The sequence below is a fragment of the Sphingomonas sp. GW821-FHT09E03 genome, assembly GCF_059416225.1.
This window is the reverse complement of sequence record NZ_JBWKOS010000005.1, coordinates 113,421-214,761: the sequence shown is the minus strand read 5'-3', so window position 1 is coordinate 214,761 and position 101,341 is coordinate 113,421. Positions and strand designations below refer to the sequence as shown.

General features: G+C 68.4%; 67 protein-coding genes and 1 riboswitch (1 of these 68 running past the window's edge). Of the genes, 37 read left to right on the top strand and 30 right to left on the bottom strand.

Annotation, left to right across the window (positions count from 1 at the left end):
• Positions 1 to 566: 566 nt before the first annotated feature.
• The 4 genes from AC07M8_RS13620 (at position 567) to AC07M8_RS13605 (ending at position 9,061) form a co-directional block, all read left to right on the top strand.
• Positions 567 to 1,445 carry a glycosyl hydrolase gene (locus tag AC07M8_RS13620; protein WP_495174873.1) on the top strand — a complete coding sequence of 293 codons (879 nt, stop codon included), beginning with the start codon at positions 567 to 569 and terminating at the stop codon, positions 1,443 to 1,445.
• 922 nt (positions 1,446 to 2,367) lie between these two features.
• The gene (locus AC07M8_RS13615; protein ID WP_495174865.1) at positions 2,368 to 5,412 is read left to right on the top strand and encodes a TonB-dependent receptor domain-containing protein; all 3,045 of its coding nucleotides are present in this window, start codon (positions 2,368 to 2,370) and stop codon (positions 5,410 to 5,412) included.
• A gap of 385 nt (positions 5,413 to 5,797) precedes the next feature.
• The gene (locus tag AC07M8_RS13610) at positions 5,798 to 7,507 is read left to right on the top strand and encodes a phospholipase C (RefSeq protein ID WP_495174864.1); all 1,710 of its coding nucleotides are present in this window, start codon (positions 5,798 to 5,800) and stop codon (positions 7,505 to 7,507) included.
• Positions 7,508 to 7,645: 138 nt separating this feature from the next.
• On the top strand, positions 7,646 to 9,061 hold the full coding sequence (locus AC07M8_RS13605) for a cytochrome-c peroxidase (RefSeq protein WP_495174863.1): 1,416 nt from the start codon (positions 7,646 to 7,648) through the stop codon (positions 9,059 to 9,061).
• 129 nt (positions 9,062 to 9,190) lie between these two features.
• Here AC07M8_RS13605 and AC07M8_RS13600 read toward each other — a convergent pair whose 3' ends face one another.
• The 6 genes from AC07M8_RS13600 to AC07M8_RS13575 all read right to left on the bottom strand — a co-directional run bounded on the left by AC07M8_RS13600 (position 9,191) and on the right by AC07M8_RS13575 (position 19,307).
• Positions 9,191 to 9,460, bottom strand: coding sequence for a hypothetical protein (locus AC07M8_RS13600; protein WP_495174862.1), 270 nt, complete (start codon positions 9,458 to 9,460; stop codon positions 9,191 to 9,193).
• A gap of 62 nt (positions 9,461 to 9,522) precedes the next feature.
• On the bottom strand, positions 9,523 to 10,965 hold the full coding sequence (locus AC07M8_RS13595; protein ID WP_495174861.1) for an NAD-dependent succinate-semialdehyde dehydrogenase: 1,443 nt from the start codon (positions 10,963 to 10,965) through the stop codon (positions 9,523 to 9,525).
• Positions 10,966 to 11,032: 67 nt separating this feature from the next.
• Positions 11,033 to 13,012: a sialate O-acetylesterase gene (locus tag AC07M8_RS13590; RefSeq protein ID WP_495174860.1), complete on the bottom strand. Its 1,980-nt coding sequence runs from the start codon at positions 13,010 to 13,012 to the stop codon at positions 11,033 to 11,035.
• Positions 13,013 to 13,046: 34 nt separating this feature from the next.
• A complete protein-coding gene (locus AC07M8_RS13585) occupies positions 13,047 to 14,558 on the bottom strand; it encodes a carboxylesterase/lipase family protein (protein WP_495174859.1) in 1,512 nt (503 codons plus the stop codon).
• Complete coding sequence (locus AC07M8_RS13580) at positions 14,555 to 17,947, bottom strand: glycosyl hydrolase 2 galactose-binding domain-containing protein (RefSeq protein ID WP_495174858.1); 3,393 nt, start codon at positions 17,945 to 17,947, stop codon at positions 14,555 to 14,557. The genes AC07M8_RS13585 and AC07M8_RS13580 overlap by 4 nt, the downstream gene beginning before the upstream one ends.
• A gap of 160 nt (positions 17,948 to 18,107) precedes the next feature.
• Positions 18,108 to 19,307 carry a glycoside hydrolase family 27 protein gene (locus AC07M8_RS13575; RefSeq protein ID WP_495174857.1) on the bottom strand — a complete coding sequence of 400 codons (1,200 nt, stop codon included), beginning with the start codon at positions 19,305 to 19,307 and terminating at the stop codon, positions 18,108 to 18,110.
• A 464-nt stretch (positions 19,308 to 19,771) separates the two neighbouring features.
• Between AC07M8_RS13575 and AC07M8_RS13570 the strand changes: the two genes are divergently transcribed.
• The 3 genes from AC07M8_RS13570 to AC07M8_RS13560 are packed head-to-tail and all read left to right on the top strand — an operon-like array spanning position 19,772 to position 22,256.
• Positions 19,772 to 20,506, top strand: coding sequence for a hypothetical protein (locus AC07M8_RS13570; RefSeq protein WP_495174856.1), 735 nt, complete (start codon positions 19,772 to 19,774; stop codon positions 20,504 to 20,506).
• Positions 20,503 to 21,675 carry a M48 family metallopeptidase gene (locus AC07M8_RS13565; RefSeq protein ID WP_495174855.1) on the top strand — a complete coding sequence of 391 codons (1,173 nt, stop codon included), beginning with the start codon at positions 20,503 to 20,505 and terminating at the stop codon, positions 21,673 to 21,675. Before AC07M8_RS13570 ends, AC07M8_RS13565 begins: the two co-directional genes overlap by 4 nt.
• A 2-nt stretch (positions 21,676 to 21,677) precedes the next feature.
• Positions 21,678 to 22,256: a hypothetical protein gene (locus tag AC07M8_RS13560; RefSeq protein ID WP_495174854.1), complete on the top strand. Its 579-nt coding sequence runs from the start codon at positions 21,678 to 21,680 to the stop codon at positions 22,254 to 22,256.
• Positions 22,257 to 22,428: 172 nt separating this feature from the next.
• Here AC07M8_RS13560 and AC07M8_RS13555 read toward each other — a convergent pair whose 3' ends face one another.
• The 3 genes from AC07M8_RS13555 to AC07M8_RS13545 form a co-directional block, all read right to left on the bottom strand.
• Positions 22,429 to 22,518, bottom strand: coding sequence for a hypothetical protein (locus AC07M8_RS13555; RefSeq protein WP_495174853.1), 90 nt, complete (start codon positions 22,516 to 22,518; stop codon positions 22,429 to 22,431).
• A gap of 167 nt (positions 22,519 to 22,685) precedes the next feature.
• Entirely contained in the window at positions 22,686 to 23,975 is a 1,290-nt protein-coding gene (locus AC07M8_RS13550; RefSeq protein WP_495174852.1) for a sensor histidine kinase, read from the bottom strand.
• Positions 23,976 to 24,006: 31 nt separating this feature from the next.
• Positions 24,007 to 25,398, bottom strand: a complete 1,392-nt coding sequence (locus tag AC07M8_RS13545; protein ID WP_495174851.1) for a sigma-54-dependent transcriptional regulator — start codon at positions 25,396 to 25,398, stop codon at positions 24,007 to 24,009.
• Positions 25,399 to 25,612: 214 nt separating this feature from the next.
• Here AC07M8_RS13545 and AC07M8_RS13540 point away from each other — a divergent pair, with 214 nt between their 5' ends.
• The 6 genes from AC07M8_RS13540 to AC07M8_RS13515 all read left to right on the top strand — a co-directional run bounded on the left by AC07M8_RS13540 (position 25,613) and on the right by AC07M8_RS13515 (position 32,693).
• Positions 25,613 to 25,924, top strand: coding sequence for a UrcA family protein (locus AC07M8_RS13540; protein WP_495174850.1), 312 nt, complete (start codon positions 25,613 to 25,615; stop codon positions 25,922 to 25,924).
• A gap of 75 nt (positions 25,925 to 25,999) precedes the next feature.
• Positions 26,000 to 27,274: an efflux RND transporter periplasmic adaptor subunit gene (locus AC07M8_RS13535; RefSeq protein ID WP_495174849.1), complete on the top strand. Its 1,275-nt coding sequence runs from the start codon at positions 26,000 to 26,002 to the stop codon at positions 27,272 to 27,274.
• 13 nt (positions 27,275 to 27,287) lie between these two features.
• Positions 27,288 to 27,968: an ABC transporter ATP-binding protein gene (locus AC07M8_RS13530; protein WP_495174848.1), complete on the top strand. Its 681-nt coding sequence runs from the start codon at positions 27,288 to 27,290 to the stop codon at positions 27,966 to 27,968.
• 12 nt (positions 27,969 to 27,980) lie between these two features.
• Complete coding sequence (locus AC07M8_RS13525) at positions 27,981 to 30,416, top strand: ABC transporter permease (protein WP_495174847.1); 2,436 nt, start codon at positions 27,981 to 27,983, stop codon at positions 30,414 to 30,416.
• Positions 30,409 to 31,653: a TolC family outer membrane protein gene (locus AC07M8_RS13520; protein WP_495174846.1), complete on the top strand. Its 1,245-nt coding sequence runs from the start codon at positions 30,409 to 30,411 to the stop codon at positions 31,651 to 31,653. Before AC07M8_RS13525 ends, AC07M8_RS13520 begins: the two co-directional genes overlap by 8 nt.
• A 47-nt stretch (positions 31,654 to 31,700) precedes the next feature.
• Positions 31,701 to 32,693 carry an MBL fold metallo-hydrolase gene (locus AC07M8_RS13515; RefSeq protein WP_495174845.1) on the top strand — a complete coding sequence of 331 codons (993 nt, stop codon included), beginning with the start codon at positions 31,701 to 31,703 and terminating at the stop codon, positions 32,691 to 32,693.
• An 11-nt stretch (positions 32,694 to 32,704) separates the two neighbouring features.
• Here AC07M8_RS13515 and AC07M8_RS13510 read toward each other — a convergent pair whose 3' ends face one another.
• Positions 32,705 to 33,535, bottom strand: coding sequence for an aldo/keto reductase (locus AC07M8_RS13510; protein ID WP_495174844.1), 831 nt, complete (start codon positions 33,533 to 33,535; stop codon positions 32,705 to 32,707).
• Positions 33,536 to 33,641: 106 nt separating this feature from the next.
• Between AC07M8_RS13510 and AC07M8_RS13505 the strand changes: the two genes are divergently transcribed.
• From AC07M8_RS13505 to AC07M8_RS13495, 3 genes are all read left to right on the top strand, one after another.
• Positions 33,642 to 35,291 (top strand): OFA family MFS transporter, encoded by a 1,650-nt coding sequence (locus AC07M8_RS13505; protein WP_495174843.1) that lies wholly within the window; start codon positions 33,642 to 33,644, stop codon positions 35,289 to 35,291.
• A 75-nt stretch (positions 35,292 to 35,366) separates the two neighbouring features.
• Positions 35,367 to 36,056, top strand: coding sequence for a response regulator transcription factor (locus tag AC07M8_RS13500; protein ID WP_495174842.1), 690 nt, complete (start codon positions 35,367 to 35,369; stop codon positions 36,054 to 36,056).
• Positions 36,057 to 36,060: 4 nt separating this feature from the next.
• Positions 36,061 to 37,428, top strand: a complete 1,368-nt coding sequence (locus AC07M8_RS13495) for a sensor histidine kinase (RefSeq protein WP_495174841.1) — start codon at positions 36,061 to 36,063, stop codon at positions 37,426 to 37,428.
• A gap of 57 nt (positions 37,429 to 37,485) precedes the next feature.
• Here the strand turns inward: AC07M8_RS13495 and AC07M8_RS13490 are convergent, their stop codons facing one another.
• A complete protein-coding gene (locus AC07M8_RS13490) occupies positions 37,486 to 40,068 on the bottom strand; it encodes a TonB-dependent receptor (protein ID WP_495174840.1) in 2,583 nt (860 codons plus the stop codon).
• Positions 40,069 to 40,325: 257 nt separating this feature from the next.
• Here AC07M8_RS13490 and AC07M8_RS13485 point away from each other — a divergent pair, with 257 nt between their 5' ends.
• From AC07M8_RS13485 to cobJ, 5 genes are all read left to right on the top strand, one after another.
• A complete protein-coding gene (locus AC07M8_RS13485; protein WP_495174839.1) occupies positions 40,326 to 41,735 on the top strand; it encodes an alginate export family protein in 1,410 nt (469 codons plus the stop codon).
• A gap of 57 nt (positions 41,736 to 41,792) precedes the next feature.
• Positions 41,793 to 42,025, top strand: a riboswitch (cobalamin riboswitch).
• 234 nt (positions 42,026 to 42,259) lie between these two features.
• On the top strand, positions 42,260 to 43,390 hold the full coding sequence (locus AC07M8_RS13480) for a ferredoxin-like domain-containing protein (RefSeq protein ID WP_495174838.1): 1,131 nt from the start codon (positions 42,260 to 42,262) through the stop codon (positions 43,388 to 43,390).
• On the top strand, positions 43,390 to 44,019 hold the full coding sequence (locus AC07M8_RS13475) for a precorrin-8X methylmutase (RefSeq protein ID WP_495174837.1): 630 nt from the start codon (positions 43,390 to 43,392) through the stop codon (positions 44,017 to 44,019). Before AC07M8_RS13480 ends, AC07M8_RS13475 begins: the two co-directional genes overlap by 1 nt.
• Positions 44,016 to 44,741: a precorrin-2 C(20)-methyltransferase gene (gene cobI, locus AC07M8_RS13470; RefSeq protein WP_495174836.1), complete on the top strand. Its 726-nt coding sequence runs from the start codon at positions 44,016 to 44,018 to the stop codon at positions 44,739 to 44,741. Before AC07M8_RS13475 ends, cobI begins: the two co-directional genes overlap by 4 nt.
• A complete protein-coding gene (gene cobJ / locus AC07M8_RS13465; protein WP_495174835.1) occupies positions 44,738 to 45,487 on the top strand; it encodes a precorrin-3B C(17)-methyltransferase in 750 nt (249 codons plus the stop codon). Before cobI ends, cobJ begins: the two co-directional genes overlap by 4 nt.
• Here the strand turns inward: cobJ and AC07M8_RS13460 are convergent.
• Positions 45,463 to 46,212 (bottom strand): cobalt-precorrin-6A reductase, encoded by a 750-nt coding sequence (locus AC07M8_RS13460; RefSeq protein ID WP_495174872.1) that lies wholly within the window; start codon positions 46,210 to 46,212, stop codon positions 45,463 to 45,465. The genes cobJ and AC07M8_RS13460 overlap by 25 nt on opposite strands.
• On the opposite strand from AC07M8_RS13460, the gene cbiE reads away from it, so the two are divergent.
• The 5 genes from cbiE (at position 46,202) to AC07M8_RS13435 (ending at position 52,675) form a co-directional block, all read left to right on the top strand.
• The gene (gene cbiE, locus AC07M8_RS13455) at positions 46,202 to 47,410 is read left to right on the top strand and encodes a precorrin-6y C5,15-methyltransferase (decarboxylating) subunit CbiE (protein WP_495174834.1); all 1,209 of its coding nucleotides are present in this window, start codon (positions 46,202 to 46,204) and stop codon (positions 47,408 to 47,410) included. The two genes, AC07M8_RS13460 and cbiE, sit on opposite strands and share 11 nt — an antisense overlap.
• On the top strand, positions 47,407 to 47,772 hold the full coding sequence (locus tag AC07M8_RS13450; RefSeq protein ID WP_495174833.1) for a cobalamin biosynthesis protein: 366 nt from the start codon (positions 47,407 to 47,409) through the stop codon (positions 47,770 to 47,772). The genes cbiE and AC07M8_RS13450 overlap by 4 nt, the downstream gene beginning before the upstream one ends.
• A complete protein-coding gene (gene cobM, locus AC07M8_RS13445; protein WP_495174832.1) occupies positions 47,769 to 48,554 on the top strand; it encodes a precorrin-4 C(11)-methyltransferase in 786 nt (261 codons plus the stop codon). Before AC07M8_RS13450 ends, cobM begins: the two co-directional genes overlap by 4 nt.
• Complete coding sequence (gene cobF / locus AC07M8_RS13440) at positions 48,551 to 49,303, top strand: precorrin-6A synthase (deacetylating) (protein WP_495174831.1); 753 nt, start codon at positions 48,551 to 48,553, stop codon at positions 49,301 to 49,303. Before cobM ends, cobF begins: the two co-directional genes overlap by 4 nt.
• Before the next feature lie 408 nt (positions 49,304 to 49,711).
• Entirely contained in the window at positions 49,712 to 52,675 is a 2,964-nt protein-coding gene (locus AC07M8_RS13435) for a TonB-dependent receptor domain-containing protein (protein WP_495174830.1), read from the top strand.
• A gap of 90 nt (positions 52,676 to 52,765) precedes the next feature.
• On the opposite strand, the gene AC07M8_RS13430 is transcribed toward AC07M8_RS13435, so the two are convergent.
• Positions 52,766 to 54,529 carry a putative 2OG-Fe(II) oxygenase gene (locus AC07M8_RS13430; RefSeq protein ID WP_495174829.1) on the bottom strand — a complete coding sequence of 588 codons (1,764 nt, stop codon included), beginning with the start codon at positions 54,527 to 54,529 and terminating at the stop codon, positions 52,766 to 52,768.
• Between the two features lie 128 nt (positions 54,530 to 54,657).
• Between AC07M8_RS13430 and AC07M8_RS13425 the strand changes: the two genes are divergently transcribed.
• The 3 genes from AC07M8_RS13425 to AC07M8_RS13415 all read left to right on the top strand — a co-directional run bounded on the left by AC07M8_RS13425 (position 54,658) and on the right by AC07M8_RS13415 (position 57,996).
• Positions 54,658 to 55,383 (top strand): 2OG-Fe(II) oxygenase, encoded by a 726-nt coding sequence (locus tag AC07M8_RS13425; RefSeq protein WP_495174828.1) that lies wholly within the window; start codon positions 54,658 to 54,660, stop codon positions 55,381 to 55,383.
• Positions 55,380 to 56,111: a 2OG-Fe(II) oxygenase gene (locus AC07M8_RS13420; protein WP_495174827.1), complete on the top strand. Its 732-nt coding sequence runs from the start codon at positions 55,380 to 55,382 to the stop codon at positions 56,109 to 56,111. Before AC07M8_RS13425 ends, AC07M8_RS13420 begins: the two co-directional genes overlap by 4 nt.
• 97 nt (positions 56,112 to 56,208) lie before the next feature.
• On the top strand, positions 56,209 to 57,996 hold the full coding sequence (locus AC07M8_RS13415) for a DUF885 domain-containing protein (protein ID WP_495174826.1): 1,788 nt from the start codon (positions 56,209 to 56,211) through the stop codon (positions 57,994 to 57,996).
• 290 nt (positions 57,997 to 58,286) lie between these two features.
• Here the strand turns inward: AC07M8_RS13415 and AC07M8_RS13410 are convergent, their stop codons facing one another.
• Genes AC07M8_RS13410 through AC07M8_RS13395 form a run of 4 tightly spaced genes read right to left on the bottom strand, consistent with a single transcriptional unit; the run spans position 58,287 to position 67,668 of the window.
• Complete coding sequence (locus tag AC07M8_RS13410; protein ID WP_495174825.1) at positions 58,287 to 60,209, bottom strand: alpha-L-fucosidase; 1,923 nt, start codon at positions 60,207 to 60,209, stop codon at positions 58,287 to 58,289.
• Between the two features lie 12 nt (positions 60,210 to 60,221).
• Positions 60,222 to 62,756: a glycoside hydrolase family 3 C-terminal domain-containing protein gene (locus AC07M8_RS13405; RefSeq protein ID WP_495174824.1), complete on the bottom strand. Its 2,535-nt coding sequence runs from the start codon at positions 62,754 to 62,756 to the stop codon at positions 60,222 to 60,224.
• Positions 62,753 to 65,326 (bottom strand): beta-mannosidase, encoded by a 2,574-nt coding sequence (locus tag AC07M8_RS13400; protein ID WP_495174823.1) that lies wholly within the window; start codon positions 65,324 to 65,326, stop codon positions 62,753 to 62,755. Before AC07M8_RS13400 ends, AC07M8_RS13405 begins: the two co-directional genes overlap by 4 nt.
• Positions 65,326 to 67,668 (bottom strand): beta-N-acetylhexosaminidase, encoded by a 2,343-nt coding sequence (locus AC07M8_RS13395; protein ID WP_495174822.1) that lies wholly within the window; start codon positions 67,666 to 67,668, stop codon positions 65,326 to 65,328. Before AC07M8_RS13395 ends, AC07M8_RS13400 begins: the two co-directional genes overlap by 1 nt.
• Before the next feature lie 200 nt (positions 67,669 to 67,868).
• Between AC07M8_RS13395 and AC07M8_RS13390 the strand changes: the two genes are divergently transcribed.
• Positions 67,869 to 68,606, top strand: coding sequence for a GntR family transcriptional regulator (locus AC07M8_RS13390; RefSeq protein ID WP_267393723.1), 738 nt, complete (start codon positions 67,869 to 67,871; stop codon positions 68,604 to 68,606).
• 36 nt (positions 68,607 to 68,642) lie between these two features.
• A complete protein-coding gene (gene galA, locus AC07M8_RS13385; RefSeq protein ID WP_495174821.1) occupies positions 68,643 to 71,549 on the top strand; it encodes a beta-galactosidase GalA in 2,907 nt (968 codons plus the stop codon).
• A gap of 4 nt (positions 71,550 to 71,553) precedes the next feature.
• Here the strand turns inward: galA and nagE are convergent, their stop codons facing one another.
• The 6 genes from nagE to AC07M8_RS13355 form a co-directional block, all read right to left on the bottom strand.
• Positions 71,554 to 73,257, bottom strand: coding sequence for an N-acetylglucosamine-specific PTS transporter subunit IIBC (nagE, locus tag AC07M8_RS13380; RefSeq protein WP_495174820.1), 1,704 nt, complete (start codon positions 73,255 to 73,257; stop codon positions 71,554 to 71,556).
• Positions 73,254 to 75,749 carry a phosphoenolpyruvate--protein phosphotransferase gene (gene ptsP / locus AC07M8_RS13375; protein ID WP_495174819.1) on the bottom strand — a complete coding sequence of 832 codons (2,496 nt, stop codon included), beginning with the start codon at positions 75,747 to 75,749 and terminating at the stop codon, positions 73,254 to 73,256. Before ptsP ends, nagE begins: the two co-directional genes overlap by 4 nt.
• A gap of 31 nt (positions 75,750 to 75,780) precedes the next feature.
• Positions 75,781 to 76,914 carry an N-acetylglucosamine-6-phosphate deacetylase gene (gene nagA, locus AC07M8_RS13370; protein WP_495174818.1) on the bottom strand — a complete coding sequence of 378 codons (1,134 nt, stop codon included), beginning with the start codon at positions 76,912 to 76,914 and terminating at the stop codon, positions 75,781 to 75,783.
• A complete protein-coding gene (locus tag AC07M8_RS13365) occupies positions 76,911 to 77,975 on the bottom strand; it encodes an SIS domain-containing protein (protein WP_495174871.1) in 1,065 nt (354 codons plus the stop codon). The genes nagA and AC07M8_RS13365 overlap by 4 nt, the downstream gene beginning before the upstream one ends.
• A gap of 101 nt (positions 77,976 to 78,076) precedes the next feature.
• On the bottom strand, positions 78,077 to 78,814 hold the full coding sequence (locus AC07M8_RS13360) for a copper homeostasis protein CutC (protein ID WP_495174870.1): 738 nt from the start codon (positions 78,812 to 78,814) through the stop codon (positions 78,077 to 78,079).
• 40 nt (positions 78,815 to 78,854) lie between these two features.
• Positions 78,855 to 79,844 carry a glycosylasparaginase gene (locus tag AC07M8_RS13355; RefSeq protein WP_495174817.1) on the bottom strand — a complete coding sequence of 330 codons (990 nt, stop codon included), beginning with the start codon at positions 79,842 to 79,844 and terminating at the stop codon, positions 78,855 to 78,857.
• A 220-nt stretch (positions 79,845 to 80,064) separates the two neighbouring features.
• Here AC07M8_RS13355 and AC07M8_RS13350 point away from each other — a divergent pair, with 220 nt between their 5' ends.
• Complete coding sequence (locus AC07M8_RS13350; RefSeq protein WP_495174816.1) at positions 80,065 to 83,148, top strand: TonB-dependent receptor domain-containing protein; 3,084 nt, start codon at positions 80,065 to 80,067, stop codon at positions 83,146 to 83,148.
• A 53-nt stretch (positions 83,149 to 83,201) separates the two neighbouring features.
• On the opposite strand, the gene AC07M8_RS13345 is transcribed toward AC07M8_RS13350, so the two are convergent.
• Together AC07M8_RS13345 and glf are read right to left on the bottom strand one after the other, a co-directional pair.
• On the bottom strand, positions 83,202 to 83,621 hold the full coding sequence (locus AC07M8_RS13345) for a hypothetical protein (RefSeq protein WP_495174815.1): 420 nt from the start codon (positions 83,619 to 83,621) through the stop codon (positions 83,202 to 83,204).
• Positions 83,622 to 83,632: 11 nt separating this feature from the next.
• Positions 83,633 to 85,891 (bottom strand): UDP-galactopyranose mutase, encoded by a 2,259-nt coding sequence (glf, locus tag AC07M8_RS13340; protein WP_495174814.1) that lies wholly within the window; start codon positions 85,889 to 85,891, stop codon positions 83,633 to 83,635.
• Between the two features lie 432 nt (positions 85,892 to 86,323).
• On the opposite strand from glf, the gene AC07M8_RS13335 reads away from it, so the two are divergent.
• From AC07M8_RS13335 to AC07M8_RS13325, 3 genes are all read left to right on the top strand, one after another.
• On the top strand, positions 86,324 to 87,289 hold the full coding sequence (locus AC07M8_RS13335) for a glycoside hydrolase family 1 protein (RefSeq protein ID WP_495174813.1): 966 nt from the start codon (positions 86,324 to 86,326) through the stop codon (positions 87,287 to 87,289).
• A gap of 216 nt (positions 87,290 to 87,505) precedes the next feature.
• Positions 87,506 to 87,637 (top strand): hypothetical protein, encoded by a 132-nt coding sequence (locus AC07M8_RS13330; RefSeq protein WP_495174812.1) that lies wholly within the window; start codon positions 87,506 to 87,508, stop codon positions 87,635 to 87,637.
• Positions 87,638 to 87,649: 12 nt separating this feature from the next.
• The gene (locus AC07M8_RS13325; protein WP_495174811.1) at positions 87,650 to 88,177 is read left to right on the top strand and encodes a sugar nucleotide-binding protein; all 528 of its coding nucleotides are present in this window, start codon (positions 87,650 to 87,652) and stop codon (positions 88,175 to 88,177) included.
• A 178-nt stretch (positions 88,178 to 88,355) separates the two neighbouring features.
• Here the strand turns inward: AC07M8_RS13325 and pncB are convergent, their stop codons facing one another.
• Positions 88,356 to 89,660 carry a nicotinate phosphoribosyltransferase gene (gene pncB / locus AC07M8_RS13320; protein WP_495174810.1) on the bottom strand — a complete coding sequence of 435 codons (1,305 nt, stop codon included), beginning with the start codon at positions 89,658 to 89,660 and terminating at the stop codon, positions 88,356 to 88,358.
• A 100-nt stretch (positions 89,661 to 89,760) separates the two neighbouring features.
• Here pncB and AC07M8_RS13315 point away from each other — a divergent pair, with 100 nt between their 5' ends.
• Positions 89,761 to 89,955 (top strand): DUF3606 domain-containing protein, encoded by a 195-nt coding sequence (locus AC07M8_RS13315; RefSeq protein WP_495174809.1) that lies wholly within the window; start codon positions 89,761 to 89,763, stop codon positions 89,953 to 89,955.
• Positions 89,956 to 90,130: 175 nt separating this feature from the next.
• Here AC07M8_RS13315 and rpoC read toward each other — a convergent pair whose 3' ends face one another.
• Together rpoC and rpoB are read right to left on the bottom strand one after the other, a co-directional pair.
• A complete protein-coding gene (gene rpoC / locus AC07M8_RS13310; RefSeq protein WP_495174808.1) occupies positions 90,131 to 94,405 on the bottom strand; it encodes a DNA-directed RNA polymerase subunit beta' in 4,275 nt (1,424 codons plus the stop codon).
• A gap of 163 nt (positions 94,406 to 94,568) precedes the next feature.
• Positions 94,569 to 98,717 (bottom strand): DNA-directed RNA polymerase subunit beta, encoded by a 4,149-nt coding sequence (gene rpoB / locus AC07M8_RS13305; RefSeq protein WP_495174807.1) that lies wholly within the window; start codon positions 98,715 to 98,717, stop codon positions 94,569 to 94,571.
• Between the two features lie 366 nt (positions 98,718 to 99,083).
• Between rpoB and AC07M8_RS13300 the strand changes: the two genes are divergently transcribed.
• Positions 99,084 to 100,268: a hypothetical protein gene (locus AC07M8_RS13300; protein WP_495174806.1), complete on the top strand. Its 1,185-nt coding sequence runs from the start codon at positions 99,084 to 99,086 to the stop codon at positions 100,266 to 100,268.
• A gap of 172 nt (positions 100,269 to 100,440) precedes the next feature.
• Here the strand turns inward: AC07M8_RS13300 and rplL are convergent, their stop codons facing one another.
• Positions 100,441 to 100,815, bottom strand: coding sequence for a 50S ribosomal protein L7/L12 (gene rplL / locus AC07M8_RS13295; protein ID WP_267393755.1), 375 nt, complete (start codon positions 100,813 to 100,815; stop codon positions 100,441 to 100,443).
• Between the two features lie 78 nt (positions 100,816 to 100,893).
• Positions 100,894 to 101,341, bottom strand: partial view of a 50S ribosomal protein L10 gene (rplJ, locus tag AC07M8_RS13290; RefSeq protein WP_267393757.1) — the 3' portion only. It continues 74 nt past the right edge of the window; 448 of the gene's 522 nt are visible here — the last part of the coding sequence; its start codon lies beyond the right edge, outside the window; the stop codon is at positions 100,894 to 100,896.

The following is a 101,341-nucleotide window of genomic DNA, read 5'->3' as shown; positions in this document are numbered from 1 at the left end:
ACAGGTCGCTCATCCCGGTCTCCTCGCGGAGCCTGAATCAGATCGCGACGCTCACATCAATGGGTCCTGACCCTAGTCGTGTGCCCACCCATTCAAGCCCTGACTTATGCCCATCATTCAGCACCGGCAGGTTGTTAGCAAATTAAGATGGCTGCATGTCCCCGCAACCAACGACACAAATCATAACGCCGCCCTCACGGGCGGCGTTGTCGTTTGCGCACAAGACCAGACTTGGGTGACACCAACTCTGCTACAGTGACCGCTGCCAATAAGGCGGGTCACCGAACGCCGCTCACCAGCCGAAGAGAGGGGTGAGGTGACCACAGAGGGCAGGATGCGTGGCGACGACGAGGCGGGCGGGTCTATCCCGTGACTCACCAATGGTACACCGGGGGCGATGAACGCCGCCGGCAGCACCCGGCGCGGCGCGATCGCCGCTTCTGCGGCGGCGCTGGTGCCGATATGCGCCGCCTGGGCGGCGCCCGCGGCGGGGCCGGGGAAGGGCGTGCTGAGCAACCCCCGGGGCGTCGGCGGAGGCGCGGGCACTCTACGCCTATCTCTGTTCGATCTATGGCCGCCATACACTGACCGGGCAGCAAGAGCAGAATTTCTCGACTCCCGGGCCGCGCGTTGAGCTCGACTATATCAAGAACGTCACGGGCAGGCAGCCGGCGCTGCTCGGGGTCGACTATGTCGAGCCGCGTGACCAGCAGGGCGTGAACGAGCGCGCCACGGCGTGGCATGCCACCGGCGGGATCGTCACCTTGTGCTGGCACTCGGGCGCACCCGACATCGGCACCGGCTATGACATTGCCAAGAAGGACTTCGACGTCGCGCGGGTATTGATCCCCGGCACGGCGCAGAACGTCATGATGCGCGAGCAGATGGCGCATGTCGGCGATCTGCTGACGGTGCTGCGCGACCGACACGTGCCGGTGTTGTGGCGGCCGTTCCACGAATTCAGCGGCGACTCGTTCTGGTGGGGCAAGCATGGACCGGACGCGTTCATCGCGCTGTGGCGAATGTTGTACGACTATTTCGTCGGCGTCCGACGCCTGAACAACCTGATCTGGGTACTCGGCTGGGCGGGGCAGAACGTCGATCGCGCTTATTACCCAGCGCGCCGCTATGTGGATGTCGCGGGCGCCGACCTCTATGTCGAGGACCATGGCAATTTGAGTGGGATGTTCGGTCAAGTCAAAGCGATCGTCGGTGACAGCGTGCCGATCTGCCTGCACGAGAACGGACCGATCTCCGATCCGGCAGGGCTGGGATCACAAGCGGATTGGTTGTGGTTCATGACCTGGCATAATCGCTGGCTGAAAGATCCCGCGCAGAACGCGCCTGATCTGCTCCCATCCTATTACGGCTCGGAGCGCTGGCTCATCAAGGATGAGCTGGTTGCTGCCGGTCGTCGTGCGTACAACCCAGCCAGAGCCGAGTAGGGCGGGCTAAGCATTGGCCGCATTTCTGGCAGCGTCATGCAGCTGTAGGGACGCGTAATCGCCTCGTGCAGCCCGCCGCCGTTCCGGGCACTGATGAGCCCGTGCGAGGCGACTTTCTGGCGACGCTGCTGATCGCGTCGCCGCCGACAATCGCCCCGGGCGCCCCGTTGCGCGCGCGCGCCCCAATGGCCCCGCAGCATTCGCTGGATCTTGCTGGCAAGCAACCTGCGAAGCCGCTCCGCGGCTTCGGCGGTCGTGACAGCGTGAGTTTTTCTGTTCAAAGCTCTCGCATTGGTCTCTTTCACGTCGCTGTCCTGATCTTCCGAAAAACCCCGTCTGCTCCAGCGGTTGCATTGGTTTCGGGCGGTTGATCCAGCTGACGGTAACGCGGCTAACCGGGGGCGAGGCTGGTCCATGATCGTCCGCGGGCACAGCTGCAGGAAGATCGCAGCAAAGGATCGCCAATCACGTGCTCAGAGCGCGAATGTTGCTTCAATATCACTGGTCCGCGACAAAACATGCAAGTGGACAGGTTTTGGTATTGAACCTCGGCAGATGCCCGTGCGACCTAGACCCCTCAACCAGCAGGGATCGTGCTGACAAGCGAGGCGGGTGTCGGGATGGTAGCCGGGGGTAGAGATGAGGACAGGGCAACGCGCCGGCATGCTTCTGGGGCACGGTGGACGGTGGCCGCTCGGCGATGCCCCAGCCGTTGCTGGCGTGGCATTGGTGCGGCCGGCTACGGCGCCGCCAGGGCCGCGGTGCACGCGCTCTCGCACATTGTCCCGTATCACCCAGCACGATCACAGCGCTTGACGGCCAAGCACGGGCAAGTGGCGCGCCTACCGGCCGGCGCCCGCGCCCAGCGGCTTTAGACGACGCAGCGAACAGGTTTTCCGGGGGACACGAAAGGGAAATGCACATGAACAGATGGCACGGCTTGTTACTGGCTTCCACCTGCATCACGACGGTGTTTGCGGCACCGGCGATGGCGCAACAGACGGTTGATCCCACGGTTCAGGGCAGCCCCGCGACGAGCGGCAACGAAGCCGCACAGGCCACGAGCGCCGAACCGGCGAGCGGGCAGGCGGCAAACCGCGACATCGTCGTCACCGGTTCACGCATCAACCGGCCCAACGCCACCGCGGCGGCGCCGATCACCTCGGTGACGGCCGACGAGATCCACCAGCAGGCAGCGGTAAACGTCGAGGACGTGCTCAATCGCGTGCCGCAGATCGCCCCGGACAGCCAGCAGAACTATCAGGATTCGGACGGCCGGCAGCGCATCAAGCTGCGCAACCTCGGCTTCGAGCGCACGCTCGTCCTGGTCGATGGCAAGCGGCTCGGCTCGATGAACGGCGAAGACGTCAACATGATCCCGACCTCGCTGCTCAAGCGCGTCGACGTGCTGACCGGCGGTGCCTCGGCGGTCTATGGCTCGGACGCGATCGCTGGTGTCGTCAACTTCGTCCTCGACAATGATTTCGAGGGGATCCAGCTCAACGGCAATTACAACTTCTACGCACACGACAACAAGTCGAGCCTCGCGTCGCAGACCGCGAGCCAGTATGGGTTTACCCAGCCGACACAGGGCAACACCTTCGACGGTGGCCGTTCGGACCTGACGCTGACCGTCGGCAAGAAGATGTTCGACGATCGGTTCCACATCTCGGCCTATGTCGATTACCGCCACAGCGACTTTGTGCCGCTGTCGTCGCGGTCGACGTCGGGCTGCTATCTTACGCAGACCGTGTCGGATAACGTCGAGGGGCCGCTCGGCTGCCAGACCTCGACCTACACCCACTACGGCTACGTCTCACCCCAGACCGGCCCCAACGCTGGCGCTACCTATCTCAACAACCCGGACGGCAGCCGCACCTTCGTCCCCTATTCAGCGGCGCTCGCCGAGAATCCCTACAGCAACTATTCGTACCAGCGCGCTGACGAGCGGTGGAATGCCGGCAGCTTTGCGTCGTTCAAATTCTCGGACGCAGCCGAAGTCTATGCCAACGTAATGTGGTTTCGTGACGACTCGCATAACGTCTTTCCGGCGCGCATCCTGAGCGCCACGAACTATTCGCAAGGCGCCTATACGGTTAGCTGCGACAATCCGTACTTGTCGGCCTCGCAAGCACAGACGATCTGCGGCACCGCGGCCGGCACCAGCACCACCGTCCCGATCGAACTACGCTACCGCCTGAACGCGGGTGACCAAGAAGACCGTTACTTGAACAACGGCCTCCGCATCTCAACCGGCGTTCGCGGCGAAATCGCACGCGGCTGGAGCTATGATGTTGGGGGCGTTTATGCGCGCAACCGGCAGGACTACGCTTGGGCAGAGCCGGATTATGATCGCGTCGAAAACGCGCTCAACGTCGTCAATAACAATGGCACCATCACCTGCGCCAATGGCGGCGCCGATGGTTGCGTTCCCTTTGATCCATTTAGTGCCAACTCCACCACCAGCCAGCAGGCGTTGTTCAACTACGTGCTGGCCGGCACCTATGCGCATGACGTGACCGTCAACAAGCTCTACGACGTGGTGGCGACCGTCCAAGGTGATCTGGGCACTTATGGCATCAAGAGCCCTTGGGCTAATCAAGGCGTCGCAGTTGCCTTCACCGGCGAATTCCGTGAGGACAAGCTCAACAGCTACCTTGATCAGGCATGGATCGACCTGTATGGCGGCAGCAATCAGAACCTGAGCCAGCATGTTTGGGAAGGCGGCATCGAACTGCAGGCGCCGCTCGTCGAGCACAAGCCGTTCGCCGATCTGCTGCAGTTCAACGGCGCCTATCGTGCCTCCAAGTACAGCAGCAACCCGAGCACCTTCTCGACCTGGAAGCTCGAAGGGTTGTGGGCACCGATCCCGGATCTCACCTTCCGCGGCTCGGTCAACCGGGCGCAGCGGGCGCCGACCGTGGTCGAGGCGTTCCAGGGCAAGAATGTCAGCTACGGTCGCCTGACCACTAGCTATCAGGACATCTGCGCCCCGACGGTGAACGCCGACGGCAGCTATGGCGCCCCGGTCGCCTCGGCCCAGGCCTGCGCCGCGACCGGTCTCGCCGCCAACCTCTACGGCAGCCCGACCCTGCTCTGCCCGACCGACGTCGGCTGCAGCTATCGCAGCGGCGACTTCACGGTGGATCCGGAGACGGCATACACCAAGACCTTCGGCGTGATCGTCAAGCCGCGGTTCCTCCCGGGCCTGAGCTTCTCGGTCGATCGGTTCATGGTCGATCTCAATGATTCGATCGGCTACAACGACTATAGCTATTTCTCGACCGGCTGCGCCGCGACCGGCAATGCCTTCTTCTGCGACATGTTCATCCGCAACCCGGACGGCACGCTCGACAGCGATCCGAGCACGAACCCCACCACCGGCTTCATCCGGCAGGGCACGACCAACTACTACAAGAGCAAGTCCTATGGCTGGGACTTCCAGGGGCAGTATGGCCTGCGACTGGAGAATCTGGGCCGGCTCGACTTCGACTTCTCGGGCTCGCTGACCACGCTTGCCGGCGGCCAGGACTCGCCAATCCTCGCGAAGTACAATTGCGTGGGCTATTTCGGCGGTGGCTGCGGCCAGCTGATCCCGAAGTGGACCAGCAGCCTGCGGACCACCTACACCACACAGGATCGCTTCCTGACGGCGTCGTTCAACTGGCGGCACCTCAGCTCGTTGACCAACGTCAGCAACTCGGGTGACGCGAGTATCGGCTATGTCGAAGGCTCGACGCGGAGCGATTACTTCCGCATCCCGGCCTATGACTATTTCGATCTCGCGCTGAGCTTCCGCGTCAGCAAGGCCTATTCGATCCAGTTCTCGGCCAACAACCTGTTCGATCGGACGCCGCCGGTGATCCCCAATTCGTACAGCTACAGCCTGTCGTACAGCAACACCTTCCCGCAGCGCTACGACGCGCTCGGCCGGCAGGTTGCGATCAGCATCACCGCCAACCTCTGATCCGCGATGCGTGAATGAAGGAGCCCGCCTCGGCAACGGGGCGGGCTTTTTCGTGACCGGTGCCCTGTCGCCGGTGGTTTGCAGCGCGGGCTCAACGCGACGCGGTGCTCCATCGCCGTGCAGCAACAGCGCACCGATCGCCGGTGTCGCCGTGCACTAAAGGCGGCACAGCCATGTATTCGTCCGATCAACGACCGATCTCATGCGATTTCGATGTGATCAGTCATGCGGCTGTCACGTTGCCATGCTGTTGGGACGATACGGCAGGCATCCTGCCGCTCACATTGTTCTTTTGGCATGCCGGTAAATCCGCATTGATGACGCTTGTCGCTCTTCCGGGAGTGGGCGGGGAGCGAAGCAACGCGTTCGGCCAGGGAGTCTCGCGATGTTTCGTAAGGAGTTATATTCTTCCGCCAAGGTTGCGTGCATCGCATTGCTGCTGAGTTCGTGCGGGTCCGACGGCAGCGGCCCGGCGCCGACTCCGACGCCCACACCCACCCCGACGCCGGTTGCATCCGAACAGGATGCGCTGACCACGGCGACGCCGATCAAGCACTTGGTGGTGATCTTCGGCGAGAACCAGTCGTTCGATCATTATTTCGGCACCTATCCGTCGGCGACCAACCCGAGTGGCGAGCCGGGGTTCACCGCGGTCAGCGGCACGCCGCAGGTCAACGGCTATCTGCGCAACTCGACGCTGCTCACCAACAATCCCAACACCACGAACGCCAGCAACCTGGCGACCGGGATCTCGCCGGCGCTGATGAACCCGTTCCGCCTCGATCGGGCGCAATATGACACCACGAGCCAGAACCATAATTACACGCCCGAGCAGCTGGCGACCGACAATGGCCGGATGGATGCGTTCGTCGCCAACACCGGCCGCGGCACCAGCGGCGGCGCCGGCGCGTTCGGCACCGCGGCGCAGGTGATGGGCTATTTCGACGGCAACACCGTCACCGCCCTGTGGAGCTACGCGCAGAACTTCGCGATGAACGACAATGCGTTCACCGACTCGTTCGGCCCGTCGACGCCCGGTGCGCTCAACGTCGTCGCCGGCACCACCAATGGCGCGTCCAACGCCTCGGGCACCGGCACGGTCGCCGACGGGCAGGGCAGCTTCAGCGTGATCGGCGATCCCGATCCCAAGGGCGACACCTGCACCACCGGCACCAACCCCGTGATGATGGCCGGCAAGAACATCGGCGATCTGCTGAACGCCGCAGGCATCACCTGGGGCGGCTTCATGGGCGGCTTCGACCTAACCACGACCAACGCCAACGCGACCACCGCCTGCAAGCGCAGCACCGTCTCGCCCAATACCAGCCGCACGGTGGTGGACTACAGCCCGCACCACGCCTGGTTCCAATATTATGCCTCGACGCAGAATCCGCAGCATACGCGGCCGAGCTCGGTGGCGATGATCGGCCATACCGAGACCACGCTCGACGCGACCGGTTCGACGACGCCGGTGCATCACCAATATGACTATAACGACTTCGTCGCCGCGGTGAAGGCGGGCAACTATCCGTCCGTCAATTACATCAAGGCGCCGGCCTATCAGGATGGCCACCCGGGCAATTCCAACCCGCTCGACGAGCAGGCGTTCGTCGCCCGGACGATCAACTTCCTCCAGCAGCAGCCGGACTGGAAGAACACCGCGGTGCTGGTGCTGTATGACGATTCCGATGGCTGGTACGATCACCAGTCGCCCAACATCCAGTTCGGCTCGTTCGACGCTACCGCCGATCAGGTCACTGCGCCCGGCAAGTGCACCGGCCCATCCGCGCTGCAGGCGCTCGGCCTCACCGGCGCACCGGTCAACGGCCGCTGCGGCCCGGGATCGCGCATCCCGTTCCTGCTGATCTCGCCTTATGCCAAGGTGAATTACGTCGACAGCACGCCGATCACCCAATCGTCAGTGGTCCGCTTCATTGAAGACAATTGGCTGAAGGGTCAGCGCCTCGGCGGCGGCTCCAACGACAGCGTCGCGGGGACGATCATGAACATGTTCGACTTCACCGCGGCACCGCACACCACGCCGCTGTACCTCGATCCGCTGCTCGGCACCAAGGTCGCTAACCCGCCGGCCTGATCCCAGGCACCTCCCGGTGCGGCGTCCGTCGCACCGGGATCACAGACCGACAGGACGTTGCGCCGGACCGATCCGACGCGACGTCTTGTCGTCGTTATCCTCCCGCGGCACTGCCGCGGATGTCGACAGGACGGCCCGATGCCGAGCGTTTCTTCCCCCGCCATCGCCCGATCATCGCCCGACCGGGCCCGCCGGCTGCTCGTGCTCGCCGGCCTCGGCTGCATGGCCGCGATCCTCGCCGGCATCGCCTTCATCCTGCTGAGGCCGCAAGCCGCGCCGGCGACGTTCGATCGCCTGATCGAGAATGTCACCGGTGCCAACCCGCACCCGGTGGTGCTGGTCCGCCCGCCGGCGCAGCCGCTCACCGCGCTGGCGACGATCGGCCAGCGGCTTTTCAACGATCCCTCGCTGTCCGCCTCGGGGCGGCAATCCTGCGCGTCGTGCCACAGCGCCGCGCATGCTTATGGTCCACCCAACGGCCGCTTCGTCCAGCTCGGCGGGCCGCAGATGATTGCCGAGGGGCTGCGGCCGCCGCCGACGCTGACCTATCTGTATCGGCAGACCGCCTTTGCGATCGGTCCCGCAGCCGACGAGGATGCGCCGATCCCGCTCGACCAGCTCGCCGCCCAGGCAGCGGGCAGCCAGCGCGCGACCAAGGCGGCGGGCGTCGCCACCACCAGCGTCGCGCTGGTGCCGCGCGGCGGGCTGTTCTGGGACGGGCGCAGCGACACGTTGATGGCACAGGCGACAGGCCCGATGATGGATCCTGCCGAGATGGCCAACAAGGACGTTGCCGATGTCGCGCGCAAGCTGGTGCGCGCCGGCTATCCCCGCCTGCTCGAGCCGCTGTTCGGCAAGGGTCTCGGCAGTAATGCCGAGATGCTGTTCGCCGAGGCAATGTCGGCGCTGTCGCGCTACCAGATCGAGGATCGCAGCTTTCACCGCTTCGACAGCAAATATGATCAGTGGCTGGAGGGCCATGCGCGGCTGAGCCACGCCGAGATGCGCGGGCTGCGATTGTTCAACGATCCCGCCAAGGGCAATTGCGCTGCCTGCCACCTCAGCCAGCCGGGCGCCGACGGCATGCCGCCGCTGTTCACCGACACCGAATATGAGGCGCTGGGCGTGCCGCGCAACCGCGGCCTGGCCGCCAACCGCGATCCGCATCACGTCGACATGGGGCTGTGCGGGCCGCGCCGCACCGATCTCGCCCGCCAGACCCAATATTGCGGCATGTTCCTGACGCCGACGCTGCGCAACGCGGCGACGCGCGGCATCTTCTTCCACAATGGCGTCTACCACAGCCTCAAGCAGGTGCTCGATTTCTACAATCTCCGCGCCACCGATCCGGCGCGGATCTACCCGCATGATGCCCGCGGGCATGTCGCGCTCTACGACGACCTGCCGGCGCGCTACCGCGCCAACATCGACACCGCCGATGCGCCGTTCGACCGCAAACCCGGCGAGCAGCACCCGATGACCGATGCCGAGATCGAGGACATCATCGCCTTCCTCGGCACGTTGACCGACGGCTATCGGGCTCGTGCCGGCTGAAGCAGCGGAAAAGCGTGTCGCCCCGTTCATGCTGAGCCTGTCGAAGCCCGGTGAGTCTCACCACCCTTCGACAGGCTCAGGGCGAACGGCGGGACGGGGGCAGGCAGTCTTCATGCCAGGGCGCCGTGCTCAGCGCGGCGGCTCGGCGCTTTCGATAAGGTCGACGATCTCGAAGCGATAGTCTTTCCAGCCGCGCTGCAGCGCCGCGTCGGCGGCCGCGGCCTTCTTGCTGGCGGCGTCCCTGAGCGACTTGGCATGGCCCCAGAACACCTCGGTGCGGCCGCCGCCGAGATCGGCGACGATGCGCCAATAATGGGTGAAGGGCGCCGCGGTGGGGCCGATCGTCTTGATATACCCTCCGGCCATCACCGCGGTGAGAAAGCGCTTCTTCTTCGCCATGCCGCCTCCTTAAGCGGGTGACGGCGCCAGCGCACCCGTCACCCGCTTAAGACGGCCGTGGCTCAGGCGATATGCACCGCCTTGGTGACGAGATGGCCCGCGATGCCCTCGGGACCGTCTTCGGAACCGTAGCCGCTGTCCTTCATGCCGCCGAACGGCGCGTCGGCCCAGCTCATCCGCACGTTGTTGATTGCGATCATCCCCGCCTCGATCTCGTCCCCGAGCCGGTTCTGGCGTCGGCCGTTCTCGGTGAAGCAATAAGCGCCGAGGCCGTAGGGCAGGCGGTTGGCCTCGGCGATCGCCTCGTCGACGGTGGCGAAGGGGCGGATCAACGCGACCGGGCCGAACGGCTCCTCGTTCATCGCCCCGCTCGCCAGCGGCACGTCGGCGAGCACGGTGGGGGTGAAGAAGAAGCCGTCGCCGGCCTCGTGGACGCCGCCGGTAAGCAGCCGTGCCCCGGCGCCGACTGCCTCGTCGATCAGCCCGGCAATCGCCTCGGGCCGGCGCGGATTGGCCATCGGCCCCATCTGCGTCCCCGCGTCGAGCCCGTTGCCGATCTTGAGCGCCTTGGCGCGCTCGGCAAACCCTTGCGCGAAGCGATCATAGATGCCCTCCTGGACATGGAAGCGGGTCGGCGCGACGCAGACCTGGCCGGCGTTGCGGAATTTATGCTGGACGAGGATATCGAGCGTACGGTCGAGATCGCAATCGTCGAACACCAGCACCGGGCCGTGGCCGCCGAGCTCCATCGTGGTCTTCATCACCGTGTCGGCGGCTAGCTTGAGCAGATGCTTGCCGACCGGCACCGAGCCGGTGAAGCTGAGCTTGCGGGTGACGGGCGAGGCGAGCAGCTGGCGCGACACCGCATCGGGCACGCCGAACACGAGCTGGGCGACGCCGGCGGGGAGGCCCGCATCCTCGAAGCAGCGCAGGATCTCCACTGCGGCGCCCGGCGTCTCCTCGCTCGGCTTGAGGATCACCGAACAGCCCGCGGCGATCGCCGGCGACAGCTTGCGGACCGGGTTCATCACCGGGAAGTTCCACGCGCAGAACGCCGCGACCGGGCCGACCGGCTGGTGCAGCACCAGAGAACGGGTGCCGACCGGGCGCGGCAGCACCCGGCCGTAGATGCGCACCGCCTCGCCGGCGTGGAAGTCGAGCAGCGCCGCAGTGGCACCGACCTCGCCCTTGGCCTCGGCGAAGGGCTTGCCCTCCTCAAGCGTCGCGATCGTCGCCAGCAGATCGGCACGCTCACGGACCAGCGCGGCGGTGCGCGACAGCACCGCGGCGCGTTCCTGCGGCGGTGTCGCCCGCCACAGCCGGAAGCCGCGCTCGGCAGCGTCCAGTGCCCGATCGAGATCGGCGCTGGTGGCGAGCGGCAACGCCGCCAGCGTCGCGCCGGTGGCGGGATCAAGCACCGGCTGCGTCTCGCGACCCTCGGTGATCCACTCGCCATCGATATAGAGGCCGAGGCGGGTGGCGTAGCGGCTGTGAGGGTCGGTCATGAGGTCGGTCTCGCTCCAGTGATGCGTTCCGGGCGCATATAGGGAGAGTTGGGCAGAGATGCCCGCTTCAGGGCGCGTCCACCTTCAGCTCGAACGGCACGGCGGGCAGGTCGTCGCTACTGTAGAGGTTGACCGGCGGCGCATCCGCCCAGGCATAGCGCACGCGGGTGACGGCGGCGGCATCATCCACCGCCAGCGTCACGACATCGCCGGCCGCCTTGCCCGGCACGTAGCGGCAGCCTGTCGCGTCACACGCCTCGAAGCCGATCGCGATATCGGCGCCATAGGTGCGCAGCCCCGTGCCCGCGTCGCGGAAGCGGATCGCGAGCGTGTTGGTCCCGCGTGTTACCGCCAGTGCTTCGGGGCCGCCGGCGGCGATCGGCTCGCCATAAGCACGCGCCCGGGCGGCGCGGGCGAGCCGCTCGCCGACCACCGATTTCTGCGAGGGGTGAATGTCGAAGCGGTCGCCGACATCCAGCGCAGTCGCCAGCGCGGCATGCGGGTCGGCACGGGCGACCTTGGCCTGGATGTCGCGCAGCGTTGCCCAGTCGGACTCGCCGGGCTCGCTGCGCGGCGGGCCGTAGGCGGCGAGCTGGACGATAAGGAAGGGCAGGGTGGGCTGGCCGGTCGCGCGCCGCCAGTCGGCCATCATCATCGGCAGCAGCGTCGCATAGTCGCGCGCGGCAGCGGTGTTGGACTCGCCCTGATACCAGGCGGCGAGCGTGTAGCCATAGCCGGCGATCGGCGCGATCATGCCGTTGTAGAGCGTGGTGAGGCTGTTGGGCACGTCCCATGGCGCCGGCGCGACCGACAGGCCGGTGGCGCGCGCGCCGAGCTGGTAGCGCCAGGCCCGATCCAGCGGGATCAGCGTGCCGTCCCCCGCCTTGATGCCGCGTGCCTGCGGGTCGCCGGTCAGGCCGCCACCGCCGAGCACCCGCAGCACGATCTCGTTAGCGCCGGCATGGAGCGTGCCTGCGGGCAACGGATAGTCGCGCGTCGCCCAGTTGGCGGTGCCGCTGCCGATCCGCTGGCCGTTGATCCAGCAGGTATCGAAGGTGTCGATCGTGCCGAGCAGGAGCGAATTCGCCGCGGCCGCCTGCGCGGCGGTCAGCTCAATCCGCTGGCGCAGCCACATCACGCCGTCGAAGCCGGCAAGCGCGGGAATGCCGGCCTCCTTCCACGACCCTGCCGGCGCGAAGGACGGCCAGGCGGCGTCGTCGAAGCCGGGGGCGATCCAGGCGCGCTGCGATGCGGACCCGGCGAGGTGCGCGTCCCACCAGGCTTCCTGACGCCGGGCGTCGGCGGCCTTTGCGCCGGCCGAGTCACTGGCCAGCCGGGCCACCTGGGCGATGCCCGGGGCATAAGCCGGCAGCGTGCGCAGCGCCGTGGCGCTGATCCAGCCCTCGATGGTGGTGCCGCCCCAGTCGGCGGCCACGAAGCCGATCGGCACCTTCAGCGTCTTGCGCAGCGAACGAGCCATATAAAAGCAGACGGCCGAGGCGTCGCCGACGGTGTCCGGGGCGGCTGTCTTCCAGGCGACGGGATCGCGCAGATCGGCGAGCGGCGCGGGCTCGCTGGCCTTGGTGATCGTGACGAAGCGCAAGCCCGGATCGGCCGGCGCGCCGAGGCCGCTCCACGCGCCGGTGGACAGCCGCGCCGGGAATTCCATGTTCGACTGGCCCGAGCATAGGTAAACGTCGCCGACCATGACATCGGCGAGCCGCGCCTGCTCGCCGCCGGCGGTGGCGGTCAGCGCATAGGGGCCGCCGGCGTCGCGGGCGGGCAGCGCCGCGCGCCACGTGCCGCGGGCATCGGCCCGCACCGACGCCGCCGCTTCGCCCAGCGTGACGCGGACCGTGGCGCGCGGCTTCGCATAGCCCCACACCGCGATCGGGCGGCCGCGTTGCAGGACGGCATGATCGGTGAAGATGCGGGCGAAGCGCGGCGCGTCCGCCGCAGCTGCGGGAGTTGCCTGGCCTTGGCCGAAGGCAGGCGTGCTGGCGAGCGTCAGCGCGACGAGGGCAGGGACGAGCCGGGCTGCGGACATGAACGCTCCTATGATCCAGACGGTGGGTGGCCGTTCAGGGGTAGACGGCCCAGGAACAGGGCGCCGTGCCGCCGTCCTGCCGCATGCCTGCCCCGGTCGCTGCAAAGGCGAGATAGCGGCCCGAGGGGCCGTGGCCGTCCCACCGGACGAGCCCTGCGCCGTTGGGATCGCCGGCCCGGATGAAATTCGCCCAATAGGCCTGGAGCGGCGCAGCATCGGCCGGGATGCCCTGCTCGCCCGGGTTGCCGAACACGTAACGCAGCTCGCTGGCGTGCGACACGGTGGCGCCATAGCCGAACCGGTAGCGCCAGACCGGCACGCCCGCCCGGGTCTGGGCGGTGGCGACCAGGCTGGTGGGGCAGGTGAAGACAACATCGGTGGCGGCGTGGAGCGTCGCCGGGCCGAACACGGGATCGTCCGCGGGCAGCGTTGCGCCGGCCAGCCCGTAGAGTCGGGCCGCCTCGGCGCCGTGGCCGGGGTAGGCGCGCGCGAGCGCGGCACGCGCGGTCGCGGCGTCATCGTAGAAGCCGATCTCGCGAGCATTGGCGCCGATCAGCAGCGGCACCCGGGCCCCCGTACCACGCGCGAGGGTGATGGCTGGCGGCTCGGTAATGACATGGCCGTCGATCGTGGTCTGCAGCCATACCGTGCCCGGCTCGGGCAGGCCGTTCGGCGTGTGGATCCGCCGCGCGGCGGCGAGCAGCCGATCGGCAGGCAGCGCGCGCAGCGCATCGGCAGTGGCCGCGGGCGCGCCGGCGAGGGTCGCGATCTCGTCGCCGATCGCTTCGCTGGTCGCCAGATCGCGGGTGGGCCAGCCAAAGCCCGCGGTGCCGCTCTCTTCGATGGCGCCGGCGAACAGGCCGGCGGCGAGCGGCGACACCTGCTGCAGCCCGACATCCTGCGCACCGGCGGATTCGCCGCCGATCGTCACCCGCGCCGGATCGCCCCCGAACGCCGCGATGTTGCGGCGGACCCAGCGCAGCGCCGCCTGCTGGTCCATCAATCCGTAATTGCCCGAGGCATGATTGGGGCTCTCGGCGGTCAGCGCCCGATGTGCCATGAAGCCGAGCGGACCGAGACGATATTGGATCGAGACCAGCACGATCCCGCGCTTGGCGAGCGAGGACTGTACCGTCCCGGCGCCGCCGCCGGCCTTGTTGCTGCCGCCATGGATCCACACCAGCACCGGTAGCGGCGTTGCCGGCTTGAGCGCGGGGGTGCCGATCTCGAGATAGAGGCAGTCTTCGGTGCTGCCATCCGCATTGGCCTTGTTCCAGCCATCGTCGAGCTGGGCACAGGACGGCGCCGAGGCGCGCGCGGCGCGGACGCCCTGCCACCGCGGTACTGCCGCGGGGGGCCGCCAGCGCAGCGGCCCCACGGGCGGCGCGGCGTAGGGCACGGCGCGGAAGATGGTGCGGCCGTCCGCCAGCCTCTCGCCGGCGATCCGCCCGCCCTCGACCGCGACCACCGGCGCATCCGCGGCCATCGCGCTTGCCGGCATCGCCGCCCCGGCGAGCGCGACGGCGACGACAAGGCGGCCGATCATCGGATCGGCACGGCCGCGGCGGCGACGTTCCAGCCGCGCAGCGTCACCCGCGCTCCCTTGGCCTTGCTGCTCGGATACCGGATCGTCACCTCGCGGGTCTCGCCGGGCAGCAGCGACACGTAATTGTCGCTGAAATAGGCCGGCAGCACCTGGCTGCCATCGGCGTTCATCACCGTCAGCTTGGCCTCGAGCGCCGGGGTCTTGGTGCTGTTGGCGAGGCTTACCCGTACCTCCGTCTCGTCGTTCACCACCGTGCGGCTGACGGTGGTGGCGAGCGGGACGGGCGCGAGGTTGGTGAGCGCCTGATAGGCGGCATCGTCGGCGCCCTGCCAATAGAGGTTGCTCGACAGCTCCTTGCCGTCGCCGCCCACCGCGGTGAGGCGGATCAGCGCCATGCCCTTGCCGGTCAACCCCGGCAGGTCGAGCGCTAGGGCGTCGGCCACCCCCTGTGCGGGTACCGAGACGCTTGCGTCGCGATCGAGCAGCGGCTCGTTGCCGAGACCCACCACATGCGCGCGCACCGTCACCCCGGTGAGCGCGGCAAGCCCGTTGTTGACCAGCACCACCTTGCCGTCGGGCAGGTTCATCTGGACGTGGACCGGCTCCGAGGCCTTCTTGACGCCGTAGAAGCTCGCCTGGGTGTCGCAATCCGACGAGAAGATGTTCCAGGCCGACGACGGCCAGGCCGGCTGGGTCATCCACAGCATCCGCGCCGAATTGACGCTCCACAGCCCGGCGTTGAAGCCCTCGAAGATGGCGCGGTACGATTCATACTGCATCATCTGCGCCTTGCGCTCGAAGTCGGGCAGGCTGGTGCCCGCGCCGAACCGCTTCGCCAGCGTGTCGGTATAGGTCTTCACCGCGCCGTTCCCGGTCTGGTGCCAGTCATGATAGGCCCAGGCGTCGCTGATCGGCCATTGATCGGCGGGCGCCATCGTCCGCTGCCAGGATTCGAGCGTCGGCAGCGACGGCGTGCCGTCCTCCACCGAGAAGCCGCGGGCATGGGTGGTGAAATAGGTTTCCGGCGGCTGCCAATTGTAGGGGCCCGAGTTCTGCAGGTTCACCCGGTTGGACGAGCCCATGTACAGGCGGGTGCCGTCTTCCTCATGCACCAGCTTCTGCAGGCTCTCGTTGAGCGCCGGCTGGGGCACGCCCTCGTTGCGCCCGAACCAGACGACGATCGACGGGTGGTTGCGGAACCGCTTCACCACGTCGGTGGCGTTGGCCATGAACACGTCGGGGACGTCGGTCTCGATGTTATAGTCCTGGGTCGACTCCCAGAAGTCCGAGAGGACCATCATGCCATATTCGTCGGCGAGGTCGAAGAAGGTGTCCTCGGTGTCTTGGCCCACCCAGTTGCGCACGATGTTGAGATGCGCGTCCTTGTGGAGGCGGAACATTGGTTCGAGGCGAGCGCGATCCACCCGCTTCATGAAATCGTCCATGCCGATGTTGCCGCCGCGCGCGGCGATCCGCACGCCGTTGACGCGCAGCACCAGATAGGGCGACAGCCCGGGTGCATCGACCAGCGGGGTGACGGCCGCGCTCTTCTCGGCGCCGGGGTAGAGGCTCGCGGCCCAGCCGTTCGGCACCTTGCGGATTCCGGCGTGGCTGCCGTCGACGATCGGCTGCGGCCCCAGCGCGCGGGCGCGGGTGAGATCCACGGTGACGCGCTCGAGCTCGCCCGCCTGATCCATCAGCGACAGATCGTAGGTCACCTGGCGCATGCCGAAGCGCAGCTGCTTGGTGTCGCTGGTCGTGCCGTCGACGCTGGTGGTCAGCGTCAGATCGTGGAGCGCCGCCTCGCCATAGCCGTTGGGCCACCACAGCCGCGGATGCTGGACGGCGAGCTGCGCGAACTCGGACGGGCGCAGCACGACATCGCGGTGCTCGCCGGGGGCGAGGCTGACCTGCTTGTCGACGGTGACATCGTCGAACCGCGCGCGGACGGTGGCGGCGACCGGCCGGTCCGAGCGGTTGGCGACGGGCACGGTGATCTCCACCTCAGCCACCGAATTGTCGGCGCGGGGCAGCGCGGTGACGACATGGGCATCGCCGATCTCGGCGGCGCCGGTGGCGCGCAGGGTGACGCCCTGCCACAGGCCGGTGTTGCGATCGCGGATGGTCGGGATCCAGTCCCAGCCCTCGGTGGCGACAAAGGTCGGGCCGTCGAGCATCATCATGCCGCCGTTCTCGCCGACGCCCGAGGTGAGCGATTCCTCCTGGTTGAGCCCGGGATGCGGCGGCGGCGACACCCGTACCGCCAGCGCATTGTGGCCGGGGAGCAGCTTGCCGGTGACGTCGAAATGACCGCGGATGAACGCGCCCTTCATGGTGCCGAGCTTGGCCCCGTTGAGCCACACCTCGGCGGCATAGTTGACGCCCTTGAAGGTCAGCAGCTGGCGCTGCTGGGTCGCCGCGGCGGGCACGTCGAATTCGGTGCGATACCAATAATCCTGACGCGCCAAGCTTTCGGGAATGGCGGTGTTGTTGAGGCCGAAGCCGGGGTCCGGATAGACGCCGCGATCGACCAGCGTGGTCAGCACGGTCCCAGGCACGGTGGCGGGATACCAGCGGCCCGCGTCGAAGCCGGCGCGGCTGATCGCGTCGCCCGGCGCTGTGACCTTGGGCGCTTCCGCGAGGCGCCAGCCGCCGACGGTCCATTCGCCAGGGCCCGCCGCGGCGATCGCGGGGCTCGCGGTGACCGGCTTGGCGACCGGCTTGCCGAGCGGCGCGCGCGACGTCGGCAGCGTCCAGGCATCCTGCGGCGCCGTCTGCCCATACATCTGGCGGACCTGGACCGGCCAGGTAGGACTGCCGGTCTGGAAAACGAGGGTGGCGGGATCGGGCGCGGTGCGCGCGGCGGTGCGCAGCGAGGCGGCGCTGGCCGCGGTCGAATCGAGCCGGAAATCGGCGATCCGGCCGGCGAATGCCGGCCCGGCGCCGCGCGGCCCGAGCAGCGCGGCGGGAGCTACCGGGGCCGCGGCGAGGCGGCGTTGGCCCACCTGGCGGCCATCGACATACAGACGGGCAATGCCGCCGCTCATCGTCGCGGCGATGTGATGCCAGCCGCGGCTCGGCAGCATCGCCGGGGCAGCTAACGTGTCGGCCTCGGTGACCAGCGCCGGGCGGCCATCGACCAGCGCGATGAAGCGCCGCGGCCCGGCAGCGGGATCGCCGAAGCCGGCGACCAGCACGGTGCCGGGGGCGGATTTGGACGGATCGATCCAGGCCGAGAGCGTCCATTCGGCCGCGCCGATCGGTGCCGCATTGTCGCCGCCGATCACCTTGGCATAGCTGTCACCGCCGGCCGGCAGGGTGGCGTTGATCGGCCCGTAGGTTTGCGCCGCCACCGGAACCGCCCACGCGATTACCCACGCAGATGCCATCACGCCCAGTCGCATTGTCTATCCCCTCAGTGCCGATCTCTTTCGGTCGCACCCAGTTTGACGCACCGCGACGTAAAAAGCAAAATTGAAATACGAAATGAAGCGCACGTGCCGGTCGCGATCGCGTGATCCGGCCGGCACCAGCGTCGGCACGGTGCGATCAGGCCTTGAGCCGCAGCATGACGACACCATGGGGAGCAACCTCGGCCTGGTAGCGACCATTGTGGGTGCCGAGGTCGCGATGCTGCCAGAGGTCGCGGACGTGGAGGCGCACCGTGGTCGGCAGGCCGAGCGTCGTCCAGTCGGCGGCGATCGTCGCCGGGGCTTCGCCGCGGTTCCACAGCAGCACCGCGCGGCCGCCGTCGGCAAGCGGCTTGGTCCAGACCTCGAGGTCGCCCAGTTGCGATACCCGATGGCCCTGAATGCCGAGCGCGTCCTGGTCGACCGCGATCACATCGTGGTTGAGCAGGATGGCCCGCGTCTCGGGTGACATCGCGGCGATGTCGTTGCCGGCGATCAGCGGCGCCGCCATCATCGACCACAACGAGAAATGCGCACGATATTCGATGTCGCTGAGGCCGCCGTTGCCAACCTCGAGCATGTCGGGATCGTTCCAATGGCCCGGCCCGGCGAACGGCCACAGCGGCTCGTTGAGGTCGGCGATCGAGGCGACGCCCCAGCTGTAGCTATACTTGCCCTTCCATTTGTCGGTGATGTCGCCGGTGGTGCGCCACATGTTGCCGATCTTGCTCGCCCACAGCCACGGCTTGGAGGTGCCCCATTCGCAGATCGAGAACAGGATCGGCCGCCCGCTCGCCTTCAGCGCATCGGCCATGGTCGCATAGGCTTCCTCGGCGTTGCGCGTACCGGTCGAGCACCAATCGTATTTGAGATAGTCGACACCCCAGCGCGCATAGGTGACGGCATCCTGATATTCATGGCCCTGGCTACCCGGGCGGCCGCCGCAGGTCTTGGTGCCGGCATCGGAATAGATGCCGAACTTCAGGCCCTTGGCATGGACATAGTCGCCGAGCGCCTTGAGCCCCGAAGGGAAGCGGGTCTTGTCTTCGCCGATGAAGCCGTTGGCGTCGCGGGTGCCGTGCCAGCAATCGTCGATCACCACGAACTGGTAGCCGGCCGCCTTCATGCCGTTGGCGGCGATCGCATCGGCGGTGGCGCGGGTCGTCTGTTCGTTGACGTTGCACGCGAACTTGTTCCAGCTGTTCCAGCCCATCGGCGGGGTCTGGGCCAGGCCGTTGGCGACGCGCTTGGGGTCCTTGGATGGCGCGAGGGTATTGGGATCCGTGTCCAGCACCTCCTGCGCGACCGCCGGCGACAGGCCGCCGAGCAGCACGGCCATGGCTATGGACTTGGACAATCGCTTGGCAATCACGGCAATCCTCTCGCTTCATTTGGCCACTCTTCTGTGGCGCGTGACGGCGTGGTGCCATCGTTCGTCAGGCCATGGTGGCGCATCGCGGCAGGCGAGGCAATCGATCGCGAGGCGTTCGAGAGGCAGGCAAGGTATGCTAGTCAAGCTGCAGATATCGAAGCAACATTCGCGGCACGCCGAGTTGCGGGCACCGTCTTTCAGGCAGGCATGCCTTGCCTATCTGGCAGATCTCAGGTCGTGACTGTACAGCTGCCAAGTATAGCCATAGGATTGTCGCGGATGGTGCGAGTCGAACACAGTTGACGACCGATCTGGCGGCTGAAATCTGTCGCGCAGTACAGAATGTCGCGGCCAAATTCCGCGACTTGATCTGATTGTATTGGCTCGCGAGGACGGGCGGCGAGGTTTGATCACTCCGGGGGGAGGGAAGAATGGCACGATTACGGCTCATGCTCGTGGGGCTGGCGCTGGCCAGTTCAGCGGCACCGGCTCAGGAGAAAGCAGCGACGCGGCCGGGCTTCGTCTTCCCCGCGGACCATCCGATCCGCATCCTGGTGCTGCGCCCCGAGGTGAGGGCAGGCGCCCAATCCGCGGGCGGCACGGTGAGCCCCAATGCCGACTGGACCCGCGCCGCGCGCCGCAACATCGCCGACGCGCTGGTCGCGGCGCGGCCCGGCGGTGCGGTAGACATGGTGTTCATGCCCGATGCCGAGGGCGAGGCGGCCACGGTGCTGGCGAACTATCGCGCGTTATTCGGGGCGGTGGCAGATACCGTCCTCCAGCATCGCCTGTTCAAGGGTGATCGGCTGCCGACGAAGAAGACCGGGTTTGAATACAGCCTGGGGCCGGGCGTTGCCCGGCTCGCGGCGGGCGTCGGCGGCGACTATGCCTTGTTCGTCGCCACCAACGATGCCTATGGCTCCACCGGGCGCAAGCTGCTCCAGGCGGCGGCGTTGCTCGCGGTCGCTGCCTCCGGGATCGGCGCGAGCGTCACCGCGGGCGAGCATGCCGGCTATGCCGGGCTGATCGACCTCAAGACCGGCGACCTGTTGTGGATGAACGCCGATGCGCGCATGGGCGGCGATGTCCGCGACGCGCAGGGCGCGGCCAAGCGCGTCGCGCAGCTGCTGGAGGACTTTCCCGCGCCGGGCAGGAGCGGTCGATGATCGCCCGCGCGATGCTGGCGGCGCTGCTGAGCGCTGCCACGGTGGCAGGCGCTGCCGAGCCGAAGCCGAGCGGATCGCCGTCCGCGCCCAATTATCGGCCGATCGGTCGCGACGAGCAGGGATTGTGGGCCGAGGCGGACGAGGCGGAGCGCGAGCTCAAGACCTCCAAGCTGGTGATCCGCGAGCCGCAGGTGAACGCCTATTTGCGTCGCGTGCTGTGCCGCGAGGTGGGGACTGCCGGCTGCGCGAGCGTGCGGCTGTATCTGCTGCGCGTGCCGGTCAGCAACGCCAGCATGGCGCCCAATGGCGTGCTGCAGGTCTATTCGGGCTTGCTGCTGCGCATCCGCGACGAGGCCGAGCTCGCCGCGATCCTCGGCCATGAGTTCACCCATTTCGAAAACCGTCACAGCCTCGCCGGGCTGCGCAAGCAGCGCAGCGCGACAAGCTGGGGCGCCTGGCTGACGGTCGCCTCGTTCGCCGGCGACCGGCCGCGCAACTTCATGCCCGATTTCCTTGCCAGCTACTTCACCTACAGCCGCGGCCAGGAGCGCGAGGCGGATCTCGGTGGGCTGCAACGGCTGAGCAGCGCCGGCTACCGGCCGATGGCGGCGAGCACGATCTGGATGCGGATGCGCGAGGAGAAGGACGCGCAGGTGCGCGGGCTCGGGGTGAGGAGCCGCAAGGACACCGATTATGGTCCGTTCGCGTCGCACCCGATGGATCTGGAGCGGATGACCTATCTCGCCCGTGCAGGGCAGGGGCTGAGCACGACCGCTGCCGCGTTCGACGGCGCCGATGAGTATAGCGCCGCGCTGGCGCCGATCTGGCCGATGCTGATCGACGACCAGATCAAGCTCAATGATTTCGGCGGCAGCGATTACCTGCTGGACAACCTCGCGCACGGCCATTGGACCGGTCCGCTGCTCTATGCGCGCGGCGAACTCTATCGCACCCGCGACAAGCGCGGCGACAAGCTGACCGCCGAGGCGCTCTATCGGCAAGCGATCGTCTGCGCCGATGCCCCGGCGGCGGCGTGGCGCGGGCTCGGGCTGGTGCTGCTGCGCAACGGGCGCGCCGATGAGGGCAAGGCGATGCTCCGCACCTATCTCGCGCGTAGCCCGGACGCCGCCGATCGCGCGGTGCTCGAGGCGCTGGCGGATGGCGTATGAGGATGACGCGTCCGATCGCCTGCGCGCTGGCGCTGCTGCTCGCCGTCCCCGCCGGCGCACGATGGAAGGAGGTCGCGCCGGCGCGTGTCGCCGTCGCCGGGTCGACGCTCAGCGTCACCGCCGATCCCGGCTGGAACCGCTGGACCAAGCGGCCGATCAAGAGGGAGGAAGTGTGGAGCCTCGACGGGCCGCTGCTCAACCGCCTCGACTTCTTCGCCGGCATCGCGCCTGGCGAACCGCTCGCCCGTGAGCACAACAAGAAGCGCGAGCCGCTGCCGAAGTTCAGGGCGGCGATGCGAGCGCCGGAGATCGCCGAGCTGATCGAGCGCACGCTGCGCATTACCGAGAGCGCGCCGGACTTTGTCGTCGAGACGGTGGCGCCCGCCGCCTTTGCGGGCGATCAGGGATTTCGGCTGCGGTTCCGCTACACTAAGGGCGAGCTCGTCCGCCGCGGCGAGGCGCGCGGGCGCGTGGTCGGCGGCAAGCTGTACCTGATCACCTATGCGGCGCCAGCGCTCCATTATTTCGACACCGGCCTCGCCCGCGCGACCGCGATCATGGACAGCGCCCGGATCGGGTGATGAGGACCGGGCCGCCTCGCCCCGCTGCAACGACGCACCGTCATCCTGAAACGAGTTCAGCATGACGAAGGAGGAGCGCGGGGTCTGCTGCTGACCCGGCATCGGCCAAGCAGCCGCGCGCTCGTGGCGGCAGAACAAGCGCTCGACCCGCTTCAGCGCGATCGGGGTCACGTTACAGCCGTCGCCGGCCAGATAGGTGACGCCAGCCATCCACCCGCAGCTCGGCGGGGGCGTGAAAGCGGTGGTATATGCCCGCGGTCATCCGCAGCGTCACGAACTGGCCATCGCGAAACCGGTCGATCAGCGCTGCGACGGCGATGTTCTCAGCCGAACGGTTCGTGCCGCGCCTGTCGAAGCATGGTGGAACTCATCCCGTCGCCACGCTCAGGGCGAACGGCTCGGGCAGGGTCGGTGGAACGCCGGCGCGCGCTAGAGCGGCAGCGACACCTCGATGCTGTTGGGCAGCCCGGCGGCGACGCCGATCTGGCCGCCGTGGAGCAGCACGATCTGCCGCGCGAAGCTGAGCCCGATGCCGCTGCCCTGAGGCTTGGTGGTGAAGAACGGCAGGAACACCTCGCGGGCGAGCGGCGCAGGGATGCCCGGGCCGTTGTCGATCACCGCGATGCGCAGGTGGCCGGCGCCGGCGGTCGTGGCAACCAGCCGGATTTCGGGCGTGGGCATCGTCGCGGTCGCCTCATGGGCGTTCTTCAAGAGGTTGAGCAGCACCTGGGTGAGCAGCGCGCCATCGCCGTCGAGCCGCGGCAGTCCCGCGGCGATATCGAGCGTCACCGGCGTGCCGTCGCACCCGGCCTGGTGGATCGCCGCGGTGCGCGCCAGCCAGTCGGCAATGTCGATCGGCGCGCGGCGCAGCGCCGGCGCCTCGCTGAACCCCTTGTAGGTCTCGATGAAATGCTCGAGCTCCCCCGCGCGCCGCGCCAGCGCATCCACCGCCAGCCGGGCGTCGGCGGCGCCCTGGTTGCCATCGTCCTCGAGTCCGTCGAGCAGCCGCTTGGCCGTCGCCGCGAGCGAGGTGACCGGAGTCAGCGAGTTCATGATCTCATGAGTGAGGACGCGCACCAGATCGATCTGCGCCGCCAGCTCGGCGCCGTCGAGCTCGGCCTGGATTACCTTGACCGCGACGATCCGCCTGAGCTCGCCCCCGGTCTCGATCACGGTGGTATCGACGACCACGCGCTGCGACAGCCCGTCGGCGAGAATGCGGCCGAGCCGGCTCGGACCGGGCCCCGCGCCGCGCAACAGCTCGACGAACGGCCCGCCGAACGACGCGAGCGCGGCAAGACTGGTCGGCGCGCCGCGGCCGAACTGGCGGCGCGCGGCCTTGTTGGCGAGGACGAGCGCCTCGCCCGGGCCGATCACCAGCAGCGGCGTCGGCGCACCATCGGCGAGGGCGGCGGCAAAGGTCGTCGCTTCCAGGCCGCTCGCGCGTTCGCGCCGGAGCCGCGCCAGCGCGCGCTCATAGGCGTCGCCCAGCCGATCGAAACCGGCGCCTCGTCCTGCCCAGGCGAACGATTGGCTGAGATCGGTGCGGTCGAGCGCAGCGACGAACCGCGCGAGCTCAATGTTGCTCTCGGCGACCAGCCGCCACAGGCTGACGGTGAGGATCGCGGCAAAGGCGAACGCCAGCAGCATCGCCGTTGGCGCCCGCCCGTAAGCGGACAGCAGGCTCGCCGCCGCCAGCGCCGCCAGCAGCAGCGCCACCCGGCCGGCGAGGCGCAGCGCAAAGCGGCGCCTAAAGACCGTGCTTCTCCATGCGCCGATACAGCGTGCCGCGCGACAGCCCCAACTCGCTCGCGGCAGTGGAGATGTTGAACGCGTGTTTCTTCAGCGCCTGCTCGATCGCCTGCCGCTCGACGCGATCGAGGTTTAGATCGTCGGTGGCAGGAGAGGCCGGTGTCGGCGACGCCGGCGCGACCGGCGGCGTCGCGGTCCGGCCGAGCGGGAAGTCGTCCGCGGTATAGCTTGGTCCCTCGGCGAGGATCACCGCGCGCTCGGCAGCGTGGCGCAGCGCGCGGACGTTGCCGGGCCAGTCGTGCGCGACCAGCGCCGCGAGCAGATCGGCGGGCAGGTGCCGATCCGGCTTGTCGTAGCGCGCCCGCGCTTCGGCGAGGAAGGTATCGAGCAGCAGCGGGATATCCTCGCGCCGCTCGCGCAGGCTGGGCAGTTCGATCTCGACGGTGTTGAGCCTGAACAATAGATCCTGGCGGAATGAGCGTTCATCGTCGACCGCGGCGTTGGTCGCGGAGATGACGCGGACGTCGATCGGGATCGACTTGTTCGAGCCGACCGGCGTCACGCGGCGCTGTTCGAGCGCGGTGAGCAATTTGGGCTGGAGATGCAGCGGCAGATTGCCGATCTCGTCAAGGAACAGCGTGCTGCCGTCGGCGGCCTGAAGGCGGCCGACGCGGTCGGCGCGAGCATCGGTGAAGGCGCCTTTCACATGACCGAACAGCTCGGAATCGAACAGCGTTTCGGCGACCGCGCCGACATCAACCGTTACCATCTCGCGGGCGGCGCGGCGTGACAGGCGATGAAGCTCGCGCGCGACCAGTTCCTTGCCGGTGCCGTTCTCGCCGAGGATCAGCACATTGGCGTCGGTCGGTGCCGCCTTCTCGATCAGCGACTGGACCCGCGCCATCGCCGGCGAGCCGCCGAGCAGCGGCGAAGCGGCCGTCGCCGCAGGAGCCTTGGTGCCGTTGCCGCGGCGCGACCGGCCGAGCGAGGCGGCGTTGCGCACCGTCGCCAGCAGGCGATCGTTGTTCCAGGGCTTGGAGACGAAGTCGGTCGCGCCATGCTTCATCGCGGCGACGGCGACGCTGACGCTGCTGTGCGCGGTGATCATCACGATCGCGGCGGCAGGGTCGGCGGCAATCATTCGCGCCAGCCAGGCAAAGCCCTCGGCGCCATCGGTGGCGCCGCGCGTGAAATTGGCGTCGAGCAGCACCAGGTCCACCGGGGTACGCGTCATCATCGCCACCGCCTCGGCCGGCGACATGGTGGTGGTGATCTCGGCAAACATCGGCGCAAGCAACAGCCGCGCCGACAACAGGATATCCTCGTCATCATCGACGACGAGGCAGCGGGCGAACGGCGGCGGAGCGGGCATCGAAGCAGCTTTGGTCATGTCCGCGCTACAATCAAGATACGTGCCAGCGGGCGCCGTGTGTCCACCGGGTGTCCGGTCGTGGACACATCTGTCCGGCGATGGGCAAGGGATCGGTCGTGTCGCTCACCACCGATTTGTGCAGATCCGCACATTATCAACGGGTTGGCAGGGTTGGCACGGTCCATGCTGATGAAGGCTGGTCGGCATGGACGCCGACGGAAAGGATCCCGTCATGATCTCGAACAGTCAACGCCTCGTCTGCTCGGTCCTGAGCATCGCCGGCGCCGCCAGCCTCGTCGCCTTCGCCAATCCCGCCCATGCCACGGCCACCCGCCCGAGCGATCTCCGTCAGGCGGTCGTCAAGTTCGGCGACCTCGATCTCGGCAACCCCGCCGATCGCGCCCGCTTCGCGGCCCGTGCCTCGCGCGCGGCGGATCAGGTGTGCACCGTCAGCGGCGCCAGCCTGTCGATGGCCGAGCTCGCCTGCCGGCAAGCGGCAATCGAACAGGCGCGCCGCGGTGCCGGTCTCGATGCCCGCGGCTGAGCCGATGCCTCGCGGACTGTCCGCCGCTGGACAGTCCGCGTCCGGATCCGGACACTCGCACAAGGAAAGCGTTACGTGACTTCCCCCTCGATCAGCGGCGCGACCATGGACCGGCGGATCGACACGCCGCGGCTGTCGCGTCGCCGCCTCGGGCTCGCCGCTGCTGTGGTCGCCGCGATCATCGTCGCGCTGCTCGTCTGGCGGCTGGTGCCGTCCGCCCATTCCACCGATGTCGCGCTCGCCGATGTCGAGAGCGCCGCGGTGACGCGCGCGCCGTTCGACGATGCCGTGCCCGTCCGCGCTACCGTCGCGCCCAAGGTGACGACGCTGGTCGGCGTCGTCTCCGGCGGCCAGGTCGAACGGCTGATCGTCCAGGATGGCGTGGCGGTGGTTGCCGGGCAGCCGCTGGCGACGCTCGCTAATCCGCAATTGAAGCTCGATATTCTTACCCGCGAGGCGGCGATCGCCAGCCAGCTTGGCCAGGTGTCCGGCGAGGATCTGACGCTTGAGCGCGGTTCGCGCGATCGCGACACCCAGGTGTCCGGCGCCGATTACGATCTGATCAAGGCGCGGCGCGACCTCGGCATCCGCCAGCAGCTTCACGACAAGGGCTTCGTCTCCGATGCCGGGCTCAAGAGCTATGAGGAAGAGGCGTCCTACCAGCGCCAGCGGGTGGCGCAGCTCCATGCCGCCGAGGGCGCCGAACGCCGCATCGCGACGCTGCAGGCGAGCCGCCTCGCCGACACGCGGGCGCGGCTGTCGAGCAATCTTGCCGCGGTGCGCGACGGGCTCGACGCGCTGACCTTGCGCGCGCCGGTGACGGGGCGGCTGACCAACTTCACCATCCAGCCGGGCCAGGCGCTGAAACCCGGCGACCCGGCCGGGCAGGTGGACAGCGAGGGATCGTGGAAGCTGGTCGCCGACGTCGATCAATATTTCCTCGGCCGCGTCCAGGTCGGCCAGCAGGCGAGCGGCAGCGACGGATCGCTGCACCTCGTCGTCACCAAGGTGCTGCCGGCAGTGACCGACGGCCGCTTCCGCATCGAACTCGGCTTCAGTGGCGTGCCGCCGCGCGGGCTCAATCGCGGCCAGTCGCTCGATGCGCGGATCACGCTCGGCGCCGCGCGCCCCGCGATCGTCGCGCCGATCGGCGGCTGGCTCGACAGCGACGGCGGCGCCGCGGCCTATGTGCTCGACGCCAGCGGCAGCCATGCGGTGCGACGCACGATCCGCATCGGTCGGCGCAACGCCGACCGCGTCGAGATCCTCTCGGGCGTCGCCGCCGGCGAACGCATCGTCACCTCGGATACCAGCGGCTTCAACAAGGCCGCCTCGATCAACCTCAAGTGAAGGTCCGCACATCATGATCACCCTGGACGGCATCCAGCGCCGCTACGTCTCCGATTCGGTCGAGACCACTGCGCTCGCCGATATCAACCTCCATGTCGCCGCGGGCGAGTTCGTCGCCATCATGGGCCCGTCGGGCTGCGGCAAGTCGACGCTGCTCAACACGCTCGGCACGGTCGATCGGCCGACCGGCGGGCGCTACCTGTTCGACGGCCGCGATCTCGCCGCCGAAAGCGAGACGGCGCTCGCCCAGTTTCGCGCGCGCACCCTGGGCTTCGTGTTCCAGAGCTTCAACCTGATTGACGAACTGACGATCGCCGAAAATGTCGAGCTCGGCCTCACCTATCGCAAGGACGGCACCGGTGATCGCCGCAGCCGGATCGAGGCGGCGATGGACCGAGTCGGCATCTCGCACCGCGCGCGCCACTTTCCGCACCAGCTGTCGGGCGGCCAGCAGCAGCGCGCGGCGATCGCGCGCGCCATCGTCGGCGATCCCAAGCTGATCCTCGCCGACGAGCCGACCGGCAACCTCGATACCGAGAACGGCGCGCAGGTGATGGGCATCCTCGAAAGCCTCAACGCCGCCGGCGCGACCATCGTCATGGTCACGCACAGCCCCGCGCACGCCGACATGGTCGGCCGCCGCATCGACATGCTCGACGGGCGCGTCGTCGCCTCCGTCGCGCGCCAGATCTGAAGGGCCCCACGCATGAACCGCTTTGCCTTCGTCAGCTTCTGGCGCTCGCTGACCCGCCACAAGCTCTATGCCGCGCTCAACATCGGCGGGCTCGCGCTTGGCGTCGCCGTGTTCCTGGTCCTCGCGCTCTATGTGCGGTTCGAGACCGGCTATGAGCGCTGGCTGCCCGGCCACGACCAGATCTACCTGATCGAGAGCCAGACCAACGACGAGACCAACAGCATCCGCGCGCGGCAATCGACGCCGGTCGCGGCCTGGACCGCAATCAAGGGCGACCTGCCCGACACCGTCGGCACGCGGCTGGTTCGCGAGGACGCCGCGGTGGTCAAGGATGGCGTTGGCATCCGCGAGAAGATGAACCTTGCCGATCCCGACGTGTTCACGATCTTCCCCCTGCACGCGATCGCGGGGAGCTTGCCGGCGAAATTCGTCGATCCCACCCAGATCGTCATCACCGAGCGTACGGCGACCAAATATTTCGGCACGGCCTCGCCGATCGGCGCGCCGCTGGCGGTGACGTTCGAGGGCAAGCGTTATGCCTATCGCGTCGCCGCGGTGATCGACAACCTCCCCGCCGACACCGATCTCGACTTCGACCTGCTCGCGCCGTTCGTGATCTCCCAGGACATTAAGGATCCTTCCTATCAGTCGAACCACCAGTGGAATTACGGCGGGCCGTCCACCTATGTCCGTTTGCCGAACGCGGCGGCTGCGTCGCGCCTATCGGCGGCATTGCCGGGTGTCGTCGCACGCCACGTCAAGACCGAGACCCCAGGTAACGACGAGTTCGGGGTGACGCTGGCGTTGCGGCGGATCACCGACACGCATTTCGAAACGCCGGGCGCGGTTCTCATGGTCACCACCCTCGGCATCATCGGGCTGCTGACGTTGATCGTCGCGATCGTGAATTACGTGAATCTCGCCACCGCGCGTGCGGGTCTTCGCGCCCGCGAGGTGGGCATGCGCAAGGTGCTGGGTGCCGACCGCGCCACGCTGCTGCGACACTTCGTCGGCGAGGCGATCGCCACCGCGCTGATCGCCGCGGTGTTCGGGCTCGCGCTCGCCGAACTCGGCGTGCCGCTGGTCAATGCCGCGACCGGGCTCGAGCTGGCGATCCATTACACCGGCTCGAACGGCGTGCTGCTGCCGCTCGCACTGCTGGCGGTGGTCGTCGGCGTGCTCGCCGGCCTCTACCCGGCGGTCATCCTGTCGCGAGTGCCTGCCGCCGCGGTGCTCGCCTCGGCGCGGTCGCCGGGCGGTGGCCGCGCAGGGGCACGGATCCGCGAGGCGCTCGTCGTCTTCCAGTTCACCGTCACCATCGCGCTGATCGTCGGCACGCTGGTGCTGGTGTCGCAGACCCACCACGTCCGCAGCGCCGATGTCGGCTATGATCGCCAGCAGCTGCTGCTCGTCCGCTCGTTCGGCAGCGACAGCCTCAATGCGGCGCAGCGCGAATCGCTGCTCCACCGCTTCGCCGCGTTGCCCAACGCGCGCGGCGTCAGCGCCGGCACCTCGGTGCCGGGACGGGGGCTGTTCGTCTCCACCACCAGCTATCCGTTGCCCGGCACCACCGGGCCGGGGCCGGCGATCGAGCGGTTCGACACGATGCCGGGCTATTTCGAGGTGCTCGGCGCCAAGCTGCTTGCAGGGCGGCTGTTCGATCCCTCGCGTCCCGCCGACATCAACCCGGCCAAGCCCGGGGTGGACGGCAGCGAGAAGCAGCCGGCCAACATCGTGGTCAACCGCAGCGCCGTCAGCACCTTCCACTTCGCCAGCCCGCAGGCGGCGATCGGGAAGACGGTGGGCATCGAGACACCGCGGACGATCATCGGCGTGATCGAGGACATGCGGATCTACTCGCCACGCGATAAGGTCTCGCCCACCGCCTACCTGTTCACGGTCGCCGCGCCGACCTCCGCGGTGGCGATGATCCGGTTCAGCGGCGATGCCAAGGCGTTCACCGACTCCGCCCGCCAGGCGTGGCGGAGCGAGGCGCCCGAGGTGCCGTTCGACTCGCGCACCACGGTGCAGGCACTCGACAAATTGTACCAGGCGGACGACCGCATGGCGAATTTGTTCGCGATCGGCGCCGGGCTGGCGGTCGCGATCGGCTGCGTCGGCCTGTGGGGGCTCGCCTCCTTCACCGTCGCCCGGCGGGTACGCGAGATCGGCATCCGCAAGACGCTGGGCGCCTCGTCGGGCGATGTCGTCAAGCTGCTCGTCGGTCAATTCCTGCGGCCGGTGCTGATCGCCAACGTGCTCGCCTGGCCGCTCGCCTGGGTGGCGATGCGCACCTGGCTGGCAGGGTTCGACGACCGTATCGCGTTGTCGCCGCTGTTCTTCGTCGCGGCGAGCGTGATCGCCCTGGTGATCGCGGTGGCGACCGTGCTCGCCCAGTCGATCCGCGCCTCGCGGGCGACCCCGGCCTGGGCGCTGCGCCATGAATAGCCGCTGGCTGCTCGCGGGCGCGCTGCTGCTCGCGCCGCCCGCCGCGGCGGAAACCTTAGCGGACGCGGTGCGCGCGGCGGTGGCGACCAACCCTAGCCTCGCCGCGGCGCAGGCCCGGCAGGACGCGCTCGCCGAAGCGCCGGAGCAAGCCCGCGCACAGGGCCGGCTGACCGGCGAGGCGGGGGCGCTGGGCGGCTACGACCGCTTCAACGGCGGCAAGAGCGCGACCGGGACGGTGTCGGCGTCGCTGCCGATCTGGACCGGCGGGCGGGTGCGGACCGCGGTCCGCGCTGCCGACGCCGATGTCGCGGCGGGCGCGCAAGGCGTGCGCGACGTCGCCGCCGGGGTGCTGAGCGATGTCGTCGCGGCCTATGCCGATCTCCTGTTCCAGCAGGAGTCGGCGGCGATCGTCGATGCCGATATCCAGCTGCTCGACAATCAGGTCGCCGAGGCCAAGGCGCGCTTCGATCTCGGCACCGGCACCCAGACCGACGTGTCGCGGCTGGTCGCCCAGCGCGCCACCGCCGCCGCCACCCAGGCGAGCGCGCAGGCGGCGCTCGCCGCCGCCGGCGCCGCCTATCGCGCGGTGGTCGGCCGCGACGCGGGGCGATTGGCGCCGCCACCGGCGACGCTCGCCGGGCTGCCGCCGACCATCGAACAGGCCCGCGCCCGCGCGGTCGAGGCCAATCCGGTCTACCGGCAAGCGCAGGCAGCGCAGGCCGCGGCAGCAGCGCGGATCGGTGTCGCTCGCAGCAACGGCGCGCCCAGCCTCGGCCTCGGCGCAAGCTATGGCTATGGCGTCGCCATCGGCCAGGCCGGCGGCGGCTATGTCAGCGACACCGCGGCGGGGCTCACCTTCCGGCTGCCGCTGCTTACCGGCGGGCTAGTCCCGTCACAGGTGCGCGAGGCGACCGCCAACGCCCGCGCCGCCCGCTACGATGTCGATGCCGTCTCGCGCGACGTGATCCGGCAGACCGACACCGCCTGGGCGAATGTCGCGGCGGCGCGGGCGCGGGTCGAGGCCAACACCCAGGCCGTCGCCGCCGCCGATCGCGCGCTGGCGGGCGTGAAGGCCGAATATGCCGTCGGCCTGCGCACCACGCTCGACATCCTGATCGCCGACGAAAGCCTGCGCGGCGCCCAGCTGTCGCTCGCCAGCGCGCGCAGCGATCTGCTCACCGGCGAGGCGGCGCTGCTCCGCGCGATGGGCACGCTCGATCTCGCGTCGATGGGCTGAACCCCGCGGGGCTCGCCGCCGCCACCCCGGTTCGCTACGGCGGCGGCATGGCACGAAATCGCTACTATCAGGGGCCGCCGAGCGATCATTTCGACGGCACCCGTTTCTTCAACCCCGGCCAGCCCTCCACCGATCGCGGTCTTCGCGCGCTGCTGCGGTGGAAGCTGGCCGGCGCGGCGCAGCGCTGGCCGGCGGCGGTGCCGGTGGTGCCTGCGCGACCCGCGGCGCGGGTAGACGGTCTGCGCGTCACCATGGTCGGTCATGCCTCGCTGCTGATCCAGGCGCCCGGGGTAAACATCCTCACCGATCCGGTGTGGTCGCCGCGCGCGAGCCCGTTCCGTGCCGTCGGCCCCAAGCGCGTCACCGCTCCGGGTATCGCGTTCGACGATCTCCCGCGGATCGACGCCGTGCTGCTCAGCCACGGCCATTACGATCATCTCGACCTCGCGACGCTGCGCCGGCTGCACGAGCGCGATGCCCCGCTGATGGCGATGCCGATCGGCAATGACGCGGTCGTGCGCAAGGCGATTCCGCAGGCCCGCTGCGTCAGCGGCGACTGGTGGGACCGGCTGCCGCTGGGCGAGGGAATCGCGACCACGCTCACCCCGGCGTATCATTGGTCGAACCGCTGGCCCAGCGACACGCGGATGATGCTGTGGAGCGGCCATTATCTCGATACGCCGGCAGGATCGATCTGGTTCGTCGGCGATACCGGCTATGGCGACGGCCGCATCTTTGCCGAGGTCCGCGAGCGGCTGGGATCGCCGGACGCCGCGCTGATCCCGATCGGCGCTTATGAGCCGCGCTGGTTCATGGCGGCTCAGCATGTCGATCCGGCGGAAGCGGTGCGGATCATGACCGATGTCGATGCCGGCCGGGCGCTCGGCATCCACTGGGGTACCTTCCAGCTCACCGACGAGGCCCGCGAGGCGCCGCGCGACGCGCTGGCGGCCGCCGTCGCCGCCAGCGGTCTGGCGCCGGACCGCTTCGTCGCCGCCGAGGTCGGCGGCGTCTACGATCTTTCGCGCCGGAGCCGCTGAGCCGACGCCGCCTACAGCATCTCGAGCGGGACGGGCGCCGACGGCGGCGGAAAGGCCTGGTCGAGCCGGGCAAGGTCGTCGGCGGTCAGCACCAGATCGGCCGCCGCCCGGTTGTCGCGGACATGCGCGGCGGTGCCGGCCTTGGGAATCGCGATGATGCCGTCGCGCGCGAGCAGCCAGGCGAGAGCGACCTGCGCCGGCGACGCGCCACGATCCGAGGCTATCTCGCCGAGCGCCTTGTCGCCGACCAGCCGGCCCTGCTCGATCGGGCTATAGGCCATCAGCGGCATGCCGTGGTCGGCGAGCCATGGCGCCAGATCGTGCTCGGGCCCACGCCGGCTGAGGTTGTAGAGGATCTGGTCGGTCGCGCAGGCGGCGCCGCCGCTTGCGACCAGCTCGGCCATGTCGTCGGTGTCGAGGTTGCTGACGCCCCAGCGCAGGATCTTCCCCGCGGCGACCAGCGCTTCCATCGCCGCCGCCGTCTCGGCGAGCGGCACGCCCCCGCGCCAGTGCAGCAGATAGAGATCGAGCCGATCGGTGCCGAGCCGGGCGAGGCTCGCCTCGCAGGCCTGCGCCAGCCGCGCGCGCGAAGCGTTCTGTGGATAGGCTTTGCTGACGAGGAACACGGCATCGCGACGGCCGGCGATCGCCTCGCCCACCAGCCGCTCGGATTCGCCGTCGGCATACATTTCGGCGGTGTCGATCAGGGTGAGGCCGAGGTCGATGCCCGCGCGCAGCGCGGCGATCTCGTCGGCGCGGCGCGAAGGCTGTTCGGCCATCATCCAGCTGCCTTGGCCAAGCGCAGGCACCGTGGCGCCATCGGGAAAACGGATCATCTTCATCGCCGGTCAACGCCGGGAGCGGCGCTTTGGATCAATCGGGTGCCGCGGCTGCATTCGCCGATCGGTTCGGCTATGACCGCTTCGACGGGGGTCGGGGAGACGCTGGATGACGAGCGACGACGCACAGGACGGTTCGGCAGCGGGCGGCTTTCTCGACCGGGCCCGCAGCATCGCGCCGCCGGGCTTCAACCGCTGGCTGGTGCCGCCCTGCGCGCTGGCGATCCATCTGTGCATCGGCATGGCCTATGGCTTCAGCGTCTTCTGGCTGCCGCTGTCGCATGCGATCGGCATCGCCGATCCGGTCGCCTGCCCGGGTATGACGCTCGGCCAGGCGCTCGTCACCACCAGCTGCGATTGGCGGGTGAGCGATCTCGTCTGGATCTATTCGATCTTCTTCGTCGTGCTCGGCGTGTCCGCGGCGCTGTGGGGCGGCTGGCTCGAGCGGGTCGGTCCGCGCAGGGCCGGCGTGGTCGCCGCCTGCGCGTGGTGCGGCGGCATCGCGATCGGCGCGATCGGCGTCTCGGTCCACCAGCTCTGGCTGCTCTGGCTCGGCATCGGGCTGATCGGCGGCATCGGCCTTGGCATCGGCTATATTTCGCCGGTCTCCACGCTGATCAAATGGTTTCCCGACAAGCGCGGTATGGCCACCGGCATGGCGATCATGGGCTTTGGCGGCGGTGCGATGATCGGCAGCCCGCTCGCCGATAAATTGATGAAGCATTTCGCCGACGATACCCAGACCGGCGTGTGGCAGACCTTCCTGGTGCTCGCCGCCATTTATCTTGCGTTCATGCTGGCCGGCGCGCTCGGCTATCGCGTGCCACCCACGGGCTGGACGCCGGCAGGGCAGGGGGCGTTGCCTTCGGCCCCCGCCGCCCCGGCTCCAGCGGCGTCGCGTGCCAGCGTCCACCTCAAGGATGCACACCGGACACCGCAATTCTGGCTGGTGTGGCTGGTGCTGCTGCTCAACGTCTCCGCCTCGATCGGCATCATCGGCATTGCCTCGCCGATGTTCCAGGAGATCTTCGGCGGCCGGCTGATCGATCATCCCGGCCAACTGTTCGCCGCCTTCGCGGATGCCGACAAGAAGGCTGCGGCCACGGTGGGTGCGGGTTTCGTCGGGGTAATCAGCCTGTTCAACATCGCCGGGCGCTTCTTCTGGGCCTCGTCGTCGGACCGGCTCGGCCGCAAGCCGACCTATGCGATCATGACCGCGCTCGGCGCCTTGCTGTACGGGGTGGCCGCGCCGGCACTGGCAGATCGCTCGATCGGCCTGTTCATCCTGCTGTTCTGCGTCTGCGCCTCGATGTACGGCGGTGGCTTCGCCACGGTGCCGGCCTATCTCGCCGATCTGTTCGGCACCCGCTTCGTCGGCGCCATCCACGGCCGGATCCTAACTGCCTGGTCGGTCGCGGGCGTGCTCGGGCCTTATCTCGTCACTACCATGCGCGACGATCGCATGGCGCGCGGGATTGCCGGCGATCAATTGTACCAGCCGATCTACTGGGTGCTGGGCGGGCTGCTCGCCGCCGCCTTTCTGCTCAATCTCGCTATCCGCCCGGTCGACCCGCGCTACCAGATGGCGGCGGACGAGGATCTCGGTGCTGCGGCGGCAACGGATCAGGCGCCGGCCGGGACCGCTCATGCGGCCGATCGCCTCGGTGCCGCCGCGCTGCTGGACTGGGCGGCGGTGTGCCTGCCGATCGCCTGGGGGATCTACCAGACGCTCGCCAAGGCGGCGGTGCTGCTCAAATAGCGGTCGCGGCTTGCTTGCAGGCCCATGGCGTTGCTGTACGGCGCGGAAGCACGGGAGCGGCCTGAAGGAAACGCCATGGGTTTGACGCTGTTGCTGGTCGAGGACGATGCGATCTTTGCCGAGGCGCTGGCCGAGGAGCTGCGGCAGTTCGATCACCGCGTTACCGTCGCCGGCGACGGTCGCGAAGCGCTCGACGCGATCGATCGCGACCAGTTCGATGCGGTGGTGCTCGATTGGATGCTGCCGCGGCTCGACGGCATCTCGGTGCTCGAGCGGTTGCGCAGCGGCGAGCGCACGCTGCCGGTGATCATGCTCAGCGCCCGCGGCCAGTCCGACGAGAAGGTCGCGGGCTTGGTGGCCGGCGCCGACGATTATGTCGTCAAGCCGGTCGCCGCCGCCGAGCTCAACGCGCGGCTCCACGCGGTGGTCCGCGGCCGGCAGTGGACCGGCGCCGGCACCACCGCCACCGCCGATACCCTACGCGCCGGCGACATCGTCGTCAGCCCCAGCCGGTTCCGCGCCTGGCGCGGCGACGTGCCGATCGATCTCGTCAACCTTGAGCTCAAGCTGCTCGCCGAATTCGTCCGCAACGCCGGCAGCGTGCTCACCCGGGCGATGCTACTCGAGCGGGTCTGGGGCTATGATTTCGAGCCGACCACCAATCTGGTCGAGGTCTATATCGGCCGGTTGCGCCGCAAGCTGGCGGTGACCGGCGACGATCCGATCGTCACCATGCGCGGCGTCGGCTATATGCTGCGCGGCTAGCCGCATGGTCCGCCTCGGATCGCTGCGCGCGATCACGCTGGTGTTCCTCCTCGCCGTCACCGCGGCGACGATCGGCACCGGGATCATCAGCTACACCGCCACCAGCCGCACCATCAGGCAGCTGGTCGATGCGCGGATCGCCGCCGCCGCGGATGCGGTCGCGGCGGAAGGGGCGACGCTCGCCACGCCCGAGCTGCTGCGCCGCATGACCGTGCTGGAGGACGACCGCGACACCGGCGATCTCGGCATCACCCTCGGCGACGTGGCGCGTCGCCAGCTCGGCGGCAACATCACGCTCGTTCGCCGCCTGCCGTCGGGCTTCTCGACGGTGACGCTGAGCGATCATATCAAGGGGCTAGCGCATGGCCGCGCCTATGTGCGCCGGCTCGGCGGCGGCCGCCTCCTCACGGTGGTCGCCGAGACCGAGCCGATCGAGGGCTATGCCGCCGCCCGCCTGCGCATCTATGCGGCCGGATTCGGCGCGATCCTGTTGATCGTGTTCGCCGGCACTATCCTGTTCGCGCGCGTCGTCGCCGGCCGCATCGCCGCGACCCGCGCCACCGCCCAGGCGATCATCGCCGGCGACATGGCGCAGCGCGTGCCGATCCGCGGCGATGGAGGTGTATTCGACGCCCAGGCCGCGACCTTCAACCTGATGCTCGATCGCATCGCCGATCTGATGCGCACCATGAGCCATGTCTCGAGCGACATCGCGCATGATCTGCGCACCCCGCTCGCCCGGCTGCACAGCCAGCTGGGCACCCTCGCGCGCGACGCCGAGACGCCGGCGCTGCGAACGGGCATCGAACAGGCGCTGGCGCAGAGCGACGAGCTGCTGGCAATGTTCGCCGCGGTGCTGCGCATCGCCGAGGTCGAGGGCGGCGCCCGCCGCGCCGGCTTCGCGACGATCGACCTCGCCGCGCTCGCGCACGAGATCGCCGCGATGATGGCGCCGGTCGGCGACGAGACCGGCCATGTGGTGGTCTGCGCACCGGCACCGCCGCTTGCGATCCGCGGCGATCGCCAGTTGCTCACCCAGTTGCTGATCAACCTGATCGAGAATGGCCTGCGCCACACCCCGCCCGGCTCGCGCATCACCCTCTTGGTCGAGCGCCGCCCCGGCCACGCCGTCATCGTGGTGAGCGACGATGGCCCCGGCATTGCCGCGGCCGAGCGCGCCCATGCGCTGCGCCGCTTCGGCCGGCTCGATTCCAGTCGGGGCACCAGCGGCCCGGCGGGTGGCGCAGGCCACGGCCTCGGCCTCGCCTTGGTCGAGGCGATTGCCCGGCTCCACGACGGCACGGTGCGCCTCGAAGAAGCCGGCCCCGGCCTGCGCGTCGAGCTCGACCTGCCTGTCCGATCGCCGGCATGACAAACCCGGCCCGAGCATAGGCTCGAGCCGGGCTGCAGCGGTCCGCTCCGGACGGGATCAGAACTTGACGCTGACCTCGCCGCCGAAGGTGCGCGGCGGGTTGTAGTTGGCGTAATCGCCGAGGATGCCGCCGTAGGCGGTCGAGATCAGCGTGGTGCCGTTGTAATTGTACACCGGCGACGAGTTCGCATCCGAGCGGCGATAGATATACTGCTCGTTGAACAGGTTGCGCGACCATACCGAGAAGGTCACGGCCTGGCTGTTCTCGCCGAGGCGGATGTTGGCCAGCGACAGACGCCCGTTGACGACGAAGCTCGGGTCGGTCTTGGTCGACTCCGCCTCGAAGCTGTACTGGCTGCTGGCGTAATTGGCGTCAAGGTGGAGGCGGATGCTGGCGTCGCCGCCGCCGACCGGCACCGCATAGTCGATCGCGCCCGACGCCGCATTCTTCGGCGTGTAGACGATGTACAGCTTCTGGGTGACGCCCGTCAGCGGGTTGGTCGCCGTCGGCAGGTCGAAATAGGTGTAGGCATAGGAGCCGCTCAGCGTCAGCTCGCGGGTCGGCTTGATGGTGAGGTCCGCCTCGACACCGCGAATGTGGTTGGTACCTTGCGCGTTGATCGCCTCTTCGAGGTGGCTGGCGAAGGTCGGGCTTGTCGGGTCGGTGTCGTAGAGATCGAAGTCGAACTGCGTGTTCTTGCGGTTCATCAGATAGCCCGCGAGGTTGAGGCGTGCCTTGTGGTCGAAGAAGTCCATCTTCGCGCCCAGCTCGTACGAGCGCACCGATTCAGGCCCGAACGAGTCGAAGCGCTGCGAGCGATCGTCGGCACCGCCGGCGCGGAAGCCGGTCGAATATTTGGCGTAGAGATGGACGTCCTGGGTGGCGTCGAGTGCGACGTTGACCATCGGATCGAAGCGGCTGACGTCCCGCTTGAACAGGAATGCGCCATTGGTGAGCGCATTGGGCGTGGTGTCGCCGTTGACGATGAACAGCGAGCCGTGGCGATCGTCCTTGGTCCAGCGGCCACCGGCGGTGATGTGCAGCATGTCGAAGCTGTCCGGGGTGTAGGTCGCCTGGCCGAACAGCGAATAATTGTGGTCGTGCGCCTGGCTGTCGCGGGTGATGAACTGCGAGCCGGGCTGATAGCCCGAGTTCGCGCTCGACAGCGTGCCGGTGACGAACGGGTTGCGGATCGTATAGGCCGTGCCGTCGGCGTTCCACTGGTTGCTCAGCGGGGTCGCGGCATATTCGGTGGCATGCTCGGTGTAATAATAAGCGCCGACCGCGTAATCGAGCTGGTGGACGCTGCCCACCGCCTGGAACTCCTGGCTGAACTGGTTCTGGCGCAGGAACGACAGGCTGTAGCGGCTGAAATTGGCGTTGGGCGCGAACGCCGAGCGCTCGGGGCCACCCGAATTGTCCCACTGATCGGTGCTGACGCCGCGCCAGGCGGTGATCGAGCGCAGCTCGATCCAGGGTGCCGCCTCATATTTCAGGTTGATCGAGGTCCCGTGGGTGAGATCGGTGCTCTCTTGCTGGGGCACACCGACATCGGCGACCGACTGGCGATCCGGATGGATGCCGACCAGCGGCGCCTTGGGCGCGACGCAGGCGACTCGGCCGGCAGCCGTCTGCGCCGGGGTGATCGTGCCGCCGCAGGCGGTGTTGGTGCCCGGCAGGTACAGCGTCGTGCCGGTCACGCCGGCGGCGTTGGTGTAGGAGCCGACCGTATAGTTGTTCGGGTTGTAGTTGAGCAGCTGGCTGTACATCGGCGTGTTGTCGTCACGCGCCTGATCATAGGCGACGTCGGCGGTGAAACCTTCCACCGGCTGCCAGCGCGCCTGCACGCGGCCGCCCTTGCGATCGTAATAATTCCAGCCCTTCGAGCCTTCGAGCGGATCCTTCACGGTCGGATCCTGGTGCTGGTAGACGCCGTCGAACTTGAGCGAGATGTTGTTCCACTCGGGCAGGTCGATATGCGCCTCGGCATTCTTGCTGCCGTAATTGCCGATGCCGGCGGTGACGCGACCGTCGAACTGGCCGGTCGGTGCCTTGGAAACCAGCGACAGCGCGCCGCCCTCGGTGTTGCGGCCGAACAGCGTGCCCTGCGGGCCCTTGAGCACTTCGATGCGCTCGATATCGAACAAGGCGGCGTTGAGGCCCTGGGTCTTACCCAGCGCGACGCCGTCGATATAGACGCCGACGCCGCCGTCGCGCGCCGTCTGGTTCTGGTCATAGGGAACGATGCCGCGGATGCCGATGGTCAGCGCCGACTGGCGCGCCTCGAAGGTGGCGACGCGCAGCGACGGCACCGAACCGTCGGCGAGGTTGATCAGGCTCTGCACGTGGCGGTCGGCGAGGGCCTGGGTATCGAGCACGCTGATCGAGATCGGCGTCTTCTGCAGGTTGGTCTCGCGGCGGGTGGCGGTGACGACAATGTCGGCAAGGCCATCGGTGCGCTGCGCGGTGCTGCCATTCGTGCTGGTCGCCTCGGCGGTGCCGGTCGAGGTCGTGCCGGCGGCGGCCGCGTCCGTGGTAGTGCCGGTCTGCGCGTCCTGCGCATATGCAGGCGTGGCGACCACCGCCATCAAGGCGGCGCCCGAGAGCAGCAGCGCGCGGCCGCCGAGCTTATTCATCATCGTCATGGTCCCCAAAGGTGCGTTTGTGCGTTGCACGGGGCCTTAGGGGGGATGGGCGTCACAACTGTTGCACTTGTGTGAAACCCGCCGCCTTCCTCGCTTCATGTTGGCGTCATGTTCTATGACATTCGGACGGGTCGCAGTTCTCGGTTCGCCGCGCGAGCCGGCGCCATGGACGCAACGAGTGCGTCGTGAAACGCGGGGCCCGCGTTAGAAGATGTCACGAAACGGCAGTCTTCCGCGATCAAGGAAAGATCATGGGCAAATATTCATTCGCGGTTGGCAGCCTCACGCTGATGGTAATGCCGTCGCTTGCGCAGGCGCAATCGCTGCCGGCGTCGCCCGCGTCGTCCACCGAAAAACCCGGCAAGGTGGAGACGGCGCCCAAGGAGGATCAGCCCGGCCTGATCATCACCGCCTCGAGTCGCGCCCGCTTTGAGACCGTCGACGGGCGACCGCGACCGGACTACGCGACGTCGGAGGACGCCTTCCTGCTGCGCACCGGGGTCGCGGTCGAATATGGCCCCGGGCCGCTCGCGATCGGCGGCGAGCTGATCGATAGTCGCGCCTATGATATCGGCGGCAAGACCCAGATCGGCCGCGACGACGTCAACGCGATCGAACTGCCCCAGGCTTATCTCAAGCTGCGGCTCGACAATGCGTTCGGCACCGGCAGCAAGCTCGCGCTGCAGGGCGGCCGCTTCCTGCTCAACCTCGGTTCGGGCCGGCTGGTTGCGACCGACGAATATCGCAACACGGTGAACGGCTTCACCGGCCTGCAGGTGGAAATCGATCCCAACCGCGCCACCGCGCTGACGCTGTTCTACGTGCTGCCGCAGGAGCGGCTGCCCGCCGATGCCGACGACATCCGCCACAACAAGGTGCGGTTCGATCGCGAGACGTTCGACGACGTCTTTTTCGGCGCCTATCTCCGCCACAAGAAGCTGGTCGGCCCGCTGCAGGGCGAACTGGCCTACTATCGGCTGGTCGAGCGAGACTCGCCGGGACGCGACACCGCGAATCGCCATCTCAACGTGCTCGATGCGCGGATCGACAATGAGGCCAAGGCAGGCAAGGTCGATGTCGACCTGGAGGGCGTCTACGAATTCGGCCGCGCCAGCGACTCGACGATGGCGACCGCGACCAACGCTGCCGTCGCGGCCGGCTTCGCCCATGCCGCTGCCGGCTACACCTTCGATTCGCCGCTCAAGCCGCGGATCGGGCTGTTCTACGATTATGCCAGCGGCGACAAACCGGGCGGCAAGTTCGGCCGGTTCGACACGTTGTTCGGCAGCCGTCGCGATGATCTCGGACCATCGGGTACTTATGGCGGGGTGGCGCGCGAGAACATCAGCGCGCCGGGCGTCCGGATCGAGGCCAAGCCCGGCAAGCGTGTGGAGGTGCTCGCCGATTATCGCGCGATCTGGCTCGCCTCGCGGTACGACCGTTTCTACAATGTCGTCGAAAAGACCGGCCGCTCGGGCGATTTTGCCGGCCAGCAGCTGTCCGGTCGCGTCCGCTACTGGCTGGTGCCGCAGCATCTGCGGCTCGAGAGCAATTATGCATTGCTGTTCAAGGGCGCGTTCCTCAAGGATGCGCCCCAGGCGCTCGCCCGCGACCATGATCTGGTCCGCTTTCTCGAGATGAACGTCCAGGTTACCTTCTAGCCGGACACTGATGGCCTGCACCATTTGCCAACCAGCGACCCGCTACGCTAAGGCCGTTGCCGAACTGATCGCGCCGGTGCCCGCAAGGGCTTGAAGGGGAATGCGGTGCGGGGGCTCGTCCCCTCATGCCGCGGCTGTCCCTGCAACTGTAAGCGGTGAGCGACGTGCCCAGGGCTCCTGTCGCCGGGAGCAGCCACTGGACCCCTGGCCGCATCGGCCACGGACCGGGAAGGCCGGACGCCGAGCTTCGACCCGCAAGCCAGGAAACCCGCCGGCGATGGGTCGCTCATGCCGTCATCCAGGGGATGGTGCCGGCACGGTTCTCCGTCTGAGCGACGAACCTGTGTGGCGGGGGCCGCATCGGTGCGTGGCAATGGGCGCCAGACCGCCCGTCCGTCGCTTGCGCACCGGCCGCCAAGGCGCTCCCCGCCGGTCGTGTCGTGGCGTCGCGAGAGCATGATGAGCCGGTATTGCTTGCCCCATCTCGATCGACGCTGCCGGACCGTCTTGCGCGGACGCCGCCGGTGAGCGCGTTCGCGGTCCGTGGCTGGTGCCCCGATGCTTGGCGGCCGATGCTGGCGGGCGACGGTCTGCTGGTCCGGGTGCGGCCGCGGCTCGGGCGGGTGATCCGCGAGCAGGCGCTCGGCCTGTGCGCGGCGGCGCTGGCGTATGGCAATGGCGCGATCGACCTCACCAGCCGCGGCAACCTCCAGCTGCGCGGGATCACCGAATCGGGGTGGCAGGGGCTGATCGAGCGGCTGGTCGCGCTCGATCTGATCGATGCCGATCCCGCCTGCGAGGCCCGCACCGCGATCCTCGTCGCGCCGGACTGGCGGGCAGGGGACGATACCCAGCGCATCGCCGCCGCCTTGCTGGCGCGGCGCGGCGATTGGCCCGATCTGCCCGGCAAGATCGGCGTGACGATCGATGCGGGGCCGGCGCCGGTGCTGCTCGCCGACCCCGGCGATTTCCGCATCGAGCGCGGCATGTCCGGTGGCCTGATCCTGCGCGCCGACGGCCATGCCGAGGGCGTGGCGCTGGCAGCCGGCACGGAGGTCGAGCAGCTGATCGCCCTGGCGCAGTGGTACGTCGCCAGCGGCGGTCGCGAGGCCGGGCGGATGGCGCGGCATCCCGCGCCGCTGCCCGGCTGGGCGACGCCGGCTGAGCCGCCGGCGCCTGCTGCGGCGGCATGGCAGCCGGGCCATCATCCGCTCGGCAGCGTGCTCGGTGCGCCGTTCGGCCGGGTCGATGCGGCTGCGCTCGCCGCCTGCCTCGAGGCGGGCGCGGCGACCGCGCTGCGGATCACGCCATGGCGGCTGCTGATCCTCGAAGGCGCCACCATCGACACCGCCGCGGGCTTCGTCGCCGACCCGCATGCGCCGGCGATCACCGCCGATGCCTGTGTCGGTGCGCCGTCCTGCCCGCAGGGGTCAGTCGCCACCCGTGACCTCGCCTTGCGGCTGGCGCCGCATATCGACGGGCGACTTCACGTCTCCGGATGTGCCAAGGGCTGCGCGCGCAGCCGGCCGGCCGATGTCGTGCTGGTCGGGCGTGACGGCCGCTTCGATCTCGTGCTCGCCGGCCGCGCCGGCGATCCTCCCTCACGCACCGGTCTCGCCGCAGACCAATTGCTCGCCCTGTTCGGAACCCGCTGATGCCCTACACCTACGAAACCGACGGTGCCGCGATCTACCGCCAGTCGTTCGCGATCATCCGCGCCGAGGCCGATCTCACGCCGTTCGCGGGCGCGGAGGAAGCGGTCGCGGTGCGGATGATCCATGCCGCGGGGATGGTCGGTCTCGCCGACTATATCCGCTTCTCGCCGGGCTTCGCCGAGGCGGGGCGAACGGCGCTCGAGGCCGGCGCGCCGATCCTGTGCGATGCGCGGATGGTCAGCGAGGGCGTCACCCGCACCCGTCTGCCCGCCGACAACCAGGTGATCTGTACCCTGCAGGCGCCCGAGACGCCGGGCCTCGCCTTGGCAATGAGCAACACCCGCTCGGCGGCGGCGCTCGAATTGTGGCGGCCGCATCTCGCCGGCGCTTTGGTCGCGATCGGCAACGCGCCGACCGCGCTGTTCCACCTGCTCAACATGCTCGAGGATCCCGATTGCCCGCGCCCGGCGGCGATCATCGGTTGCCCGGTCGGCTTTGTCGGTGCCGCCGAATCCAAGGCGGCGCTGTGGGCGGCGCAGCCGGTGCCCTGCGCGATCGTCGAGGGGCGGCTGGGCGGCAGCGCCATTACCGTCGCCGCGATCAACGCGCTGGCGAGCCGCGCCGAATGAGCGTCGGTACCATCCATGGCGTCGGCCTCGGGCCCGGCGCGGCCGATCTGATGAGCGTGCGCGCCGACCGGCTGGTGCGCGGCGCGCGCCACGTCGCCTATTTCCGCAAGGCGGGCAAACCCGGCCAGGCGCGGCGCATCGTCGAGGGGCTGCTCCGCGACGATGTGGTCGAGCTGCCGATGGAATATCCGGTGACCACCGAGATCGCAGTGTCCGATCCTGCCTATAACGATTGCCTCGCGGGCTTCTACGCCGCCTGCGTCGAGCGGCTCGCCGCGCTGGCGGCAGCGGGCGAGGAGGTGGTGGTGCTGTGCGAAGGCGATCCGTTCTTCTACGGCTCGTTCATGCATCTCTATACCCGGCTCGACGGGCGGGTGCCGGTGCGCGTGGTGCCCGGCATCACCGGCATGTCCGGCGCCTGGACCGCGAGCGGCGCGCCGATCACCTGGGGCGACGATGTGCTGACGGTGCTGATGGCAACGCTGCCCGAGGAGGATCTGGTCCGCCGCATCCGCGACACCGATGCGCTGGTGGTGATGAAGATCGGCCGCCATCTCGACAAGCTGCGCCGCGCGGTGACTCTCGCGGGGCGCGACGACGCCGCCTGGCTGGTCGAATATGCCGCCATGGCCGAGCAGCGCGTCACCCGGCTGGCCGATGTCGGCGCGATCACCCCCTATTTCTCGATCCTGCTGATCCACGGCCAGGGGCGGCGGCCATGACCGGCTGGCTCGCGGTTGCCGGCCTGGGCCCGGGCGACGAGGCGCTGGTCACGCCCGAGGTGAGCGCGGCGCTCGCCGACGCCACCGACGTGATCGGCTACATCCCCTATGTCGCCCGCGTCGCGGCGCGGCCGGGGCTGACCCTCCATGCCAGCGACAACCGCGTCGAGCTGGATCGCGCCCGGCTCGCGCTCGAGCTGGCGGCGGCCGGCCATCGCGTGGTGGTGGTCTCCTCCGGCGATCCCGGCGTGTTCGCGATGGCGGCGGCGGTGTTCGAGGCGCTCGAGGTTGGCCCAGAGGCCTGGCGATCGCTCGCGATCAGCGTGCTGCCGGGGATCACCGCGATGCTCGCCGCCAGCGCCCGCGCCGGCGCGCCGCTCGGCCATGATTTCTGCGCGATCAACCTGTCGGACAACCTCAAGCCCTGGCCGCTGATCGAGCGCCGCGTCCGGCTCGCCGCTGAGGCCGATTTCGCGATCGCCTTCTACAACCCACGCTCGCGGGCACGGCCCGACGCGCTCGACCGCATCTTCACGATCCTTCGCGACGCCTGCGCTGACGACCGCCCGGTGCTGTTCGCCCGCGCCGTCTCCACCGCCGAGGAAAACCTGCGCGTCGTGCCGCTGCCGCAAGCGCTCGGGGAAATGGCGGACATGCGCACCATGGTGATCGTCGGCTCCAGCCAAACCCGCACGATTGCGCGGCCAGCCGGCGATCTGCTCTACACGCCGCGGTCGGCATCATGATCGAGCCACGCCAGCACCGCGCGGGGATCGTGGACCTCGCTGCGCGGCGGCAGCGCCGGCCGGTCGATCATCATCACCGGCAGCCCGAGCGCGCGCGCGGCGCCGAGCTTGGCGACCGCGCCGCTGCCGCCGGCATTCTTGCACACCACGAGCTCGATGCGATGCGCGCGCATCAGCCGCGTGTCGCCGGCGAGATCGAACGGGCCGCGGTCGACCACCAGATCGTGGCGGGGCAGGGGCGGGGCCTCGCCGCCGCCGTCGACGAAGCGGAGCAGGTAATGATGCTGCGGCTGCGCGGCGAACGCGTCGACATGCATCCGGCCGAGCGCCAGCATCACGCGTCGTGGTGCGCCGCCGAGCGCCGCCACCGCCGCATCGAGATCGGCGACGTGGCGCCAGGCGTCACCGGCCTGCGCCGCCCACGCCGGGCGGGTGAGGGCGATCAGCGCGATCCCGGTCTGCGCCGCGGCGGCGAGCGCGTGCCTGCTCATCTGCGCGGCGAAGGGATGGGTCGCATCGACCAGATGGGTGATGCCCTGCGCGCGGATATAGCTCACCAGCCCATCGATCCCGCCAAACCCGCCGACCCGGGTCGCGATCGGCTGCGGCCGGGGGTTGGCGACCCGGCCGGCATAGCTCAGCACCGCCGCGTCGCCGCGCGCGGCGAGCAGCGCCGCGAGCGCGCTCGCTTCGGTGGTACCGCCGAGGACGAGGATGGACGGGATGGCTGAGGCTCCGTGGCTGACGATCGTCGGGATCGGCGAGGATGGCATGGCCGGCCTCACCGCCGCCAGCCGGGCCGCACTCGCCGCAGCCGAGCTGGTCGCGGGGGCGCCGCGCCACCTCGCGCTGCTGCCCGCGCTTACGGTGCCGACCCTCGCCTGGCCAGTCCCGTTCGCCGCCGGCATCGCGCCGCTGCTCGCAGCGCGCGGGCGGCGGGTGGTGATGCTGGTGTCGGGCGACCCCTTCTGGTTCGGCGCCGGCACCGTGCTCGCCCGTCAGCTCGACCGCAGCGAGTGGGTGGCGCACCCCGCACCCTCCACCTTCGCGCTCGCCGCCGCCCGGCTCGGCTGGGCACTCGAGGATACCTTGTGCCTCGGCCTGCATGCCGCGCCGCTTGCCCGGCTGCGGCCGCATCTCGCGCCGGGCCGGCAGGCGCTGCTGCTGCTGCGCGACGGTGACGCGGTCGGGCAACTCGCCGCCTATCTCAGCGGCCTCGGCTTCGACGCGTCGCGGCTCCACGTCCTCGAAGCGCTCGGCGGCGCGCGCGAGCGGATCCGCACCGCCACCGCCGCGGCGATGCCCTTTGCCGACATCGCCCACCCCGTCGCGATCGGCCTCGTCGTCGCCGGTGACGGCGCGGTGCTGCCCCAGGCGAGCGGCCGCGTCGACGACTGGTTCGATCACGACGGCCAGCTCACCAAGCGCCCCGCACGCGCGCTCACCCTGTCGGCGCTGGCGCCGCGCCCCGGCGAGACCTTGTGGGACATCGGCGCCGGCTCGGGATCGATCGGCATCGAATGGCTGCTCGCCCACCCGACCACCCGGGCGCTGGCGTTCGAGGCCGATCCCGTCCGCGCTGCCCGCGCCCGCGGCAATGCCGCCCTGCTCGGCGTCGATCGGCTCCAGGTGATCGACGGCCGCGCACCCGCGGTGCTCGACGGCCAGCCCGCGCCCGATGCGGTGTTCGTCGGCGGCGGCCTGTCCGAGGCGTTGCTCGCCACGCTCTCCGCGTGCCTCGCTCCCGGCACCCGTCTGGTCGCCAATGCAGTGACGCTCGAATCCGAGGCGCTGCTCGCCCACTGGCATGCCGACCGCGGCGGCAGCCTGCTGCGGATCGAGCTTGCCGAGGCGGCGCCGATCGGCACCCGCCGTGGCTGGCGCGCGAGCTACCCGCTAGTGCAGTGGAGCGTCACCCTGTGATCGTTGCCGGCTTCGGCTGCCGCGCCGCCGCAGGCTTGCCGGCGTTGCGTGATGCGCTCGCCTCAGCGCAGCGCGGCCAGCCGACGGTGACGGCACTCGCCGCGCCCGCCGACAAGCTCGCGCAACTCGCGCCGCTCGCCGCGGCGATGCGCCTGCCGCTCATTGCAGTGCCGGCGGCCGCGCTGCACGCCCAGGCCACCGCCACGCAATCGCCTGCCAGCCTGCAGGCGCGCGGCACCGGCAGCGTCGCCGAGGCCGCGGCGCTGGCGGCGGCGGGCGCCGGCGCGCGGCTGCTCGCCTCCCGCCACGTCTCGCCCGATCGCACCGCGACCTGCGCCATCGCCCAAGGAATACCCGCATGACCGTCCATTTCATCGGCGCCGGCCCCGGCGCGCCCGACCTGCTGACGCTGCGCGGCCGCGACCTCATCGCCGCCGCGCCGGTGTGCCTCTATGCCGGCTCGCTGGTGCCCGACGCACTGCTCGGCCACTGCCCGCCGGGCGCGCGCATCGTCAACACCGCGCCGCTGTCGCTCGACGCGATCATTGCCGAGATCGAGGCCGCGCACGCCGCCGGCCAGGATGTCGCGCGGCTGCATTCGGGCGATCTGTCGATTTGGTCGGCGCTCGGCGAGCAGCTGCGCCGGTTGCGCGCGCTGGCGATCCCGTTCACCATCACCCCCGGCGTCCCCGCCTTCGCCGCCGCCGCCGCCGCGCTCGAGGTGGAGCTGACCCTGCCGGAAGTCGCGCAGTCGGTGGTGCTGACCCGCACGCCCGGCCGCGCCAGCGCGATGCCCGCGGGCGAGACGCTCGCGGCGTTTGCCGCCACCGGTGCGACGCTGGCGATCCATCTGTCGATCCACAATCTCGAATCGACGCTCGCCGATCTGATCCCGGCCTATGGCGCTGATTGCCCGGTCGCGATCGTCTGGCGCGCAAGCTGGCCCGACCAGCAGATCGTCCGCGCGACGCTCGCCACCGTCGCCGCCGCTATCACCGGCAAGCCGGAGCGCACCGCGCTGATCCTCGTCGGCCGGGTGCTCGATCCTGCCGATTTCGCCGAGAGCAGCCTCTACGCCCCGGGCTACGACCGCCGCTTCCGCCCGCAATCGGCAGCATCGCCGTTCGCCGATGGTGCGGCATGATCGATCTCCACCTGATCGGCATCGGCACCGGCAACCCCGATCATCTCAGCCGCGCGGCGATGGCGGCGATGAACGCCGCCGACCTCATCCTGCTGCCGCGCAAGGGCGCGCGCGCCGCCGACCTCATCGACCTGCGCCGCGACATCTGCGCCGCGGTGCTCACCGGCGCCACCAGGGTAGTTGAGTTCGACCTTCCCGAGCGCGATCCCGCCGCGCCCTATCTCGACGCCGTCGATGATTGGCACGGCGCGATCGCGCGCGTCTGGGCGGCGCAGATCGCCGCGCATCTGCCCGATGGCGGCCGGCTGGCGTTGCTCGTCTGGGGGGACCCGTCGCTCTACGACAGCACCCTGCGCATCGCCGCGCGGCTGCAGGCGGACGGCATGCCGATGCGGATCAGCGTGGTGCCCGGGATCACCAGCCTGCAGGCGCTCACCGCCGCCCACGCCATCCCGCTCAACGACCTTGCCGGCGCGGTGACGATCACCACCGGCCGGCGGCTGCGCGAGGGTGGCTGGCCTGCGGGTACCGACACTGTCGCGGTGATGCTCGACAGCGGAGGCGCCTTCACCGCGCTCGATCCCGCCGGGGTGCGGATCTGGTGGGGCGCCTATCTCGGCATGCCGCAGCAGGCGCTGATCGCCGGTCCGCTTGCTGACATCGGGCCCGCCATCCTCGCCGAACGTGCCGCACTCCGTGCCGCTCATGGCTGGATCATGGACATTTATCTGCTGCGCCGCATCGGCTGATCGCATGCCGTCACGTTGCTCGGCTCGACGGCGGATGCTCATGGACAATACAGGGCTGCGCTCCGTCGGGGACGACGTCACCTGCCACAAGCGTGAGTGACACGCGCGGACGGGCGCCGGCCGCCCCTTAAGGGCGACGGCTACCCCGCACCGATGTGTGTAGCAATGTGACAAGGTTGCAACATATTGTGTTATTCGGACCGTGTCGGTCATGGTTGATTGCAAACCTCCGTTTCATGTGAACATTCTGTCATCCGCGACACAATCGCTGCTTCGGGAACGGCGCGGCGACATATTGGGCAAATCGCCTTGTGGAAGCAGATCGAGGTGGCGGACGTCAAAGACGCCGTTGCCGATTTTGGGGGAAAAACCATGAAGTTACGGTCACGGATCTTTGGGCGAACCACGTTGGCGCTGGGTGCAGCGCCGATTGCGATCATCGCCGCACTCACTGCTGCGCCGGCTTGGGCGCAAGAGCAGGAGAGCACCTCGACCAGCCAGAACGTCGGCATCTCGTCGACGCCACGGGGCGACGCCAATCCCAATCAGAGCACCAATGATGGCGAGATCGTGGTCACCGGTTCGCGTATTGCGCGCCGCGAGATCAGCTCGGCCAGCCCGATCGCGGTGGTCAGCCAGGAAGAGTTCAAGCTCTCCGGCACGGTGAACGTCGAGAGCGTGCTCAACACGCTGCCCCAGGTGATTCCGGGTTCCACCGGCTTCTCGAACAATCCCGGCGGTGGCGTTTCTACGCTCAACCTGCGCGGCCTCGGCGAACAGCGCAACCTCGTACTGGTCAACGGCCGCCGGTACATGTTCTATGACACCAGCCAGATCGTCGATCTTAACACCATCCCCGCCTTCCTGATCGACGGCGTTGACGTCGTGACCGGTGGCGCTTCGGCGGTGTACGGTTCGGACGCCATTGCCGGTGTTACCAACTTCCGCCTGCGGACGGACATCAACGGCATCGAGGCCGGCGGCCAGTACAACATCACCGAGCGCGGCGATGGCCGCCGCTATGAGGGCTATCTCGCCCTCGGATCGGACTTTGCGGACAACAAGGGCCATGTCACGGCCTATGGCGAATATTACAAGCGCGCCGCCATCTACCAGGGGGCACGGTCCTTCTCGCAGACGGCGCTCGGCGATGGCGTCGATGCCAACGGCAATCCCACGCTGGTGCCGCTCGGCAGCCCCTCGGTGCCGAATGGCCGTTTCTACGTAAACCCCTCCAGGGTCTGCGTCGGTGGCACTGGCGCCGCCTGCACCGGCGGGCAGTTCTTTGCCCGCGGCGCTGGCACGTTGTCGGCCAACACCACCCTCGGCCAATATTACACGGGCGCCAACACCTCGCGGCCGTTCACCACGGCCGATTACTACAATTACGCGCCCGACAATTTCCTGCAGGTGCCGCAGGAGCGCTATCTGGTCGGCGCCTATGCCAATTACGAGGTCAACAGCTGGTTGAACCCGTATCTGGAAGTGTCCTACGTCAACAACCGGGTGAACAACGAGCTGGCGGCGTCGCCGATCAGCGGCACGTTCGGCATCGCCGTCAACAACCCGTTCTTGTCGGCAGCGGACAGCGCATCGATCAACGCGATCAACGCGCAGCAGCTGGCGATCAACGCCGCCCGCGCCGCGCTCGGCCTTGGGGCGCTCTACACGCCGGGCGTCGTCAACGTCGGCCTGGCCTCGCGCACCAACGCGGTGTCGTCGCGCCGCCAGCTTGACGATCGCAACGCCTTCCGGATGCTGATCGGCACCAACGGCGAGATCGTACCGGGCATCAAATACGATGCCTATTACTCCTACGCCCGGACCCGCAATTCGCAGATCCAGTACGGCAACATCTCGCGCGCGGCCTTCACCGCCGAGCTGCTCGCCAATCGGTTGAACATCTTCGGCCCGAACCTGCTCTCGCCCGAAGAAGCCGATGCGATCTCGATCACCACGCAGAACACCGACATCTCGGTGCTGCAGGTGGCGCAGGCCTCGATCAGCGGCAGCATCTTCAACTTCGGCTTTGGCGGTGACGACGTTGGTTTCGCGATCGGCGGCGAATATCGCAAGGTTCACAGCCAGTATATTCCGGACACCGCTCTGTCCTCGGGCGACGTGGTCGGCTTCAACGGTGGCGATCCCACCGAAGGCGGCTACAGCGTCAAGGAAGCGTTCGGCGAGTTGCGCGTGCCGCTGATCGGCGGCAAGCCGTTCATCGAGCGGCTCGAGCTCAACGGCGCGTTCCGCTATTCGGATTACACGCTGGATGGCGTTGGCGGCGTCTGGACCTACACCGGTGGCGCCGAATTCGCCCCGATCCGCGACATCGCCTTCCGCGGTCAATATTCGCGCGCCGTGCGTGCGCCGAACGTCGCGGAACTGTTCGGTGGCCAGTCGAACGGCTTCCCGGCGGCGACCGATCCGTGCGCCACGGCGGGCGCGCAGAACAACGCCGCCTTGGTCGCGATCTGCACGGCGACCGGCGTTCCTGCCGGCGCGGTGGGCACTGGCGCATCGCTCCAGCCGGCGACGCAGATCGAAGGTCTGTTCGGTGGCAACCCGAACCTCCAGGAAGAAGTCAGCGACACCTACACGGCCGGCTTCACCCTGCAGCCGCGCTTCCTGCCCGGTTTCCACTTCAGCGCCGACTGGTTCAAGATCAAGGTCGACAACGTCATCACCTCGCTGGGTGGCAGCGTCGATAACATCCTGGATCTATGCTACAACGTGTTCCAGGATCCTAACAGCATCTACTGCCGTGCGGTGTCGCGCAACGAGGACGGCACCATCCAGAACCCGAGCTTCGTCACCGCTGTCAACGCCAACGCCGCGAGCCTCAAGACCTCGGGCATCGACATCTCGGCCGATTACACCCAGGTGCTCGGCTTCGGCATGTTCGGCGAGCAGAGCAAGCTCAACGCGTCGTTCCAGGGCACATGGACCGACAAGAACGAGTTCGCGCCGGTCGTCGGCCAGCCGCCGTACCAGTGCGCTGGTTACTTCGGCGCCTCGTGCGGTACGCCGCAGTCCAAGTATAAGTGGACGTCGCGCCTATCGCTGATCGATGGCCCGGCGACGATCAGCCTGCGCTGGCGCCACCTGTCGAGCGTCAAGGACGATGCGCTGGCCGATGACACCGTGTCGGCGGCCGATCTGGCCGTGCCGCGGCTCAAGGCGAAGAACTACCTCGATCTCGCTTTCTCGATCGACCTGACGGAAGCCTACAACTTCTCGTTCGGCGTCAACAACATCGGCGACGTCAAGCCGCAGCTGATCGGCAGCTCGCAGCAGCAGGCCAACACCTATCCGGGCGTGTATGACGTGCTCGGCCGGGATTTCTACGCGGCGGTTCGTTTCCGCTTCTGACGGCGCTCGCCGTTCCTGCCTTGGGGGTGGTCGCCTGGCGGCCACCCCTTTTTCGTGCCTGCTCCCCCGGGCCGACGTGTGCGCCCGCGATCAGAAGGCGACGTCGAACGCCACCGACAGCCGCTCGCCGGCCGCGAACGGCCGCGTGCCGTGGAACAGATAGCTCGGGAACAACGCCAGCCGCCCCGGCTGCGGCTCGATCATCGCCAATGGGGCCAGCGCCAGCGCCAGCGCATCGGGTGGCCGGCCCAGCTCGAGCCAGCCCTGCCGATCCGGCCCCGCAGCGGGCAGGGCGATGTACAGCGCCGAGCTCAGCACGCCGCGGGTGTGGATGTGGCTGACATGAAAGCCGCTGTCGCTCAGCCGCACCGACCAGGAACCCGCGAGCACCGGCGTCGCGTCGCGGTGCCGCAGCAGCGGGTGCGTGGGGTCGGCCGGCGGCAGCGCGGCGAGATGGTCGCGCACCGCCGCCACCACCAGCGCGCGCAACGCGCGCAGCGGCGGTTCGAGCCGGTCGAACAATCGTCCGCGCGTCTGGGTGCCGCCGACTAGTGACTGGCCGATCGGCTGCGCACGCGCACGATGGAGCCCGCGCAACGTCGCCGCGAGCGCGGCGAGCGCGGCCGCATCGAGCGGTAGATCGTGCTGGGCGTACAGCCCCGGCTGGCCGGTCAGCCAGGTCGCGCGCGAGTCGCCAAGCAGCCGCCAGGCGAGGTCAAGATAGGCCCAGCCCGCCATGTCGCCGGGATGCGCCGCCACCCGGCGCACCAGCGTTGCCGCCGCGATGTCCGGCTGGCCCGTCGCCAAGGCGTAGCGTGCGTGCAGCAGCGCGTGCGCCGGCGCCGTGTCGAGCGCGGCCAGCGCTCGCCCGGCACGGTCGAGGTCGCGTGCCTCCAGCGCGATGCTCGCCTCCGCCGCAACCAGCGCGGGCGACGCCGCGAGTGCCGACCGCGCCCGATCGATCGCCGCCAAGGCCTTATCGTGGCGGCCGGCGCGCGCAAGCGTCTGCCAATGCGAGCGGTGCAGCGCCATGTCGTCGCCGCGGATCGCCAGGGCGGCGATGTAGCTGTCGGCGAACGCATCGCCGTCGCCCGCCTCGGCGCGCATCCGCGCCAGTTCCTCATGGCCCTCGATCCAGTCCGGCAGCGCCCGGGTCGCTTCCACCAGCAGCGCGATGCCCTCGGGATCGCCCACTGCCTCGCGCGCATTGGCGAGGCCGAGCAGCACGTCGCGATCCCCGGCGCCGGCATCGATGCAGCGCTGGAACCGCGTCGCCGCATCCGCCTCGCCGCGCTCGAGCGCGACCCGGGCGCGGCCCTGCAATGCCACCGGCCGCGGCTCCAGCGCCAGTGCGGCATCGAAGGCGAGCGCCGCCTCGTCGAGCCGGTTCACGGCGCGCAGGCTCGCGCCCCGCAGCGCATGGGCAGCGGCATGGCGCGGATGGGCGGCCAGCACCCGGTCTGCATCGGCGAGCGCCGCATCATGATCCCCCAGCCTTGCCAGCAGCGCCGCCCGGTTGAACAGGGCCTCGCCAGCAACCGCGCCGCCGCGCGCCGCCGCTTGGCGGTAATGCGCCAGGGCCGCCGCACTGTCGCCGGTGTGCGCCAGCAGGTTGGCGTAATGGAGGTGGATCTGTACGTCGGCGGGTGCCAGCGCCAGCGCGCGGGCAAATGCCGCCGCCGCGTCTGCCAGCCGTCCGCTCTTGCGCTCCACCAGCGCCAGCAGGTGCCATGCCGCTGCCTGCTCGCCGGCCGTGCGCAGCAGCGCCGCCAGCTCGACGCGCGCCGCCTCCAGCCGATCCTGGTGGAAGGCGAGTTGTGCACGGGCGAACATCTCTTGCGCGCGGGCGGCCATGCCGCCGACATGACCCGCCGCCGCGCTGCTGTCCAGCCGCCGCCGCGGTGACAGCCGGCTTGTTGCACCACCGCCGATCCGTTACCCCTGCCGCTCCAGACCAGCCGATACGGGACCTTGCGCCACGGATGCTGCCGCTCTTCGATCTTAATCCGGCGTTGGACACCGCAAGTCTGGCGGCGGCGTTCGCGCGGGAGTCGCGGCTCCAGGTCCGGGACGTGCTGACCGCGCCATCCGCGGATGTCCTCGCCGAGGTGCTGGCGCGGCAGACGCCCTATGGCGTGGCGTTTCGCGCGCCCGGCGCCGCGCCGCAATCCGTGCGCGCCGCGGAGGTGCGAGCCTGGCCCCAGGCGCAACACGCGCACCTGTGGCATTCGGTAGCGGCCGGCGTCGGCCGTGGCGAATATGGCTTCATCTACCGCCAATATCCGATGCTCGACGCGTATAAGGGTGCCTGGGCGCCCGGCCACCCGCTCGATCTGGTGCTCGAACACATCAACGCCGCGCCGTTTCTCGATCTGGTGCGGGCGATCACCGGTCTGCCGGAACTGATCAAGGCCGATGCGCAGGCAACGCTGTTCGGGCCCAGCCACTTCCTTAGCGTCCACGACGATCGCGGCGACGACGAGGCGCGCCGGGTGGCCTATGTGCTGAGCTTCGCGCGCGATTGGCGGCCGGACTGGGGCGGCTATCTGTTGTTCCTCGACGACGACGACGATGTTGTCGCCGGGCTGAAGCCGCGGTTCAACACGCTCAACCTGTTCTCGGTGCCGCAGCGCCACAACGTCAGCTTCGTCGCGCCGTTCGCGCCCGTCGGCCGCTACGCCATCACCGGCTGGTTCCGCGACCGATGACGACGCTCGGCGAACTGCGGCTCAACCCGTCGCTCGATGGCGCGGCGCTGGCCCGGCGCTTCGCCGCCGACGGGCGCGTCCGGATCGAGGGCTTCCTAGCCGACGATCTCGCCGCCCGGATCCATGCCTATCTGCGCGGCCATGACGGCTGGCGGCAGGTGCTCAACAGTGGCGACGCGGTGTTCGAGCTCGATCGCGCAACCCGCGCGAGCATGCCGGCCGAGCAGCGCGCGGCGCTCGACGACGCCGTCCACGCCGGTGCGCGCAACGGCTTCCAATATCGCTACGAGACGCTGCGGCTGCGCGAGGGGGCAGGCGAGGGCGGTGACGGCGACCCGGTGTTGTCGCCGCTGGTGCGCTGGATGTCGGGCGGCGCGGTGCGTGATCTGCTCCGCACCGTCACCGGCCGCGCCGACATCGCCTTCGCCGATGGCCAGGCGACCGCCTATGCACCAGGTGATTTCCTCACCGCGCATACCGACGAGGTGGCCGGCAAAGCGCGTCGCGCCGCTTATGTGTTCGGTCTCAACCCTGCCTGGCGACCCGAATGGGGCGGCCTGCTGCTGTTTCACGGCGATGGCCAGACGGTGTCGGGCGTGGCGCCAGGGTTCAACACGCTCGATCTGTTCGCAGTGCCGCAGGTGCACAGCGTATCGATGGTAACGCAGGCCACCCCGGTGCGGCGCTATGCAATCACCGGTTGGCTGCGCGCGGCAGGGCAGGGCTGAACGCAAACGGGCTTGTCACCGGCCGGGCGATGCGGCCTAATCGCCCCATCGTGATCCTAGCGCGTCACGTCTCCCGCATCGTCCTAAGGAGCTTCCCTTGCGTTCCATCCGTCTTGCGCTCGGCGCCGCCCTGCTCGCGGTCCCGGCATCCTTGATTCCTGCGCCGCTGCTCGCCACCGATCGCCCGCAGCCCGCTGCGTCGGGCTTCGCGGCTTTGTCGGCGCGCTACATCGATGGCCTGGCGCGGCTCAATCCGTCGTCGGCCACCTCGCTCGGCGATCATCGCTTCGATGCGCAAGTGACCGACATGTCCGCCGCCGGCCGCGCCGCGCGGCTCGCTTTTTCGCGGGCAATGCTCGCCGACCTCGGGCGGGTCGACCGCAGCCGGCTGTCGCGCGAGGAGCAGGTCGATGCCGCCTTGCTCGACAATGCGCTGCGCTACGACATCTGGGACAGCGAACAGCTCGGCGGCTGGGCCTGGGATCCGCAGGTCTACAACGACATTGCCGGCGGCTCGCTCTACTCGCTCGCCGCGCGCGACTATGCGCCATGGCGCCAGCGGCTGCTCGCCGCGATCCCGCGGATGGAGGCGATCCCCAAGCTGCTCGCCCAGGCCCGCGCCAATCTCGTGCCGGCGCACGTTCCCGCGATCTACGCCACCACCGTCGCCAAGCAGAACAGCGGCATCGTCGACATCGCGGTGTCGATGCTCGCGCCGCATCGTGCCGAGCTGACGCCGGCCGATGCCAAGCGCTTCGATGCCGCGCTGGCGACGCTCAAGGCCGGAGTCGCCACCCACCAGGCCTGGCTCGACGGTACGCTGGTGCCCGCCGCCAAGGGCGATTTCAGGCTCGGCGCCGCCCGCTACGATCGCAAGCTCGCCTTCGCGCTGCAGTCCGATCTCACCCGGCCCGAGATCAAGCGCCGCGCCGAGGCCGCGATCGTCGATACCCGCGCCACCATGTATGGCCTTGCTCGCCAGGTGCTCGCCGGCAAGGCCGGTGCGCCGCCGCTGCCCGACCGGCCGAGCGAGGCGCAGCAGCAGGCGGCGATCGAGCTGGCGCTGGAACTCACCTATGCCAAGCATCCGGCGCGTGACGGCGTGATCGCCGACGCCACCAAGGCACTGGACAATGCGACGCGGTTCGTGCGCGCCAAGGGTCTGGTCGGCGTGCCTGACAGCCCGGTGAAGATCATCACCATGCCCAAGTTCCAGCAGGGCGTCGCGGTCGCTTACTGCGACTCGCCGGGCCCTCTCGAGAAGAACCTCGGCACCTTCTTCGCGGTGTCGCCGATCCCCGACGACTGGACCGAGGCGCAGGCGACCTCGTTCCTGCGCGAATACAACGGCTACATGATCCACGATCTGGCGGTGCACGAGGCGATGCCCGGCCATTATCTCCAGCTCGCCCACGCCAACGCCAACCAGTCAACGCTGCGCGCGGTGCTCGGCTCGGGGCCCTTCGTCGAAGGCTGGGCGGTCTATGCCGAGGGGATGATGGCAGACGAGGGCTATCTCGACGCCGATCCGCTGTTCAAGCTTACCGTGCTGAAGATGCGGCTGCGCTCGATCAGCAACTCGCTGCTCGATATCGGCATTCATACCGAAGGCATGACCCGCGAGCAGGCGATGCAGCTGATGACCCACACCGCCTTCCAGCAGGAGCGCGAGGCCGCCGGCAAATGGGTCCGCGCTTCGCTGGGCTCCACCCAGCTGCTGAGCTATTTCACCGGCTATGCCGAGCATATGGCGCTGCGCGACGAGGTCCGCCGCCAGCAGGGCGCGGCGTTCGACCTGCGCCGCTACAATGACGCCGTCATCAACCACGGCTCGCCCCCGGTCCGCTACGTCCGCGAGCTGATGCTGGATCTGCCGATCGAATAAGGAGGGAGGGGGCTAGTCCGCACCCCCAATATCCTCCTTCTTCCGTCATGCTGAACTCGTTTCAGCATCCATGGCCCATCAACCGCCGCGAGCCAGGCGGCGAGGCGCGGGCCATGGATCCTGAACCAAGTTCAGGATGACGAAGGGCGGCGGCGCCGGGTGTCCCTCACGCCGTCATTGCAGCGAAAGCTGGGATTTCGCGGAGGCGAGGCAGGAAAGGAGCCGCTCGATACTCCAGCCTTCGCTCGAGTGACGACCCCCTCCCGCATCTGGTTACTCGCTCCGTCGCGTTACCGCGCCGCGGTGAACGCCCCGACCCCCGCGATTGCCAGCTTGGCCGCCGGCACGGCGGTCTGCGCGAAGGTGAAGCGCAGGAACCGCGCCTGGTGCGGCGCGGTGAAGCTGATCCGCTGCGTCGACAGCGCATAGGCGATGTTGGAGAGCTCGCCGGCCGCCGCCGGCACCCAGCTCTGGCCGTCGGTGCTCACCGCGACGTCATAGCCCTTGGGCGGGGCGGAGCCCGCGGCCGCGGTGCGCGACGGCGTGATGCTGATCCCGGCGACCATTGTGGCCGTGCCGAGATCGACCGTCACGCGTGCCGGTGCTCCCGGCGTCGGCGCGGGCACCCGCCAGACGGTGCTGGCATTGTCGTCGAGCAGCGCCTCGGCGCCCGGTGCGGTTGCCGAGACGATGTTCCACTGCGCACTGGAGAGCACGGTCGAATCCGCCGCCGCGGCGAGGATCACCGGCTTGGGCGCGACCTGGCGAAACAGCGCCATCTCGCTGATCGCCGGGCACACCGGCGCCTCGAGGATGCGCAGCCGCACCCGCCGCGCCGCGACCGGCTGCGGCAGCCGGATCAGCCGCTGGTTGCCGATGCCCTGATGCGCGGCGACCTGCTGCCACTGGCCGCCAACCTCGACGTCGACCGCGAACCGCGTCACCCGCACCCCGAGCGGCAGATATTCGCGCAGGCGGATGAGATCGAAGCGGCGCCCCGGCGGCAGGTCGAGCGTCAGGCTCGGCGTGGTGACGCCGTCGGGTGTCGACCAATAGCTCGTCGGATCGCCGTCGAGCACCTTGGCGGCGGCGAAGCCCGGCCCGCGCACCGCGCTCGCTGCGGCGATGCCGCCCGCGGCGAGGTTGGTCGCATAGGTCGCGCGCTGGGCGTCGCCAAACGAGGTCAGGCTGGCGACGTCGCCATCGCCGAGCCGGCCGCGCCGGTCGGGCGGCAGGTTGAGGTTGAGATTGGTGCCGCGGCCGATCGACTCGTCGTGCAGCCGCAGCAGCCGCTCGGGCGTCTTCACCTTGGCGTCCTCGTCGGCGTGGTGGAACCAGCCGGGGCGGATCGAGACGTCGGTCTCGGCCGGCCACCACAGGTCGCCGCCGCGTACCCCGGCATTGCCCTCGGCCTGGACATAGGGGTGGTTGGGCATCGTCGGCCAGCACGGATCGCCGGCGACGCCATCCTCATTGCCCACCCAGCGCACATCGGCGCCGAGCGGATCGAAGGTGCAGGCCATCGGCTGGTGCTGGTGAACCAGCGCGATGATCGAGGGCCAGTTGTAATAGCGCGGCGCATCGATCTTCCGCGTCTCGCGCGCGCCGCCATAATAGCCGTCGCCGCCATTGGCGCCGTCGAACCAGAATTCGAACAAGGTGCCGTAGCGGGTGCAGAGCTCGACCACCTGCTTGCGGTAATAATCCACATAGGCGGGCCGGCCGTAGTCGGCGTGGTTGCGGTCCCAGGGCGACAGGTAGAGGCCGAAGTCGAGCCCCGCGCGCCGCGTCGCGCGCTCCATCTCGCCGACCACGTCGCCCTTGCCCCCCTTATAGGGGCTGTTGCGGATGCAATGCTCGGTGAGCAGCGTCGGCCACAGGCAGAAGCCGTCATGGTGCTTGGCGGTGAGGATGATGCCTTTCAAGCCACCGGCCTTGGCGGCGGCGACGATCTGGTCGGGGGCGAAATCGGTCGGGTTGAACAGCGCCGGGCTCTCGTCGCCAAACCCCCATTCGCGATCGGTGAAGGTGTTGATCGAGAAATGGACGAAGGCATATTGCTCGCGGGCATGCCAGGCGAGCTGGCGCGGCGACGGCGTCGCGCCCCACGGCCGCGGCGGCGCCGCGCCGGTGAGGGCTACGGCAGGGGTAGCGGCGGCACCGCCGACGGCGAGGCCGGAAGCGATCAGCAGGCGGCGCGAAATCTCGGTCATGATCGTCTCCAGTTACTTCGGCAGGTCGACCGCGGTGCCGGTGACGGCGAGGTCGATCCACTGGCCCGGCGCATCGCCCGGCTGGCCGCCGCCGATGAACAGGCGATAGGCGCCCGGCACCACCCGGCGGCTGCCGTCGCGCGCCACCAGGCTCATCGCCCGCGCGTCGATGTCGAAGCTGACGGTGGCGGATGTGCCCGGCGTGAGGCTCACCCGGCGGAAGCCGGCGAGCTGGCGCTGGAGCATCGGCGTGGTCAACCCGCCGGGCGGGCCGGCCGGCGGCACCAGATAGGCCTGCACCACCTCGTCGCCGGCGCGCGCCCCGGTGTTGCGCACCGTCGCGTGGACATTGAGCGTCTGCCCCGCGACCACGCTCGTCGCCGCGGGCGCAGCGTAGCCGAAGCTGGTATAGCTCAGTCCATGGCCGAACGGCCACAGCGGCGTGCCGGTGAAATAGCGGTAGGTCCGCTCCTTCATGCCATAGTCGACGAACCCCGGCAGGTCGGTGGTCGAGGCGTAGAAGGTCACCGGCAGCCGGCCCGAAGGGTTGTTCAGCCCTGCCAGCGTCTCGGCGATCGCGGTGCCGCCGGCCTCGCCCGGATACCAGGCGGTGAGGATCGCATCGGCGGAGGCCGGATCGATCGCCACCGCGCTGCCGCTGGTGAGCACGATCACCAGCGGCTTGCCGGTCGCCTTGAGCGCGCTGAGCAGCCGCTGCTGGGCGTGGGGGAGGGCGATGTCGGTGCGATCGCCTCCGGCGAACCCGGGCACGCTCACCTTGAGCGCCTCGCCCTCGAGATCGGGCGACAGCCCGACCACCGCGACGATCACGTCCGCCTGCCGCGCCGCGTCGAGCGCCTGCGCGAGCAGCGGCTGTTCGGGCGGCAGCCACAACAGGCGAATGCCCTCGTCCTCGCTGACGTGATCGAGCTCGAGCCGGAACGGCACCGCGCGGCCATCGCTCGCGAACGGCAGCTCGACGCGCCCGCCCTTCACCTCGCCGGCCATCAGCGGCTTGCCGTCGATCCACAGCCGCACCGCATCGTGACGCGTGCAATCCTTCCAGCACGCCGGCACATCAACCGCGAGCCGATAGTCGCCCGCGCCCGGCGGCACCAACTGCCCGCTCCAGCGCACGCCGAACGTCGGCCCCAGCCCCGCGGGGCTCGCCCGGTTGTAATCGGCATCGATCCGCGTCTCGCGGCGGGTGAAGGCGGGGGTGCCCTCGCCGGCACCCCCACGGAAATACTCCGCGCGCAAGCCATCCGCCCCGAACGCCGTCTCCGGCACCACCACCGGCGCGCCATCGGCGAGCACCGAGCCTTGCGCATAGCGCACGTTGCCGGCGCCGAATTGCGCCCGGATCCCGGCGAGCGGCGTCACCGGCGCGACGGCGGTGCCGTGGTAATTGGCCTGGAGCACGCCAAGATCGTCGGCATCGGCGCCGATCACCGCGATCCGGCTGCCGGCCTTGAGCGGCAACCGCGCCGCATCGTTCTTGAGCAGCACGATCGCTTTCCGTGCCGCCTCCAGCGCCAGCGCGCGGTGCGCCGGCGTGTCGACTTCGCTGGGCTTGATCTTGCCCCAAGGATTGGCCGCATCGAACAGCGTGCCGAGCGCGCGCCGCGCCGCCAGGCTGCGGGCAAGCGAGGCATCGAGCGTCGCCTCGTCGACCAGCCCCGCGCGCACCGCCGCCGGCAGCCCCGCATAGGTGGTGCCGCAGTTGATGTCGGTCCCGGCCTTGATCGCCGCCGCCGCCGCGGCCGGCGCCTCGAGCCGATAATGATGGAATTGGTAGATGTTGCCCACCGCATCGCAGTCCGAGACGGTGAAGCCGGTGAACCCCCAGTCACCGCGCAGTCGCTCGGTCATCAGCGGCGCCGAGGCGCAGGCCGGCGTGCCGTGAATCGAATTATAGGCGCACATCAGCGAGCGCGCCTTGCCCTCGGTGATCGCGGCGCGGAACGCCGGCAGATAAGTCGCCTCCAGGTCCTGCGGGCTCGGATCGACGTCGAAGCTGTCGCGCCCCGCCTCGGGGCCGCTGTGGACCACGAAATGCTTGGGCGTCGCGATCACCTTGGGGTGCGCCGGATCAGGGCCCTGCAGCCCGGTGACGAACGCCACCCCGAGCCGCGCGGTGAGATAGGGATCCTCGCCATAGGTTTCCTGGCCGCGGCCCCAGCGCGGATCGCGGAAGATGTTGATGTTGGGCGACCAGATCGTCAGCCCTTGGTAGATCCGCCGGTCGGCCTTGAGGCCGCGCGCGTTGAACTTGGCGCGCGCCTCGGTGGAGACGACGTCGCCGATGCGGTGGACGAGGTCGATGTCCCAGGTCGCCGCCATGCCGATCGCCTGCGGGAAGACAGTGGCGTGGCCGTCGCGCGCCAGCCCGTGCAAGCCCTCGTTCCACCAGTCATAGGCGGGCAGCCCGGCCTTGGCGTCGGCGGGCGCGCTGCTCTGCAGCTGCGCCGCTTTCTGCTCGAGCGACATGGTCGCGATCGTCGCGGCGACGGGGTCGGCCGCGGAGGCGAGCAACAGCCAGATCATCGTGCGAGCGTCCTCACGGTCAGCGCCTTGGCGAGCCGGGCGGGCGACGCCTTGGCGGCGACGTCGATCGTCACGCTCTCGCCGGGCAGCAGGTCGAAGCCATTGTCGGACGGCTGCGCCGCGACGCTGCCGAAATCGAGCATCACCGCGCGCGCCAGATGGCCGGCGGTGATCGTCACCTGGCGGCCGTGCCACCGGGCCGCGAGCTGCGGCGCCGGATAGGCCATGTCCTTGGGCAGCCGGCGCTCGACGAGCGTGCGGCTGGTGACCTTGCCGTCGATCACCAGCTCGGCGACGCCATAGCTCGCCGCGGCATCGGCGCCCGCGAACAGCGCGTCGTCGGCGACGCTCGCCACCTCGGTCGCTGCGAGCGGCGGCAGCGTCACCGCCTCGTCGCGGGTCGAGAGCTGGCGACCGCCCATGTCATAGCCGGTCAGCCGCCAATGCGCCGCGGTCGGCGTGGTCGCGTCGGAAACGAGCACCACCCGTGTCGCCGCGCCGCGATGCTCGGCGACGATCGCCTCGGGGGCGAAGAAGCGCCGGGCTGCATAATGGAGCAGCTTCCACTGGCCGTTGTAATCGATGCTCGCCCAGCTGATCGACGGCCACACGTCGTTGATCTGCCAGTAGAGCGAGCCCATCGTCACCGGCCGGCAGGCGCGATGGTGCGAGGCGCCGAGCGTGATCGCCTGCGCCTGGTTGACCTGGGTCAGATACACCATGTCGGCGAAGTCGCGCGCCGGCCGCAGCCGCTCGGCGAGATACATCTGCAATCGCTCGTTGCCCGCGCCGGCGAGGAACTTCTGGTGCGCCTTCATCACCGGGCTCTCCGCGGTGAGCGCGCCCGGCCCGGCAAAGCCGCGGATCGTCGACATGTTCGGCATCGACTGGAAGCCGAATTCGGACATGAAGCGCGGGCAGCTGTCGAGATAATTCTCCACCGGCTTGGAGCCGGACCAGACGTCCCAGAAATGCCGGTCGCCATTGGCGTCGGTATCGGTCGGCGCCTCGTAATTGGCGGAAGGGGATCCCGGCCAATAGGGCGTGCCCGGCGAGCGGGTCAGCACCGCATCGCGCAGCACCTGGTTGAACAGCACCGCCATGCCGGTGCCGATCCGCTCCTGCTCGTCGGGGCCCACCGCCTTCTTCCACGCCTTGCGGTCGGACCAATTCTCCCAGCCGGACAGCACTTCGTTGTTGCCCGCCCACAGCACGATCGAGGGATGCGATTGCAGCCGGCTCACCTGCTCGTCGGCCTCGATCCGCACGTTCTCGCGATAGGCTGCATCGGGCGGCGTCACCGAGCCGCCGAACATGAAGTCCTGCCACACCATCAGTCCCATCCGGTCGGCGAGATCGTAGAAGGCGTCGTCGAGATAATAGCCGCCGCCCCACACGCGGATCATGTTCATGTTGGCGTCGCGCGCGCCCTGCAGGATCGAGCGCATCCGCTCCGGCGTCACCCGCGCCGGGAACATGTCGAACGGGATCAGGTTCGCGCCCTTGGCGAAGATCGGCGTGCCGTTGACGCGGAAGCCGAAGCCGCCGCCATCGCGCATCAGCTCCACCGTGCGCAGCCCGATCGTGCGGCTAGCGCTATCGTCCGCGCCCAGCGCCGCGTCGACGCGGTACAGCGGCTGTGCGCCATAGCCCACCGGCTGCCAGCGCTGCGGATCGGCGATGGTCAGCGGGATCGAGAAGGCATTGTGCCCGGCGGCGAGAGTCACCGCCTGCTCGACGGTGATCGCCTGCCCGGCCGGCGTCGTCACCGTGGCGCGAACGGTGGTGCGCACCGCGGCATCGGCGACCACGTCGAGCTTGGCGCTGAGCCGCGCCTCGGCCTGGTTGAGCGCATCCTGCTCGACGCGGAAGCTGTCGATCCGCGCCTCGTCCCACGCCTCGAGCCGCACCGGCCGCCACAGCCCGCTGCTGACGATGCGGGGTCCCCAGTCCCAGCCGTAATGATATTTCGGCTTGCGGATATAGGGCGAGGTCTGCTTGCCCTTGGGCTCGTCGCCGAAGAAAGATTCATACTCGCCGGGTAGTGGGTTTGGGTTGTTGAGCACCAAAGGCTGAAGCGTGCGGATCGGCGAGGCGATCGTCACCACCAGCTCGTTGCGCCCGGCATGCAGCGCCGGCTTGGCCGCGATCCGCCAGCGGCGATGGGCATTGTCGGTCTTGAGCAGCAGCTGGCCGTTGAGGCTGACGGTGGCAAAGGTGTCGATGCCGTCGAACACCAGGTCGAGGTGATCGCGCGCCAGCATCGCCGGCGTCACCTCGATGGTGCGGCGATATTGCCAGCCGGCGAGCCCCGCCCATTGGATCGCGCCCTCGTTGGTGCCCTGATAGGGATCGGGCACGCGCTTGGCGGCGATCAGGTCCTGCTGGACGCTGCCGGGCACGGTCGCGCGCAGCCATTGTGCCTCGCGGCGATGCGCGGCGATCGCGGTGCCGTCGGCGGGGTCGATCCGCACCTGCCAGCCATCGTTCAGCGGCAGGCTGGTCTTGGGGGCCGCCAGCGCCGGCATGGCGGCCGACAGCAGCAGCGGGGCAATCAGCCAGTGTCGCATCAATGGCGCTCCGTAAGCTGGACGCGTCCGACCGCGTAAAAGGGATCGGACAGGGGGGAGGTGAATTGCAGGCACAGGTCGTGATCGCCGGCGAGCGTGGGCAGCGTGCCGGTGAAGCGCAGCTGCGCCGGCGCGGTGGCGGGATCGGGCAGCGGGAAGCTCGCGGCGATCACCGGCTTGGCCTGCGCGTTCGTGCCAACCGCGCCGCCGTTGGCCGCGGTGCAGCCGATCAGCACCAGCAGCTCGCCGTGCGGGGTGACGGAATAATGGTCGCGCACCTGGGTGAAATCATGCGCCAGGCCCCAGTTGCGCGCCACCCGCGCCACGTCGATCGTGAAGCCGCCGGCGACGTCGAGCGGCGCCGCGGGATACACCGAGCAGGTGTTGAACAGGTTGATGTTGTACACCGGCGCGTTGCCGGTCGCATCCGCGGTCACCGGCACCCGCAACCCGAAGCCCTCGCCGGGGCAGGCGGCGAGCTCGGAGGTGCTTCGCGCCAGCAGCGCCGCGCGGCCGGTGTCGAACTGCCGCGGCGTCGCGGTGGCGAAGCCATCCTTGCCGAACGCGGCGGCGCTGATCGTCGTGCCGGGCGTCAGCGTCAGCGGGGCCGCATAAGCGGCGGAGCGCGTGGTCGGCGCCGTGCCGTCGAGCGTGTAGCGGATCGCGCCGTACGGCGCCTGGGTGGCGAGCGTCACCGTCACCTGGCCGGTGCGCAACGCGTCGCCGCGGCTGCCCTGCACCGTATAGCCGACCGCGAAGGCGCTGTCGGCGACCTCGATGCCGGCGGTACGCCAGCGCACCATCTGCGGCTGCAGCCGGTCGACGAAGCTTGAAAAGTCGCGCTTGTCCTTGCCGGACCAGGTGATCTCCGCGATCGCCGCGGCGCGCGGGAACAGCGCATGCTGCATCTGATAGGGCGTGACGATATATTCGCTCCACGCATTGCCCTGGGCGCCGAGCACATGGCCGGCCTTGGCGGGGTCGATCCCCGCCGGCATCGGCTCATAGGCATAGATGTTGGCGAGCGGCTGCAACCCGCCCAGCCGCCCCGGCGGCTCGTCGCCGCGGTCGCTCTGCATGTTGTCGAGATACAGCAACGGGGCAGGGGAAAGGACGACGTCGTGGCCGCTGTTGGCCGCGTCCACCGCGCCCTTCTCGCCGCGCCACGACATCACCGAGGCAGATGGCGGCAGGCCACCCTCGAGGATCTCGTCCCAGCCGATCAGCCGCCGGCCCTTGGCGGCGAGATAGCTGCCGAACTGGTCGATCATCCAGCTCTGCAGGCCGTTCTCGTCCTTGAGGCCGAGCGTCTTGATCTGCGCCTGCACCTCGGGGCTGCGCTCCCACTGGTCCTTCACCGCCTCGTCGCCACCGAGGTGGATGTAGGTGCCGGGAAACACCGCCATCAGCTCGTCGAGCACCTGCTTGACGAAGGCGATGCCTCCCGGGCCGGGGTTGAAGAGGTACGGGTTGACGCCCCAGTCGTGCGACACCGCCGGCGTGTCGCCGAGCACGCCCAATTCGGGATAGGCGGCGACTAGCGCCTGAGCGTGGCCCGGCAGGTCGACCTCGGGAACGATGGTGATGCCGCGCGCCGCCGCATAGGCGACCAGCTCCTTCAGCGCCGCCTGGGTGTAGAAACCGCCCACCTTTGCGCCCGGCGCGCCACCGGTGGAGGGCGGTGTCCGCCATCCGCCCACCTCGGTGAGCTTGGGATAGCGCTTCACCTCGAACCGCCAGCCCTGGTCGTCGGTAAGATGGAGATGGAGCGTGTTGAGCTTCACCGCCGCCATCTGGTCGACGATCCGGTATAGCGACGGCAGCGGCTGGTAATGGCGCGCGGTGTCCACCATCAGCCCGCGCCAGGCGAAGCGCGGCGCATCGACGATGGTGGTCGCGGCGATCCGCACCGGCTTGCCGAAGGCGCGGTCGGGGCTGATCAGCTGCGCTAGCGTCATCGCGCCATAGACCAGCCCGGCATCGCCCGATGCGGCGATGCGCACGCCATGGCTGTCGACGGTCAGCCGATAGGCTTCCGCGCCGGTGATCGCCGGATCGCGGATGAAGCGGATGGCGCCTTCACTCGTGCTCGCCGCCAGGGTCAACCCACGCTCGACGTTAACGTGCTCGATCAGCAACTTGGCAGCCGCTGCTGCGCCCTGGTCTGCGCTATCGGCGCTAACCTTGGTGCCGCTGGCGATGGTGAAGCTGCCGGCCGCGGGGGTTGCCGAGAGCGGCATCGGCACCAGCGGCAGCGGATCCGCCGTCGCCGTTGCCGCAGCCGGCAGCAACAGCCATGCCGCCGCCGTCATCGCGCTTCGCCGCCGCATCATCCGCCCCATCACCAACTCCCTGCCGCAGCGCTCGCCGGAGTGTAACCAATATAGGTCCAGGCACAAGCAGGCCACGTGCTCTATGCGCGAGGTTAGTGAAGTCAGCCCGGGTTTGCCGTGGCCGGTGCAGACCAGTTGCCGATACAGATTGCTTTGGCTACCCTGTCGGGCCGTGTGTCCGGGAGGGGCAGCGGAGCTAAGGAGAGACCATGGCGTTTTCCGATGACATCGGTCGCTTCCGTGACGGCAATCCATCCCCGCTCTACCTCCAGCTCCAGCAGCTGATCCGCGACGCCATCGGCAGCGACATCCTCACCCAGGGCAACGCCATCCCCGCCGAGCGCGACCTCGCGGTGGAGTATGACATCTCGCGGATCACCGTGCGCAAGGCGATCGGCGGGCTGGTCGAGGAAGGCCTGCTGACGCGCCGGCGCGGCGCGGGCACGTTTGTCGCCGGCCGGGTCGAGAAGAGCTTCTCCAAGCTGTCGTCCTTTTCCGAGGACATGGCGGCGCGCGGCCGCACGGCGAGCAGCAACTGGATTTCGCGCGCGGCGGGGCAGGTCAATCCGGAGGAGGCGATGTCGCTCGGCCTGTCGCCCGGCGCCCCGGTGTTCCGCTTCCAGCGCATCCGCTTTGCCGACGACGAACCGATGGCGCTCGAATTCTCCACCATCGCCGGCTATTGCCTGCCCTCGGTCGAGGTGGTCGGCGACTCGCTCTATGCCGCGCTCGAAAAGGCGGGCAGCCGCCCGGCGCGGGCGCTGCAGCGGCTGCGCGCGGTGCCGTTCGGCAGCGAGCATGCGCGGATGCTCGGCGTCGACGCCGGCCACGCCGGGCTGCTGATCGAGCGCCGCGGCTTCCTGCGCGACGGCCGCGCCGCCGAGTTCACCCGTTCCTACTATCGTGGCGACGCCTATGACTTCGTCGCCGAGCTCGCGGACCTCTAGTCGCGCGTCAGCCCCCGTATCCCCCGGAGTACCAGCATGAACCGTCGGCAGCTTCTCCTGGGCAGCGCCAGCGCTGGCGCGCTGCTCGCGGTGGGCGAGCCGGCAGTGGCGGCGCCCCGGCTGGACGGAGAGGCGGGCGCGCTGCCGATGCCGCGCCCCACCACGACGCTGCCGCCGCCGCTTCCCATCCAGGATCCCTCGCGCACGCTGATCGAGCGCGGCTGGCTGTTCCACGAGGGCGACATCGTTGCGCCGATGCCCGATGGCCACAACGCCACCTATCTCAGCGTCAAGGCCGGCAACGCCCAGGGCGCCGCGGCAATGGCGTTCGACGACTCCGACTGGCAGCCGGTGCGGCTGCCGCACGATTGGGCCTCCGCGCAGCCGTTCGTCCAGACCGCCAACGTCTCGCAAGGCTATCGCCCGCGCGGCATCGGCTGGTACCGCCGCACGCTGCTGCTGGACGCTGCCGACCGCGGCAAGACCATTCTCCTCCAGTTCGACGGCATCGCCAGCAACGCGACGATCTGGGTCAACGGCAGCGTCGTCGCGCACAATTGGTCGGCCTATAACAGCGTCTCGGTGGACCTCACACCCTTCGCCCGCTTCGGCGACGACGCCAATGTCATCGCGATCCGCGTCGATGCGAGCGTGATGGAGGGCTGGTGGTATGAGGGCGCCGGCCTGTACCGCCACGCCTGGCTGATCCGCCGCGCGGCGGTCGCGATCGTCACCGACGGGGTCCATTGCGATCCGCGGCGGGCGGGCGACGGCCACTGGCAGGTGCCCGTCGCGGTGACGATCGGCAGCACCGATCATCAGCCGGCCACCGTCACGCTCGAGGCGACGCTGCTCGATCCCGATGGCCGGACGGTGGCGAGCGGCCGGGCAACGGCCACGGTTGCCCCGCTCGAGCAAGCCGATGCAGCGCTGACGCTGGACCTGCCGCTTGCGCCGACGCGCTGGTCGGTCGACGCGCCGACGCTCTACACGGTGGTGACGCGGCTGGTCCGCGACGGCGCCGCGGTGGACGAGCGGCGCATCCCGATCGGCTTTCGCACCCTCCGCTTTGACGCCAACCAAGGCTTCTTCCTTAACGACGAGCATGTGAAGCCGAAGGGCGTGTGCCTGCACCAGGATCATGCCGGCGTCGGGACCGCGATCCCCGATGCGCTGATCGAATGGCGGCTGGAGCGGCTGAAGGCGATGGGCTGCAACGCGATCCGCTGCACGCACAACGCCCCCGCGGCGGAGTTCCTCGACCTGTGCGACCGGATGGGCTTCCTCGTCATGGACGAGAACCGCCTGTTCGATCCTGCGCCTGATTATATGGTCCAGCTCGACTGGATGGTCCGCCGCGATCGCAATCATCCGAGCGTGATCCTCTGGTCGGTGTTCAACGAAGAGCCGATGCAGGGCACCGAGGCCGGCGTCGAGATGCTCCGGCGCATGGCGCATACCGTCCATGCGCTCGACGACAGCCGTCCGGTCACCGGCGCGATGAACGGCGCCTTCTTCGATCCCGTCAACGTCTCGAGCGTGCTCGATGTGGTCGGCTTCAATTACTATCAGGGCGATTACGACCGCTTTCACGCGCTCAACCCCACCAAGCCGATGACCAGCTCGGAGGATACCAGCGCCTATGAGACCCGCGGCGTCTTCGCCGACGACGCCAAGGCGCATCGGCTCACCTCCTACGACACCGAGGCGGCAAGCTGGGGCGATACTCATCGCAAGAGCTGGAAAGCGATCGCCGATCGGCCGTTCATCGCCGGCGGCTTCGTGTGGACGGGGTTCGACTATCACGGTGAGCCGACCCCCTTCAACGAGTGGCCGACGATCTCGAGCTTCTTCGGGATCATGGACCTGTGCGGCTTTCCCAAGACGGCGTTTGATATCCATCGCGCGCAATGGCTGGATAGCGAGCCGGTGGTGAGCCTCGCGCCGCACTGGACCTGGCCCGGTCGCGAGGGCGAGCCGATCGAGATCCTGGTGATGAGCAACGCCGAGCGGGTGCTGCTCCGTCTCAACGGCAGGACGCTTGGCGAACAACCGGTCGACCGGCTGATGGGCAACAGCTGGCACGTGCCCTATGCGCCGGGGCGGATCGAGGTGCTGGCGATGCGCGGCGGCAAGGTGGTCGCGCAGGCGGCCCATGAAACCACCGGGCCGGCGGTGGCCCTGCGCCTCACCCCGGCGCGCACCGTCATGGCGGGGGACGGCGAGGACGCCCAGCCGATCACCATCGACGCGGTCGATGCAAAAGGGCGCCATGTCCCCACCGTCAACCTGATGACCCGCTTCAGCGTCGATGGCGCCGCGATCATCGGCGTCGGTAACGGCGATCCCAACAGCCACGAGCCCGAGAAGGGCAACAGCCGCTCGCTGTTCAACGGACTCGCGCAGGTCATCGTCCAGGCGGGGACAGGCCGCGGGCGCATCACCGTGCGTGCCGAGGCCGATGGGTTGAGGCCGGCGCGGCTGGTGATCGATCGCGCCGCCATCGCGCCGCGCGCGCAGGTCGCCGCGACGATGCCGACGATCGCGATCCGCGACTGGCGGCGGTCACCGGCGCTGGCCGTGCGTCCCACGCCGAGCCTGGCGCCGGCCGATGGCGACAACAACAGCTGGGCGTTCGTTCGCAGCGGCACGCTGGTGCCGCCCGACCCTGCCGGCGCCTGGCGGGTCTATCAGGCGACCGTGACGCCGTGGCGGCGGATTGCCCAGCAAGGCGGCACCCTCCACTTTGCCGGCATCGCCGGCCGTGCCGAGCTGTGGGTGGATGGCGCCCGGCTCGCGACCAAGGCCGAGGCGGCGACCGGGCCGATCGAGGCGCGGCTACCCGCCGGCCCGGGCGCGCGCCGGGTGGTGCTGATCGTCGAAGCGGCGGCGGCCGCCCCCTCCGGCATTGCCGGAGCGGTATCGCTCACCGCCGACGGCTGAACGCTCAGGCCGGGGCGAGCAGCCCGGTCTCGTCGGCCGTCAGCAGGTGGACGACACCGGCAGTCGGCCGCGCCACCGCCGCGGCGCCAGCCGTGTCCAGCGCGCGATCATCGACCTTGCCGCCATCGCGCAGCTCGACCCGCAGGCGACCGGCAAGGCGACGCGCGCCCAGCACATTGCCGGCGCCGCCGAGCGCGGCGAGCACGGGAGCAGACAAGGTGACCTCCGACGTGTCGACGCTGGCCGTGGGCGCCGGCGCCACGTCGCCCAGCGCCAAGGCATCACGGATCTCGACCGCCACCACATCGGCGATCGGCCCGAGCACCACCTGCAGCGCAGCGTCGGACGGACGGATCATCCCGCGCGCGCCGAGCGCCTTGAGCGCCGCATCGTCCACCGCCGCCTGATCGACCACGATCAGCCGCAGCCGGGTGGTGCAGGCGCTGACGCTGGTGAGATTGGCCGCGCCGCCGAGCGCCTGGGCGAAGGCAGCGCCGCGGCCGCCCGCCATGACCGCCTTCGGTGCCGCGACCGGCGCGTCGGTCTCGCGACCCGGCGTCGGCAGGTCGTATCTGGCGATGAAGAAGCGGAACAGCCCGTAATAGACCAGGGCATAGACCGCGCCGACCGGCAGCAGCAGCAGCGGCCGGGTCGCCTTGCCGTAATTCAGCACATAATCGAGCAAGCCCGCCGAAAAGCCGAAGCCGAGCTTGACGCCCAGCGCCGCCATCAGCGTCATCGACAGGCCGGTCAGCACCGCATGGACCGCATAGAGCAGCGGCGCCAGGAACATGAAGCTGAACTCGATCGGTTCGGTGACCCCGGTTAGCGCCGAGGTCAGCGCCAGGCTGAACAGCATGCCGCCGACCGCCTTGCGCCGCGCCGGCAGCGCGGCGTGGTACATCGCCAGGCAGGCGGCGGGCAGGCCGAACATCATCACCGGGAAGAAGCCGGCCATGAAGCTGCCCGCGGTGGGATCGCCGGCGAAGAAGCGGCGCAGATCGCCGGTGCTGCCGTGATAGTCGCCCTGCACGAACCAGGCGATGTTGTTGATCAGATGGTGCAGTCCGGTAACGAGCAGCAGCCGGTTGAGCAGCCCGAACACGAACAGACCGGCGCCGCCGGAACTGCTGATCGCGAAGCTCATGTCGTCGATCCCGGCGCTGAGCGCGCCGAAGCCGAGGCCGACGACCAGCGCCAGCACCAGGCCGGCAAGCCCGCTGACGATCGGCACGAACCGCCTGCCGCCGAAGAAGGCGAGATACTCCGGCAGCTTGATTGCCGAGAAGCGGTTGTAGAACAGCCCGCCGACCAGTCCCGAGACAATGCCGACAGGCACGTCGAGCCGTGCCATCGCGCTGTTCTTCCATGCCGCGATCGCCAGATCGACGGCAGGGCCGGTGAATCCCGCGGTGGCAACCGGCGCGGCGGTGATCAGCACCTTGCCTGCTTCGGTCGTGACCAGAAAGCAGACCACGCCGGCGAGCGGCGCGGCACCGTTGCCGTCGCGCGCAAAGCCGGTGGCGACGCCGACCGCGAACAGCAGGCCGAGGTGCGAGAAGATCGCATCGCCTGCGGCGCTGATGAACGCGATGTTCAGCAGGTCGGGCTGGCCGAGCCGGAGCAGCAGCCCCGCGATCGGCAGCACCGCGATCGGCAGCATCAGCGCGCGGCCCAGCGGCTGCAGCGCTTCCAGGATCCTCTTCATCGGCGAAACTCCCGGGCGAGGGTTCGGACCTCGGCGGCCGATCGGCAGCCGAGGGCGGCGGCGGCATGCTGGCGGCATGCCTCAAGGGTAAGCGTGGCGACCAGCGCCTTGATCTCCGGCACCATCGCCGGTGCCGACGACAGTTCGGTGACGCCGAGCCCGAGCAGGATCGGGATCGCCAGCGGATCGGAGGCGAGCCCGCCGCAGACGCCCACCCAGCGGTCATGCCGACCGGCGCCATCGCAGGTCTGCGCAATCAGCCGCAGCACTGCCGGGTGCAACCCGTCGAGCGCGGCGGCGACCGCCGGATTGCCGCGATCCATCGCCAGCGCATATTGGGTGAGGTCGTTAGTGCCGACCGACAGGAAATCCGCCTCTGCCGCAAGCAGGTCGGCGGTGATCGCCGCCGCCGGCGTTTCCACCATCACGCCGAGCTGGATGGGCTCGGTGATCGCGAGTTCGGCGACGAGGCGATCGAGCAACGTACGCACCTGCCGCAGCTCGTCGACGCTGGCGATCATCGGCAGCATGATCCGGCACTGGCCCCGTGGGGTGACCGCCAGGATCGCGCGGAGCTGCTGCTCGAGCAGCGCCGGCTGGGCGAGGCCGACCCGGATCCCGCGCAGCCCGAGCGCCGGGTTCTCCTCGGCCGGGATCGGCAGATAGGCGACCGGCTTGTCGCCGCCGATGTCGAGCAGCCGCACGATCAGCGGGCGGCCTTCCAGCGCATCGGCGATCGCCTGATATTCGGCGGTCTGTTCGGCGAGCTCGGGCGCGTGCGCGCGCTCCATGAACAGGAACTCGGTCCGCAGCAGCCCCGATCCCTCGGCGCCGCAGGCCACGGCCTGCCGGGCGTCCTCCACTGAGCCGAGATTGGCGAACGCCTCGATCCGGGTGCCATCGGCCATGTGGCACAGTGCCGCGGAGCGCGCGAGCTGTTCGGCGCGACGGTCGCGGACCGCTGCCACGCGGGCGGCGGCGGTGGTCCAGGCGGCCTCGTCGGGGTCGACGTGGAGCAGGCCATCGTCGGCATCGAGGATCAGCCGGGTGCCCTCGGCAACGGTGTGGAGGGCCGTGCCCATTGCGACCAGCGCGGGGAGGCCCATGCTCGCGGCGAGGATCGCGACGTGCGAGGTCGGGCCGCCGCGTTCGACGCAGAAACCAACGACGTTGTCGCGATCGAGCGACAGCAGATCGGAGGGCAGCAGGTCCTCGGCGATCAGCACCGTGCCGGGTGGAAACGCGAGGGGCTTGGCCTCGGTGCCCATGATCAGCGCGATCAGCTGGCGCTCGAGATCGAGCATGTCGTCGGCGCGCTCGGCGAGGCGCGGGTCGCCGAGGCGACGCAGCGCGTCCGCCTGGGGGCGGATCGCCTCGCGCCAGGCATGAGCGGCGCCATGGCCCTGGGCGACGCCGTGGCGCGCGGCGGTGAGCAGGGCAGGGTCGTCGAGCAGAGAAAGATGGGCGGCGAGGATGGACTGGGCGGCGCCGGTTGCGGCCAGCTGCCGGGTGGCGAGATCGGCGCGCAGGGTTGCGATCGCCTGCTCCAGCTGGGCTTCCTCGTCGGCGATCCCCTGGCCCTGCTCGGTCACGGCGAGATCGGTCGCACGGAACAGCCCGGCTTGGCCGATCGCCAGCCCCGCGGCGGCGGTGACGCCGGCGATGGCGCCCGAGGGCACATCACGTGCGGCGGAGACGGGTGCGGCTGCAGGTACCGGCACCGCCGCGGCGGTTTCACCCATGCCGCTGACGATCAGATCGGCAACGGCCGCAAGCGCCGCCGCGGCATCGTCGCCGACGGCGGCGACCGTCACCTTGTCCTGATGGCCGATGCCGAGCGCGAGCAGACCGATCGGGCTGCGGACGCTGGCGCTCTGCCCATCCTTGATGATCGTCACCTCGGCGCGGAAGCGCCTGGCGGCCTCGCCGAGGCGGGCGGCCGGCCGGGCGTGAAGGCCGTGAGCCAGCGGCACGACGATGCTGCGGGTAAGCTGCTCGCCCGACGCGACGGCCGATGAGACCGCACCGGTTTCCCGCGGTTCGAGCGTCATCAGCGCCGCGCCGACGGCGATCTCGCCCGCCGCCGTGCAGTCGACGATCGAGAACCGCTCCATGTTGGTGACGACGATCGGCGTCACCACAGCCCGCGCCGCGCATACCAGTCGATCGAGATCGAACCGGATCAGCGGCGCACCCGCGGCCACCGTATCGCCCGGCTGGACGCAGGGCTCGAAACCGCTGCCGCCGAGCGCCACCGTGTCGAGCCCGATGTGGATCAGCAGCTCGACGCCGTCGGCGGTGGCCAGGGTGATGGCATGGCCGGTCGGCTGGACGCCGATCACGGTGGCGGCGCAGGGCGCATAGAGGCAGTCGCCGGTCGGATCGATCGCCACCCCGTCGCCGAGCATGCGTTCGGCGAACACCGCGTCGGGCACGTTCGCCAGCGGTGTGATCAGGCCTGCCAGGGGCGCAGTCAGGATGATGGAAGCCATGAACAGATCCTAGGTGCGCCAGAGGAGAAGATCAGGAAAGGGCGGTGCCGCCGATCCAGGTGCCGGCCGGGTGCAGGTCCGCGGTCATCCGCACCCAATCGGCGCGGCGGCCGGGCGCCAGCGCGCCGCGCTCACGGGGGAGGCCGAGGAACGCCGCGGGTGCCGCTGCCGCCATGATCGCGGCGTCGGCGGGCGTGACACCGAGGCGCTCCACGGCGTGACGGACGGCGCCGGCCATGTCGAGATCGGACCCTGCCAGCGTGCCATCGGCGCCGATCGCCCGCCCGTCGCGGACGCTGATCGGTCGACCCTGCAGCACGAAATCCTTGTCGCGCGCGCCGACGCACGGCATCGCATCGCTGACGAGCATGAACCGATCGAGCGGCCGTGCCCGCAGCGCGATGCGCAGCGCCGCGTCATGGACGTGGAAGCCGTCGGCGATGATCCCGCAATAGACCGTCTGATCGTCGAGCGCGGCACCGACCACGCCGGGCGCGCGGTGCTGCAGCGGCGACATCGCGTTGAACAGATGGGTGACGCCGGTGATCCCCGCGGCAAAACCGGCCACCATCGTGTCGTGATCGGCTTCGCTATGACCGACGCTGACGATCACGCCGGCAGCGACGAGGCGGCGGATCTGATCGGCCGTGACGCGTTCGGGCGCGAGCGTCACCATCACCCGCCCGCGGCGCGGTGCGGTGAGCAGGTCGATCAATTCGTCGTCGAGATCACGGAACCGGGCGGGATCATGGATGCCCTTGCGGCTGACGCTGATCACCGGGCCTTCGACGTGGATGCCGATCACGCCGGGGATCGCGGCGTCGATCGCGGCATCCACCGCGTCGAGTGCGCGGGCGATCACCGCCGGCGTGTCGCTGACCAGCGTCGGCAGGAAGCCGGTGGTGCCGAACGGGCGATGCGCCGCGCCGATCGCGGCGATCGACGCGACCGACGGATCGTCGTTGAACAGCACTCCGCCGCCGCCGTTCACCTGAGTGTCGATAAAGCCCGGCATCAGCCAGCCGCCGTCGAGATCGACGATCTCGCCGCCCGCCCGGCCTTCGACCAGCGCGGTGATGATGCCGCCCTCCACCCCGATCGACGCATCGGTGAGGACGCCGTCCGCGGTGATCACCTGGCCATTGATGAAACTGTAGGTGGTCATAGCGTGCGGGTGACTTTGCTGAGGTGCGACGGTGCGTCCGGGTTCAGCCCGCGGGTAAGCGCGAGCGTGTTTGCCATCCGGTAGAAGCTCTGGATCATCAGGATCGGCTCGATCGCGGCGGCGGCGGCGAGCGCGGGTGGATCGCCGCCACCGTCGAGCGCGGCATCGGCGAGGCTGACGCGGGCGCCGCGACCGGCAAATTCGCTTGCCGCCTCGCGGACGCTGTCACCGGCGCGATCGGAGGTGGCGAGCGCGAGCAGCGGAAATCCCTGGTCGACGATCTGCATCGGGCCATGGCGCACCTCGGCCGCGCTGAACGCCTCGGCGTGGAGCGCGCAGGTCTCCTTGAGCTTGAGCGCGGCTTCCTGGGCGATGCCTAGCCCGAGCCCGCGGCCGATCACGAACAGATTGTCCGCGGTGCTCAGCGATGCCGTCACCGACGACCAGTCGAGCGCCCAGGCTCGACGAAGCTGCACCGGCAGATCGGCGATCGCGCCCTGCAGCTCGTCATCCTGCGCCCAAGCGGCGGTCAACGCGGCGAGCGCCGCCAGCGCGGTGATATAGGATTTGGTTGCGGCAACCGATCGCTCCGGACCGGCCCGGAGGCGGATCAGTGTGTCCGCAGTGGCCGCGAGCGGCGACTCCTCGTCGTTGACCAGCGCCACCACATGCGCACCGGCGCGCTGCTGGGCGTCCACCACGGCGAGCAGGTCCGGGCTGCGGCCGCTCTGCGAGATGGCAATGCACAGCGTCGCGTCGGCATGGGTGGGTGAGGCATAGACCGAGGCGGTCGAGGGCGCCGCTGAGGCGACCGGCACGCCGATCAGCGTCTCGATGAGGTATTTGCCGTAGGTGGCGGCATGATCGGAAGAGCCGCGCGCGCAGGTGACCACCACCGCCGGCGGTGCCGCACGCAATCGTTCGCCGAGCGCGGCGAAGGCGTCGGCATTGGCGGCAAGCATCCGCTCCACCGCGGCAGCGGACTCGGCCGCCTCACGGAACATCAAGGTGTCGCCGGCATCCGCCAGGGCGGGTGGAACGTCGGACAGGTGATCGGTCATCGCAGGCACGCTCTGTTTCCCCCGGCATGGCGCGCGGGGCTTTCCCGTCCCCACGGCACCAACAGGACTAAGTTATAGATTGGTATTATTCAAGCACCGTGTCACGTTGCTTTCAGCATGGCGACGAGCTCGGCGACCATGTCGGCGTCGGTGGCCGCCGGCTCCTCGACGACGAAGCCAAAGCGGCGTTCATCATCGTCGCTTGCCAGTACACGAGGGCTGCGGCAGGACGCGTGAACCTCGGTGACGCCGGTGCTCAGTACCAGCGGTAGGGTGGCTGGGTTGATGCCGCTCGCCGCGAGGATAATGACGCGCTCTGCCGCGCGCTCGTGCAAGTGCCGCAGCATCGCCGCGCCATCTGGCGCCTTGGGTTGGCCGCCCGAGGTGAGAATGCGCTCGAACCCCAAATCGATGGCGGTCTCTAGGGCCGCTGGCAGGTCGGGGCACAGGTCGAACGCCCGGTGCAGCGTCAGCGCCAGCGGCCGGCCTCGCGCTTCACCCAGCGCGCGTGCATGGGCGATCAGGCGGGCGAGCGCTTCGGTATTGAGCCGGCGGTCAGGCTGGAGCGCGCCGATCGCCACCCCCGCGAGGCCGGCCTCGGCGGCGGTGCGGATGTCCTCAGCGATCAGTGCCTGTTCTGCTGCGGCATAGCCAAAGCCGCCGGCCGTCGGGCGGGCGAGCAGATGCACCGGTACCGGCGCCGCGGCGGCAGCCTTGATCAGCGACAGGGCAGGAGTGAGCCCGCCGACCGCCAGCGCGGTGCACAGCTCCAGCCGATCTGCCCCGCCGCGCACCGCCGCGTCGATGCCGCCGACATCCTCAACGCAGACCTCGAGCATCACCGCCCGGTCACTCCCCGCCGCGGCATCATCATCCCTCTCATGCCGCGAACAACGAGGCGGCCTTGAGCACGCGGGTGGTCCCCTGTTGATTGGTCACGGCATAGGTGAACCCCGGCAACAGGCAGAAGGCGCCGATCCTGCCCTTGGTATCCATCGCCAGGAAGCCCACCTGGACGCCGCGGATCGCGTCGCCGCGAAGCGCAGCGATGTGGCGCACGACCTCTTCGCACGCCTGTTGCGGCGTTGCGCCGCCGCGGAGCGACGCGATCACGCGCGCCGTGCCCGCGATCCGCGTCACCTCCTCGCCCAACCCCGTAGACGTCGCCCCACCAACGCCGCGCTCGACGTACAGCCCCGAGCCGACCTGCGGCGAATCGCCAACCCGCCCGCGCATCTTGAACGCCATGCCCGAGGTGGTGCACGCACCGGCAAGCCGACCGGCGGCATCGCGCGCCAGCAGCCCGATGGTATCATGGTCCAGCGCGCCGCCGGGTGTGCGATAAGGGCGAACCTCGCTATTGGCCTCAGGCCGGTATTGCGCCGTCTTCAGCCAGTCGCGCCAAGCCTTCTCGGCCTCGGGCGTGAGCAGTTTGTCTCGCGGGAAGCCCTGATCGCGCGCAAAACGGGTGGCGCCTTCGCCGACCAGCATGGTGTGCGGCGTCTTGTCCATCACCCGGCGGGCGACGGAAATGGCGTGGATCGTGTCCTCCAGCGCCGCAACCGCGCCGACGCCGCCGGCATCGTCCATGATCACTGCGTCGAGTGTGACATGACCGTCGCGGTCTGGATATCCCCCATAACCCACAGAGTGATTGGTCGGATCAGCCTCCGGCACCATGGCTCCGGCCTCCACTGCGTCGATGAGAGTGCCTCCAGTACGCAGCTTGGCGAAGGCCGCCGCATTGGCCGCGGCGCCGAAATCCCAGGTCGACACGATCGTGGCGGGCTCGTCGGCGGTAGCGACCCGTGCTGGCGCCGCCGCTGCCCCACCGGCAAACGGCAGTGCGCCGCCAACGGCGCCGATCATGGCCAATAGCGATCTGCGAGTATCCACTGCCTGCTCCCACCCGTACTGTTGCCATGTTTAGCGGCGTGCGCTTCGGAAAACTAGTATGGCCAAACAGCAACGTTCGTCGACATTAGTCGCATATAGGTCACAATTAGGTATTGACCGCCACAGGCTTTTAAGAAACGTTGCGTGGCAGATCCGCGATGGCGTCAGGACGCGACGGGGAAAAGGGGCGTACATGATCTTCAATCATTCGGTATCTCGCATCGCATTGGTCGGCTCGCTTGCGCTTTGGGCCTTGCCCGCCGCGGCTCAGCAGGTCCCAGCGCCTGACGCTTCTGCGCCCGCTGCCGCACAGGGCGACCCACAGCCCGGTGCAGATGCCGACGACGCCGCCGCCACGCGCACCGCGGCGATCGCGGGCCAGTCCGCCAACAGCCCTCGCTCGGGTAGCGAGATCGTTGTCACCGGCACGCGGATCAACCGCCCGAACGCGACGTCAGCTGCACCGATTACCTCGGTTACCCAGCAGGATATCCGGGCGCAGGCGCCGGTGAACGTGGAGGATGTGCTGAACCGCCTGCCGCAGGTCGCGCCGGACAGCCAGCAGACCTACAGCGACTCCGATGGCCGCCAGCGGATCAAGCTGCGCAGCCTGGGCTTCGAGCGGACGCTGGTGCTGATCGACGGCAAGCGCCTCGGCACCCAGAACGGCCAAGACGTCGGCATCATCCCGCCATCGCTGCTTGAGCGCGTCGACGTGCTGACCGGTGGTGCGTCGTCGGTATATGGCTCGGATGCCGTCGCGGGCGTCGTCAACTTCGTGCTCCGCAAGGATTTCGAAGGATTGCAGCTTGATACCAATTACAATTTTTACAACCATGACAACAAGGACACCGTGGTGTCGCCGCTGGCGCGCGCCGCCGGCTTCAGCAGCCCGCGCGGGCTGAGCAACGACGGTGGCCGCGCCGACATCACTTTGACTGCGGGCAAGAAGCTGTTCGATGGCGCGCTGCGGATCAACGGCTTCGTCAACTATCGCAAGACTGACGAGGTCGGGCTGACGGATCGCGCCAATTCCGGCTGCTACCTAGCCCAGGCGCAGCCCAGCGGCCCCTTGTCGTGTGGGCTTACCCCGAGCAGTTCAACCAGCGGATTGATCACCCCGGGCACCGGCGCCAACGCTGGAGCGCAATATGTCAACAACCCGGACGGCACCCGCACCTTCGTGCCGTTCGCCGCAGGGCCGGGCAACGCGTCCAGCTACTTCAGCGGCTACGCCTATCAGCGGCCGTCCGAGCGGGTGAACGCCGGTGGCTTCGTCAGCTATGACGTCGCTCCCGATGTCGAGCTCTACGGCTCGGGCATCTGGTTCCGCGACAAGTCGTACAACTATTACCCCGGGATCGCCGGCGGCACGGTCAACGTCAACTGCAACAACCCGTTCCTGTCGGCGGCGCAGGCGACGGTCATTTGCGGCGCCGCTGCAGGCACCGCGCAGACCGCGCCGATCTCGTTGGCCTACCGGCTGGGCGACAACAACGACCAGCCGGACACCTATGTGAACACCGGCGTGCGCCTGACCGGTGGTGTCCGCGGCAAGGTGGGAACTGCGTGGACCTATGATGTCGGCGGCGTGTACGCCCGCAACCATCAGGATTACACCCCGACCTTCGTCAATGCAGCCAATTTGCAGAACTCGATCAACGTCGGCGGGACACTGGCAGCGCCGACCTGTGCTGCAACCACTGACGCTGCGTGCGTGCCGTTCGACGCGTTCAGCGCCGGCAACACCAACCCGGCACTGGTGAATTATCTGTTCGGTACCGGCACCACGCAGACCACCGGCACCCTGTACGATGTCCAGGCGAACGTCAGCGGCGACCTCGGCAAGTACGGCATCACCTCGCCGTTCGCGGAACAGGGCATCGCGATTGCGCTGGGCGCCGAATATCGCAAGGATACGCTGCAGTCGCGCGCCGACAGTGCCTATCGCACCGCGCTGGGCGGCTCCGACAGCTACCTCAAGCAGGATGTCTGGGAAGGCAACGTTGAGGTGCAGGTGCCGCTTGTGGAGCACAAGCCCTTCGCTGACCTGCTGCAGGCCAACGGTGGCTATCGCTTGTCGAAGTACAGCAGCAATCCCGACACCTTCAACACGTGGAAGGTAGAAGGCATCTATGCGCCCATTCCCGATCTGACCTTCCGCGCCTCGTTCAACAAGGCGCAGCGCGCGCCGACCGTCACCGAGATCCGCCAGGCGACCAATGTCGAACTGGCATCGGGCGGCGCGGGTACCTTCCAGGACTTCTGCGCGCCAACCGTGATCACCGGCCCCACCGGCGTTACCTATGGCGCCCCCGTGGCCTCGCAGGCGGTGTGCCGCGCGACCGGTCTGTCCGACGCGCTCTACGGCAGCACGACGCTGCTGTGCAGCAACGGCGTTGCCCCGAACGGCACGGCGGCCTGCTCGGTCCGCTCGGGCGGCTTCACTGCCGATCCGGAGACGGCGTACACCCAGACTTACGGTCTCGTAGTCAAGCCGCGCTTCATCCGCGGCCTGGTGTTCTCGGTCGATCGCTACCGGATCAAGATCGACAACTCGCTCGGCTACAACGACTACAGCTATTACACCGACGGCTGCCTCCGCTCGGGAGGCGACCAGTTCTTCTGCCAGGGCATCGTGCGAAATCCAGGTACCGGCACGCTGTTCGCAACCTCGGCAAACGCGACCACCGGGTTCATCCGCCAGGGTACTACCAACTATTACACCTCGATCTCGCAGGGCTGGGATTTCCAGGCGCAGTATTCGCTCAACCTGGACACAATCGGCCGGCTCGACTGGAGCTTCAACGGCTCGCTGACCACCTTTGCCGGCGGCCAGGACTCACCCCTGCAGCCGGAGCGCAATTGCGCCGGTTATTATGCCAACGGCTGCGGCCAGCTGATTCCGAAGTGGTCGCATGGCCTGCGCACCACCTATACCACGGTCGACAAGAAGTTCAGCGCGTCGTTCAACTGGCGCTATGTCGGCTCGCTGACCAACGCCGACAATTCGGGCGATCCGGCGATCGGGGGCACCCCAGACCGTGCGCGGACCAACTATTATCGCATCGCACCGGTCAGCTACTTCGATCTCGCGCTTAACTTCGCGATCGCCAAGCAGTTCTCGCTGCGCCTGATCGCAAACAACTTGCTGGACAAGGATCCGCCGATCGTGCCGAACTCGTATGACATCAGCCTGGCGCGCAGCAACACCATCCCCCAGCGCTACGACTCGCTCGGCCGTAACATCGCGATCGGCACGACGATCAATTTCTGATCGATGGGCAGGGCTCGCCGACCGTCCGGCGAGCCCTGTTGCCACAGCTCAGCTCATACCGCGCGCAGGCGAATGGTTTCCTCAGGCGATGGGGTGGCGGACTCCTGATCTGCGAGTACGCCCGCTACCCAATCTGCCACCTGATACGCAGCGAAGGGTTTGATCAGCCGCGGTGTACCTGTTTCCGCCACGCCGGACCGAATCCCGGGATAGGGTAGTAACAATAGATAGGGCACGACGCGGCGCTGCAACGCCGCGGTCAGCGGCGCGGCAGCTGCCGCCGAAGGTTGGCCGATCACCGCGGCGGTCAGCCTCGGCTCGCTGTCAAGAGCGAGCTGCGCCGCCGTCAGGTCGGCAAAAGGACCGAGCACCTCGATGCCGCGTGCGCCGAGCGTTGCCGAGACATAGCCTGCTTCGAACGCATCTGCGTCCGCCACCATGATGATGGCGTTCGGCTGTGGTCTGTCGGTCATGCTCCCGTTGCTCAGGCGGCATCGCGATCGACCAGCGCTGCCGATGGGGCGATCGACGACGATGCCGGTGCAGACTGTTCCTGCCAGCCGGCGGCAAGCCGGCGGTAGGTCGCCAGCGCTTGGCCCACCACCTGGTCCATATTGTAATAGCGATAGGTCGCCAGACGGCCGACAAAGCTCACCCCGCTTTCCGCCATCGCGAGCGCCTCATAGCGTTTGTACAGCGCCTGGTTTTCGTCGCGCGGGATCGGGTAATAGGGATCGCCCTCCGCGCTCGGGAACTCATAGGTAACGCTCGTCTTTGCCGCCGTCTGCCCGGTGAGGTGCTTGTATTCGGTCACCCTTGTATAGGGCACGGTTTCCTGGGGATAGTTGATCACCGCGACCGGCTGCAGCCATTCCTGGGCCAGCGTCTCGTGCTGGAAGCGCAACGAGCGGTAGGGCAGTTTGCCGTAGCGATGGCCGAAATATTCGTCGATCGGCCCGGTGAACACCAGATGGTCGTGCGGATAGGCTCCGCGCACCTGGTGGTAATCGCCGCCGAGCAGCAGGTCGATGTTCGGGTGATCGAGCATCCGCTGGAACATCCGGGTGTAGCCCTCGAGCGGCATCGCCTGGAAGCTATCGGTGAAATAGCGATCGTCGGTGTTGCTGCGGGTCGGCACCCGCGCGGTGACCGACTTGTCGAGCTCCGACGGGTCCATGCCCCACTGCTTGCGGGTATAGCCCTGGAAGAAGGTTTGATAGAGCTCGCGCCCGACCTTGGAGACGACGACGTCGGCGGAGGTGCGGATCGGCTCGACTGGCTCGGCCCGGCTGGCTAGAAAGGCGTCGACCTCCGCGTCGGTGGTCAGATCCAGATCGTACAGCATGTTGAGCGTGGTGCGGTTGATCGGCATCGGCACCTGTTTGCCGTCGACATCGGCGAGGACGCGATGCTCGTAGGGGCGCCATTCGGTGAAGCGCGACAAATAGTCGACGATATCCTGCGAGTTGGTGTGGAAGATGTGCGGGCCATATTGGTGCATCAGCACGCCGGCCTCGTCCAGATGATCAAAGGCATTGCCGGCGATATGCGGGCGACGGTCCACCACCAGCACGCGCTTGCCCGAACCACGGGCCAGCCGCTCGGCCATCACCGCCCCGGCAAAGCCGGCGCCGACGACCATGACGTCGTACCGCTCGCGTCGTGCGGGCCAGGTGGTCGGCGACACCACTGCCTCGATCTTGTCGCGGGCTGCGACCTCGCTGTCCATGAGCGCTGCCATCTCGAGCGCGGTGCTCCGCCACGACCCGCGCGCCAGCATCGCATCGGCCTCGTCGCGAAACGCGGTACCGGCGCTGCGCATCGCCATTGCTGCCTCGCACGCAGCGACGAACGATGCTGCGGTGTCGGCGATCTTCACACCGGCAAGGTTCTCGTAGTGACGGACCACGTCGGCGATCGGTGTGGAGACCACCGGGCAGCCGGCGGCAAGATATTCGGGCGTTTTGGTCGGGCTGATGAAGCGGGTTGCTTCGTTGATCGCGAAGGGCATCAGCGCGACGTCCCAACCCGCCATATAGTCGGGGAGCTCGGCATAGGCCTTGCTGCCGAGATAATGGATATTGCCGCGGCAGGGCAGATCGGATTCGCTGATCTTCACCACCGGGCCGATCACCACCAGCGACCATTCGGGATGGGCATCCGCGATAGCGGCCAGCAGATCGAGGTTCATCCGCTCATCGATGACGCCGCAGAAGCCGAGCCGCGGTCCGATGATCGCGGCCTGATCGGCGGGCGTCTCTACTTCGCCGCGCGCGCGGGCGAAATGCGGTACGTCGATGCTGGAAGGAAAGGCGTGGACGTTGGAATGACGATCGCGCTTGGCTTCATACAGGCTGGTGCCCCCGGTGAAGACGATATCAGCACGCTCGAGCAGGCGTTGCTCGCGCACCAGCAGTTCCGGGGGCGCGTTTCTGAACGCGGACAGTTCGTCCATGCAGTCGTAGACGGTGCAATCCGCGGCGAGATGATCCGAGAAGGGCAGCATCATCGGGGTGTAATACCAGCGGACCAGCGTGCCGGTGGTGCCCGCCATCGCGATATCCAGCAGCTGCGAGAGCTGCGCGTCCTCGGGAGCGCGTCGGGCCGCATCGAGCTCAGGAGTCATCACGATGACGCCGCTGGTCGTGCAGATGCTCTGCTGCAGGCGCGCTTCGCCAAGACCCTCGACGAAGATCGGTTCTTCCCAGAAAATCACCCGATAGCTCGCGGCAAAGCGCGTCATCAGGTGCTGCGGACGCTGGAAGACGAACGCCCATCGCAGGTGGCTGAAACAGATCAGGGTCGGCCGCTCATCTTTTGGCGGAAACAAAGAGTCATTGGAAACGCCGATGGGCGGAAGCTGCACGTTCACGGACACCCCTCACTGTCTGAATATCTGTTAAGCAACCGGCACGGCCCGATAAATGTTCCGGAAAGCGAACGACCGTAACTTGCATCAACACGATTTGGGGAACGATGCCGCGGCAGGAGCCGTTCGGGGCAGGGCGACAAAGGGTCGTGCAATGACGCGGCTTAAATTGTGGGGCGGCCTCGAATGCACGGTGAACCAGACGCACGAGGGTTACACCGACCAGTCGAGGCTCAACGGTCACCATGATCGCGCCGCAGACCTCGACCTGGTCGCCGCGCTGGGGTCCAGGCACTGCGCTATCCCGTGCTGTGGGAGCGCGTTGCACCCGATGGTCCCGGCACGGAGGATTGGCGTTGGACCGACGAGCGGCTTGGCGCCTTGCGCACCCTCGGCATCCGTCCCATCGCCGGTTTGGTCCATCACGGCAGCGGCCCCGGCCATACCGATCTGCGCGACAATGCGTTCGCGCCAAAGCTCGCGGCGTTCGCGAGCCAAGTGGCAGAGCGGTATGACTGGATCGAGGAGTGGACCCCCGTCAACGAGCCGCTGACCATCGCGCGTTTCACCGGCCTGTATCGTCACTGGTATCCCCATCACCGCGATGAGGCATCATTCTGGCGTGCGCTGATCAACCAGATCGACGGCGTGCGGCTGGCGATGAAGGCGGTGCGGCAGGTCAAGCCACGCGCGCGGCTGATCCAGACCGATGATCTGGGGAGAGTCTATTCCACCGTCAGGCTCGCTGAACAGGCGGCCTTCGAGAACGTCCGCCGCTGGGCCGGCTGGGATCTGTTGTTCGGCATGGTGACGCCGCATCATCCATTATGGGCTCGGATCGAGCTTCATGGGCTGGGCGATCGCCTGCGGCGGATCGCGGACGATTCTTGTCCGCCGGACGTGATCGGGGTGAACCATTGCCTCACCAGCGACCGCTTCCTCGATCACCGCCTGCAGCGCTATGACGCCGCAACCCACGGTGGCAATGGCCGGCTGACCTATGCCGATACCGAAGCGGTGCGGGTGCTCGACCCGGCGTCGGAAGGGCTTGCCAGCGCGCTGCGCGCGGCGTGGCAGCGCTACCGTGTGCCGATCGCGATCAACGAGGTGCACAACGGCTGCACCCGCGAGGAGCAGATGCGCGGGGCGGCCGAGGCCTGGGATACGGCCAACGCACTCAAGATCGACGGCGTCGACATCCAGGCCGTCACCGCCTGGTCGCTGCTGGGCAGTCACGGCTGGAACACGCTGCTCACCCGCCCGGGACTTTAAGAGGCGGGCGTCTACCACGTTTCCGGCGGTCTGCCGCGCCCCACAGCCCTCCCAGCTTATGGAAGGGACTGCCGGAGGCTGCGCCGCGACATCCGGCGATGTCAGGACATGGATGGTGGCGCCTGCCACAACGGATCATCTATCCCGCGATCACCCGTCACGTAGGACTGCTTGCTGCCGCGGGCAATGAACAGGCCCAGCCGCTGCTGATTTGCGGTGCCACGGGGCACGCTGGGGCAGGCGCTCGTGCGCGCCTGCGCGGCCCGCGGCATCGCCTGCGTGATCACGACCCGCGACCTGCTCGATCTCGAACGTCCTGCCAGCATGGCCGCGGCGCTGCACAGTTAGCGCCCGTGGGCGGTGGTCAATGCGGCGGGATACGGCAAGGTCGATGACGCGGAGCGCGACGAAGCCGCCTGCTTGCGTGTCAACGCTTCCGGCGCGATCGCGCTCGCCGAGGCATGCGCCGCACGCGGTATCGGCTATCTCGGCTTTTCCAGCGACCTGGTGTTCGACGGTAGCTCAGACGCGCCCTATCGTGAGAGCGATGCACCGCGCCCGCTCAACGCTTACGGCCGCAGCAAGGTGGCGATGGAGCAGGGCTGCGCCGGATTGCCGGGGGCGCTGATCGTTCGAACCGCCGCACTGTTCACGGCGCACGATCCGCATCATTTCGCTGTGACAGTGGCGGACAGGCTATCGTTCGGGGCTCGGTTCGTGGCGGCCGAGGACTACATCGTCAGCCCAAACCTTCGTGCCCCATCTCGCGGACGGCGCACTGGACCTGCTGATCGACGGCGCCACCGGGCTATGGCATTTCAGCAACGGCGAGGCGGAAAGCTGGGCTGGTTTCGCCCACCGCATCGCGATCGCCTGCGGTTTGGATGATCGGCTGGTTAGGCCCGTGCCTGGCGCCTCGCTGGGCTGGGCCGCGCCCCAGCCGGTGGCAGTGCCGCTCGTCAGCAAGCGCGGGGCGCCGTTGGCGTCGCTGGGCCGCGCAAGCGAGGCATTCGCCGGCGACTATATGGCAGCGCGGGCAGTCCGGCGCTGCGCTTGAGCCGCGTGGCTAGACGTGTACCGCGGTCGCAACGCGCCCTTGCTCGCCAAAGATGCGCAGGTAGCGCTCGATCTCGCCCGGTTCGCCAGTGGCCTTCGTCGGGTTGTCGGACAGTTTTACCGCCGGCCGGCCGTTCGCGTGGGTAACCTTCGCAACGAGCGAGATCGGCTCAAGCCCAACCGCGCCGTCCGGATCGCAGCCACGAAAGTCATTGGTAAGATTGGTGCCCCAGCCGAAGCTCATCCGGACGCGGCCATCAAAATGGCGGTAGGTTGCCTCGATCGTGTCCACATCCATCCCGTCGGAGAAGATCAGCAGCTTGGTGCGTGGGTCGCGGCCCTGCGCCTGCCACCAGGCGATGATCTGTTCGCCTGCCTCGACCGGCGGGGCGCTGTCGGGCCGGAAGCCGGTCCAGTCCGTCAGCCACGCCGGCGCATTGCGCAGGAACGCCAACGTGCCGAACGCATCGGGCAGCACGATGCGCAGGTTGCCGTCATAGTGCGCCTGCCATTCCTCGAGCACGCGATAGGGTGCCGCAGCGACGCCGGCATCGTCGGCGGCCAGCGCCGCCAGGACCATCGGCAGCTCGTGCGCATTGGTGCCGACCGCCTCCAGATCGTTGTCCATCGCGAGCAGCACGTTGGAAGTGCCGATGAAGCGCTCGCCGAGCCCTTCCTTGAGCGCCTCGACGCACCAGCGCTGCCACAGGAAACTGTGCCGTCGCCGCGTGCCGAAATCCGACAGCCGCAGTTCGGGCAGCTCGCGCAGCCGCTCCACCTTGTCCCACAGCTTGGCCTTGGCGCGGGCGTAGAGCACGTCGAGCGCGAACCGGCCCTTGCCGCGCAGCGCCGCGCGGGCCCGCAGCTCGTTGATAATCGCGAGGGCAGGGATCTCCCACATGGTGGTGTGGGTCCACGCTCCGTCGAAGCGCAGGATGAACTGGCCGTCGGCGCGGCTCAGCTCGTAAGGCGGCAGCTGGAACTCGCCGAGCCAGGCGACGAAGTTCGGCGAGAACATCCGCGCCTTGCCGTAGAAGCTGTTGCCGGCGAGCCAGATCAGCTCCTTCTTGGTGAAGCGCAGCGTACGGGCGTGATCGAGCTGCTCGCGCAACTCGGCCTCGTCGATCACCTCGGCAAGCCGCACGCTCGCGGTGCGGTTGATCAACGAGAATTCGGCGCGCACGTTGTCATGCCCATGCCGGATCATCTGCAGCATCAGCAGCTTGTAGAAATCCGTGTCGAGCAGGCTGCGGACGATCGGGTCGAGCCGCCAGCCGTGGTTGTAGGTGCGCGTGGCGATGTCGGTGACGGCCATGATCGTGTCCTTAGCGTCTGCGCAACCGCCTGCAACCGGTGGCGCCGAACCGGAACTCTGCCCGGCGTGCCGCTTTGATGGGGCAGAGGAGAATGCGATCATGAGCGACGACAAGGGCAAGACCGGCGGTGCCGACCGCCGCACCGTGGCTGCCGGGGAAGGCTATGAGGTGGAGTATTTCGCCTCCAAGCACGACATTACCCCGGCGCAGGCGCGCGAGCTGATCGCCAATGTCGGCAACGATCGCGACAAGTTGGATGCGGCCGCTTACGGCCTCAAACAGGGCCAGGGCTGATCTAGGCCTGCTACGGGAGCGGGCAGGGGGGGTGCCCGCCTCCTGCATTCCGCATCTCATTACCGAGGCAGCACGGCCCGCGTGTCGGTGAGCATCCCGGCAGTTCTCCGCACCAACGAAAAACCGCCGCCCGGCATCCCGGACGGCGGTTTTTCTTGTCGCGTTACCCGAACGATCAGTCGTTCAGATACTCGCCTGCATCGGCGTCGGTGCCGGTGCCCGAGGTCACGACCTCGGCCAGCGGATCGTCGCCGGTGCCGGCGCTGTCGCGCACCGAACGGGCATTCTCGGCGGCCCGCAGCTCGGCTGCGCTGGCGGGCGCGATCAGCACCTCGGCGAGCTTGCGCTGCTGGACCCGAAGCGCCGCATCGCGCGACGTCGCCGCAACCCGCAGGCGGTTCATGCCGGCGCCTGTACCCGCCGGGATCAGGCGGCCGACGATGACATTCTCCTTGAGGCCCATCAGCGTGTCCTGCTTGCCCTGAACCGCCGCCTCGGTGAGAACGCGGGTGGTCTCCTGGAACGACGCGGCCGAGATGAACGACCGGGTCTGCAGGCTCGCCTTGGTGATCCCGAGCAGGATCGGCTTACCCTCGGCCCGCACCTGATTGGCCTCGAGCTTCTCGTTGATCGCGTCCATTTCCTCGCGATCGACCTGCTCGCCCGCCAGCAGCGTCGTGTCGCCGCCATTGGTGATCTCGACCTTCTGCAGCATCTGACGAACGATCGTCTCGATGTGCTTGTCGTTGATCTTCACGCCCTGCAGTCGGTACACTTCCTGGATTTCCGACACGAGATATTCCGCGAGCGGCTCGATGCCGAGCACCTCGAGAATGTCGTGCGGATCCGGGCTGCCGCCGATCAGATTGTCGCCACGCTTGACGTAATCGCCTTCCTGGACGTCGATCACCTTCGACTTCGGCACCAGATACTCGACGACCTCGCCGCCGTCCTCGGGCTGGATGCCGATCTTGCGCTTGGCCTTATAGTCCTTGCCGAACACAACCCGGCCCGAGACCTTGGCGATGATCGCATTCTCCTTCGGCTTGCGGGCCTCGAAGAGCTCGGCGACGCGCGGCAGACCACCGGTAATGTCGCGGGTCTTGGCGGCTTCGCGGCTGACACGCGCCAGCACGTCACCGGCCTGGACCTGCGCTCCATCCTCCACCGACAGGGTCGCGCCCGACGCCAGCATGTAGCGGCCGGACTCACCCGAGGTATCGTCAAGCAGGGTCAGGCGCGGACGCAGATCCTCCTTGGACTTGGTGGTGATGCGATATTCGGTGACGACACGCTGGGCGATACCGGTGGCTTCGTCGGTCTGCTCGGTGAGCGTCTTGCCCTCGATCAGATCCTGGAACTTCACGATGCCCGGGTTCTCGGTGATCACGGGCATGGTGAACGGATCCCACTCCGCCATGCGATCGCCCTTCGACAGCACATGGCCATCGTCGAACATCACATAGGCGCCGTAGGGGATACGGTGCACCGCCAGCTCGCGGCCGTCCATGTCGACGATCGCGATCTCGCCCGAGCGGCTGAGCACCACGCGGCGACCACGCTGGTCGACGATGATGCGCAGATCACGATACTCCGCGGTGCCGTCGACCGGCGCCTCGAGGTTCGACTGCTCGTTGAGCTGCGCCGCGCCACCGATGTGGAAGGTACGCATGGTCAGCTGGGTGCCCGGCTCACCGATCGACTGCGCCGCGATGACGCCGACCGCTTCGCCGATGTTCACCGGCGTACCGCGGGCGAGATCACGCCCGTAGCACTTGCCGCAAACGCCGATCTTGCTCTCGCAGACCAGCGGCGAGCGGATCTTCATCCCCTGGATGCCGATCTTCTCGATCTGGGTGATCATCGGCTCGTCGAGCAGCGTGCCCGTCGGGATGACGATCTCGCCGGTCTTGGCGTCGACCACGTCCTCGGCCGTCGTGCGACCAAGGATGCGCTCGCCGAGCGACGCGATGGTGCTGCCACCCTGAACGATCGCCTTCATCTCGAGCGCGCGCTCGGTGCCGCAATCCTCTTCGATGATGACGCAATCCTGCGACACATCGACGAGGCGGCGGGTGAGATAGCCCGAGTTGGCGGTCTTCAACGCCGTGTCCGCGAGGCCCTTACGAGCACCGTGGGTGGAGTTGAAATACTCAAGGACGGTGAGGCCTTCCTTGAAGTTCGAGATGATCGGCGTCTCGATGATCTCGCCTGACGGCTTGGCCATCAGGCCGCGCATGCCGGCGAGCTGCTTGATCTGCGCCTGCGAGCCACGGGCACCGGAGTGCGCCATCATGTAGATCGAGTTGATGTCCTTCTCGCGCCCGTTGGGGAGCTTCTTGACCGCCTTGATCTCGTTCATCATCGCGTTCGCCACCTGGTCGCCGCAGCGGCTCCAGGCGTCGATCACCTTGTTGTACTTCTCTTGCTGCGTGATCAGGCCGTCCTGATACTGCTGCTCATAGTCCTTCACCTGATCGCGCGTCTCGTCGACCAGCGCGATCTTCTCGCCCGGGATGATCATGTCGTCCTTGCCGAACGAGATGCCCGCCTTGAACGCGTGCCGGAAGCCCAGTGCCATGATCGCGTCGGCGAACAGCACGGTCTCCTTCTGGCCGGTGTGACGATAGACCTCGTCGATCACGTCGCCCACGTCCTTCTTGGTGAGGAGGCGGTTGACGGTCTCGAACGGCACCTTCGACGACTTCGGGAGCGTCTCGCCGAGCAGCATCCGGCCCGGCGTCGTCTCGAAGCGCTTCATATACTGCTTACCGGCTTCGTCAGTCTGCGGCACGCGGCTGATGATCTTGGTGTGGAGCGTCACCGCCTTCGCCTCGAGCGCCTGATGCACTTCCGACATGTCGGAGATCAGCATGCCTTCGCCCGGCTCGCCTTCCTTCATCATCGACAGATAGTACAGACCCAGCACCATGTCCTGCGACGGCACGATGATCGGCTTGCCGTTGGCAGGCGACAGGATATTGTTGGTCGACATCATCAGCACGCGCGCTTCGAGCTGGGCTTCCAGCGACAGCGGCACGTGGACCGCCATCTGATCGCCGTCGAAATCGGCGTTGAACGCCGAGCAGACGAGCGGGTGCAGCTGGATCGCCTTGCCCTCGATCAGCACGGGCTCGAACGCCTGGATGCCGAGACGGTGAAGCGTCGGCGCGCGGTTGAGCATGACCGGATGCTCGCGGATCACCTCGTCGAGGATGTCCCAGACTTCCTTGCGCTCCTTCTCGACCCACTTCTTCGCCTGCTTCAGCGTCATGCTGAGACCCTTGGCGTCGAGGCGTGCATAGATGAACGGCTTGAACAGCTCGAGCGCCATCTTCTTCGGCAAGCCGCACTGATGGAGCTTGAGCTCAGGCCCGGTCACGATGACCGAACGGCCCGAATAGTCGACGCGCTTGCCGAGCAGATTCTGGCGGAAGCGGCCCTGCTTGCCCTTGAGCATGTCGGACAGCGACTTGAGCGGACGCTTGTTCGCGCCGGTGATCGTGCGACCGCGGCGGCCGTTGTCGAACAACGCGTCGACGGCTTCCTGCAGCATGCGCTTCTCGTTGCGCACGATGATGTCCGGCGCGCGGAGCTCCATCAGGCGCTTCAGGCGGTTGTTGCGGTTGATCACGCGACGATACAGGTCGTTCAGATCCGACGTCGCGAAGCGACCGCCGTCGAGCGGCACCAGCGGACGCAGCTCGGGCGGGATGACCGGCACGACCTCTAGGATCATCCACTCGGGGCGGTTGCCCGATTCCAGGAAGCTCTCGACGACCTTCAGCCGCTTGATGATCTTCTTGGGCTTCAGCTCGGACTTGGTGGTGGCCAGCTCTTCGAGCAGATCACGCTTCTCGCCCTCGAGATCCAAGCTCTCGAGCATGATGCGGACGGCTTCGGCGCCGATGCCGGCCGAGAAGGCGTCCTCGCCATATTGGTCCTGCGCCTCGAGGAGCTCGTCTTCGGTGAGCAGCTGGAACTTCTCGAGCGGGGTCAGGCCCGGCTCGATCACGATGTAGGCCTCGAAGTACAGCACGCGCTCGAGCTGCTTGAGCTGCATGTCGAGCAGCAGGCCGATGCGCGACGGCAGCGACTTGAGGAACCAGATGTGCGCGACCGGGGCGGCCAGCTCGATATGGCCCATGCGCTCGCGACGGACCTTCGAGACGGTGACCTCGACGCCGCACTTCTCGCAGACGATGCCCTTGTACTTCATGCGCTTGTACTTGCCGCACAGGCACTCGTAATCCTTGATCGGACCAAAGATGCGCGCGCAGAACAGGCCGTCACGCTCGGGCTTGAACGTGCGATAGTTGATGGTCTCGGGCTTCTTGATCTCGCCGAACGACCACGAACGGATCTTGTCCGGGGAGGCGATGCCGATCTGGATCTGGTCGAACGTCTCGGCCTTGGCGACCGGATTGGCGAAGTTGGTCAGTTCGTTCATGAACCTGTCCTCTTAGAAATCTGAACTCCTCTTCCATCGGAAGAGGAAAGGCCCCGCCGGCGTCAGCCGGTGGGAAGGTGAGGGCAGCGCGTTGTGCCGTCCTCACCCTGCCGCGCCTTCGGCGCTTTCCTCCCTCTCCCACGCGGAGAGGGAGGAAGAGCGCTTACTCCGCGGCGATGGCCACCCCGTCGGCATCGAGCTCGTTGCTCTTCAGATCGACGTTGAGACCCAGGCTGCGCATCTCCTTGACGAGCACGTTGAAGCTCTCGGGGATGCCGGCCTCGAAGGTATCGTCACCCTTGACGATCGCCTCATAGACCTTGGTGCGGCCGACCACGTCGTCGGACTTCACCGTCAGCATCTCCTGGAGCGTATAGGCCGCGCCATAAGCCTGCAGCGCCCAGACCTCCATCTCGCCGAAGCGCTGGCCACCAAACTGTGCCTTACCGCCCAGCGGCTGCTGGGTGACGAGGCTGTACGGCCCGATTGAACGCGCGTGGATCTTGTCGTCCACGAGATGGTGCAGCTTGAGCATGTAGATGATGCCCACGGTCACCTTGCGGTCGAACATGTCGCCGGTGCGGCCGTCGAACAGCTCCGACTGACCCGAGGTATCGAGCCCCGCCAGCTCCAGCATCGCCGACACGTCGCTCTCGCGGGCGCCGTCGAACACCGGAGTGCCCATCGGGATGCCGGTGCGGATGTTGTGCACCAGCTCTGCAATCTCCTCGGGCTCGCGACTCTGGATGTCCTCGGCGTAGTGATCGCCATAGACTTCCACGAGCCGCTCCTTGACCGCGTCGGGCATCTCGCCCGCCTTGGCGTCCGGGTTGGCCTCACGCCAATCCTCGAGCGCGCTCGCGACCTGCATGCCGAGATTACGGGCAGCCCAACCGAGATGCGTCTCAAAGATCTGCCCGACGTTCATCCGCGACGGCACGCCGAGCGGGTTGAGCACCAGATCGACCGGGGTGCCATCCGCGAGGAACGGCATGTCTTCCTGCGGCAGGATCCGCGAGATGACGCCCTTGTTGCCGTGCCGGCCGGCCATCTTGTCGCCGGGCTGCAGCTTGCGCTTCACCGCGACGAACACCTTAACCATCTTGAGCACGCCCGGCGGCAGCTCGTCGCCACGCTCCAGCTTCTCGCGGCGATCGTGAAACTTGTCGGTGATCAGCTTGGCGGCATCGTCATACTGCTGCTTCACCGCTTCCAGATCGGCCTGGACCTTGTCGTCCTGCACCGCGAACTTCCACCACTCGTGGCGGTCGACGCTGTCCAGCAGGTCCATGTCGATGGTCGCGCCCTTCTTCAGGCCCTTCGGCACCGCCGTCGCCACCTGATCGAGCAGCATCTCGCGCAGGCGGCTCCAGGTCGCCCGGTTGAGGATGGTGCGTTCGTCGTCCGAGTCCTTCTTCAGGCGCTCGATCTCCTCGCGCTCGATCGCCATCGCGCGCTCGTCCTTGTCGATGCCGTGGCGATTGAAGACGCGAACGTCGACAATAGTGCCGGCAACGCCCGGGGGCAGGCGCAGCGAAGTATCGCGCACGTCCGAGGCCTTCTCGCCGAAGATGGCGCGGAGGAGCTTTTCCTCCGGCGTCATCGGCGATTCACCCTTGGGCGTGATCTTGCCGACCAGGATGTCACCCGGCTCCACTTCGGCGCCGACATAGACGATGCCCGCCTCGTCGAGATTGCGCAGCGCTTCCTCACCGACGTTAGGGATATCGCGCGTGATGTCCTCGGGCCCGAGCTTGGTGTCGCGGGCCATCACCTCGAACTCGTCGATGTGGATCGACGTGAACACGTCGTCCTTCACGATCCGCTCGGAGATGAGGATCGAATCCTCATAGTTGTAGCCGTTCCAGGGCATGAACGCGACGAGCGCGTTGCGGCCGAGCGCGAGCTCGCCGAACTCGGTCGACGGGCCATCGGCGATCACGTCACCGGCGTTGACCACGTCGCCCACCTTCACCAGCGGACGCTGGTTGATGCAGGTCGACTGGTTCGAACGCTGGAACTTCATCAGCGTGTAGATGTCGACGCCCGACTTGCCGGCATCGACCTCGCCGGTGGCGCGCACGACGATACGTGCGGCATCGACCTGATCGATGATGCCTGCCCGGCGAGCCGAAATGGCGGCGCCGGAGTCGCGAGCAACGGTTTCTTCCATGCCGGTGCCGACGAACGGCGCTTCCGCCTTCACCAGCGGCACGGCCTGGCGCTGCATGTTCGAACCCATCAATGCGCGGTTGGCGTCATCGTTTTCCAGGAATGGAATGAGCGATGCGGCGACCGAGACGAGCTGCTTAGGGCTGACGTCCATCAGCGTGATGGTTTCCGGCAGCGCCATCAGGAATTCGCCGGCCTGACGGGCCGACACCAGCTCCTCGGAGAACGAGCCGTTCTCGCTGAGTTCGGCCGACGCCTGCGCGATCGTGTGCTTGGCCTCTTCCATCGCCGACAGATAGACAACCTCGTCGGTCACCTTGCCGTCGATGATCTTGCGGTACGGCGTCTCGATGAAGCCGTACTTGTTGACGCGGCTGAAGCTGGCGAGCGAGTTGATCAGGCCGATGTTCGGGCCTTCCGGCGTCTCGATCGGGCAGATGCGGCCATAGTGGGTCGGGTGAACGTCACGGACTTCGAAGCCAGCGCGCTCACGCGTCAGACCGCCCGGCCCGAGTGCCGAAACGCGACGCTTGTGCGTCACTTCGGAGAGCGGGTTGGTCTGATCCATGAACTGCGACAGCTGCGACGAGCCGAAGAACTCGCGCACCGCGGCGACCGCGGGCTTGGCGTTGATCAGGTCGTTCGGCATCACGGTCGAGACGTCGACCGAGCTCATCCGCTCCTTCACGGCGCGCTCCATGCGAAGCAGGCCGACGCGATACTGGTTCTCGAGCAGCTCGCCCACCGAGCGCACGCGACGGTTGCCGAGGTTGTCGATGTCGTCGATCTCGCCCTTGCCGTCCTTGAGGCCAACCAGGGTCTTGATCACCGCGAGGATGTCCTCGCTGCGCAGCGTCGTCACCGTGTCCTCGGCGTCGAGGTCGAGGCGCATGTTGAGCTTGACGCGGCCAACCGCGGACAGGTCGTAGCGGTCCGGATCGAAGAACAGGCCGGCGAACAGCGATTCAGCGGTCTCAAGCGTCGGCGGCTCGCCGGGGCGCATCACGCGATAGATGTCGGAGAGGGCCTGCTCGCGTTCCTCGGCCTTGTCGGCCTTCAGCGTGTTGCGGATCCAGGCGCCGGTCGAGACATGGTCGATGTCGAGCAGCTCGATGGTGTCGACGCCGGCCTTGTCGAGCAGCTCGAGGTTCTCGGCGCCGATCTCGTCGCCAGCCTCGACGTAGATCTGGCCGGTGCTCTCGTTGATCAGGTCATAGGCCGAATAACGGCCATAGATCTCTTCGGTCGGGATCAGCAGCTCGGTAAGGCCGTCCTTGGCCGCCTTGTTGGCAGCACGCGGGCTGATCTTCTGCTGGGCGGCGAACACCACCTCGCCCGACGATGCGTCGACGATGTCGAACAGCGGCTTGACGCCACGCCAGTTCTCGGCGGCGAACGGGATGATCCAGCCGCCCTGGCCGCGCACATAGGTGACGCGGTTGTAGAAGTGGTTGAGGATGTCCTCGCTGGTCATGCCGAGCGCGTAGAGCAGCGCCGTCACCGGCAGCTTGCGCTTGCGATCGATGCGGACATTGACGATGTCCTTGGCGTCGAACTCGAAATCGAGCCAGGAGCCGCGATACGGGATGACGCGCGCGGCAAAGAGGTACTTGCCGCTGGCGTGGGTCTTGCCGCGGTCATGATCGAACAGCACGCCCGGCGAGCGGTGCATCTGCGAGACGATGACGCGCTCGGTGCCGTTGATGAAGAAGGTGCCGTTCTCGGTCATGAGCGGCATGTCGCCCATGTAAACGTCCTGCTCCTTGATATCGATGACCGACTTGGCCTCGGTATCGGGATCGACCTCGAACGCGGTGAGGCGCAGCGTGACACGCATCGGGGCGGCATAGGTGATGCCGCGCTGGCGGCATTCCTCGACGTCGAACTTCGGCGGCTCGAGCACGTAATCGTCGAAGTCGAGATAGGCGGTGCCGGCGAAATCCTGGATCGGGAACACGCTGCGCAGCGTCTTCTCCAAGCCCGAGACGTGGCCGATCGACTTGTCCGAGCGCAGGAACTGCTCGTAGCTTTCGCGCTGAACCTCGATCAGGTTCGGCATCTGGATGACTTCGTGGATGTCCCCGAAGATCTTGCGGATGCGCCGCTTGGCGGTGCTGCCCTGGATCGCCTTGGTTGCCATGGGTGTTATATGCCCTCGATCGTTGATGCCGGCACGAAGCCGCTAATTCGTGCCCCGGATGATCCCCGGGGCGGGACGCAAGGAAAGACGCCAAAAAGCCGATCGCAACCATGTGCGTCGGCCGTTGGCGTCTGGAACCAGTAGCTTCCCATTCGTACGAAGCGCTGCGCGACGGCGCGACATGTCCCGAAAGCTGTGGTGATGGAGCGAATATAGGCGCGCGGGCCTAACCTGTCAAACTTCGCGCATAGGATCCAACAGCAGCTCGACTCGTCGTCGGAACGGGGCGGCTGGTCGCAGCGGCGGTCGCGGTCGTGCGCCGTTCACTAAGGGCGGTTCACCATTATTCGGGTGAGATCGATTTCCATGACGCTCCTGGCACGCGCGCGCCTCGCCGCGACGGCCTCCTTGCTGACCCTGGCGCTGCACGCGCCGGCGACGGCCCAGACCCAGCCGCAGACCGCGCCGCAGACCATCCCCGGGCTTGAGAATTACAGCCTGCCATCGAGCCAGCCGAGCACGACGCCGACACCCGCGCCCGCCGAGGTGGTGCCGGTGCCGACCGTGACACCGCCACTGCGCCCGGCAACGCGTCCAACCCCGCGACCGACGCCGACCCCGCGACCGACTGCGACGGCAACGCCGACACCGCGCGCCACGCCAACGCCGGCGCCCACACCGGCGCCGATCGCCACGCCGAGCGTCGCAGCAGCGGTAGCGGCTCCCTTGCCGACGCCGACACCGACCGGGGCACCAGCGCCAAGCGCCTCGGCTAGCCCGATCGTGGCGCCGGCGCCGGCCGCAGCGGAAACCGACCAAGGCGGCAGCTGGCCGTGGTGGCTTGCCGGACTGGTCGTGGTCGGCCTCGCCGGCGGCGCGTGGTGGTGGCGACGGCGCGCTGTCGCGCAGCATCGGGACGACGAACCGGCGCCGGAACACGAAGGGCCGGATGCGCCAGAGCCGGGCGGCGTCGCGCCGTCGGTGGTGCCGGCCCCGGCGCCGGCGATGCTGGCCCGCCGCAGCGCGCCGGCGGCCCCGGTGGCGGGCGCTGCACAGCCGCTGGTGGCGCTGTCGCTACGCCCGGCGCGCGCGGGGCTGAACCTGCTGAGCGCGACGGTGGACGCCGAGCTCACCGTCGCCAACCAGGGGACGGTCGCGCTGTCGGCGATCCGCATCGGTGCGACCTTGCTCAGCGCCCATGCGGGACAAGAGGCCGATCTTGCGGACATCTTCGCGCAGTCGGTCACGCGGCCAGCGACAGCGCCGTTTGCGTTGCAGCCGGGGGAGAGCCGGACCCTGCGGGTGGTGACCGCCTTGCCGCGGGCGTCGATCCAGTCGCTCACCGCGGCAGGGCGGCCGATGTTCGTACCGCTGGTCGCGATCAATTGCCTGTACGAGACGTCGACGGGGGCGGGGCAGACCGGCCAGGCATTCGTGGTCGGGGTAGAGCGGGTCGACTCCGCCAAGCTCGCGCCCTTCTGGCTCGACCAGCCGCCGCGGACCCACGACCAGGTCGCGGCGCGGCCGCATGGCGCGGCGATCCAACGGTAGCGAACGATCGGGGCGGTGAAGGTCGCGCCGGTGCCGGCCTTCACCGCACGACGATGGAGTGAAAGCGGCCTCCTCACCACGTTCAGGCATCTGCTGGACCGCAACGCAAAAAGGGCGGCCCTGTGAGGGGCCGCCCTTTCCGTATCGCCCGAGAGCGATGAAGCCGAATGGCTTACTTGAGGTCGACGGTCGCGCCGGCGGCCTCGAGCTGTGCCTTGACCTTGGTGGCCTCGTCCTTCGACACGCCTTCCTTGACGGCCTTGGGAGCGCCCTCGACCAGAGCCTTGGCTTCGGTCAGGCCCAGGCCGGTGATGGCGCGGACTTCCTTGATGACGTTGATCTTCTTGCCGCCGTCGCCGGTGAGGATCACGTCGAACTCGGTCTGCTCTTCAGCAGCCGGGGCAGCAGCAGCGCCGCCAGCGGCAGGAGCCGCAACGGCAGCGGCGGCGGACACGCCCCACTTCTCTTCGAGCAGCTTCGAGAGCTCGGCGGCCTCGAGGACGGTCAGTTCGCTCAGCTGGTCAACCAGCGCGTTCAGGTCTGCCATGTGTATTCTCCGTTGGGGGCGCGAGCTGGTGTAACTTGGGCCCCAAAGTGTCAGTTCGAAATTACCAGATCAGGAAGCTCAGGCGGCTTCCTTGTCCTTCTCGGCGTAGGCCGACAGCACGCGCGCGATCTGCGCCGCGGGAGCCTGGGTGATGGTCGCAAGCTTCGTTGCCGGGGCAACGAGGAGGCCGACGATCTTCGCCCGGAGTTCATCCAGCGAGGGCAGGGTAGCGAGCGCTTGCACGCCAGCGACGTCGAGAGGGGTCGCGCCCATCGCCCCGCCCACGATTTCGAACTTGTCGTTCGTCTTCGCGAAGTCGACCACTACCTTGGCAGCGGCGACCGGGTCGATCGAGGTGGCGAGACCGACCGGACCCGTGAGCATGTCGCCCAGCGAGAGATAGTCGGTGCCGTCGAGCGCGATCTTGGCAAGCTTGTTCTTCGAGACCTTGTAGGTCGCGCCGGCGTCCCGCATCCGGTTGCGCAGCGTCGTCGACTGCGCGACCGTCATGCCGAGATTGCGGGTG

Excerpts from the sequence above, each read along its gene's own strand:
- AC07M8_RS13615 (WP_495174865.1), top strand. The coding sequence starts at position 2,368 with ATGAACAGATGGCACGGCTTGTTACTGGCTTCCACCTGCATCACGACG.
- AC07M8_RS13610 (WP_495174864.1), top strand. The coding sequence starts at position 5,798 with ATGTTTCGTAAGGAGTTATATTCTTCCGCCAAGGTTGCGTGCATCGCA.
- AC07M8_RS13605 (WP_495174863.1), top strand. The coding sequence starts at position 7,646 with ATGCCGAGCGTTTCTTCCCCCGCCATCGCCCGATCATCGCCCGACCGG.
- AC07M8_RS13600 (WP_495174862.1), bottom strand. The coding sequence starts at position 9,460 with ATGGCGAAGAAGAAGCGCTTTCTCACCGCGGTGATGGCCGGAGGGTAT.
- AC07M8_RS13595 (WP_495174861.1), bottom strand. The coding sequence starts at position 10,965 with ATGACCGACCCTCACAGCCGCTACGCCACCCGCCTCGGCCTCTATATC.
- AC07M8_RS13590 (WP_495174860.1), bottom strand. The coding sequence starts at position 13,012 with ATGTCCGCAGCCCGGCTCGTCCCTGCCCTCGTCGCGCTGACGCTCGCC.
- AC07M8_RS13585 (WP_495174859.1), bottom strand. The coding sequence starts at position 14,558 with ATGATCGGCCGCCTTGTCGTCGCCGTCGCGCTCGCCGGGGCGGCGATG.
- AC07M8_RS13580 (WP_495174858.1), bottom strand. The coding sequence starts at position 17,947 with ATGGCATCTGCGTGGGTAATCGCGTGGGCGGTTCCGGTGGCGGCGCAA.
- AC07M8_RS13575 (WP_495174857.1), bottom strand. The coding sequence starts at position 19,307 with ATGGCCGTGCTGCTCGGCGGCCTGTCGCCGGCGGTCGCGCAGGAGGTG.
- AC07M8_RS13570 (WP_495174856.1), top strand. The coding sequence starts at position 19,772 with ATGGCACGATTACGGCTCATGCTCGTGGGGCTGGCGCTGGCCAGTTCA.
- AC07M8_RS13565 (WP_495174855.1), top strand. The coding sequence starts at position 20,503 with ATGATCGCCCGCGCGATGCTGGCGGCGCTGCTGAGCGCTGCCACGGTG.
- AC07M8_RS13560 (WP_495174854.1), top strand. The coding sequence starts at position 21,678 with ATGACGCGTCCGATCGCCTGCGCGCTGGCGCTGCTGCTCGCCGTCCCC.
- AC07M8_RS13555 (WP_495174853.1), bottom strand. The coding sequence starts at position 22,518 with ATGACCGCGGGCATATACCACCGCTTTCACGCCCCCGCCGAGCTGCGG.
- AC07M8_RS13545 (WP_495174851.1), bottom strand. The coding sequence starts at position 25,398 with ATGACCAAAGCTGCTTCGATGCCCGCTCCGCCGCCGTTCGCCCGCTGC.
- AC07M8_RS13540 (WP_495174850.1), top strand. The coding sequence starts at position 25,613 with ATGATCTCGAACAGTCAACGCCTCGTCTGCTCGGTCCTGAGCATCGCC.
- AC07M8_RS13530 (WP_495174848.1), top strand. The coding sequence starts at position 27,288 with ATGATCACCCTGGACGGCATCCAGCGCCGCTACGTCTCCGATTCGGTC.
- AC07M8_RS13525 (WP_495174847.1), top strand. The coding sequence starts at position 27,981 with ATGAACCGCTTTGCCTTCGTCAGCTTCTGGCGCTCGCTGACCCGCCAC.
- AC07M8_RS13520 (WP_495174846.1), top strand. The coding sequence starts at position 30,409 with ATGAATAGCCGCTGGCTGCTCGCGGGCGCGCTGCTGCTCGCGCCGCCC.
- AC07M8_RS13515 (WP_495174845.1), top strand. The coding sequence starts at position 31,701 with ATGGCACGAAATCGCTACTATCAGGGGCCGCCGAGCGATCATTTCGAC.
- AC07M8_RS13510 (WP_495174844.1), bottom strand. The coding sequence starts at position 33,535 with ATGAAGATGATCCGTTTTCCCGATGGCGCCACGGTGCCTGCGCTTGGC.
- AC07M8_RS13505 (WP_495174843.1), top strand. The coding sequence starts at position 33,642 with ATGACGAGCGACGACGCACAGGACGGTTCGGCAGCGGGCGGCTTTCTC.
- AC07M8_RS13500 (WP_495174842.1), top strand. The coding sequence starts at position 35,367 with ATGGGTTTGACGCTGTTGCTGGTCGAGGACGATGCGATCTTTGCCGAG.
- AC07M8_RS13495 (WP_495174841.1), top strand. The coding sequence starts at position 36,061 with ATGGTCCGCCTCGGATCGCTGCGCGCGATCACGCTGGTGTTCCTCCTC.
- AC07M8_RS13490 (WP_495174840.1), bottom strand. The coding sequence starts at position 40,068 with ATGATGAATAAGCTCGGCGGCCGCGCGCTGCTGCTCTCGGGCGCCGCC.
- AC07M8_RS13485 (WP_495174839.1), top strand. The coding sequence starts at position 40,326 with ATGGGCAAATATTCATTCGCGGTTGGCAGCCTCACGCTGATGGTAATG.
- AC07M8_RS13475 (WP_495174837.1), top strand. The coding sequence starts at position 43,390 with ATGCCCTACACCTACGAAACCGACGGTGCCGCGATCTACCGCCAGTCG.
- cobI (WP_495174836.1), top strand. The coding sequence starts at position 44,016 with ATGAGCGTCGGTACCATCCATGGCGTCGGCCTCGGGCCCGGCGCGGCC.
- cobJ (WP_495174835.1), top strand. The coding sequence starts at position 44,738 with ATGACCGGCTGGCTCGCGGTTGCCGGCCTGGGCCCGGGCGACGAGGCG.
- cbiE (WP_495174834.1), top strand. The coding sequence starts at position 46,202 with ATGGACGGGATGGCTGAGGCTCCGTGGCTGACGATCGTCGGGATCGGC.
- cobM (WP_495174832.1), top strand. The coding sequence starts at position 47,769 with ATGACCGTCCATTTCATCGGCGCCGGCCCCGGCGCGCCCGACCTGCTG.
- cobF (WP_495174831.1), top strand. The coding sequence starts at position 48,551 with ATGATCGATCTCCACCTGATCGGCATCGGCACCGGCAACCCCGATCAT.
- AC07M8_RS13430 (WP_495174829.1), bottom strand. The coding sequence starts at position 54,529 with ATGGCCGCCCGCGCGCAAGAGATGTTCGCCCGTGCACAACTCGCCTTC.
- AC07M8_RS13425 (WP_495174828.1), top strand. The coding sequence starts at position 54,658 with ATGCTGCCGCTCTTCGATCTTAATCCGGCGTTGGACACCGCAAGTCTG.
- AC07M8_RS13420 (WP_495174827.1), top strand. The coding sequence starts at position 55,380 with ATGACGACGCTCGGCGAACTGCGGCTCAACCCGTCGCTCGATGGCGCG.
- AC07M8_RS13410 (WP_495174825.1), bottom strand. The coding sequence starts at position 60,209 with ATGACCGAGATTTCGCGCCGCCTGCTGATCGCTTCCGGCCTCGCCGTC.
- AC07M8_RS13405 (WP_495174824.1), bottom strand. The coding sequence starts at position 62,756 with ATGATCTGGCTGTTGCTCGCCTCCGCGGCCGACCCCGTCGCCGCGACG.
- AC07M8_RS13400 (WP_495174823.1), bottom strand. The coding sequence starts at position 65,326 with ATGCGACACTGGCTGATTGCCCCGCTGCTGCTGTCGGCCGCCATGCCG.
- AC07M8_RS13395 (WP_495174822.1), bottom strand. The coding sequence starts at position 67,668 with ATGGGGCGGATGATGCGGCGGCGAAGCGCGATGACGGCGGCGGCATGG.
- AC07M8_RS13390 (WP_267393723.1), top strand. The coding sequence starts at position 67,869 with ATGGCGTTTTCCGATGACATCGGTCGCTTCCGTGACGGCAATCCATCC.
- galA (WP_495174821.1), top strand. The coding sequence starts at position 68,643 with ATGAACCGTCGGCAGCTTCTCCTGGGCAGCGCCAGCGCTGGCGCGCTG.
- nagE (WP_495174820.1), bottom strand. The coding sequence starts at position 73,257 with ATGAAGAGGATCCTGGAAGCGCTGCAGCCGCTGGGCCGCGCGCTGATG.
- ptsP (WP_495174819.1), bottom strand. The coding sequence starts at position 75,749 with ATGGCTTCCATCATCCTGACTGCGCCCCTGGCAGGCCTGATCACACCG.
- nagA (WP_495174818.1), bottom strand. The coding sequence starts at position 76,914 with ATGACCACCTACAGTTTCATCAATGGCCAGGTGATCACCGCGGACGGC.
- AC07M8_RS13365 (WP_495174871.1), bottom strand. The coding sequence starts at position 77,975 with ATGACCGATCACCTGTCCGACGTTCCACCCGCCCTGGCGGATGCCGGC.
- AC07M8_RS13360 (WP_495174870.1), bottom strand. The coding sequence starts at position 78,814 with ATGCTCGAGGTCTGCGTTGAGGATGTCGGCGGCATCGACGCGGCGGTG.
- AC07M8_RS13355 (WP_495174817.1), bottom strand. The coding sequence starts at position 79,844 with ATGATCGGCGCCGTTGGCGGCGCACTGCCGTTTGCCGGTGGGGCAGCG.
- AC07M8_RS13350 (WP_495174816.1), top strand. The coding sequence starts at position 80,065 with ATGATCTTCAATCATTCGGTATCTCGCATCGCATTGGTCGGCTCGCTT.
- AC07M8_RS13345 (WP_495174815.1), bottom strand. The coding sequence starts at position 83,621 with ATGACCGACAGACCACAGCCGAACGCCATCATCATGGTGGCGGACGCA.
- glf (WP_495174814.1), bottom strand. The coding sequence starts at position 85,891 with ATGACGCGCTTTGCCGCGAGCTATCGGGTGATTTTCTGGGAAGAACCG.
- pncB (WP_495174810.1), bottom strand. The coding sequence starts at position 89,660 with ATGGCCGTCACCGACATCGCCACGCGCACCTACAACCACGGCTGGCGG.
- AC07M8_RS13315 (WP_495174809.1), top strand. The coding sequence starts at position 89,761 with ATGAGCGACGACAAGGGCAAGACCGGCGGTGCCGACCGCCGCACCGTG.
- rpoC (WP_495174808.1), bottom strand. The coding sequence starts at position 94,405 with ATGAACGAACTGACCAACTTCGCCAATCCGGTCGCCAAGGCCGAGACG.
- rpoB (WP_495174807.1), bottom strand. The coding sequence starts at position 98,717 with ATGGCAACCAAGGCGATCCAGGGCAGCACCGCCAAGCGGCGCATCCGC.
- AC07M8_RS13300 (WP_495174806.1), top strand. The coding sequence starts at position 99,084 with ATGACGCTCCTGGCACGCGCGCGCCTCGCCGCGACGGCCTCCTTGCTG.
- rplL (WP_267393755.1), bottom strand. The coding sequence starts at position 100,815 with ATGGCAGACCTGAACGCGCTGGTTGACCAGCTGAGCGAACTGACCGTC.